This window comes from Phycisphaerales bacterium (assembly GCA_035627955.1).
GTDB lineage: Bacteria > Planctomycetota > Phycisphaerae > Phycisphaerales > UBA1924 > JAEYTB01.
Genome location: DASPKU010000012.1, coordinates 57,672 through 173,014 on the forward strand (window position 1 = coordinate 57,672; position 115,343 = coordinate 173,014).

The 115,343-nt window shown below is 68.3% G+C and carries 97 protein-coding genes and 2 tRNA genes (2 of these 99 cut by a window edge); 63 read left to right on the forward strand and 36 right to left on the reverse strand.

Annotated features, from left to right (window positions below; all coding sequences use genetic code 11):
• The 4 genes from VD997_10045 to VD997_10060 form a co-directional block, all read left to right on the forward strand.
• Window positions 1-435 carry the end of a hypothetical protein gene (locus VD997_10045; protein ID HYE62327.1) on the forward strand. The gene continues 2,121 nt to the left of window position 1, outside the view, so the window shows 435 of its 2,556 coding nt (coding positions 2,122-2,556); its start codon lies off the left edge, out of view; the stop codon is at window positions 433-435.
• Window positions 436-505: 70 nt separating this feature from the next.
• Window positions 506-1,498 (forward strand): hypothetical protein, encoded by a 993-nt coding sequence (locus VD997_10050; protein HYE62328.1) that lies wholly within the window; start codon window positions 506-508, stop codon window positions 1,496-1,498.
• A gap of 89 nt (window positions 1,499-1,587) precedes the next feature.
• On the forward strand, window positions 1,588-2,706 hold the full coding sequence (locus tag VD997_10055; GenBank protein ID HYE62329.1) for a DUF444 family protein: 1,119 nt from the start codon (window positions 1,588-1,590) through the stop codon (window positions 2,704-2,706).
• Between the two features lie 28 nt (window positions 2,707-2,734).
• Window positions 2,735-3,352 (forward strand): hypothetical protein, encoded by a 618-nt coding sequence (locus tag VD997_10060; GenBank protein HYE62330.1) that lies wholly within the window; start codon window positions 2,735-2,737, stop codon window positions 3,350-3,352.
• Here the strand turns inward: VD997_10060 and VD997_10065 are convergent.
• From VD997_10065 to VD997_10075, 3 genes are read right to left on the reverse strand one after another with little or no spacing between them, the layout of a single operon-like run.
• Window positions 3,244-5,460 (reverse strand): hypothetical protein, encoded by a 2,217-nt coding sequence (locus VD997_10065; protein ID HYE62331.1) that lies wholly within the window; start codon window positions 5,458-5,460, stop codon window positions 3,244-3,246. The genes VD997_10060 and VD997_10065 overlap by 109 nt on opposite strands.
• Window positions 5,457-6,176: an ABC transporter permease gene (locus VD997_10070; GenBank protein ID HYE62332.1), complete on the reverse strand. Its 720-nt coding sequence runs from the start codon at window positions 6,174-6,176 to the stop codon at window positions 5,457-5,459. The genes VD997_10065 and VD997_10070 overlap by 4 nt, the downstream gene beginning before the upstream one ends.
• Window positions 6,173-7,213: an ABC transporter ATP-binding protein gene (locus VD997_10075; protein HYE62333.1), complete on the reverse strand. Its 1,041-nt coding sequence runs from the start codon at window positions 7,211-7,213 to the stop codon at window positions 6,173-6,175. The genes VD997_10070 and VD997_10075 overlap by 4 nt, the downstream gene beginning before the upstream one ends.
• Before the next feature lie 311 nt (window positions 7,214-7,524).
• On the opposite strand from VD997_10075, the gene VD997_10080 reads away from it, so the two are divergent.
• Both VD997_10080 and VD997_10085 read left to right on the forward strand, forming a co-directional pair.
• Window positions 7,525-9,096: a response regulator gene (locus VD997_10080; GenBank protein ID HYE62334.1), complete on the forward strand. Its 1,572-nt coding sequence runs from the start codon at window positions 7,525-7,527 to the stop codon at window positions 9,094-9,096.
• A 303-nt stretch (window positions 9,097-9,399) separates the two neighbouring features.
• Window positions 9,400-11,241: an ABC transporter permease subunit gene (locus VD997_10085; protein HYE62335.1), complete on the forward strand. Its 1,842-nt coding sequence runs from the start codon at window positions 9,400-9,402 to the stop codon at window positions 11,239-11,241.
• A gap of 4 nt (window positions 11,242-11,245) precedes the next feature.
• Here the strand turns inward: VD997_10085 and VD997_10090 are convergent, their stop codons facing one another.
• Complete coding sequence (locus tag VD997_10090) at window positions 11,246-11,434, reverse strand: hypothetical protein (GenBank protein HYE62336.1); 189 nt, start codon at window positions 11,432-11,434, stop codon at window positions 11,246-11,248.
• A 140-nt stretch (window positions 11,435-11,574) separates the two neighbouring features.
• Between VD997_10090 and VD997_10095 the strand changes: the two genes are divergently transcribed.
• The 6 genes from VD997_10095 (at window position 11,575) to VD997_10120 (ending at window position 16,519) form a co-directional block, all read left to right on the forward strand.
• Window positions 11,575-12,921 (forward strand): adenylosuccinate synthase, encoded by a 1,347-nt coding sequence (locus VD997_10095; protein ID HYE62337.1) that lies wholly within the window; start codon window positions 11,575-11,577, stop codon window positions 12,919-12,921.
• Between the two features lie 153 nt (window positions 12,922-13,074).
• Entirely contained in the window at window positions 13,075-13,935 is an 861-nt protein-coding gene (uppS, locus tag VD997_10100; GenBank protein HYE62338.1) for a polyprenyl diphosphate synthase, read from the forward strand.
• Entirely contained in the window at window positions 13,850-14,821 is a 972-nt protein-coding gene (locus tag VD997_10105) for a phosphatidate cytidylyltransferase (protein HYE62339.1), read from the forward strand. The genes uppS and VD997_10105 overlap by 86 nt, the downstream gene beginning before the upstream one ends.
• 61 nt (window positions 14,822-14,882) lie before the next feature.
• Window positions 14,883-15,647, forward strand: coding sequence for a hypothetical protein (locus VD997_10110; GenBank protein HYE62340.1), 765 nt, complete (start codon window positions 14,883-14,885; stop codon window positions 15,645-15,647).
• A 165-nt stretch (window positions 15,648-15,812) separates the two neighbouring features.
• Window positions 15,813-16,226, forward strand: a complete 414-nt coding sequence (locus VD997_10115) for a hypothetical protein (GenBank protein HYE62341.1) — start codon at window positions 15,813-15,815, stop codon at window positions 16,224-16,226.
• 116 nt (window positions 16,227-16,342) lie between these two features.
• A complete protein-coding gene (locus VD997_10120) occupies window positions 16,343-16,519 on the forward strand; it encodes a hypothetical protein (protein HYE62342.1) in 177 nt (58 codons plus the stop codon).
• A gap of 26 nt (window positions 16,520-16,545) precedes the next feature.
• Here the strand turns inward: VD997_10120 and VD997_10125 are convergent, their stop codons facing one another.
• The 3 genes from VD997_10125 to VD997_10135 form a co-directional block, all read right to left on the reverse strand.
• A complete protein-coding gene (locus VD997_10125; protein ID HYE62343.1) occupies window positions 16,546-16,917 on the reverse strand; it encodes a YciI family protein in 372 nt (123 codons plus the stop codon).
• Between the two features lie 27 nt (window positions 16,918-16,944).
• The gene (locus VD997_10130) at window positions 16,945-17,442 is read right to left on the reverse strand and encodes a peptidylprolyl isomerase (GenBank protein HYE62344.1); all 498 of its coding nucleotides are present in this window, start codon (window positions 17,440-17,442) and stop codon (window positions 16,945-16,947) included.
• A 104-nt stretch (window positions 17,443-17,546) separates the two neighbouring features.
• Window positions 17,547-18,317: a peptidylprolyl isomerase gene (locus tag VD997_10135; GenBank protein HYE62345.1), complete on the reverse strand. Its 771-nt coding sequence runs from the start codon at window positions 18,315-18,317 to the stop codon at window positions 17,547-17,549.
• A 150-nt stretch (window positions 18,318-18,467) separates the two neighbouring features.
• Here VD997_10135 and VD997_10140 point away from each other — a divergent pair, with 150 nt between their 5' ends.
• The 3 genes from VD997_10140 to VD997_10150 all read left to right on the forward strand — a co-directional run bounded on the left by VD997_10140 (window position 18,468) and on the right by VD997_10150 (window position 22,920).
• Window positions 18,468-19,427, forward strand: coding sequence for a thioredoxin family protein (locus VD997_10140; protein ID HYE62346.1), 960 nt, complete (start codon window positions 18,468-18,470; stop codon window positions 19,425-19,427).
• Between the two features lie 101 nt (window positions 19,428-19,528).
• Entirely contained in the window at window positions 19,529-22,228 is a 2,700-nt protein-coding gene (locus tag VD997_10145; GenBank protein ID HYE62347.1) for a pitrilysin family protein, read from the forward strand.
• A 71-nt stretch (window positions 22,229-22,299) separates the two neighbouring features.
• On the forward strand, window positions 22,300-22,920 hold the full coding sequence (locus VD997_10150) for a hypothetical protein (GenBank protein HYE62348.1): 621 nt from the start codon (window positions 22,300-22,302) through the stop codon (window positions 22,918-22,920).
• 34 nt (window positions 22,921-22,954) lie between these two features.
• Here VD997_10150 and VD997_10155 read toward each other — a convergent pair whose 3' ends face one another.
• A complete protein-coding gene (locus VD997_10155) occupies window positions 22,955-23,101 on the reverse strand; it encodes a hypothetical protein (GenBank protein ID HYE62349.1) in 147 nt (48 codons plus the stop codon).
• Window positions 23,102-23,143: 42 nt separating this feature from the next.
• Window positions 23,144-25,504, reverse strand: coding sequence for a class I SAM-dependent methyltransferase (locus VD997_10160; GenBank protein HYE62350.1), 2,361 nt, complete (start codon window positions 25,502-25,504; stop codon window positions 23,144-23,146).
• 224 nt (window positions 25,505-25,728) lie between these two features.
• On the opposite strand from VD997_10160, the gene VD997_10165 reads away from it, so the two are divergent.
• The gene (locus tag VD997_10165) at window positions 25,729-27,642 is read left to right on the forward strand and encodes a S8 family serine peptidase (GenBank protein HYE62351.1); all 1,914 of its coding nucleotides are present in this window, start codon (window positions 25,729-25,731) and stop codon (window positions 27,640-27,642) included.
• Window positions 27,643-27,867: 225 nt separating this feature from the next.
• A complete protein-coding gene (locus VD997_10170) occupies window positions 27,868-30,858 on the forward strand; it encodes a PAS domain S-box protein (GenBank protein HYE62352.1) in 2,991 nt (996 codons plus the stop codon).
• Window positions 30,859-30,905: 47 nt separating this feature from the next.
• Here the strand turns inward: VD997_10170 and VD997_10175 are convergent, their stop codons facing one another.
• Window positions 30,906-33,359 (reverse strand): protein kinase, encoded by a 2,454-nt coding sequence (locus VD997_10175; GenBank protein ID HYE62353.1) that lies wholly within the window; start codon window positions 33,357-33,359, stop codon window positions 30,906-30,908.
• Window positions 33,360-33,380: 21 nt separating this feature from the next.
• The gene (locus VD997_10180; GenBank protein ID HYE62354.1) at window positions 33,381-34,034 is read right to left on the reverse strand and encodes an ECF-type sigma factor; all 654 of its coding nucleotides are present in this window, start codon (window positions 34,032-34,034) and stop codon (window positions 33,381-33,383) included.
• 129 nt (window positions 34,035-34,163) lie between these two features.
• Between VD997_10180 and VD997_10185 the strand changes: the two genes are divergently transcribed.
• The 17 genes from VD997_10185 (at window position 34,164) to VD997_10265 (ending at window position 56,502) form a co-directional block, all read left to right on the forward strand.
• Entirely contained in the window at window positions 34,164-37,037 is a 2,874-nt protein-coding gene (locus tag VD997_10185; protein ID HYE62355.1) for a serine hydrolase, read from the forward strand.
• A 114-nt stretch (window positions 37,038-37,151) separates the two neighbouring features.
• Complete coding sequence (gene queC / locus VD997_10190; protein ID HYE62356.1) at window positions 37,152-37,916, forward strand: 7-cyano-7-deazaguanine synthase QueC; 765 nt, start codon at window positions 37,152-37,154, stop codon at window positions 37,914-37,916.
• Window positions 37,913-38,713 (forward strand): 7-carboxy-7-deazaguanine synthase QueE, encoded by an 801-nt coding sequence (locus VD997_10195; protein ID HYE62357.1) that lies wholly within the window; start codon window positions 37,913-37,915, stop codon window positions 38,711-38,713. The genes queC and VD997_10195 overlap by 4 nt, the downstream gene beginning before the upstream one ends.
• Before the next feature lie 254 nt (window positions 38,714-38,967).
• The gene (locus tag VD997_10200) at window positions 38,968-39,360 is read left to right on the forward strand and encodes a BlaI/MecI/CopY family transcriptional regulator (GenBank protein ID HYE62358.1); all 393 of its coding nucleotides are present in this window, start codon (window positions 38,968-38,970) and stop codon (window positions 39,358-39,360) included.
• Between the two features lie 42 nt (window positions 39,361-39,402).
• On the forward strand, window positions 39,403-41,811 hold the full coding sequence (locus tag VD997_10205; GenBank protein ID HYE62359.1) for a M56 family metallopeptidase: 2,409 nt from the start codon (window positions 39,403-39,405) through the stop codon (window positions 41,809-41,811).
• A gap of 237 nt (window positions 41,812-42,048) precedes the next feature.
• Complete coding sequence (locus tag VD997_10210; GenBank protein ID HYE62360.1) at window positions 42,049-45,240, forward strand: tetratricopeptide repeat protein; 3,192 nt, start codon at window positions 42,049-42,051, stop codon at window positions 45,238-45,240.
• A 39-nt stretch (window positions 45,241-45,279) separates the two neighbouring features.
• The gene (locus tag VD997_10215) at window positions 45,280-46,050 is read left to right on the forward strand and encodes a MotA/TolQ/ExbB proton channel family protein (protein ID HYE62361.1); all 771 of its coding nucleotides are present in this window, start codon (window positions 45,280-45,282) and stop codon (window positions 46,048-46,050) included.
• Between the two features lie 11 nt (window positions 46,051-46,061).
• Window positions 46,062-46,475 carry a biopolymer transporter ExbD gene (locus VD997_10220; protein ID HYE62362.1) on the forward strand — a complete coding sequence of 138 codons (414 nt, stop codon included), beginning with the start codon at window positions 46,062-46,064 and terminating at the stop codon, window positions 46,473-46,475.
• Window positions 46,476-46,498: 23 nt separating this feature from the next.
• Entirely contained in the window at window positions 46,499-49,981 is a 3,483-nt protein-coding gene (locus VD997_10225) for a hypothetical protein (protein ID HYE62363.1), read from the forward strand.
• Between the two features lie 169 nt (window positions 49,982-50,150).
• On the forward strand, window positions 50,151-50,948 hold the full coding sequence (locus VD997_10230; GenBank protein HYE62364.1) for a radical SAM protein: 798 nt from the start codon (window positions 50,151-50,153) through the stop codon (window positions 50,946-50,948).
• Window positions 50,949-50,981: 33 nt separating this feature from the next.
• On the forward strand, window positions 50,982-51,215 hold the full coding sequence (locus VD997_10235) for a hypothetical protein (protein ID HYE62365.1): 234 nt from the start codon (window positions 50,982-50,984) through the stop codon (window positions 51,213-51,215).
• Entirely contained in the window at window positions 51,212-52,903 is a 1,692-nt protein-coding gene (locus VD997_10240) for an AAA family ATPase (protein ID HYE62366.1), read from the forward strand. The genes VD997_10235 and VD997_10240 overlap by 4 nt, the downstream gene beginning before the upstream one ends.
• A gap of 12 nt (window positions 52,904-52,915) precedes the next feature.
• Window positions 52,916-53,371, forward strand: coding sequence for a DUF1257 domain-containing protein (locus VD997_10245; protein ID HYE62367.1), 456 nt, complete (start codon window positions 52,916-52,918; stop codon window positions 53,369-53,371).
• Window position 53,372: 1 nt separating this feature from the next.
• On the forward strand, window positions 53,373-53,582 hold the full coding sequence (locus VD997_10250; GenBank protein ID HYE62368.1) for a DUF2997 domain-containing protein: 210 nt from the start codon (window positions 53,373-53,375) through the stop codon (window positions 53,580-53,582).
• Between the two features lie 27 nt (window positions 53,583-53,609).
• On the forward strand, window positions 53,610-54,650 hold the full coding sequence (locus VD997_10255) for a hypothetical protein (GenBank protein HYE62369.1): 1,041 nt from the start codon (window positions 53,610-53,612) through the stop codon (window positions 54,648-54,650).
• Window positions 54,647-55,450: a tetratricopeptide repeat protein gene (locus VD997_10260; protein ID HYE62370.1), complete on the forward strand. Its 804-nt coding sequence runs from the start codon at window positions 54,647-54,649 to the stop codon at window positions 55,448-55,450. The genes VD997_10255 and VD997_10260 overlap by 4 nt, the downstream gene beginning before the upstream one ends.
• A complete protein-coding gene (locus VD997_10265; GenBank protein ID HYE62371.1) occupies window positions 55,447-56,502 on the forward strand; it encodes a PilT/PilU family type 4a pilus ATPase in 1,056 nt (351 codons plus the stop codon). Before VD997_10260 ends, VD997_10265 begins: the two co-directional genes overlap by 4 nt.
• Before the next feature lie 120 nt (window positions 56,503-56,622).
• Here VD997_10265 and VD997_10270 read toward each other — a convergent pair whose 3' ends face one another.
• Window positions 56,623-58,419 (reverse strand): FG-GAP repeat protein, encoded by a 1,797-nt coding sequence (locus tag VD997_10270; protein HYE62372.1) that lies wholly within the window; start codon window positions 58,417-58,419, stop codon window positions 56,623-56,625.
• 210 nt (window positions 58,420-58,629) lie between these two features.
• Here VD997_10270 and VD997_10275 point away from each other — a divergent pair, with 210 nt between their 5' ends.
• The 4 genes from VD997_10275 to VD997_10290 all read left to right on the forward strand — a co-directional run bounded on the left by VD997_10275 (window position 58,630) and on the right by VD997_10290 (window position 67,829).
• On the forward strand, window positions 58,630-59,214 hold the full coding sequence (locus VD997_10275) for a sigma-70 family RNA polymerase sigma factor (GenBank protein ID HYE62373.1): 585 nt from the start codon (window positions 58,630-58,632) through the stop codon (window positions 59,212-59,214).
• Window positions 59,211-62,600 carry a serine/threonine-protein kinase gene (locus tag VD997_10280; protein HYE62374.1) on the forward strand — a complete coding sequence of 1,130 codons (3,390 nt, stop codon included), beginning with the start codon at window positions 59,211-59,213 and terminating at the stop codon, window positions 62,598-62,600. Before VD997_10275 ends, VD997_10280 begins: the two co-directional genes overlap by 4 nt.
• A 1,903-nt stretch (window positions 62,601-64,503) precedes the next feature.
• On the forward strand, window positions 64,504-65,082 hold the full coding sequence (locus tag VD997_10285; protein ID HYE62375.1) for a hypothetical protein: 579 nt from the start codon (window positions 64,504-64,506) through the stop codon (window positions 65,080-65,082).
• Window positions 65,083-65,582: 500 nt separating this feature from the next.
• On the forward strand, window positions 65,583-67,829 hold the full coding sequence (locus VD997_10290) for a hypothetical protein (protein ID HYE62376.1): 2,247 nt from the start codon (window positions 65,583-65,585) through the stop codon (window positions 67,827-67,829).
• Window positions 67,830-67,866: 37 nt separating this feature from the next.
• Here the strand turns inward: VD997_10290 and VD997_10295 are convergent, their stop codons facing one another.
• Window positions 67,867-69,495 (reverse strand): serine/threonine-protein kinase, encoded by a 1,629-nt coding sequence (locus VD997_10295; protein HYE62377.1) that lies wholly within the window; start codon window positions 69,493-69,495, stop codon window positions 67,867-67,869.
• The gene (locus VD997_10300) at window positions 69,488-70,060 is read right to left on the reverse strand and encodes a hypothetical protein (protein ID HYE62378.1); all 573 of its coding nucleotides are present in this window, start codon (window positions 70,058-70,060) and stop codon (window positions 69,488-69,490) included. Before VD997_10300 ends, VD997_10295 begins: the two co-directional genes overlap by 8 nt.
• Window positions 70,061-70,181: 121 nt before the next feature.
• Between VD997_10300 and VD997_10305 the strand changes: the two genes are divergently transcribed.
• The 4 genes from VD997_10305 (at window position 70,182) to VD997_10320 (ending at window position 71,559) form a co-directional block, all read left to right on the forward strand.
• Complete coding sequence (locus VD997_10305) at window positions 70,182-70,472, forward strand: hypothetical protein (protein ID HYE62379.1); 291 nt, start codon at window positions 70,182-70,184, stop codon at window positions 70,470-70,472.
• Entirely contained in the window at window positions 70,469-70,840 is a 372-nt protein-coding gene (locus VD997_10310; protein ID HYE62380.1) for a helix-turn-helix transcriptional regulator, read from the forward strand. Before VD997_10305 ends, VD997_10310 begins: the two co-directional genes overlap by 4 nt.
• Window positions 70,841-70,850: 10 nt before the next feature.
• Window positions 70,851-71,033, forward strand: a complete 183-nt coding sequence (locus tag VD997_10315; protein ID HYE62381.1) for a hypothetical protein — start codon at window positions 70,851-70,853, stop codon at window positions 71,031-71,033.
• A 298-nt stretch (window positions 71,034-71,331) separates the two neighbouring features.
• Complete coding sequence (locus VD997_10320) at window positions 71,332-71,559, forward strand: hypothetical protein (GenBank protein HYE62382.1); 228 nt, start codon at window positions 71,332-71,334, stop codon at window positions 71,557-71,559.
• 171 nt (window positions 71,560-71,730) lie between these two features.
• On the opposite strand, the gene VD997_10325 is transcribed toward VD997_10320, so the two are convergent.
• Window positions 71,731-71,973 (reverse strand): hypothetical protein, encoded by a 243-nt coding sequence (locus VD997_10325; GenBank protein HYE62383.1) that lies wholly within the window; start codon window positions 71,971-71,973, stop codon window positions 71,731-71,733.
• Window positions 71,974-72,167: 194 nt separating this feature from the next.
• Between VD997_10325 and VD997_10330 the strand changes: the two genes are divergently transcribed.
• Entirely contained in the window at window positions 72,168-72,314 is a 147-nt protein-coding gene (locus VD997_10330; GenBank protein ID HYE62384.1) for a hypothetical protein, read from the forward strand.
• Between the two features lie 121 nt (window positions 72,315-72,435).
• Here VD997_10330 and VD997_10335 read toward each other — a convergent pair whose 3' ends face one another.
• The 8 genes from VD997_10335 to VD997_10370 all read right to left on the reverse strand — a co-directional run bounded on the left by VD997_10335 (window position 72,436) and on the right by VD997_10370 (window position 82,702).
• The gene (locus VD997_10335; GenBank protein ID HYE62385.1) at window positions 72,436-73,881 is read right to left on the reverse strand and encodes an alginate export family protein; all 1,446 of its coding nucleotides are present in this window, start codon (window positions 73,879-73,881) and stop codon (window positions 72,436-72,438) included.
• A gap of 5 nt (window positions 73,882-73,886) precedes the next feature.
• Window positions 73,887-76,172 (reverse strand): DUF2264 domain-containing protein, encoded by a 2,286-nt coding sequence (locus VD997_10340; protein ID HYE62386.1) that lies wholly within the window; start codon window positions 76,170-76,172, stop codon window positions 73,887-73,889.
• 508 nt (window positions 76,173-76,680) lie between these two features.
• Complete coding sequence (locus tag VD997_10345) at window positions 76,681-77,808, reverse strand: malectin domain-containing carbohydrate-binding protein (protein HYE62387.1); 1,128 nt, start codon at window positions 77,806-77,808, stop codon at window positions 76,681-76,683.
• 387 nt (window positions 77,809-78,195) lie between these two features.
• Entirely contained in the window at window positions 78,196-78,393 is a 198-nt protein-coding gene (locus tag VD997_10350; GenBank protein ID HYE62388.1) for a hypothetical protein, read from the reverse strand.
• A 52-nt stretch (window positions 78,394-78,445) separates the two neighbouring features.
• Window positions 78,446-80,095, reverse strand: coding sequence for an L-lactate permease (locus tag VD997_10355; GenBank protein ID HYE62389.1), 1,650 nt, complete (start codon window positions 80,093-80,095; stop codon window positions 78,446-78,448).
• Between the two features lie 47 nt (window positions 80,096-80,142).
• On the reverse strand, window positions 80,143-81,345 hold the full coding sequence (locus VD997_10360; protein HYE62390.1) for an L-lactate permease: 1,203 nt from the start codon (window positions 81,343-81,345) through the stop codon (window positions 80,143-80,145).
• A complete protein-coding gene (locus tag VD997_10365; GenBank protein HYE62391.1) occupies window positions 81,321-81,563 on the reverse strand; it encodes a hypothetical protein in 243 nt (80 codons plus the stop codon). The genes VD997_10360 and VD997_10365 overlap by 25 nt, the downstream gene beginning before the upstream one ends.
• A gap of 1,064 nt (window positions 81,564-82,627) precedes the next feature.
• Window positions 82,628-82,702, reverse strand: a tRNA-Glu gene (locus tag VD997_10370).
• A 66-nt stretch (window positions 82,703-82,768) separates the two neighbouring features.
• Here VD997_10370 and VD997_10375 point away from each other — a divergent pair.
• Window positions 82,769-83,578 carry a nicotinate-nicotinamide nucleotide adenylyltransferase gene (locus VD997_10375; GenBank protein HYE62392.1) on the forward strand — a complete coding sequence of 270 codons (810 nt, stop codon included), beginning with the start codon at window positions 82,769-82,771 and terminating at the stop codon, window positions 83,576-83,578.
• Window positions 83,579-83,644: 66 nt separating this feature from the next.
• Here the strand turns inward: VD997_10375 and metK are convergent, their stop codons facing one another.
• Window positions 83,645-84,841 carry a methionine adenosyltransferase gene (gene metK / locus VD997_10380; GenBank protein ID HYE62393.1) on the reverse strand — a complete coding sequence of 399 codons (1,197 nt, stop codon included), beginning with the start codon at window positions 84,839-84,841 and terminating at the stop codon, window positions 83,645-83,647.
• A 230-nt stretch (window positions 84,842-85,071) separates the two neighbouring features.
• Between metK and purM the strand changes: the two genes are divergently transcribed.
• The 3 genes from purM to VD997_10395 all read left to right on the forward strand — a co-directional run bounded on the left by purM (window position 85,072) and on the right by VD997_10395 (window position 87,236).
• The gene (gene purM, locus VD997_10385; GenBank protein ID HYE62394.1) at window positions 85,072-86,247 is read left to right on the forward strand and encodes a phosphoribosylformylglycinamidine cyclo-ligase; all 1,176 of its coding nucleotides are present in this window, start codon (window positions 85,072-85,074) and stop codon (window positions 86,245-86,247) included.
• Window positions 86,247-86,606: a hypothetical protein gene (locus VD997_10390; protein ID HYE62395.1), complete on the forward strand. Its 360-nt coding sequence runs from the start codon at window positions 86,247-86,249 to the stop codon at window positions 86,604-86,606. Before purM ends, VD997_10390 begins: the two co-directional genes overlap by 1 nt.
• 126 nt (window positions 86,607-86,732) lie before the next feature.
• A complete protein-coding gene (locus tag VD997_10395) occupies window positions 86,733-87,236 on the forward strand; it encodes a hypothetical protein (GenBank protein ID HYE62396.1) in 504 nt (167 codons plus the stop codon).
• 123 nt (window positions 87,237-87,359) lie between these two features.
• On the opposite strand, the gene VD997_10400 is transcribed toward VD997_10395, so the two are convergent.
• Window positions 87,360-87,800, reverse strand: a complete 441-nt coding sequence (locus VD997_10400; protein ID HYE62397.1) for a transposase — start codon at window positions 87,798-87,800, stop codon at window positions 87,360-87,362.
• A gap of 790 nt (window positions 87,801-88,590) precedes the next feature.
• Between VD997_10400 and VD997_10405 the strand changes: the two genes are divergently transcribed.
• From VD997_10405 to VD997_10420, 4 genes are all read left to right on the forward strand, one after another.
• Window positions 88,591-89,325: a hypothetical protein gene (locus tag VD997_10405; GenBank protein HYE62398.1), complete on the forward strand. Its 735-nt coding sequence runs from the start codon at window positions 88,591-88,593 to the stop codon at window positions 89,323-89,325.
• A 137-nt stretch (window positions 89,326-89,462) separates the two neighbouring features.
• Window positions 89,463-90,113, forward strand: a complete 651-nt coding sequence (locus tag VD997_10410; GenBank protein HYE62399.1) for a hypothetical protein — start codon at window positions 89,463-89,465, stop codon at window positions 90,111-90,113.
• Window positions 90,114-90,193: 80 nt separating this feature from the next.
• Window positions 90,194-91,615, forward strand: a complete 1,422-nt coding sequence (locus VD997_10415; GenBank protein HYE62400.1) for a hypothetical protein — start codon at window positions 90,194-90,196, stop codon at window positions 91,613-91,615.
• 236 nt (window positions 91,616-91,851) lie between these two features.
• The gene (locus tag VD997_10420) at window positions 91,852-92,709 is read left to right on the forward strand and encodes an ion transporter (protein HYE62401.1); all 858 of its coding nucleotides are present in this window, start codon (window positions 91,852-91,854) and stop codon (window positions 92,707-92,709) included.
• Here the strand turns inward: VD997_10420 and VD997_10425 are convergent.
• Window positions 92,698-93,201, reverse strand: coding sequence for a YkvA family protein (locus VD997_10425; protein HYE62402.1), 504 nt, complete (start codon window positions 93,199-93,201; stop codon window positions 92,698-92,700). The two genes, VD997_10420 and VD997_10425, sit on opposite strands and share 12 nt — an antisense overlap.
• 138 nt (window positions 93,202-93,339) lie before the next feature.
• Here VD997_10425 and VD997_10430 point away from each other — a divergent pair, with 138 nt between their 5' ends.
• Complete coding sequence (locus tag VD997_10430; GenBank protein ID HYE62403.1) at window positions 93,340-94,059, forward strand: hypothetical protein; 720 nt, start codon at window positions 93,340-93,342, stop codon at window positions 94,057-94,059.
• Here VD997_10430 and VD997_10435 read toward each other — a convergent pair.
• Window positions 94,017-95,492 (reverse strand): glycosyltransferase, encoded by a 1,476-nt coding sequence (locus tag VD997_10435; GenBank protein ID HYE62404.1) that lies wholly within the window; start codon window positions 95,490-95,492, stop codon window positions 94,017-94,019. The genes VD997_10430 and VD997_10435 overlap by 43 nt on opposite strands.
• A gap of 3 nt (window positions 95,493-95,495) precedes the next feature.
• Window positions 95,496-95,981, reverse strand: a complete 486-nt coding sequence (locus VD997_10440; GenBank protein ID HYE62405.1) for a hypothetical protein — start codon at window positions 95,979-95,981, stop codon at window positions 95,496-95,498.
• 124 nt (window positions 95,982-96,105) lie between these two features.
• Between VD997_10440 and VD997_10445 the strand changes: the two genes are divergently transcribed.
• A tRNA-Leu gene (locus VD997_10445) sits at window positions 96,106-96,189 on the forward strand.
• Window positions 96,190-96,228: 39 nt separating this feature from the next.
• Here VD997_10445 and VD997_10450 read toward each other — a convergent pair.
• Window positions 96,229-97,221, reverse strand: a complete 993-nt coding sequence (locus VD997_10450; GenBank protein HYE62406.1) for a YafY family protein — start codon at window positions 97,219-97,221, stop codon at window positions 96,229-96,231.
• Between the two features lie 216 nt (window positions 97,222-97,437).
• On the opposite strand from VD997_10450, the gene VD997_10455 reads away from it, so the two are divergent.
• On the forward strand, window positions 97,438-97,668 hold the full coding sequence (locus VD997_10455; GenBank protein ID HYE62407.1) for a hypothetical protein: 231 nt from the start codon (window positions 97,438-97,440) through the stop codon (window positions 97,666-97,668).
• Window positions 97,669-97,701: 33 nt separating this feature from the next.
• Window positions 97,702-99,510 (forward strand): tetratricopeptide repeat protein, encoded by a 1,809-nt coding sequence (locus tag VD997_10460; GenBank protein ID HYE62408.1) that lies wholly within the window; start codon window positions 97,702-97,704, stop codon window positions 99,508-99,510.
• A gap of 47 nt (window positions 99,511-99,557) precedes the next feature.
• On the opposite strand, the gene VD997_10465 is transcribed toward VD997_10460, so the two are convergent.
• Window positions 99,558-100,064, reverse strand: a complete 507-nt coding sequence (locus tag VD997_10465; GenBank protein ID HYE62409.1) for a hypothetical protein — start codon at window positions 100,062-100,064, stop codon at window positions 99,558-99,560.
• Between the two features lie 190 nt (window positions 100,065-100,254).
• Here VD997_10465 and VD997_10470 point away from each other — a divergent pair, with 190 nt between their 5' ends.
• The 5 genes from VD997_10470 to VD997_10490 all read left to right on the forward strand — a co-directional run bounded on the left by VD997_10470 (window position 100,255) and on the right by VD997_10490 (window position 108,006).
• Complete coding sequence (locus VD997_10470) at window positions 100,255-101,643, forward strand: hypothetical protein (GenBank protein HYE62410.1); 1,389 nt, start codon at window positions 100,255-100,257, stop codon at window positions 101,641-101,643.
• A 180-nt stretch (window positions 101,644-101,823) separates the two neighbouring features.
• Window positions 101,824-103,803 (forward strand): hypothetical protein, encoded by a 1,980-nt coding sequence (locus VD997_10475; protein HYE62411.1) that lies wholly within the window; start codon window positions 101,824-101,826, stop codon window positions 103,801-103,803.
• A gap of 50 nt (window positions 103,804-103,853) precedes the next feature.
• Window positions 103,854-104,822, forward strand: coding sequence for a hypothetical protein (locus VD997_10480; GenBank protein ID HYE62412.1), 969 nt, complete (start codon window positions 103,854-103,856; stop codon window positions 104,820-104,822).
• A 166-nt stretch (window positions 104,823-104,988) separates the two neighbouring features.
• Window positions 104,989-106,095, forward strand: coding sequence for a hypothetical protein (locus VD997_10485; protein ID HYE62413.1), 1,107 nt, complete (start codon window positions 104,989-104,991; stop codon window positions 106,093-106,095).
• Between the two features lie 30 nt (window positions 106,096-106,125).
• Window positions 106,126-108,006, forward strand: a complete 1,881-nt coding sequence (locus VD997_10490) for a peptide ABC transporter substrate-binding protein (protein ID HYE62414.1) — start codon at window positions 106,126-106,128, stop codon at window positions 108,004-108,006.
• A gap of 6 nt (window positions 108,007-108,012) precedes the next feature.
• Here VD997_10490 and VD997_10495 read toward each other — a convergent pair whose 3' ends face one another.
• The 5 genes from VD997_10495 to VD997_10515 all read right to left on the reverse strand — a co-directional run bounded on the left by VD997_10495 (window position 108,013) and on the right by VD997_10515 (window position 112,020).
• Window positions 108,013-109,767 (reverse strand): aminotransferase class I/II-fold pyridoxal phosphate-dependent enzyme, encoded by a 1,755-nt coding sequence (locus VD997_10495; GenBank protein HYE62415.1) that lies wholly within the window; start codon window positions 109,765-109,767, stop codon window positions 108,013-108,015.
• Between the two features lie 271 nt (window positions 109,768-110,038).
• Window positions 110,039-110,287 (reverse strand): hypothetical protein, encoded by a 249-nt coding sequence (locus VD997_10500; GenBank protein HYE62416.1) that lies wholly within the window; start codon window positions 110,285-110,287, stop codon window positions 110,039-110,041.
• Between the two features lie 20 nt (window positions 110,288-110,307).
• Window positions 110,308-110,976, reverse strand: a complete 669-nt coding sequence (locus VD997_10505) for a zinc ribbon domain-containing protein (protein ID HYE62417.1) — start codon at window positions 110,974-110,976, stop codon at window positions 110,308-110,310.
• 61 nt (window positions 110,977-111,037) lie between these two features.
• Window positions 111,038-111,226: a hypothetical protein gene (locus VD997_10510; protein HYE62418.1), complete on the reverse strand. Its 189-nt coding sequence runs from the start codon at window positions 111,224-111,226 to the stop codon at window positions 111,038-111,040.
• Between the two features lie 338 nt (window positions 111,227-111,564).
• Window positions 111,565-112,020 (reverse strand): hypothetical protein, encoded by a 456-nt coding sequence (locus VD997_10515; GenBank protein ID HYE62419.1) that lies wholly within the window; start codon window positions 112,018-112,020, stop codon window positions 111,565-111,567.
• A gap of 298 nt (window positions 112,021-112,318) precedes the next feature.
• On the opposite strand from VD997_10515, the gene VD997_10520 reads away from it, so the two are divergent.
• Window positions 112,319-112,807, forward strand: coding sequence for a flavin reductase family protein (locus tag VD997_10520; GenBank protein ID HYE62420.1), 489 nt, complete (start codon window positions 112,319-112,321; stop codon window positions 112,805-112,807).
• On the opposite strand, the gene VD997_10525 is transcribed toward VD997_10520, so the two are convergent.
• The gene (locus tag VD997_10525; protein HYE62421.1) at window positions 112,800-113,981 is read right to left on the reverse strand and encodes a glycosyltransferase; all 1,182 of its coding nucleotides are present in this window, start codon (window positions 113,979-113,981) and stop codon (window positions 112,800-112,802) included. The genes VD997_10520 and VD997_10525 overlap by 8 nt on opposite strands.
• A gap of 7 nt (window positions 113,982-113,988) precedes the next feature.
• On the opposite strand from VD997_10525, the gene VD997_10530 reads away from it, so the two are divergent.
• Together VD997_10530 and VD997_10535 are read left to right on the forward strand one after the other, a co-directional pair.
• Complete coding sequence (locus tag VD997_10530) at window positions 113,989-115,176, forward strand: hypothetical protein (GenBank protein ID HYE62422.1); 1,188 nt, start codon at window positions 113,989-113,991, stop codon at window positions 115,174-115,176.
• An 18-nt stretch (window positions 115,177-115,194) separates the two neighbouring features.
• Window positions 115,195-115,343, forward strand: the 5' end (the start) of a protein-coding gene (locus VD997_10535) for an AAA family ATPase (protein HYE62423.1). It continues 457 nt past the right edge of the window; 149 of the gene's 606 nt are visible here — the first part of the coding sequence; its start codon is at window positions 115,195-115,197; the stop codon falls past the right edge of the window.

The following is a 115,343-nucleotide window of genomic DNA, read 5'->3' on the forward strand; positions in this document are numbered from 1 at the left end:
CTCATCGGCGCCGACCCCGCGCTCGACCGCCTCGTTGACGCCATCGCCCGCCGCTACCCATCGCTCTCGCCCGAGGCCCGCATGCTCGCGATCGCCGCGCTGCCCTCCACCTTCCGGGTCCCGTCGATGAAAGAGCTCGACCGCGTCGTCGCCCTCGACAAGGACGCCCAGGTCCTCACCCTGGCCTCCGTCACCCGCATCACCAGCGCGACCGACCCCATCCTCGCCGCGGCCCTCGGCACCAACGACCCCACCGCCACCCGTGTCGCCAACGCGATGAAGGCCCGCTTCGACCGCAACCTCCAGCCCCAGGACACCGCCCCCAACATCGCCCCCGCCGTGCCGCCGGATCAGATGCCCAAACCCCAACCCCCCGCATCTAGTCCGCCACCAAACGGCCCCGCCACCACCAACCCCGCCCCCACGCCGAGATGATGGACTTCACCCAGGCACACGCCCCGTCGCTCCCATTTTCACTGTTCCCTTCTCACTTTTCACTTTCACCGTGGACCGCGAGGCACCACAACCCCCGCGCCGCCCCCGCTGGACCAGACTCCTCGGCTTCGCTATCGCTCTCGCCCTCCTCGCGGCCGCCATCAATGCCGTCTGGTCCCAGCGCGATGCCCTCGCCGAATCACTCCGCCACGCCGCCACCACCCGCTGGTACCTGATCGCCCTCGCCCTCGCGCTCCCCGCCCTCAACTGGCTCACCACCAGCGCGATTTTCTACATCCTCACCAACGCCCACCCCATGCGCCGCAAGGTCCGCCCGGGCGAGATGGCCGCGCTCGTGGGCGCCTCGTGGCTCTTCAACTACCTCCCCGCCTCCCCCGGCCTCTTCGGACGCGTGCTCTACCACCAGCGCTTCCACGGGCTCCACTGGAAGCACTCGGTCACCGTCGTCGTGGGCTCGATGCTCACCTCCGTCGCCGCCCTCGCCGTCACCTTCGTCGCAGGCGTGCTCTTCGCCTTCGACTCCATCCCGTTCCTCGTTGCCCCAACGGTGCTCGCAGTCGTCGCCCTCACCCTCAGCATCCTCAACCGCCGGCGCGCGGTCGCGGGCTGGCGCGAGGCCGCGGCCCTCGTGGTCCGCTGCCTCGACCTCTACATCTGGGCCGCGCGGTACTACGTGGTGCTGCTCATCCTCGACCTCGACCCCACGCCCACACTCGCGCTCTCGCTCGCGGCCGTCAGCCAGGCCGCGCTGCTGATCCCGTTCCTCGGTAACGGCCTGGGCCTGCGCGAGTGGGCCGTGGGCCTTGTGGGCCCCGCGCTCCCCGGGTGGGCTGCAACCCGCACCACGGCCCTCTCTGTAGATCTCGTGAATCGCGCGTGCGAACTCCTCATCGCCATCCCTGTTGGCCTGATTTCCGCCGCCGTGCTCGCCGCCAACACCCGCAGGGAATACCCCGAAGTCAACGCCCAAACCGCTGCTGCAAACCCACTTCCCGGACCTTCCCCTCAAGCTGTTACATCCGACCGCCGATTCCACTCGTAAGGAACTTTGACGGGTCTTTTAGCGGCACACCCCGCGGCCCGTTGTACGGTGAGCAGGACCGTTCACCCAGCACGCCAAGGCCGGCAGCCATGGTCAACAAGATCGAACAAGACCACCAGCGCTTCCGCCAGATCATCCGCGGCCGCATCCGCAAGGACCTCCGCCGCTTCCTCTCCCGGGGCGAGCTCCTGGGGCGCGAGGGCAAGCGCGTTGTATCCATCCCCGTCCACGACATCGACATCCCCACCTTCCGCTACGGCGACAACTCCGGCGGCGTGGGCATGGGCGACGGTGAAGAAGGACAGGGCGTCAACCAGCCGGGCAAGGGCAACATGGGCCAGGGCGGCGAGCAGGAGGGCCACCACCTCCTCGAGGTCGACGTCACCCTTGAAGAGCTCGCGGACATCCTCGCCGAGGAGCTGGAGCTGCCGCGCATCCAGCCCCGCGGCCACCACCAGATCACCACTATCAAGGACAAGTACACCGGCGTGCGCCCCGTCGGGCCCGCGTCGCTCCGCCACTTCAAGCGGACCTACCGCGAAGCACTCAAGCGTCAGCTGGCGATGGGCCAGTACGACCCGCTGCGACCGGTGATCATCCCGATCAAGAACGACCTGCGCTTCCGCACGTGGAATGAGGTCAAGAAGCCCCAGAGCAACGCCCTCATCGTCTACATGATGGACGTCTCGGGCTCGATGGGGGACGAGCAGAAGGAGCTCGTGCGGCTCGAGGCGTTCTGGATCGACACGTGGCTCCGCCGCAACTACGAGGGCATCGAGAGCCGCTACATCGTCCACGACGTCCGCGCCGGCGAGGTGGACAAGAAGACGTTCTTCTCGGTGCGCGAGGACGGCGGCACACGGATTTCTTCCGCGTTCACCTGCTGCAAGGACCTGCTGGCGGCGCACTACGACCCCAACGACTGGAATATCTACCTCTTCCACTTCTCCGACGGCGACAACTCCAGCGACGCCGACAACCGCTTGTGCGTCAAGCTGCTGAAGGAGAACCTGCTCCCCCACTGCAACCTCTTCGGGTACTGCCAGGTTGCCAGCGCCTACGGCAGCGGCTCCTTCTACGGCGTGCTCCAGGAAGCGTTCCCCGACGGGGCGGCGGACGAGTCGGGCCCCAAGCTCATCACCAGCAAGGTGAACGGGCGCGACGACCTGTTCGAGTCGCTCCGCACGTTCTTCAAGGCCGGGCGGTGAACCTCCAACCCCACTTACACTTCTCCCCGTGGTCCTCTTTCCCCTCTATGCCATGCTCGTGTGGGCGCTCACCTGGAGGACCCGCCGCACGTGGCTCGCTTCGGTGACCGTCCTCGCGGGCGTGCTGGGGGTGTGCATCCTCGGCCTGCTGCACCGGTTCACCGAGCTGGTGTTCCCGGTGCACGTGTCGGGCCCGATCTTTCCACTGCTGCTCGCCACCGAGGCCGCGATCATCCTTGTGGTGGGGACGTTCATCGCGGTCCTGCCGCGGCATCGGATTGATCGGCCGTGTCGGCGGTGCCGGTACGAGCTGGTCGGGCTTGATGACCCGAATCCGACGTGCCCGGAGTGCGGCATGCTGCACGCCGCGCGGAAGGTGAGGCGGCGGAGCTGCCGGCAGTGCGGGCAGTCGCTCTACATCTCGCGCGGCGAGAACCCGGCCTGCGCGGGGTGCGGGTGTGATCACTGCATCCGGGAGGTGAAGCCGGCGCGGGAGCCGGTGATCGCGCCCGCGATCGGGTACGCGTGCCGGGCGCTTCAGCCCCTGATCAGCCGGTACACGACGCCGCACGCGAGCACGAGCAAGGGGAGCCCGAGGATCATCGTGGTCCGCAACCCGGACAACACCTTCTCCTCCATCGGCTGAACGAGGCTTACGACCTGGGCCGTGGCGCTCTGGGCGATCAGCTCGTCCTGGCCGCTGAGCCAGAAGACGGACGCCTCGAGCAGTTCGAGATTGCCCGGGGTGGCCGCGCCAATCCGTCCGTCCACGACGCGCTGCTGGAGGTGGGGGTTGAGGATCCACTCGCGCGAGCCCACGGCGACAAGCCGCTGCGGCTCTGGCTTGCCGCTCTCCCGCTGCTCGACGGAGACCGCAACCAGCCACGCATCTTCGCGCTCGCCTTTGGCGCCCTGCGGGTTGCGGGCGTCGCGGGCGTTGTCGAACGCGGGAGGGTTGGGCATGAGGCCACGCTGGGGGCGCGGCGTCTGCCAGAGTTGCAGCCACTGCGACTCTGCCCACACGCGGTCGCTGGGCATGATCGAGTACAAGGGCCAGACGCTCTGAGTCACGTTCGGGGCGGTGGGCGCCGAGTGGAAGGACACGGCCCATGGGACGATCATGGGCAGGCCGCGGACGGCGCCGGCGAGCGCGCCGGTCGTCTCCTCTGGCAGCACGATGTGGTCGCTCTGGACCAGGCGGCCCTCAGGGGTGATCGCTTCGGCGAGCAGGGGGCGTCCGGTGTCGGCCATGAGGCCGAACCTGGCGAGAACGGGGGCCATGGGGTCGGACTGGCCGTAGGTCGGCATCACGCTGGGGACGAGGCTGATCAGCAGGTTCTTGCGCGCGGCGGCGATGTCGCTGACGACCTGTGCCAGGCGCGTGGAGCGCTGCGCGCCGGTACTGCCGGTGGCCTCGCTGCCGTCGGCGCTGTCGGGGGGGAAGGTCATGTAGACGACAGGTCGCTTGCCGTCGGGGTTGAGGGCGGCGAGGCGGGAGGGGGCGGCTTCGGTGATGACCGACCACTCGATAACGTCGATGCCGTGGAAGCGCAGGCGCTGGAACGCGACGCCGAAGTTGCGGTCCAGCGTCTGCCCGGCCTCGAAGAAGGGGCGCTCGGCGTGGACCATGACGACGATCGGGCGCACGGGCGTGAGCAGCGAGCCGATGCCGGTGGTGACGACCTCCTCGACGCGGCGGTTGAGGTCGGCCTTGCCGGTGCCGGTGGCGTCCAGCCAGGCGGCGCTGGGCATCAGCGACTCGAGGTCGATGGCGGTGATGCCCATCTCGCTGGACCCGATGACGAGGGCGGCGCTCTGGCTGCGGAGGACGTCAGCGATGCGGATGAGGTCCAGGCGCTTGGTGCCGCGCATGCTGGTGAGGAGCACGGACATGTCGTCGCGCTGGCGCTCGAGGGCGGGCAGGAGGTTGCGCGCGGCGGTGGCGGGCGGGCCGGCCATGGCGGGGATCTCGGCGAAGCGGCGGATCTCGCGGGACATGGCGGTGAGCTGGTCGACGCAGCGGGCGAGGGCCTCGCCGACGGTGCGGGCGGCGGCGTCGGCGGCGGGGAGGGAGATGTCGTCGATGCGCTGCTTGAGCTGCTCGCCTGCTTTGGCGACGGCGGTTCCCATGTCCTGGGAGAGGAGGCGGGCGGCGGCGGCGGCCTGCTCGAAGTAGGCGCGGTTGTTGTCGGCCTGCTCGCCCGCGCCGGCGATGGTGCCCTGGACACTCTGGAGGGCGGGGGAGAGCTCGTTGTTGAGGTAGGTGGCCATGGCCTGCGCGGCCGTGAGCCCGAGGTTGACGGAGGCGACCTGCTGGTCGATGAGGCGCTGGTCGCGGGCGACGAGCTCACGCAGGAGGCGCTTGTAGGACTCGAAGCCGCTGGCGGAACCGGTGTCGATGAGTGCGAAGTCGAGCTTGCCGCTGCTGCGCTTCATCTCGCCGAGCACGTCGCGGACGCGCTCGCGGGCGCGGGCGTCAACCGACTTGAGGTCGGTGGCCACCACGACGCGGACGGGGCTTTCGAGACGACCCAGCACGCGCGTGGTTCGCGGCGAGAGCTTCTGCGTGCCCGTGGCGGTGACGTCGAGGCGGGCGTTGTACTTGTCGGAGACGACGTTGAGCACCACCAGGATGGCGGTGGCGGCAAAGAGCGTGACGGCGGTGGTGAGCAGGACCTTGCTGCGGCGCTTGCGGCCGCTCACGGCGGGGGCGAGCGGCACGGGCTGCTGGGGCTTGAAAGGCACGGCCGTCATCGCCATCTCCTCAGCTCGACGCTCGCGACGCTCAGCAGCAGGAACCAGCCGGTGGTGCTCAGGAAGAACACGACGTGCCCGGTGTCGATCACGCCCTTGGCGAAGTCCTCGATACGCGGGCGGATCAGCATCGCCCCGACCACGGGCCGCAGCCAGGCGGGGGCCTTGTCGTACGCGCCTTCCATGAACATCAGGCCAAGGATCGCGAACAGGGTGATCATGAACGCGAGGGTCGCGTTGCTCGTGAGCGAGGTCGCGAGCGTGCCGATCGAGAGGTAGAGCAGCGCCAGCAACGTGAGGCACAGGTAGCCCGAGACGAGGGGGCCGACGTCGGGCGCGGGCTCGGACACGCGGAAGAGCAGCGCTACGAAGACGAGCGTGGGCAGGAGCATGCCGAGCAGGAAGAGGGCGGCACCGAAGAACTTGCCGAGGACAATGGCGGGACCGGTCACCGGGCTTGTGAGCAGCCCTTCCAGGGTGCCGCTCTTGAGCTCATCGGAGATGAGCCGCATGGACACCGCGGGGACGACGGGCAGGAGCAGCCAGCCCGAAACCGCAAAGAAGCTGCGCAGGGTTGCGGGCTGGCCGGGGTTCAGCACCCAGAAGGAGAAGACCATCGCGGTCAGGAAGAGGTAGAGCGCGATGATGATCCAGCCCGCCGGCTGGCGGAAGTAGGACCCCAGCTCGCGCGATGCGATCGCTCCAGCGCCCTTCATGCCGCGCTCCCGGTGGGGGTCGCCCGGACCTTGTCGTCAATCACTGCTGCGGGCTCGGGCTCGGGGGCGGCCTGCTCGCTCTCTTCGACGAGGCGGAGGAAGACGCGCTCGAGGGTCTGGGCGTCCGTGCGGAGCTCGCGGAGCATGATGCCGTTCTGCATGGCGGCGTGGGCGATGGCCTCGCGGAGGTCGGGGGCCCCCTTCTTGGAGGTGAGCACCCAGTGGGTCCAGTCCTGCACCTCGCCGGGGCGGTCGGGGTTGGTCCTTCGCGCACTCTGGACGTAGGGGACGGTGGTCATGATGCGGATGAAGCGGTCGTCGTCGCCGGCGCGGCCGCCCTTGGCCTGGGCGAGGTAGGTGCCCTGGTCGCCGCTGTCGCGGATGAGCTGCGCGGGCGAGCCGTCGGCCCGCACCTTGCCGGCGGCGACGATGATGACGCGGTCGCAGATGCGCTCGACCTCGGGGAGGATGTGCGAGCTCATCAGCATGGTGCGGTCGGCGCTCAGCTCGCGGACGAGCTGGCGGGTCTCGCGGATCTGGGAGGGGTCCAGGCCGTTGCTGGGCTCATCGAGGACGAGCACGGGCGGGTTGTGGAGCAGGGCGGCGGCGAGGCCGACGCGCTGCTTGTAGCCCTTGCTGAGCTTGGCGACGCGGCGCTTGCGGACGTCCTTGAGCCAGCAGCGGCTGATGACGTGCTCGATGGCGGCGACGCGGGTGCGGCGGTCCATGCCGAAGAGCTTGCCGCGGAAGTGGAGGTAGTCGGTGACGCGCATCTCCGCGTAGAGGGGGGTTGATTCCGGGAGATACCCCAGGCGGGAGTGGGCGGCCTTGGGCTGGTCGACGGTGTCGCAGCCGCCGATGAGGACGCGGCCCTGGTCGGGCAGGTAGAACCCCGTGATCATGCGGATGGTGGTTGTCTTGCCGGCGCCGTTGGGGCCCAGCAGACCGGCCACCTGGCCGGGTTTCAGCTCGAATGAAATGCCCTGCACGGCCCGGACACTTCCGAATGACTTGTGCACACCGTCGACGACCAGCATGACAGTTCATGCCCTCCGCAACCTTCGTGCCGATACTACCGAAGTACCAGATAGAGGGCGTTATCGGCCCCGTCCCGGCAGTGCATCGACCAGCCCCGCGGCTTAACACCAACACTTCGCTACACTTCCTGGCGGCAAGGAAGTCCCCCACCATGCCCGGCAGGAGCCATCACAGCCCGCTCGTCGTATCAGAAGAGGTCTCGCCCGACCAGGTCCGCCTCAGGCCATCCCCGTTGACGAACACTACCGGTCATCCTGGCGTGAACGGGCCAGCCCAGCACTCTACGCCGGGCCACTCACATGGTTCCGACTTGAACTCCCCCCACGACCCCACAACACCGGCCGGCGAGCAGCAGTGGGATCACTCGGTAGGAACGCTGGCGTTGTCGCTGCTGAACGCGATTGGCGAGGGCGTGGGGCTGTACACGCGGGCGGGCGTGCCGATCTGGTCCAACGACCTGCTGAGAGGCATCACGGGCGCCATGCACGAACGGGTGGCGTGGGCGTGCCGGCAGTTTGACCGGGACCACCCCTCGCCGCCGATTGACCTTCCATATCCGATCCCCTCTGTCCGGTCCGAGTTCCTGCTTGCAGACTCGGACCGTTTCTTTGAGGTGTCGATTTCACCGCTGCCGCGGAGCACGCTGGCGGCGCTGGGCGAGGGGATGAAGCGCTGGGGCGACTGCCTGGTGGTGATCCTGCGCGACGTGACGGCGGCGAAAAAGCTGCAGCAGAAGATCAACGCGATCGACCTGGCGGGGTCGGAGCTGGTGCGGTTTGATGCGGACGTGGTGCGCAAGTACAACGCGCACGAGCGGCTGAAGCTGCTGGAGGACAAGATCACGCGGGTGGCGCGGGACCTCCTGCACTTTGATCACTTCGCGATCCGGCTGCTGGACGAGCGGACGGGGAAGCTGGAGCTGGTGATCGGGTACGGGCTGCCGACGGAGTTCGGCGAGACGGTGATCAAGCCGGCGCTGGAGGGGTACGGGATCTCGGGGCATGTGGCGGCGTCGGGCCGGTCGTACATCTGCAACGACACAGCGCGGGATGAGCTGTACCTGCAGGGGGTCGAGGGGGCGAAGAGCTCGCTGACGGTGCCGCTGCGGCTGCACGACAAGATCATCGGGATCATGAACGTCGAGAGCCTGCAGGCCGAGGCGTTTGACGAGGAGGACCGGCAGCTGGGCGAGATCTTTGCCCGGTACGTGGCGGTCGCGATCAACCTGCTGGACCTGCTGGTGGTGGAGCGGAGCACGACAAACCAGTCGATCTCGGGGCGGGTGGCGGTGGAGCTGAACGAGCCGCTGCAGGACATCGCGCACGAGGTGGAGGTGCTGGAGATCGAGACGGCCTCGGCGGGCCCATCGACGCACGCGCACCTGGAGCGGATCAAGAGGGACCTGGAGTCCATCCGCAACCGGATCAAGGAGTGCGCGGCGGGGCCGGCGTCGCTGCTGGGCGTTGAGCAGGCGCTGGCGGACAAGAGCCAGGACCCGCTGCTGCGGGGCAAGCGCGTGCTGATCGCGGACGACGAGTCGCGGATCCGGCGGATCATCGGGGATGTGCTGTCCACCCGCGGGTGCACGGTGACCGTGTGCCAGGACGGCGGCGAGGCGATGGCGGAGATCGAGAAGGCGGGGCCCAACGGGTTTGACCTGGTGGTGAGCGATATCCGCATGCCGGACCACAACGGGTACGAGATCTTCGCGGCCAGCCACCGGCAGAATCCGTCGGCGCCGGTGATCCTGATGACCGGGTTCGGGTACGACCCGCACCACTCGATCGTCCGGGCGAGCCAGGAGGGCTTGCAGAGCGTGCTGTTCAAGCCGTTCCAGGTTGAGCGGCTGCTGGATGAGGTGCGGAAGGCCCTGAGGAAGTAGGGCGTTTTTGAACGCGAAGGGGAGCGAAGGCGCGAAGGGGAAGGCCAAGGCCGTACGCGGAGTTTCGCGGAAGGGCGGAGTTGCGCGGAGTGGGATCGGGGTGGGGCCGCGGCGCTGGAGGTCAGACTTTTTTGAACGCGAAGGTCGCGAGGGGGGAGCGAAGGCGCGAAGGCCGTACGCGGAGCTTTGCGGAAGAGCGGAGTAGCGCGGTGTGGGGTCGTGGTTTGAGGCGGGGTCGGGGTTGTTGGGTGTGGGTTGGATTTGCGAACCGGGTGGGGTTGGTTCCGGTACCATCCGCAGCCCATGCCGATCATCCTCCGCTGGTTTTTGCGGCTCAGTATTCAGAACCCGATCGCGGTTCGGCTCGTGCAGAACGGGTCGCGCCGGACCAAGCACCTGTACATGCGCGGGATTTACCTGGCGGTGCTGATTGCGGTGCTGCTGTGGCTGATCCTGGCGATGAGCGCGGGCTCGACGCTGAACATGCGGGAGCTGGCGAGCAACGCGGCGGGGGCGTTCACGAAGGTGGCGTACCTGCAGATCTTCCTGATCTGCGTGCTTTCGCCCGTGTTCATGGGTGGGGCGATTGCGCAGGAGGCGAACCCGCGGACGTGGGAGGTGCTGCTGACGACGCCGATGACGGCCGCGGAAATTGTGCTTGGGAACCTGCTGGGGCGGCTGTTTTTCATTCTGGCGCTGCTGACGTGCTCGATGCCGCTGTTCGCGCTGACGCAGTACTTCGGGGGCGTGCCGGGGTCGGCGATCCTGGCGAGCTATTTGATCGCGGGGTGCACGGCGACCATCGTGGGCGCGCTGGCGATCGCGCTGAGCGTGTCACGGCTGGTGGGGAAGCGGGCGTTCTTTGTGTTTTACGTGGCGGTGATTTCGTACCTGGGGATCACGCTCGCGATTGATGCGGGGATCCGGCAGCAGAACATGGGGATGGGGGCGTACGGCCAGGGCGTAACGCCGATGACGGCGCTCAACCCGTTCCTGTGCCTGAAGGCGCTGCTGAACCCGTCGACGTACCCGAAGGCGGGGCCGGGGACGCAGGCGGGGCCGATGGCGTGGCTGCTGGAGACGCCGGTGCAGACCTTCTGCATCGGGTCGGCGGTGCTGAGCGTGCTGTTCATCGCGGCGTCAACGGTGACGGTGCGGCTGGGCGGGCTGGCGATGCTGGGGGTGGACAGCTCGGGCATCCCGTGGTGGCGGCGGCTGCTGGGGCTGAAGGCCAAGGGCGACATGCACCGGGCGCCGCGCGGGGTGTGGCATAATCCGATTGCGTGGCGGGAGGCGGCGAGCCGGAACTCGACGCCGGTGAAGATTGCGCTGCGGTGGACGTTCCTGGCGCTGGGGCTGCTGTTCGGGATCGGGATCACGCTGGCGTACCACTTTGAGTACCTGGAGAGCGTGGGGCGGTACCAGTTCATTCTGCTGGCGACGGTGTGGGGGGAGCTGGCGGTGATCGCGCTGGTGGCGATCAACACTGCGGCGACGGCGATCAGCAAGGAGCGCGAGGACGGGACGCTGGACCTGCTGCTGACGACGCCGATCACGGCGTCGGCTTACCTGCAGGGCAAGCTGCGGGGGCTGATCACGTACCTGCTGCCGCTGCTGGCGGTGCCGCTGGTGACGCTGCTGGTGGCGGGGGTTTATTCGCTGACGGGGAAGCTGGATGTGGCGGGGATCGGGCCGCAGGGCGGGAGCGCGGCGGCGGTGCTGCCGGAGGCGGGGATTCTGGCGACGATCGCGATCATCCCGTTCATGGCGTTCTGCACGATGGTGGGGTTGCAGTGGAGCCTGAAGAGCCGGGGGACGCTGTCGAGCGTGGTGTGGACGGTGGGCGTGGTGGGAATCGTGGCGGGGATCATGGGGGTGTGCGGGTGGAACGCGGCCCACGGGCTGGAGAACCTTGGTGTGTTCCTGGGGGCGCTGAGCCCGGCGAGTTTGATCTACACGCTGGTGGACGCGGCGAGCGCGGCGCCGCAGACGGTGCGGAACGGGGGCGTGGGTGGCGTGCGGGTGTGGCTGTTCTTCGGGTGCCTGGCGAGCGCGGGGCTGCACGCGGCGATCTGCTACGGCATTCACACCAACATGACGCGGACGTTCGACATGACGGTGCGGAAGCTGGCTGGCGGGCGGTAGCGGCTCAGGCGGCCTTCTGGTCCTTGCCGGCGGCGGGTGCGCTCTGGGCCTGGGGGACGCGGATGTTGGTGGAGCAGTTGCGGCAGCGGACGGTCTTGCCGCGGCATGCGGTGGGGACGGCGAGGACCTTTCGGCAGGTCAGGTTGGGGCACATGATGCGGATGGACTCGGTGGTATTGGTGGGGTTGTTCATGGCTGTAGCTCTCCCGGTCAACGGACATCGGCCGGTCCGCAAGCGGGCTTAAGTCCGGGTGGGAGTGGAGCGAACAGCGGCCCCCCCAATTGGCTACTGTGTCGGTTTCCGGACCCTCCAGGACCCCACAAGCCCTCTGTATGACAACGCACTCATCCAGCCAGACCTGCTCCGCCGTCGTTGGCCTCCAGTGGGGGGACGAGGGCAAGGGCAAGGCCGTCGATATTTTGGCCGCGCAGCACGACGCGGTGGTTCGTTACAACGGGGGGGCCAACGCGGGCCACTCGGTGGTGGTGAAGGGGGAGCGGTTCAGCCTCCACCTGATCCCGTCGGGCATCCTGTACCCGGGCAAGCTTGCGGTGATCGGCAACGGGGTGGTTGTCGATCCGTGGAAGCTGGTGGAAGAGGTTGAGGGGCTGAAGAAGCGCGGGGTGGATACTTCGGGGCTGGTGTGCTCGGACCGGGCGCACGCGGTGCTGCCGTATCACAAGACGGAGGATGCGCTGCGCGAGGACCTGTTGAAGCGGAACGCGGCGGCGCTGGCGGTGGATGAGCGGGGCGTGTCGGAGATCGGGACGACCCGGCGGGGGATCGGGCCGGCGTATGCGGACAAGGCGCAGCGGGCGTGCGCGATCCGGATGGGGGACCTGCTGCGGCCGGAGGTGCTGCGGGAGAAGCTGGATGTTGCGGTGGCGATGAAGGGGCCGGCCTTGACGGGGCTGGCGAGGACGCTGGGGGTCAACGCGGAGGAGTTGAACCGCGATGCGTTAATCCAGCAGTGCACGGAGGTCGGGCAGAAGCTGGCGCCGTTGATCAAGGAGACCACGCACCTGCTGCATGCGCAGCTGGGGGCGGGGAAGAAGATTCTGTTCGAGGGGGCGAACGGGTCGCTGCTGGATGTTGATCACGGGACGTATCCGTACGTGACGGGCTCGACGTGCATCTCGTCGGGGATCGGGCCGGGGACGGGCGTGCCGACGACGCGGGTGGGCCGCATCCTGGGGATCATGAAGGCGTACTCGACTCGGGTGGGCGGGGGGCCGTTCCCGACCGAGCTCAAGGACGCGATCGGGGATGGGATCAGGAACCGTGGGCGGGAGTTTGGCACGACGACGGGGCGGCCGCGGCGGGTGGGGTGGCTGGACCTGGTGGCCGTGAAGTACGCGGCGATGATCAACGGGGCGACGGGGCTCTGCCTGACAATGCTGGACGTGCTCGCGGGGGTGGAGGAGATCAAGGTCTGCACGGCGTACCGGATCAACGGTGCGGAGACGACGCAGTTCCCGCCCGACGCGTATGACCTGCAGCGCGTGACGCCGGTGTACACGACGCTGAAGGGGTTCGCGCAGGACATCACAAAGGCCCGCAGGCTGGCGGACCTGCCTGCGGAGGCGCGGCGGTACATCGACTTCATCGAGCAGAGCGTGGGTGTGAAGGCCGACATGGTGGGCGTCGGGCCCGACCGCGAACAAACCCTCACCAGCTGACGTTGTACGTCTCACATTGGCACATTCAACGCAACAACCCTCCCCCACTACCGCAACCGTCGCCAGTTCTCTGCGCTTGCCCCTGGCGTTGCGTTTGGGAGCCGCCTCTCCTGCCTTGGAGGCGTCATGAGCCCGCAGCCTCACACTGACGACATGGCTGTCTCGGCCCTCGCGGCGCTCAAGGCACGGAACCCGAAGGCGCGGCCCGAGACGCTGATCCCTGACGTGCACCCGGCGCGTATCCCGCGGCACATCGCGTTCATCATGGACGGCAATGGGCGGTGGGCCCGGGCGCGAGGCTTGCCGCGGGAGCTGGGGCATCAGCAGGGCGCGAAGACCGTGCGCGCCGTGGTCGAGGCTTGCGACGACATCGGCGTGGAGGTCATCACTCTCTACTCGTTCTCGCTGGAGAACTGGAAGCGTCCGAAGGCCGAGGTTGATGCGTTGATGCAGCTCTGCATCGCGTACCTCGAGTCCGAGGAGGAGGACCTCAGGCGCAACGGCATCCGCTTCCGGGTGATCGGCCGGCGGGAGGGGCTGCCGCGGCCGGTGATCGACGCGATCGATCGCGTGACGGAGCGGACGGCCCTGGGCACGCGGGGGGACCTGTGCCTGGCTATCAACTATTCGGGGCGGGCCGAGCTGACCGACGCGGCGAAGTGGCTGGCCCGCGAGGTGGCCGCGGGGCGGCTATCGCCTGAGCAGATCGACGAATCGAAGGTGGCGGGCTGCCTGTACACGGCGGGCCTGCCGGACCCGGACCTCCTCATCCGCACCGCTGGCGAAAAACGCATCAGCAACTATCTTCTGTGGCAGATCTCCTATGCGGAACTCCACATCACCGACGTCCTCTGGCCCGACTTCGGCGTCCGCGAGCTCCACGACGCCGTCAGGGATTACGCCGCCCGGGTCCGACGATTCGGCGCGGTTGAAGAAGCAGCGCGAGTACCGCAACCGGCTCATCATGGGGCCGATCATGCTGGTGTTCTTCGCGGCGGTGTTCTACCTCGATGAGCTGATGGGGGGCGTCCGCCTGCCCGACTTCCTGCTCCCGATCGGGCGCACCTTCAACCACGAGCGGTTCCCCGCGGGCACGGCGATCTTTCCGGTGATCGTCGCGATCGCCCTGTTCGCCGCGCGGGAGATGACCGCGATTCTTGCAGGGAAGGGCATCCAGGCGAGTAAGCGGGTGATGACGTTCGCGGCGCTGCTGGGGCTTTTCATCACCGCGTTTGTGCCGGACGAGATCCCCGGGCGGGCGGGGGGCGCGGGGGCGGCGGGCGCGGCGATCGTCAGCTTCTCGGCCGCGGCGGTGCTGGCGTTCTCGATGATCTTCTACGCCCGCAACCGCTCGGTGCAGGGGATCGTGGCGGCGGCCGGGGGGGCGCTGCTGGCGTTTGTGTACCTGGGGCTGATGTTCGGGGCGATGGTCGCGATCCGGCGTGAGCACACCGCGTGGCTGCTCCTGTGGACGCTCATCACGACGAAGTCGTGCGACATCGGGGCGTACTTCACCGGGCGGGCGATCGGGCGGCACAAGCTCATCCCGTGGCTCAGCCCCGGCAAGACGTGGGAAGGGCTCGCCGGGGGGCTGCTGTTCTCGACGCTGGTGGGCTACGCGGGGATCGTGCTGCTGAATCGGACGGTGGACCTGTCGATGCCGCCGCTCTGGGCGTGCCTCGTGCCCGGGTTTGTGTTCGGGCTGGTGGGGCAGGCGGGCGACCTGATGGAATCGGTCTTCAAGCGGGACGCCGCGATCAAGGACTCGGGGGCCCTGGTGCCGGGCATGGGCGGGGTGCTGGACGTGCTGGACTCGGTCCTGCTCGTGGCCCCGCTCGCCTACTGGTGGCTCCGAGTGGGCGTGAGCTACGGCTGGCTCATCAAAACACCGCCCTTGTAATCGCTTTCCGCAGGCCCACCCGTCCCGCTACACTACCGGGTAGTCCCCCCCGGAGCCCTGAATGGACGTGACGGCCAAACTGTTGCGGGTTTTTCAAGTCGACAAACAGCTCCGCGGCCTCCAGTCGCGCCTGTCTCAGGCCGAGTCCTTCCTCGCAGCCCAGAACAAGGATCTGTCCACGATCGACACCCAGCGGTCTGCCCTGGAAGCCCAGGTGAAGCAGCACGCGGCGCAGGCCGCGGACCTTGAGGGTGAGATGGCCCGGCTGGACGCCAAGATGGCGACACTCCGCTCGCAGATGGAGAACGCCCAGACCAACAAGGAATACAAGGCGTTCCTGACGGAGATCAACACCTTCAAGGCCGACCGCGACTCGGTGGAGACCAAGGCGCTGGAGGCGATGGGCAAGGCGGACGAGCTCCGCAAGCAGATCGCTGAGCTCACCGGGAAGCGGTCGGAGCGGGAGCAGGTCCAGAAAGTGGCCGCGAATGACCGCGATGCCCGCTTCAAAGAGATCGAGACCCGCCTGAACGAGCTGAAGGCGGAGCGTCAGAAGCTGGCGGCGGAGGTTCCGCCCGAGGTGCTGCAGATGTTCAACCGGCTCGTAGCCCAGCGCGGCGACGAGGCGATGGGGACGATCGAGGTGCAGGACCGCAAGCGGCACGAGTACACCTGCTCCATCTGCATGATGACGATCCCGGTGGACTCAGTGAGCGGCCTCATGTCGAGCGGGAAGCTGACCCGGTGCAAGTCGTGCGAGGCGATCCTGTACATCGACGAGGATGCGAAGAAGGCGCTGCTGCCGCCGCAGGCTTCGAAGAGGTAGGCGGGCCCTTGGGGGCGGGTAGGTCCGCGAGGTCGACTAGGTCGGCTAGGTTGAAGAAGAAGATCCTCGCGCGTCAAGCTGGTGAGGGGCGATTCGTGCCGCTCTCGCCTGTTCGCTACCGCGGGTCGGCCACCATTCTCCCATCTCTTTCCAGGAGAATTTGTTATGGCACGCATGGACGCACAGGGTGGCGGCGGCAGCTTCGATTCCGACGCGGGCAAGGGCTCGCAGCAGCAGTCTCAAGAGCAGCGGATGGGCACGAGCGGCGGGCTCGGGCGCGATATCGATGATCGGGTGAGCGGCGATGACACGGGTGCTGATGTCGAGATGTCCGGCCTAGGGGCCGACACGGGCATCGGCGAGGGCGACCGGGGGACCGAGGCGGGTGGCGGCCTGGGTATCCGCGGCGGCAATCTTTCGGCCTCGGGCAACGTGGAGCATCTGGGCGGGACGACGGACTCGGGCACATCGCCCGGGCCGGGGCGCGGCGCGGTGCCGCGCGGCAAAGCCAAGAACCTGCTGGATCAAAGTCAGCAGAGCGACGACGATGGCGCGTACGAAGACCCCGGCGTGGACTGACCCACGCCCCGCACCAATCACACGCGTGCATGCGCCGGCCCGCTCAACGTGGACGCGTCGCGGGCTGACGCACGCTCACGCGCCGCCCAACGCCTGATTGCATTCAGAGGTGACCCATGTTGCGCATTTGCCCGATCCTTGCTTTGCTCTTCCTCGCCGCGTGCGAGGGGCCGAACGACCCACAGCAGCGCCGCGGCGGCGCGGATGGCACCACGCCCAACGCCAGCCAGCGGGGCGGGGGCGGCGCTTCGGGCGGGGGCGGCGGGCACATCGGCGGCGACGGTTCGCGTTGACGCCCGCTGCACGCCGCCGAGTTCGGTCAGGGCCCGCCTTTGATCTCGAAGTCGCTCTCTTCCATGAGCGGACGGATTTCGACCTCGCAGTCCTGCGGGTGAGGGTTGGGGCACTTCTTCAGCCACTCGATGGCTTCATCGAGTGAGCGGACCTGCCAGACCCAGTAACCGGCGACCAGGCCGTCGTCAGGGAAAGGGCCGCGGCGGGCGGTGCGTTCGGGGCCGCTGAAGCGGACCCGCGCTCCGTCGCGGGATGGGCGGAGGCCGGCGCCGTCGATCATTATGCCGGCGCGGACCAGCTCCTCGTTGAACTTGCCCATGGCCTCGAGCAGCTCGCGGCCGGGCATCACGCCTGCCTCCGAGTCCTTTGTCGCCTTCACGATGACCATCACGCGCATCGCGGTGCTCCTGAGGAAGTCGGCGGGTCACTTAGCTGTGACGCGCTCGGCTTTCACGATCGTGACCGGCGTCTTTGGCACGTCCGAGTGGCCCATCTTGGAGCCCGTGGGGACTTCCTTGATCTTGTCCACGATGTCCATGCCGCTGGAGACGCGCCCGAAGACGGCGTAGCCGGCGCCGTCGTTGGGCTGGCTGAGGAAGAGGTTGTCCTTGACGTTGATGAAGAACTGGGCGGTGGCGGAGTTGGGGTCGCTGGTGCGGGCCATGGCGATGGTGCCGCGGGTGTTCTTGAGGCCGTTGCCCCACTCGTTGGTGATGGGGTCGTTCGTGCGCTTCTGCTTCATGTCGGCGGTGAAGCCGCCGCCCTGGATCATGAAATTGGGGATGACGCGGTGGAAGATGGTGTGGTCGTAGTGGCCGCTGTCGACGTACTTCAGGAAGTTCTCGACGGAGACCGGGGCTTTCTCTTCGTCCAGCTCCAGCACGATCTCGCCCATGCTCGTCGTCAGCTTCACGCTCGTCATCTGGTTCGTTCCTCTGAGTGCCCCGTTTCTCTGAACGGGTCGTTGCGGCTTCTGAAATAGCAAAGGCCGCGAGCACGCGCCCGCGGCCTGGAACCTTCGACCGATTACTTCTTCTTCTCGGGGGACTTGGTGTCCTGCTTTGACTCGGGCTTGGGCTCGGGCCTGGGCGCGTCCTTCTTGTCGGAGGGCTTGACGTCCTTGCCGGCCTGGACGATTTTGTCGGCCTCGTCCTTGGTGAGCTTGGTGGCCTTGGTGACCTTGACGGGGTTCTTGGGCAGGCTCTTCTCCTGGCCGCGGTAGTCGGTCTCGCCGTCCTTGATCTTGTCGACGGTGTCCATGCCCTGGACGACCTTGCCGAAGACGGCGTAGCCGGCGCCGGAGTCGAGGTTGTACTGGCCGGTGCCGTCGTTGTCGGCGACGTTGATGAAGAACTGGCTGGTGGCGGAGTTGGGGTTGGCGGTGCGGGCCATGGAGATGGTGCCGCGCTTGTTCTTGAGGCCGTTGCTGTGCTCGTTGACGATGGGGGCGTCGGTCTTCTTGTAGTTGCCCTTCTCGTCCATGCCGCCGCCCTGGATCATGAAGTCGGGCATGACGCGGTGGAAGATGGTGCCGTCGTAGAAGCCCTTCTCGACGTAGCGGACGAAGTTCTCGACGCTGACGGGGGCCTTCTCGTGGTTGAGCTCGAGGACGAAGGAGCCCTCGGTGGTTTCGAACTTGACGTACTGGAGCTTTTCCTGCGCGGGCTTCTCGCCGGTGGTGGCGGGCCTGGTGTCGGGCTGTTTGGTTGCGGGTTTGTCGGGCGCGGGCTTTTCCTGAGCCAGGGCCACGCCGCAGGACATGACTACCGCCAGCGCCGCCATCATCTGAAACTTCATGGGTTTATCCCGCCAGTCGCCGCGTGCACGGTCATCCGGTGACCAGCAGCCCGCGGCCAGGTGCGTCCCCAATCCTAGCCGTGGTCCCCCGATCGGCGGGCCGGCTGATACCCTCCACGTGGGAGCCCAACCCCCTCAGGAGCCACCGAAATGCGCACCGCCGCCTTTGCCGCAGTTCTTGTCGCCGCCGCGGTGAGTCACGGGCAGACGACGCCGATGACGCCGCTCGTGAAGCCGGGGGAGCAGCAGCCGGAGGTGAAGCCCGCGCCGAAGAAGGACATGCCGAAGGTGTACGACGAGTCGGCCGATGGTGCGCGGCAGATCGAGGCGGCGATCGCGAAGGCCAACAAGCACAACCGGCGGGTGCTGATTCAGTGGGGGGCGAACTGGTGCGGGTGGTGCATCAAGCTGCACAACACGTGCACGACCGACAAGGACATCAAGAAGCAGCTGTCGTATGAGTACGACGTTGTGCACGTTGACATCGGGCGGGCGGACAAGAACCTGGAGCTGGTGAAGAAGTACGGGGCGACGCTGAAGGAGGGGGTGCCGTACCTGACGGTTCTGGATGCGGATGGGAAGCCGGTGGCGAACCAGGAGACGGGGTCGCTGGAGAAGGGTTCGGTGCATGATCCGGAGAAGGTGCTGGCGTTCCTCAAGCAGCACGAGGCGCCCAAGGTGGGGGCGGAGGAGCTGCTGACGGGGGCGCTGGCGCGGGCGAAGAAGGAGAACAAGCTTGTGTTCCTGCACTTCGGGGCGCCGTGGTGCGGGTGGTGCCACAAGCTGGAGGACTGGATGGCGCGGCCGGACATCGCGGCGATCCTGGCGAAGGACTTTGTTGACCTGAAGATCGATGAGGACCGGAACCCGGGGGCGGCGGAGGTTCAGAAGAAGTACCCGAAGCGCGGGGGGATTCCGTGGTTCGCGTTCCTGGATTCGGATGGGAAGGTGGTGGCGGACTCGAACGGGGAGAAGGGGAATATCGGTTTCCCGGCGAAGGCGGATGAGGTCGCCCACTTTGTGGGGATGCTGAGGAAGGCGAAGCGCAACATCTCCGATGCGGAGGTTGAGGTGCTGGGGGCGTCGCTGGAGCCGAAGAAGAAGGACTGACCATTGGGCTTGGTTCGATTGAGGGGGCGTGGAGTTTTGCTTGGTTTGTACTGCACGCCATGAAGTCTGACATTCGACACTTTCTTTCCCGGGGACACTGCATGCTGCCTCGCCTCGCCGTGGTCGTTTCGTTTCTTCTTGCCGTGGTTGTGCACGCCCAGCAGGTGGCGTACGAGAAGTACAAGCTGGACAACGGGATGACGGTGATCCTGCACGAGGACCACTCGCTGCCGGTGGTGACCATCAACACGTGGTACCGCGTGGGGGCGAAGGAGGAGGCGGCGGGGCGGTCGGGGTTTGCCCATTTGTTTGAGCACCTGATGTTCATGGGGACGGAGCGGGTGCCCGGGAACCAGTTCGACGTGCTGATGGAGAATGGGGGCGGAAACAACAACGCCTCGACCAGCTTTGACCGCACGAACTACTTCTCGAATGGGCCGGCGTCGCTGCTGCCGACGCTGCTGTGGCTGGATGCGGACCGGCTGGAGGACCTGGGCCGCACGATGACGCAGGAGAAGCTGGACAAGCAGCGGAACGTGGTGCGGAACGAGCGGCGGCAGGTGATCGAGAATGCGCCGTACCAGAAGGCGGAACTGCTCATCACGAGCATCATGTTCCCGCAGGGGCACCCGTACCACAACGAGGTGATCGGCACGCACGAGGACCTTGAGGCGGCGACGGTGAATGACGTGAAGGACTTCTTCGCGACGTTCTATGTGCCCAACAACGCGTCGCTGGTGGTGGCCGGGGACTTCGATCCCAAGGTGATCAAGCCGCTGGTCCAGCAGCTGTTTGGCACGATCAGGCCGGGGCAGGACCCGGTGCACAAGACGGCGCCGCCGGTGAAGCTGGACCGGGTGGTGACGGCGACCACGCTGGATGCGGTGCAGGTGCCCAAGATCGCGTTTGCGTATCACAGCCCGTCCATTTACGCCGAGGGTGACGCGGAGATGGACCTGGTTGGCGCGGTGCTCTCGCAGGGGAAGTCGAGCAGGCTGTACAAGCGGCTGGTGCTCGATGAGAAGCTCGCGACCGATGTGTCCGCGTACCAGTCGAGCAACATGATCCAGTCGACGTTCCGGATCGACGTGATGGTGCAGCCGGGGGCGGACCTCGAGCGGGTGGAGCGGATCGTAGATGAAGAGGTGAACCGGCTTCGAGACAAGGGGCCTACCAAGGCGGAGCTGGACCAGCGCGTGGCCACCATCGAGATGGGGAAGCTCGCGCAGCTGCAGTCGGTGCAGGCGAAGGCGGACAAGCTGAACGAGTACGAGTTCTACTTCGGGAACCCCGACAGCTTCAAGCGGGACCTGGACCGGTACCGCAACGCGACGCCGCGGGGCGTGCAGGAGTGGGCGCGGCGGGTGCTGACGCCGGATGCGCGGCTGATCGTGCACATCCTGCCCGAGCAGCCGGTGCGCGGGGCGACGCCGCGGGATCAGCGGCCGCAGGACCTGTCGGACAAGGCGTTCAACCCGCAGAAGCCGCAGACGTTCACCCTCAAGAACGGGGTAAACGTTCAGTTCTGGGCGCGGCGGGAGCTGCCGCTGGTGGCGGCGCAGATTGTCAGCGTGCCCGGCGGCCCGCTGGACACGCCGGAGCTGGCGGGGCGCTCGGCGCTGGCGGCGCAAATGATGGAAGAGGGCACGATCAACCACACGGCGACGCAGTTCTCCGACTTGCTGCAGTCGTATGGAGCAACGTTCAGCACGTACGCGGCGAATGAGTCCGCGGGGTGCTCGCTGCTGGTCCTGAAGCGGAACTTTGATAAGGCGATGAGTCTGGTGGCGGACGCGGTGCAGCGGCCGCGGATGGAAGGGGCGGACTGGGAGCGGGTGGTGCGGCTGCAGCTGGAGGCCATCAAGGAGCATGATGATGACCCGCGCATCCTGGCGGGGCGGGTGGGGCAGCGCGTGCTGTTCGGGGACGGGAACCCTTATGCGTGGCCGCTCTCGGGGACGCCGCGTACGGTGCGGTCGCTGACGCTTGACCAGGTGAAGGCGCACCACAGGACGCTCTTCTCGCCCGCGCATACGACAATTCTGATCGCGGGTGACCTCACGGTGGAGGATGCGAAGGCGACGCTGGAGAAGCACTTTGGCGGGTGGGAGGGGAACCCGGCGCCGCGGCCGCGGCTGTCGGATTTGGCGGCGCCGCAGCGCGAGCAGATGCAGGTGGTGATCGTGGACCGCCCGGGGGCGGTGCAGACGGTGATCCGGTTCCTGACTCCCGGCGTGCCGTACACGAGCAAGGACCGGGTGCAGCGGCAGCTGCTGAACGAGCTGTTCGGCGGGGGGTTCACCAGCCGCATTAACCAGAACCTGCGCGAGGACAAGGGCTACACGTACGGGGCCGCGTCGTCGTTCGTGATGCAGCCGAGCACGGGGTACTTCATCGCGAGCTCGTCGGTGCGCGCGGATGTGACCGGGGCGGCGCTGGGCGAGTTCCTCAAGGAGTTCGAGCGGATCCACAAGGGCGACATCACGCCGGAGGAGGCCGCGAAGGCGATGGAGTCGCAGCGGGTGGAGACGGTCCGCGGCTTCTCGGGGCTTTCGGGGGTGCTCGCGGCCGCGGGGCAGCTGGTGGCGGTGGGCCTGCCGTTCGAGACGATCGCGAGCGACATGCAGGCGATGCGGCGGGTCACGGCGGCGGACCTCAACACCCTTGCGCGGCCTGCGACACCCATCTCGCACGGCGTTCTCGTGCTTGTGGGGGACAAGGCCACGATCCTGCCGCAGCTCAAGGACCTGAACCTGCCCGCGCCGGTGGAGTACACCATAGACGGGGAACCGAAGAACTGAGGGCTACGACCCGGCGGCGCCTCGCGGCTTGTTTGTTATTCTGGCGCCCTCACCACACCGGGAGCTGCGTCATGGACTTCTCGTTCTCGTTCAAGAAACCTCCGTCGGGCTCGCAGGCCAAGAAAGCGAACCCGTTCGAACAGGCGGAGGAGCAGTTCAATGCGATCCGCGGGTGCGGGGTGACGCCGCGGCCGGCGGTCACGTTCGCCCAGCTGACTGAGGGGCAGGACCCCGCGGCGTTCGAGGGTGCGCCGTATGCGCACATGCTGTGCGTGATGGCGGGGACGGGGAGCGACGGGGAGCCGTTCTCCGATGACGTTCTGCTGGTCAACCCGCAGTGCATCAGCGAGAGCGGCAGCTACTCAGCGTTGATCACGAGCGTCATGCGGCTTGCCAAGGGGGCGCTTCCCTTCGAGGACCTCGCGGACTCGTATGACGGCGACAACAACGTGGCGAGCATCACGTTCACGCTCGACAGCGAGGGGCAGCAGTGGGACGTTGCTGTGGAGGATAACGGCGTCGCGCCGGAGGTCTGGTCAAACCTGGCGACCATCGCGGCGTCGCGGGCAGATTCGGGCGAGCGCCTGGCCTGGTGCGAGGTCGATGGGCAGCGGCTGATGGTGTTCCTGTCGGAGTCTGACCTCAGCGATCTGGCCCAGACCACGGGCATGGAGTGGGCGGCCATCGAGTGATGGGGCATCGCGGGGGTTGGTGCGTGGGGCCGTCCTACTCGCCCTTGGGCTCGCTGGATCCTTCGCCGCTGGCCTTGCCTTCGGACTTGCTCTTGCCCAGCGGGTGCCCGGTGGCCCACAGGGATGCGCCCAGCACCAGGGCCACCGCCCCTACCACGATCGCGAGCATCAGGAGGTCCATCGGGGCAGCATACCGCAGGGCTGCGCGGCCATCGCGCGGCCGCTAGGGCCGGTGCTGGAACACCATGCCGACCACGTCGTAGGTGCCGGGACGGTCGGTGGGGTCGGGGGTGGTGAAGTCGGTGGGGCCGCGGAGGGTGAGGCCGGCCTCCTGCGCGAGCGCGATGATGCGGCGGTAGTCGATGGTGAGGGTGCGGTGGGCGCCGTCGACGTCGGTGGTGATGACGGCGCGGCCATCAGGCTTGAGGAGGCGCTTGATCTCGCGGAGGGTTTCGCGGGCGAGGTCCTCGGTCACGTGCTCGAGCACGCTGATGCAGAAGACGCGGTCCCACTGGGCGCTGGGCAGGCCGGTGTCGGCCATGGAGCGGAGCTTCCAGGTGACCTGGGGGAAGACGTGCTCGGGCGGGCGGTTGAACCCGCGGAGGGTGTGGTGGGGTGAGGCGGTGAGGTTGAGGTCGACGCCAGCGCAGTGGCAGCCGAGGCGCGTGACGAAGTAGGGGATGAGGGGCGCGCCGCCGCAGCCGAGGTCGACGACCTTCAAGCCGGGCTTGGTCTCGCTATTGATGACGGCGAAGGGGTATTCCCACTCGCGGGACCAGTGGGTGATGATGCGCTCGGGGTGCCTGGCGTGGCTGGGGTGGGGCGTGCCCTTGAGCTCATCCCTGTAGATGGTGTTGAAGGTTTCGCGGAGGGCGGTGTAGCGGGGGTCTTGCCAGTCCTGATGGCGGAGGAGGCGGTTGGGGGTGGGGTCGGGGGGGATGTCGGATGTCGGATTTCGGATGTCGGATGTGGGGGAGAGCTGGCCGCGGAGAGCTGTGTTGGCATCACGCGCGGGGCGGGGCAGCAGCACTGCCAGTGTGGGGCCGTAGGCGGGGATCTTGTCATTGCCCTTCATGTAGGGGCGCCAGGTGTGGATGGTGATGGGCTGGCCCTGGCGGGGGAGGCAGGCCTCGTCGAGGTTGCCGAACTCGCGGATGTAGGCGGGGTCGTCGGTGAAGAAGGTGCGGAAGGGCTCGGCGGCGATGGCGGCGCGCTGGGGCTGGTCGATGCGCATGTCGTGGATGAAGGTGGCCGCGATGTGCGGGGCCTGCTGCATCGACGTGCGGGCGAGGGCGATGGCCTCGAGGCCCTTGGGGCCGTCGAGGAGGAGGGTGATCTTCTTGTCGTGGTAACGGGCAAGGAGCGTTGGGAGGTGGGCGGCGGCGGGGCCGTAGAGGAGCTCGACGTGCTTGTAGGGGGCGAGGCGCTGCTCGGCGAAGGCGGCGTTCTCGTCCTTCTCGAGCTCGATGCTGATGATCTTCGTTCTGGTGTTCTCGAAGAACTTTGCGAGGACGAGGGTGGACTGCCCGCGGCAGCGGCCGGACTCGATGATGATGTCGGCGTCGAGCGCGGCGGAGGTGGCGCAGACGGCGAGCATTTCGCTGTGGAGGATGCCGCGTTCTTCGTAGCCGCCGGCGATGTCGAGGAAGCGTTCGACGTGCTGGCGGGCGGCGTGCTTCACGATGGTTGCAGCGGTGTGGGCGCTGGCGCGGTCCTCGAGGGCGTGCCAGTGCTTGAACATCTGGGCGCAGGCGGTTTCGGGGCGGTTCTTTGTGAACTCCTTGCCTTCGAGGAGGATCGGGTGCCAGCCGGTCTTGTAGTGAATGATGCGGAGGTCAGGGTTGTTGTCGATGGCACGGCAGTTGGTCTCGTTGAAGACGCGGCAGGGCTCGCCGCGGAAGACGATGGAGCGGGTGTCGCCGTTGCGGGTGATGTCGCGGTGGAAGGTGGCGTCGTAGTTGCAGAAGCCGATGAGCTCGCGGAGGGCGTGCTGGTCGACGGCGCCGGAGCTGCCGACGGCGCGGGCGAAGGCCTGCTTGTCGGCGAGGGTTGATTCGATGCGGGCGAGGATGGCGGCGAAGACGTGGGCGGCGACGTCGCCGCGGCGAGCGGCCATGACGCCGGTGTTGATAGGGAAGAGCTCGTCCTTCCAGGTGAAGAGGATGTCCCAGTCGGCGCCGTTGTCGAGGGCATCCGCGAGTGGGCGGAAGAGGACGGTGTCGCAGTCGAGGAAGACGAGGGGGCGGGCGGGGAAGCGCTTGGCGCCCTCGAGCCAGGCGTGGAACTTGCGGGGGATGGTGTGCATGACGTCCTCCCCACTGCTGGCGTCGGGCTCCCCACTGCTGCTCTGGGTTCGGAGAGGGAAGTCGTGGTGGGCGAAGCTGAAGGTGGGGTAGGCGAGCTTGAGGATGTCGATCTCGCGCTGCGGGATGTCCTGGTAGAGGACGAGCCCGTGGGCGGGCTGGTCCTCGGGGGAGTTCTCGCGGAGGGAGTGGAGGAGGGGCGCGAGGAAGGCGGCGTACTTGTGGCCGTAGGCGGCGGTGATGAAGGCGGGGGTGCTGGGCGTGGAGTGGGCGGGGTGCATGGGGGTGAATATCGGGTGTCGGGGGTTGTCGGCTGGAAACGGGTGGCGGTTGGAGGAGAGGCATCGAGGCATGAGGCACCCAGGCATCGAGGCGGGGTAGATACCTCATTGCGTGGTGTCAGCTGGGCCAGGCAGGGTTTGAAGCCGGGTGGCTCACAACTGGTTGCATCGGGGGTTCGTAATGGGTGGGCCGCGGGGACGCCGCGTGCGAGGAGTGCAACCGAATGTCGAAGGCATGGACGGCGGCGGCGGTTCTTGTGATGGCGGCGGGGATGGCGTGGGGGCAGGGGGTGGAGGGGCCAGCGCGGGCGGCGCGGAACCGGGCGCTGGCGGCAGACCCGGGGCAGGCTTTCGATCCGGGCGCGGTGCTTGTGAAGTTCCGGGCCGATGCGGGGGGGGGGGCGCGGGGGGCGGCGAGGGCGGGGGCGCGTGGTGAGACGCACAGGAACTTCAGCGTGGTGCCGGGGCTGGAGAAGCTTGCGGTGGCGGACGCGGCGGCGGCGCTGGCAGCGCTGCGCGCCGACCCGGCCGTGGAGTACGCGGAGCCGGACTACGTCGTGCAGGCGGCGGTGAACGCGAACGACGCGAACTATGGGTGGCTGTGGGGGCTGAACAACACGGGGCAGATGGGGACGGCGGCGGGCGTGGACATTGATGCGCCGGAGGCGTGGGACACGTTCCGGGGTGATCCCAACTTCGTTATCGCGGTGATCGATGACGGCACGAACTGGGCGCACCCGGACCTGGCGCCGAACATGTGGAGCAACGCGGGGGAAGTCGCCGGCAACGGCGTTGACGACGACGGGAATGGGTATGTCGATGACGTGCGCGGGTGGGACTTCTGGAGCAACGACAACGACCCCACCAGCGGCGGGTTCCACGGGACGCACGTGGCGGGGACGATCGCGGCGGCGGGGAACAACGGCGTGGGTGTGACGGGCGTGGTGTGGCAGGGCAAGGTGATGGCCCTGCGGTTCATCGGGCCTGACGGCGGGTACACGTCGGACGCGATCGAGGCGCTGCAGTACGCGGTGGCCAAGGGCGTGAAGCTCAGCAACAACAGCTGGGGCGGGGGCGGGTACTCGCAGGCGCTGTACGACGCGCTGAACGCGGCGCGGGGGAGCGGGCACCTGTTTGTCGCGGCCGCGGGGAACGGCGGGGCGGATCAGATCGGGGACAACAACGACGTGTACCCGTACTACCCGGCGGGGTATGCGCTGGACAATGTGATTTCGGTAGCGGCGGTGAACGCCGCGGGGCAGCTGGGCGGATTCAGCAACTACGGCGCGCAGAGCGTGGACCTGGCGGCGCCGGGGGTGAGCATCTATAGCGCGGCGTACGACGGGTACGGGTGGTCGGACGGGACCTCGATGGCGGCGCCGCACGTGAGCGGGGTGGCGGCGCTGGTGTGGGGGCAGAGCCCGGGCATGACGTACCAGCAGGTGCGGTCACGGCTGCTGACGACGGTGCGGCCGCTGGGGGCGCTGAACGGGCGGACGGTGACGGGGGGCATGGTGAACGCGGCTGCGGCCATTGCGGCGCCGGTGAATACCGCGCCGACGGTGGCGATCTCGTCGCCCGCGAGCGGGGCTTCGTTCACGCATGGCGCGGCGGTGACGTTCACGGGGACCGCGAGCGATGTGCAGGACGGGAGCCTGAGCGCGGGGATCGCGTGGACGAGCAGCCTGCAGGGGGCGCTGGGGACGGGTGCGAGTGTGTCGCGCAGTGACCTGGTGGTGGGCACGCACACGGTGACGGCGCGGGTGACGGACTCGGGCGGAATGAGCGGGAGCGCGAGCTTGACGGTGACGGTCAACGCGCCGACTCCCCCACCCCCACCACCGCCGCCCACGGCGACGATCCCGTTGGCGCCAACGTCGGTGACGGCGAGCGCGTCGGGCGGGACGGTGACGGTGCGGTGGGCGGATGCGTCCAGCAACGAGAGCGGGTTCGAGGTGCAGCGGGAGCAGAAGCAGGGGAGCCGCTGGCTCGGGACCACAATGGTCGGGAGCGTGGGCGCGAACGTGACGAGCGCGTCGCAGAGCGTATCGCGCGGGCAGTACCGGTACCGGGTGCGGTCGTTCAATGAGGTGGGGTCGTCGGCCTGGAGCGCGTGGGCGAATGTGAACGTGAAGTAGTGTCGCTGGCCGTCTGGCTCGGCAGTTCATCTGGGCCGCGTCCGGTAAATCCATATACTGGCTGTGCCCGCGGGCTCGAAGCGATCCTCATGTGGAGGTTCGGCGAGGGCTTGCGACGAGAGTGAGGCCGGGGTGTCGGGTCAGCACGGATCAGTTCATGAGAGCGGCCAGCGCGTGAGCGCTGGCCGTTCTTCGTTGGTCGGAATCGATGCACTGTCGCTGGTGATGGACCATTTGCCGGCGCTGATCGCGTACGTTGATCGGGAGCGGCGGTACCGGTTTGTGAACAGGGCGTACGAGCGGTGGTTCGGGAAGCGGCGCGAGGATGTGGTGGGAAGGACGCTCGCGGAGGTGCTGGGGGAGCGGGCGGCGGAGGTGCTGCGGCCGCGGATCGAGGCGGCGCTCGCCGGTGAGGTGGTGGAGTACGAGGCGGAGGTTCCGTACAAGGACGGCGGCACGCGGTGGGTGGACGGGCGGTACGTGCCGGATGTGGGTCCTGACGGCGTGGTCGCGGGTTACTTCTCGCTGGTGCAGGACATCAGTGAGCGGAAGCGTGCGGAGCGGGAGCTGGCGCAGGAGCGGGAGCGGCTGGAGATTGCTTTGCGCGCGGGGCGGTTGGGGGTGTACGAGTGGCGGGTGGGGGCGGCGGAGGTGTGGTGGTCGCCCGAGACGTACGCGGTGTACGGGGTTCATGAGACGTTCCGCCCGACGGTGGAGGCGTTTACCGCGCTGGTGCACCCGGATGATCGCGAGGAGCTGTGGCGGAAGACTCAGGCGTGCCTGGAATCGCGCGAGGTGTTTACGCACGAGTACCGGGTCGTGCGGCCGGATGGGCAGGTGCGGTGGGTGTTCAACCGCTCGCACGTGGGCGTGGGGGCGAGCGGCGCGGTGGAGCGGATTACGGGGGTGGCCGCTGATATCACGGAGCGGAAGCTGGTTGAGGAGGCGATGCGGGCGAGCGAGGAGCGGTTCCGGCAGCTGGCGGATGCGATGCCGCAGCTGGTGTGGATCGCGCGGGATGACGGGGCGGTCACGTATTACAACCGGCGGGCGGAGGCGTTCGCGGGAATTGGGCAGCCATTAGGCCCGGGCACGCCATGGGAGTGGGCGCCCGCGGTGCACCCGGAAGACATGCCGCGGACGCGGGCCGCGTGGGAAGGCGCGGTCCAGGCCCGCGCGGCGTACGAGTGCGAGCACCGCATCAAGATGAAGGATGGGAGTTATCGCTGGCACTTGAGCCGCGCAACGCGGGTGGGGGACGGGGCGGGGCAGTGGTATGGAACAGCGACGGACATCCATGATCTGAAGCTGGCGCAGGAAGCGACGCGGGAGAGCGAGGAGCGCTTCCGGGAGATGGCCGATGGGCTGCCGCTGATCGTGTGGGTGCACGGGCCGGACGGCGGGCAGGAGTTCGTGAACCACACGTTCTGCGAGTTCTTCGGGGTGACGCGGGAGGAGATGAGGTCGGGGCGGTGGCAGATGCTGATGGATGAGGAGAGCGGGCCGGGCTACCTCGCGGAGTTCCTGCGGTGCAACGCGGAGCGGGTTCCCTTCAATGCGACGGTGAAGGTGAGGGTGGCGGGGGGACGCTGGCGGTGGATTGAGAGCTGGGGGCGGCCGCGCTTCGCGGGGTCGGGCGAGTACCTGGGGATGATCGGCGCAAGCGCGGATGTGACGGCGCGGCTGGAGGCCGAGGCGGCGCTGCGGGAGAGCGAGGAGCGGTTCCGGCGGATGGCGGACCACGCGCCGGTGATGGTATGGGTGACGGAGCCGGATGGTGCGTGCTCGTACCTCAGCGCGTCGTGGTACGAGTACACGGGGCAGACGCCGGAGACGGGGCTGGGGATGGGGTGGTTGGAGGCGGTGCACCCGGACGACCGCGGGATGACCACGGAGGCGTTCATCAGGGCGAACGCCGAGCGGGGTCCATTCAAGGTGGAATACCGGCTGTTGGGGCGTGACGGGACGTACCGGTGGGCGATCGACGCGGCGACGCCGCGGGTGGGGCCCAGCGGCGAGTATCTCGGGTATATCGGGTCGGTGCTGGATATCTCGGATCGGAAGGCGGCGGAGGAGGAGCTGTCGCGGTACCGCGCGGGGCTGGAGGCGATGGTGGCGGAGCGGACGCGGCAGCTGGAGGAATCGTCCAAGCGGCTGCGGGACAGCGAGCGGCTGGCGAGCCTGGGGACGCTGACGGCGGGGCTGGGGCACGACCTGCACAACGCGCTGCTGCCGCTGCGGGTGCACGTTGAGGAGCTGCTGGAGGCGAGCCGGCGGGAGCCGGCCATCGGGGAGAACGCGGCAGCAATCGAGGCGATCACGTCGTACCTGGCGAGCCTGTCGCGCGGGATGCGGATGCTCTCGAAGGACCCGGCCCAGGGGGCGGAGGAGGGCGAGACGGACCTGCTGGAGTGGGAGCGGAGCGCGGGGCGGGTGCTGGGGTCGGCGGTTGGACGCGCGGCGGAGCTGGTCGTGCGGGTGGAGCGGGATGTCGCGCGGGTGAAGCTGGCGGACCATCGGCTGACGCAGGCGGTGTTCAACCTCGTGCAGAACGCGCGGGACGCTGTGGTGGCGCGTTGGGGCGAGGGGAAGGGCGGCCGGATTGAGCTGCTGTGTGCGCCGGGCGCTGATCAGACGGTGGTCGTCAGCGTGTCGGACAATGGCATCGGCATGGATGAGCGCACGGTGCGCCGGTGCGTGGAGCCGTTCTTCACCACCAAGGTGCGCGGAGCGCGGACGGACCAGGGCGGCACGGGGATGGGGCTGTCACTGGTGAGCGCGTACGTGCAGGCGGCGGGCGGGCGGCTGGACGTGGAATCGAAGCTGGGGGAGGGTTCGGTGTTCCGCCTGGTGCTGCCGGCGACTGAGGCGCCGGGAATCGCGGCGGGTGGGGACCGGCCGGTTGCGAGCGTGACACTGGGTGATGAGCGGAGGGCCGCGGCGGTGCGGGCGGTGCTGGCGGCGGCGGGCTGGGAGGTAAAGCTCGGCGGGGTGCTTCCGGCGGAGAACGCGCGCCTGTGGGTGACGGACGCGGAGCATGGGGGCGTGGTGGATGTGCGGCGGTTCAGCGAACGCGCGGGCGCGGCAGGGGTGGTGGTGCTGACGAGCGGTGACGGGTACGCGGGCGAGCGTGTGCGGACGTATGACCCGGCGCGGGGGTTCACGGGGTTGCGAGGGGTGCTGGAGGGTTTTCGGGTGGAGAGCCTGCGCTCTTAGGAACGCAGAGGACCGCAGAGGAACGAAGAGGAGGATGAGGCGGTCGCTTACTTCTGCGCCGCGGCCTTTTCTTCGGCGGCTTTGAGCTGGGCGAAGACGGCCTCTTCCCATGGGCTGCCGCGGAGGGCATTGGCGGCCTCACGCATCTTTTCGAGCGAGCCCTGGGCTTCGGCGATGTCGTAGAGGAGCGTCCAGGACTGGTAGGTGTACTGGTGCTTCTCGCCGTAGTGCTGGAGGGAGATGTCGTGCTGCTCCTGGGCGATCTTCGTGGCGGTGTCGAGGTCTTTGGCGAGGGTGAGGATGGTGACGTAGAGGCCGCGGAAGTCGAGGGCGTCGGGGTGGGCGGGGCCGAGGCGCTTGACGCCGTGCTCGTAGAGGCGCTTGGACTGTTCGAGGGCCTGCTTGCCCTTGCCGGCCTGGACGAGCTGCAGGACAACGTTGCGGCGGTAGCCGAGGGTGCGGGGATGGTCTTCGCCCAGGACCCGGTCGGCGCGGGCGAGGAGGTCGAGGCGCCTGTCGAGCTGCTGCTGGGGCGTGAGGTCGCGTGCGGCGATCAGGTAGTTGTCGATTGAGTGCAGGGTGTCGGGGTGGTCCGGGCCGAGCGCCTGCTCACGGTGGTCGAGCACGGCCTTGAGCAGCGGCGCGGCGTCGGCGTGCTTACCGGCGCGGGCGAGGGCGGTGCCATAGGACTGGAGTGAGGTGATGGCGGGGCCGGAAGTGGGCGGCTGTGTCGCCATGATGCGCTCGTGGGCGTGCTTGAGGAGGGCGAGGCCGGCGTCGAGCTGGCGGTGCTGGGGGTCGTCGGGCTCGGCGAGGGCGAGGCCTTCGAGCGAGATGATGCGGAGGGTGACGGGGTCGTCGGGTAGGAGTGAGCGCTCGGCATCGGCGCGGGCGGCGCGGATGGTGGAGAGGGCGTCGGCGTCCTTGTGCTGCAGGGTGAGCAGGCGGGCGAGGTAGCCGCGGGCGCGGAGGGTGTCGGTGTGGGCGACCCCGCGCTGGGCGGACATGAGGTTGATGGCGGTGCGGGCGTGGGACTCGGCCTTGGGGAAGTCGCCGAGATCGCCGTAGGCCTCGGCAAGGACCTGGTGGGTGTCGGCAGCAACGGCGGGGTGGACGCTCTTGTCGGAGGCGAGGTCGGCAGAGGCGCGGTCGAGCATCTCGCGGACGGTGGGTTCCGTGCCCTGGGCCACCTCGGGAGTGGCGGACCTCAGGAAGCGGGTGAGGAGGGCGGCGGTCTCCTTGGCGCGGAGCTCCTGCTCCTGCGCGAGGGCGCGCTCGCGGGTGGCCTTGATGGCCTGCCAGGTGGTGGCTGCCGCGCCGGCGACCAGGAAGAGCGCGGCGAGGGCGAGGCCGGCGACGAGGCCCTTGTGGCGGCGGGCGAACTTGTGGGCCTGGTAGAGCGTGGTCTGCGGGCGGGCGAGCACCGGCTCGTTGCTGAGGTGGCGGCGGAGGTCGCTCGCGAGGTCGGCGGCGGACTGGTAGCGGCGCTGCGGGTCGGCCTCGAGGGCCTTGTGCGTGATGGCGGTGAGGTCGCCCTTGAGGCGGGGGTTGAGGCGCGAGAGCGGCGTGGGCTCCTGCTCGCGGAGCGTGAGCGTGGCCTGCGTGAGGCTCATGCTGGAGAGGTCGAAGGGCGGGCGGCCGGCGAGGAGCTCGTAGAGGATGACGCCCAGGGCGTAGACGTCGGCGCGATGGTCGATATCGCGCGGGTTGCCGGCGAGCTGCTCGGGGGACATGTAGCCGAGGGTGCCGATGATCTGGCCGTGGGCGGTCGCGGTGTGGTCGGGCTCGTGCTGATCGAGGGCGTCGCCGGCGGTGAGGCGGGAGACGCCGAAGTCGAGGACCTTGGGGTTGCCGCCTTCAGTGACGAGGATGTTGCCGGGCTTGAGGTCGCGGTGAAGGACGCCCTTGCGGTGGGCGTGGTCCACGGCGTCGGCAACGCGGGCGAGGAGCGCGAGGCGCTCGCTGGTGGCGAGGTTGTGGGCGTTGGCGTAGGCGGTGATGGGCTGGCCTTCGACGAGCTCCATCGCGATGTAGGGGAGGCGGCGGGTAGCGTCGGCGAAGCCGGCCTCATAGAGCTGGGCGATGCCTTCGTGCTGGAGGAGGGCGAGGGCGCCGGCCTCGCGGGCGAATCGGCGGAGGAGGGAAGAGCGGATGAGCTCGGGGCGGATGACTTTGAGTGCGACCTTGCGCCTGGGGAAGGACTGCTGGGCTTCGTAGACAACGCCCATGCCGCCACGGCCGAGTTCCTTGAGGATGGTGAAAGGGCCGATGGCGCAGGGGGGCGCGTCGTCGCTGCTCAGAGCGTCGGCGCCGAGGAGGCTGGCGACGGTGAGGGGCGTGGCGTCGAGCACGCCGGCGGAGTCGAGATGGGCGAGGAGCGACTCGAGCTCCTCGGCCTCGCGCGGGTCAGTGGCGCGGGCCTCACTGAGGATGCGGCGGCGCTCTTCGGGGGCGGCGTGGGCGGCGGCGTCGAACCAGGCGCGGATGCGGGAGTCGTCCATGGTTCAGGTGTTCCGATGTGCTCAGGTTCCGGATGCTGCAGCGGCGCGGGCACGCTCAACTTCGCGGAGCAGCCAGGCGCGGGCGAAGGTCCACTCGGACTTGACGGTGGATTGGGAGAGGGCCATGGCGAGGGCGGTCTGCTCGATGGTGAGGCCGGCGAAAAAGCGGAGCATGACGACCTGGTGCTGGCGCGTGTCCTTGGCCGCGAGCTTTTCGAGCGCGGCGTCGAGGTGGAGGAGGTCGCCGGCGGCGCGGGTCTGGTTGGCGTCGGCGCTGCTGTCGAGGGTGGGGAGCTGGGTTTCGGAGAACTCGGCGTTGTCGCGTCGGGCGGTCTTCACGCGCCGGGCGTGGTCGATGAGGATCTGCTTCATGGCGCGGGCCGCGGCGCCGAAGAAGTGGGCGCGGGTGTCCCAGGCGGGCTCTCGGCCACTCTCGCTACCCCCACCGTTCATCGAACCGCCCACCAGTTTGAGGTAGGCCTCGCTGACGAGGGCGGTGGGCTGGAGGGTGCCGGGGTTGTGGCCCTTCATGAGGGAGCCGGCGATGCGGCGGAGCTCGGCGTAGACGAGGGGGAAGAGGCGGTCGGTGGCGAGGGTGTCGCCGCGGGCGGCGGCGTCGAGGAGGTGGGTGACGCCGTGCTGGGGGGCCGGGGTTGGGGGCGGGGCGTCGGGCATTTGAACGGAGGGGCGGAAAGTCTGGCTGGTCTGCGAGGGGTGCCCGTATGCAGGGGGGCCCCGCGGCCGGAGTCTATCACGCGCGGGGTGATTCCCAGTGTTACGGTTGGACCTAATCGGAGACCGGTCATGAAGCATGCGATGTGGTGGATGGGCGCGGCGGTGGTGGCGGCGGCGGCGGGCGGGGCGGTGGCGCAGCCGGAGAAGATTCTGGATACGGCGACGGGGTGGGGGTACATCTACGGGGCGGACGAGACCACGATCAACGCGCAGATCAGCGCCGGGTCGCGGCCGTTCTCGATCAGCCGGCAGGGGACGAACAGCTATGACGTCCTGTTCGTGAGTAATAGCGGGGCGTACGCCGCGACGGGGTCGGACCTGCGGCGGGGGTACACCAGCGCGGCGACGCTGAACAGCTACCTGAGCGCGAACAACAAGCGGATCATTGACCTGGAGTGCTACAACAACGGCGGCACGATCAACATGGACGTGCTGGTGGTGGACAACAGCGGGAGCACGGCGGCCGCGGGTTGGTCGTGGGGGACGTTCCCCACGCTGCAGGCGATGATTGACTGGCAGGCGGCGAACGGTCAAAGGCCGATCGACGTGGACAGCTTCCTGATCGGGAGCACGCGGTATTACAGCTGCGTGACGGTGCCGAACACGGGGGCGAACTTCCGGAACTGGTGGTGGGCGCTGAACGCGACGCCGGGGAGCGTTCAGACGGATGTGAACTCGACCAACGGGCGGATCATCGACGCGGACATCGTGCCCGGGGCGAACGGGTCGGTGTCCATCAACGCGATCGTGGTCACGGGGACGAGCGGGGCGGACCAGATGGACTACGCCATGACGGGGGCGGAGGTGGCGCCGTTCCATAACAACGCGGGGGCGCGGCTCACGGTGCTGGAGCGGTACACGACGTCCACGGGGAGCACCTGGTACATGGGGGCGCGGGTGGATAATGCGAATGCGGAGGAGCGGCGCATCCGAGACCTGTACCGCAGCAGCGTGACGAGTGGCATCCTGGGGTTCAGCCGCAAGCGGGTGGGTGGCGGGTTCGAGTTGTCGTTCAACGGAGGCCACGAGTTCGAGCCGGCGAGCACGATGAAGATCGTGCATGCGGCGTACGCGGTGGACCAGTTCGCGTCGAACAACGGGGGTTTCTCGACACAGATCTACTGTGAGGACAACTGCGACGAGAATAACACCGACTGCCCGACGACATCAGGCAACTGCTCGGCGGGGAATCGAACGATCGGCAGCCTGATGACGCGGATGCTGACCAACTCGGACAACAACGCCACGGAGGCGTTCGCGGCCTACTACGGGCGGGCGAACATGAACACCTGGCTCGCGGACCGTGGGCTTGGGATCCGCATCAACCACGTGATCGGGTGCCTGTGCGGGAACACGCCCAACGAGATGAGCCCGAATGACGCTGCGGACCTGTACGAGATGATCTTCGACGGGTCGCTGTTCAGCGACACGTGGCAGGACCAGCTGAAGAGCCGGATGTTCTACTTCACCGGCGCGACGGTGGTGAACAACGGGTGGCTGAACCAGATGATCAACCAGGAGCGGGCGAATACCGACCTGACTGATGCGGAGTTCGCCGCGTTTCTGGATGGGTTCGAGATGGTGTTCAAGGACGGCGGTTACACCTGCGGGAATGACAACTGGGGCGGGGGCGCGGGCTGGGCGAGCATCCCATTCAGGGGGACGCTCAACGGATTGGTGGTGACCTACACGCAGGAGTACAGCTTTGCCCTGCTCTTTGACAACGTGTGGGACTCGCAGGTGGGCAACGCGTACATGCCCTTCCACCGCGAGCTGCTGCGGGAGCCGGTGCGGGCCGCGCTGCAGAGCTGGGACGCGATCTGTGCCGAGCCGAACGTGACGGGCAATCCTCAGGCGGACAGCGTGACGGTGGGCGGGACGGCGTCGTTCTCGGCGAGCCTGGCCGCGGGGCCGGCGACCAGCGGGTACGTGCGGCAGTGGCAGAAGAGCACGAACAACGGCAGCACGTGGACGACGGTGGTGAACTCGTCGGGGCACATCAGCGGGGCGACGACGGGGACTCTCTCGATCTCCAACGCTGTGCTGAGTGACGCTGGGTTGTACCGGATGCGGGTGACGAGCAACTGCGGGACGGACTACAGCGCGAGCGCGGCGTTGACGGTGACGCCGGCGTGCACGGCCCCCACCATCACCACGCAGCCGGTGGCGCAGACCGTGACCAGCGGCGAAGACGCGGTGTTCACGATCGCGGCGGGCGGGTCGAGCGCGGGCCGCACCTACCTGTGGCAGAAGGCGCCGAGCAGCGGCGGGATTTACACGAGCCTGAGCGGGGTGGTTGGGTACTCGGGTGTGACCACGCCGACACTGACGGTGGTCGGGGCGGTGGACGCGGATGAGGCCCTGTACCGCTGCCGCGTGGTGAATGATTGCGGCACGGTGTTCAGCACGGGCGTGGGGCTGACGGTGGAGCCGGCGTGCGTGGCGGCGGAGGTGACCGACCACCCGGACTCGGTGACGGTGGAGATGGGCGGCGAGGCGACGTTCTCGATCATCGCGGACGGCTCGCTGACCAACCGCACGTACCAGTGGCAGAAGCGGCAGAGCAACGGGTCGTGGCTGCCGGTGGTGAACAGCCGCGGGTATGTGTCGGGCGCGGGCACCGACACGCTGCGGTTCCTGGAGACGCTGCTGGGCTCGGCGGGTACGTACCGGTGCGTCGTGACCAACGACTGCGGGACGGATGCGAGCGCGAGCGCGGTGCTGACGGTGACGCAGCCGCCCCCGCCGTGCGGCACCGCCGACTTCAACGGCGACGGCGACATCGGGACGGACCAGGACATCGAGGCGTTCTTCGCGTGCATCGGGGGTCACTGCTGCTCCACGTGCTATGAGGGCGGGAGCGACTTCAACGGTGACGGGGACTCGGCGACGGACCAGGACATCGAGAGCTTCTTCCGGGTCTTGGGTGGGGGGGCGTGCTAGGAAAGCGGAAAGCGGAAACCGGAACGTGGAAATGAAGAGTGAGGGGCTCCGCGTCGGCGGGGCCCCTTTCGTTTGCGCGATTTCGAGCGGGAGCAGCGGCTTCTATGATGGGTCGTGAGTGCGACGGGAACATCTTCAGAGGAGCAGCCGGCGGATTCGCGGGGGCGGGTTGCGGTGGTGCTGCTGTCGGGCGGGCTTGATAGCGCCGTGTGCCTGGCGGTGGCAAGGCGGGAGGGGTTCCGGTGCCATGCGCTGTCGTTCGACTACGGGCAGCGGCACCGGCATGAGCTGGTCGCGGGGGCCGCGGTGGCGCGGGCATTAGGAGCGGTGGAGCACCGGGTGGTGGCGCTGGACCTGCGGGCGATCGGCGGTTCGGCGCTGACGGCCGACATCGAGGTGCCGAAGGGGCGTGAGCCGGGGGCTGGTGAGGGCGGGAGCGCGATCCCGGTGACGTATGTTCCGGCGCGGAACCTGGTGTTTCTGTCGTTGGCGGCCGCGTACGCGGAGACGGTGGGGAGCGGCGAGCTGTTCATCGGGGTGAACGCGGTGGACTACTCGGGGTACCCGGACTGCCGGCCGGAGTTCATCGAGAGCTTTGCACGCACGGCGCGGCTGGGGACGAGGGCGGGGGTGGAGGGCGCGGGGTTCAGCGTGCGCACGCCGCTGGCGGGGAAGAGCAAGGCGGAGATCATCAGGATGGGGGCGGGGCTGGGTGTGGACTTCGCGCTGACGCACTCGTGCTATGACCCCGTGGGGGTTGCAGGCGAGGGGGGTGGAGTGCGGGCGTGCGGGCGGTGCGAATCGTGTGTGATCCGGCGGCGTGGGTTTGAGGCCGCGGGGGTAGAGGATCCGACGCGGTACGCGGGCGGTGGGCTGTGAGCGGGGCGGGCGAGAGCGGCGCGAAGGTTGGGTCGCTGCGCGTGCTGAGTGGTGCGGTGGCGGGCGAAGGCGGCGAGAGCGGCGCGGCGCTGCCGATCTCGGAGACGTTCACGTCGATCCAGGGCGAGGGGAAGCTGGCTGGGGTGCCGTCGCACTTCATCCGCGTGAGCGGGTGCAACCTGCGGTGCACGTGGTGTGACACGCCGTACGCGAGCTGGCGGCCAGAGGCGACGGTGGTGGCGGTGGACGCGCTGGTTACGGGCGCGGCGGCGTCGGGGGTGCGGCACGCGGTGCTGACGGGCGGGGAGCCGATGCTGTTCGCGGGCGTGCTGGAGTTGTCGCGCCGGTTGCGTGCGTCGGGCATGCACGTGACGGTGGAGACGGCGGGGACGGTGTTTCATGGGCCCGAGGTGCTGGCGTGCGACCTCATGAGCATCAGCCCCAAGCTGAGTAACTCGACTCCCGCGGAGGGTGATGCGCGTGACCCCGGCGGCGTGTGGCGGGCGCGGCACGAGGAGCGGCGGATCAATGTTCAAGTACTGCAGCGGCTGATCGACGCATCCCCGCAGCGGCAGCTGAAGTTCGTCGTGAGCGGGCCGGGTGACCTGGATGAGGTAGAGGCGCTGCTGGCGCGGCTGACGGGGTGGGCTCCTGATGACGTGCTGCTGATGCCGGAGGGGGTGGTGGTGCCCGCGCAGGAGAGGACCAGCTGGATGGTCAGCGCGTGCATCGAGCGGGGCTGGCGGTTCTGCCCGCGGCTGCACATCCAGGTGTTCGGGAACCGGCGGGGGACGTGAAAGCGCGACGGGACGGGTGTTCGGCGGCGTCCTGTACGGGTGATGCCGCGTGCTGTCGTTGACGTTTCGAGTGGTCCACCGCGAGGCGGGTGGTTTTCATGCGCGGGGGCGGCGGCGCAAGGGCCTGTGGCGGCTCGGGTAAGGGTCGTAAGCCCCACCGCCTCGCAGCGATTTGTCACGACCGCGCACTTAACCGTTGACAGCCTACGACGCGCGTAGTACTCTGCCTACGACAGGTGTAGTAGGACCACTCCATGGCGAAGCGGCCGGTTGAACTCGGTGAGGGAGAGCTCGCGGTGATGCGGGTGCTGTGGGACCACGGCCCGCTCACGGTGCGGGACGTTATGGAGCACCTGCACAACCGCGGCAAGACGGTCGCGTACACCACCGTGATGACCTTCCTGCAGCGGCTGGAGCAGAAGGGGGCGGTGGCGAGCAACAAGAAGGACGCGGCCTACGTGTACCGGGCGAAGATCACGCGGGAGAGCGTGAGCGCCAGCCGGGTGAGGGCGCTGCTGGACCAGTTGTATGACGGGGCCGCGGCGCCGATGCTGCTGCAGCTGATTGAGAACGAGCGGCTGACGCCGGAGGACCTGGCGCGGCTTCGGAAGCTGATCGACGACCTGGATTCGCGTTCGCGTGACTGATGTGGGCTGCCCCTCGTGGGGCGCTAGCGTGGGAAGCTGCGTATGGGACTCGAGCAGGCCATCGCACGGACGGTCGAGCTGCTGTGGATGGGGGCGATCGCCGCGACGCCGCTGGCGGTGGTGGTGTCCCTGATCTGCCGTGCACGGCGGGTGCGGCCGGCGACGCGGCACATGCTTTGGTTCGCGGTGCTGGCGTCGTTCATCACGCCCGCGGTGGGGTCGCTGATCTGGCGGCCGCAGTGGTTCAGCTCGGAGCGGGTAATGGCGGCGGCGGGGGTGGAGGCTGCTTCTGAGCAGGCAGCGGCGGAGGTGGTTGCGCCGGCGGGCGGGGTGGCGAGCTCGCCGGTCTCGGAGGTCGCCGCTCCCCCACTGATCGCGGGTGAGAAGGTCGGCCCGGGACGCGTCGCAGCATCGAGGATTCCCGCGGTGCTGCCCGTGCCCGCGCTGTGGAATGCCATGCCGATGGTGGAGTTCTGCGCGGGGCTGCTGGCCAACGAGCGAGCGGCCGACACGCGTATTGCGTCGCAATCGTCCACGTTGGCGGAATCCGCTGAGTTCGTCGGTCCAGTGCCGGTGAGGACGGCGTCGCCGCGGATCGCGCCCGCGTTATCCGTTGCGGCTTCCTCTCGGGTCACACCAGCACCGATGGCATCAACCTCGAAGCGCGCGTCGGGTGAGAGCGGCGCGTCCCAGAGCACGGAAGGTGTGACGGCGCGGGTCTGGCTCGCGCGTCTGCTGAAGGTTCGCGACGCGGTCGCAGAGCTGCCCCCGCTCCCCCCAGCGGTGTGGTTCGGGGGCGCAGTGCTGGTCGTGGTGCTGAGCCTGTGGCGTCGGTTCATGGCAATGCTTTGGCTGCGGGATGCGGCGCCGGCGGGTCCAGCGGTGCAGTGCCTGGTTCGGCAGGTGGCCGCGGCGCTCGGCCTGTCGCGCGTGCCGCGGGTGGTGTTCGTCAATGCCGCCGTGTCGCCGATGATCTGGTGCGGGCTGCGGCCGCTGCTGGTGCTGCCGACGAGCCTGTGGCGGACCCTCGATGAGGACTCGCGCCGCGCGGTGCTGGTGCACGAGCTGGCGCACGTGCGGCGGTGGGACCACCTGCTGTGCTGGGTGACGGCCGGCATCGGGGCGCTGTACTGGTGGCACCCGGTGGTGTGGTGGGTGCGGCGGCGGCTGCATGAAGAGGCCGAGGCCAGCTGCGATACGTGGGTGACGAGCCTGTTCCCCACGCAGCGTCGGGCGTACGCGTCGGCGCTGGTGGTGACCAAGTCCTTTGTGAGCTCCCGCGCGGCGTCGCGCGGTCCATGGCTAGGGGTGGCTTCCGGTTCGGCCAAGCGATTGGCAAGGAGAATTACGATGGTGATGACCCACAAGTCCGCTCCCCGAATGTCCATGCTCGGCGTGTTCGTCACGGCGTTGATCGTCGCGACCGGCACGTTCGTCATGCCCGGACTGGCGTGCCCGCCCGAGGATGAGGCCAAGGCGAGGAGCAAGGCCGAGCAGGCCGCGCAGGCACGGAGCCGCACGGCGGTGACGCCCCGGGCGCCGGAGCCGGGCGTGGTGTTCTTCGGCGAAGCGCCGGCGCTGGAGGCGATGCGCGGCGGTGGCGCGGCTGTGGCGCCGACCCCGCCGGCTCCTCCGGAGCTTCCGCGGCAGGGCTCGCCCGCAAGGGCGCCCAAGGCCCCCAAGCCGCCGAAGGCGCCGAAGGCTCCAAAGGCGGTGCAGGGCGTGTCGGTAGCGCCCATGGCGGCGCCGCGGGCGGAGGTGTCGGTGGACCTTGATGCCCTCAAGGAGGCGCGCGAGCCGCGGGAGTACCGGTTGAGCCAGGGCAAGCTGCAGGCGTTCTACGGCATGATGAGCCGCAGCGACGTCCCGATCCTGGTGGAGATGAAGGGCGACCGAATGGTGATCTGGGGCAACGACGACGAGCACGCGGTGTTCGGCCGGTTCGTGCGGATCGTCGATGGCGACGGGCAGCAGTCGCGAGTGGCCGCGCCCGCGCGGGTTGCCGGTCAGAACAAGGTGCTGGCGGAGCGGCTGGCGCAGGTCGAGGGGCAGCGGGCGCGGGAGGCCGGGACCAGGGCGGCGCAGGAGGCTCTGAAGGCCCGTGGGCAGGCCCTCACCCGTGACCTCGAGGCCGAGCGCGAGGCACGGACTCGGATGATGGTGGAGCTGGAGGCTGACCGTGCGCGCGTGGATGCCGCGCGGGAGGGCAACCAGGAGCTGCGTGAGCGGATCCAGGCGCTGCAGGCGCAGATCCGCGAGCTTGAGAAGCGGGCCGAGAAGCTGGAGGGCGGGCGTGAGGACCAGCGGCCGTCGCGTCGCCCGGCCTCGCCGGGGATGGTCTCGCCGGCTTCGAGCACAACGGGAGGGGGCGTGTGCGGCAGCCCCTGCCAGAAGACCGAGCGCGCCTGCGAGACGACGTGCGAGAGCCCGAAGCAGACGGCGAGCCGGTGAGACTGATTGAGATTCGTCGAGCCCCGGCCTGACCGCCCGGGCTCGGCTTGAGCGAGAAACGCAGGGCCACCGGCGTGGAGTACACACCCCTTGTTCCCACGGTGGCCCTGCGCGCTCATTGAAGGCAGGTCTCTCAAGGCAGGTCTCTCGCGGAGGGCGCGGGGGCGCGGAGACGGAATCGGAGCGGGTTCGGAACTGTCGAACGCTCCGGTGCGACGCGTTGTTGGAGGTTGTTTCATGGCATACGGAAGCGCGCGGACCATCCGGGTTGTTGTTGCGACGGCGGTTTTGGCGTGCGGCAGCGTGCGCAGCTTCGCGAGCGCACAGCCGCAGGGGGAGCAGTCGTACCGCGCGGGCATCGGGCTGCTGAATAAGGGCCTGAGCGACCTCGCGAGCGCGGAGTTCCGCCGGTACCTGGAGGAGCACCCTGATGGCGCGCAGGCGACCAATGCGCGGTACTCGCTGGGCATCTGTTTGACGCGGCTGGGGAAGCACGCGGAGGCGTTGCCGTACCTCAAGCTCGCGGCGGGCGTGGAGGGCTTTGAGTTCGCGGCGGATGCGAAGCTGCTGCTGGCGCAGTGCCACCTCGCAGGGGGTGAGCAGGGCGGGGCGGTCGATGTGCTCCGGGGGGTGCTGAAGGAGCACCCGCAGTTCAAGCAGCTGGACGTCGCGACGGCGCTGCTCGGGGAGACGCTGTACCGCACGGGGGAGCACGCGGAGGCCGCGGAGGTGCTGGCGCAGGTCTCTCGCCAGTGGCCGGGGAGCGCGGTGCGTGAGCGGGCCGAGCTCTTCGCGACGATGGCAGAGAGCGCGGGTGGACAGTCGAAGGCGGCCGCGGACCGTGCGGCGAAGCTGCGGGCGGCATTCCCGAAGGGGGAGTACGGGCTGCACGCCGCGCTGGTGGAGGCGCGGTGCCGGCAGCAGCTGGGGGAGTTGGGCGCGGCGCTGAAGCTGTATGAGGCTGCGGCGGGCGCGAAGGACCAGGTGCGGGTGGAGGCGCTAATCGGGCTCGCGTCGGTGGCTCGCTCGCAGGGGGACCTCGCGCGGGCGGAGGCATCACTCGCGGACGCGGAGAAGGCGGGCGTGCCGGCGGGCCTGCGCGACTGGTGGACGCTGGAGCGCGGGAAGCTGCTGTACAGCAAGGGTGATGCAGCGGGCGCTGCCCGGGTGTTCCGGGAGGCCCGGGGCGCGGCTGATGTGAGTGTTCAGGCGGAGGCGGCGTTCTGGGCGGCCAAGTGCCAGGCGAAGCAGGGCAAGCATGCGGAGGCCGCGGCGAACTTTGAGGGCGCGGCGGAGCGGTATCCGAAGAGCGTGCTGGTGCCGGAGATGCTGTTCGAGCGGGCCGCGGCGTTGTCAATGGCGGGAGAGGGCGTCGCAGCGCTGGAGGCATGGGGCGAGTGGCGCGGGCGGTTCGGCTCGCATGCGCTCGCGGCGGAAGCTTTGGTGGCGCACGCGTGGGCTGCGCACAGGGCCGGGGAGCTCGACGAATCGGAGCGGCTGATCGGGGAGTTGGCGTCGCGGCATGCGGAGCGGAGAGCGAGCGAGACCGTCCAGCTGCTTGTGGCGGAGAACGCCTTTGCGCGGGGTGATCACGAGGGGGCGCTCAGGGCGTACGGCGAGCTGGTGCGGGCGCACCCGAAGAGTGCGCACGTTTGGCGGGGGGCGGCGCGGCGGGTGCTGTCGCTGGTTCAGCTGGAGCGGGGGGCTGAAGCGGCGGCGGAGCTGACGAAAGCGCTGGCGGATGGCGAAGGGCAGGATGCGGGGCTCCGGCGGGCGGCGGTCGGTGCGGTTGCTGATCACCTGTTCGCGAAGAGCGATTGGAAGGGGGCGGAAGCGTGGTTCGCGCGGCTCGCGGCCGAGAGCGGCGACGCTTCCGACAAGCTGGAGGCCGCGCTGAGGCAGGCGATTTGTGTCGAGCGGCAGGGGCGGTTCGCGGAGGCGGTGCCGCTGCTGGACCGCGTGATCGCGGAGGACGGGAGCTCGGAGCAGGGGCAGCGGGCGCGGTTCGAGCGCGGGCAGTGCCTGCTGCAGCTTGGGAAGCTGGATGAGGCGCGGCAGGCGTTTGAGGCTGTGCGCGAGGGTGGTGCCCCGGAGCCGCTCAAGGAGCATGCGGCGCGGCACCTGGCCACGATCGCGTCGAAGCAGGGGCGGCACGAAGACGCGGCGGAGCTTCTGTCGGGGCTTGATGGCGGGGCCGCCGATGGAACAGGGCTCGCACTCGGCTCGGCATACTTGGCTGCGGGCAAGTACCAGGAGGCCTTGCGGGCTCTCTCGGGAGTTGCTGAGGTCGGTTCAACCGACGCGGTGAAGGCGCGGGCCCTGCGGGCGATTGCTTTGAATCGTTTGGGGCAGCACGAGGAGGCGGCGGAGGCGCTGGGAGCCAGCGTTAAGGATGCGGCGCTCGATGCGGAGACAAAGGCGAGCGCGCGGTATGAGCTGGCGCTCGCGCTGCGTTCGCTGTCACGCGAGAACGAATCCGTCGAAGTGCTGCGGGCGCTGGAAAAGGATGGGCCGGCGCGGCTGGCGTGCTACGCACGGCTTGATCTCGCGCAGGTGGAGGCACAGGCGGGGCGGTTCGATGAGGCGGTGGCGCTGCTGGACCGCTGTCTCGGGGCGGCGGCCTCGCTGGGAGCCGCCGATGCGGCTGTCATTAGCGAGCGGGCGACTTACCTCCGGGGCTCGTGCCTGCTGCGGGGCGGCAAGCCGAAGCAGGCTGCGGATGCGCTGGCGTCGTTCGCGAAGTCCTATCCCAACTCCGCACTCCTGGGCCACGCGCGGCTGGTGCGCGGCGAGGCGCTGCTGGGTTCAGGGCTGGGGCGTGAGGCGGCCGAGGAGCTCGCGCTCGGGGCGGCTTGCGAGAACACCGAGGTGCGTGCGAGCGCGCAGCTGCGGCTGGGTGATGCGTGGGCCGCGTGCCAGGAGTGGGTGAAGAGCGAGCAGGCGTTCACGGCGTTCCTCGACAGGGCGTCGGACTCCCCGCTGTGGTACCAGGCGCGGTTCGGGCAGGGCTGGGCCCGCGAGAACCAGGGGCGGCACGAGAGCGCGCTCGAGGCCTACCGGGACGTGGTCGCGCGTCATGACGGGCCCACGGCGGCGCGGGCGCAGTTCCAGATCGGCGAGTGCCTGTACGCCCAGAAGAAGCACGACGCGGCGGTAGCGGAGTTCCTCAAAGCCGACGTGCTGTACGCGTACCCCGAGTGGAGCGCGGCGGCGCTGTACGAAGCGGGTCGGTGCCTGGAGGAGAGCGGGCGGGGTGACGACGCCGCGCGGCAGTACGAGGACCTGATCACGCGTTTCCCGGAGTCGAAGTGGGCGAAGCTGGCGCAGGAGCGGGCGAAGGCGGCGGCAAAGGCAGGAGCCCCGGCACCGGTGCCGGGGCGTGGCTCCCCCACTGCCGCGGCGCCCGGGGACGTGTCGCGAGGGCGGTGAGGCCGGGTCGGAAGGTGAACCTTTCGCAAGGGAGTTCCCATGTTCATGCAGGGCGTAGGTGGTGCGGGGCTGGTGCTCGGGCAGGGTGCGCCGGCCGACGGCTCGTTCGTGTCGACGGTGTGGGACATGATCGTGCGCGGCGGGTGGTTCATGGTGCCGCTCGCGGCGTGCTCGCTGGTTGCGATGACGATTATCGTCGAGCGGCTGATCGTGACGCGCCGGGCGCGGGTGGTGCCGCGGGGGCTGCTGGAATCGCTCACTTCGCTGCGGCACCGGCCAAGGGAGGCGGTGGCGCGGTGCCAGAGTGACCCGAGCCCACTGGCGGCGGTGATCCTGGCGGCGGTGCGCACGCGCGAGCAGGGACGCGAGGCGCAGGAAAACGCGGTGAGCGAGGCGGGCGAGCGCGAGGTGCGGAAGCTGCGGCACCGCATGCGGGTGCTGTCGTCGCTGCCGCAGGTGGCGACGATGCTGGGGCTCCTGGGCACCGTGCTGGGGATGATCCGCACGTTCACGACGATCGCGGCGTCGGGGGATTCATTGGGCAAGACCGAGCGGCTGGCGCAGGGCATCCACGAGGCGTGGACGGCCACGGCGGGCGGGCTGTTTATCGCGATCCCGACGCTGCTGTTCTTCCACATCATCATGGGGCGGATCGACGCGGCGGCGGCGGCGCTGGACAGCGCGGCGACGCTGTGGCTGGAGGCGGACTCGTCTTCGGCGGGTGAAGAGGCGCCGGGTGTGGTGCGGGAACAGGTGGCAGCGGAAGTCGTGGCAGTGGGCGGGCGTGAGTTGGCGGGGGCGGCGTCCTGAGGGAGAGTGTCATGCTGATCAAGCACAAGGGCGCGGGGGCGGACCTGCACATCGACTTCGTCCCGATGGTGGACGTGCTGTTCAACCTGCTGATTTTCTTCCTGCTGGCCACGAGCATGGCCCAGGCGGAGCGGGAGATGAGCGTCGCGCTGCCGCACGCGGCCCACTCGGGGCCAATCTCCATGTCGATGCGGGAGATCATTATCAACGTGCACGCGGATGGCGGGATCGAGGTCGCGGGCAAGCGGATGACGGCGGGTGACCTGGCGGCGTTAGTGCGGACGGCGGTGCAGGCGAACCCCGAGCAGAAGGTGAGCGTGCGTGGCGACCGGACTGCCTCTTACGCGAGCATCGCGGCGGTCCTGGACACGTGCAAGGGCGCGGGCGTGCAGCAGCCGTACCTCGAGACCATCCCGCTGAACTGAGTTGATGTGCTGAGGAGGGTGTCATGAGGCGGCCGAGCAAGAGGACGCTGGCAGTCGTGGCCGGGGTTGTTGTGGCGGTGGTGCTGCTGGCGCTGGCCGTGCGTCCGGATGAGCGGGCGGTATTGACCGATGGCGGCGCGATCCGCTCGCGGGCGGAGACGACGGTCGTGCGCGAGGTGCTCTGGAAGCCGGCGACGCCGCTGCGGGCGGAGGCGGCGAGCGCGGACGAGTACGAGCCGCGGTACAGCGCGGATGGGACGGTGGTGGTGTTCGTGCGCAACCGTCCCGGGGCGAACGCGGACCTGTACACGGCGCGGTGGACGCCCGGCGGCTGGGGCGAGCCTGAGCCGATCGCGTCGATCAACACGCCGAAGGACGAGCTGGGGCCGGAGCTGTCGCGCGATGGGCGTTCGCTTTACTTCTATTCCGACCGCGCGGGAGGGCTGGGCGGGTATGACCTGTGGGTGTCGCAACGGATCGATGACGGTTGGGGGACCGCGACGAACTTGGGGGCGCAGGTCAACTCGCGTTTCAACGAGTACGGGCCTGCGCTGACGCCGGACGGGGAGCGCCTGTACTTCAGCTCGAACAGGCCGCGGGAGGGAGAGCCGGCGCCGAGCGGGGAGGCGTGGACAGCGACGGTGCGTGAGCACCGCACCAGGCATGACTACGACCTGTACCGGGCGGATGTCGACGGGTCGTCGGGTGCGCGGGCGGTCGTTGAGGTCAACACCGCGGCAGACGAAGGCGCGCCGTCGGTGAGCCCGGCGGGGGACTTCCTGTACTTTGCGTCGGACCGCGCGGGCGGGCACGGCGGTTTCGATGTGTACCGCACGCGGCTGATCCCCGAGGGGCGGCTGCGGCTGATCGAGAACCTGGGGCAGAGCATCAATTCGCCGTCGAATGACCTCGACCCGGCGCTGAGCTCGGATGGGTTCCGGTTGACGTTCAGCTCGGACCGTGTGATTGACCAGGGCGGGGGCGCGGCCGTTGTGTCGGATGTAGGCCGATACGCGCTGTGGACGACGACCTCACGTGAGGTGTACAGGGAGATAGAGCGGGAGGAGAGCCGGGTGCTGGCTCTGCTGCGGGAGATGTGGCCGTGGCTGCTGCTGCTCCTGCTCGCGCTCATCCCGCTGGTGGTGCTTGCGCGGCTGCTGCGGGAAGCGCGGTGGCGGTCGCGTTTTGCGAGGCTGAGCCTGCTGGCGCAGTGCCTGCTGCTGTCGCTGCTCGTGCACGCGGGGATCGCGTCGGCGTTCACGGTGTGGAAGGTGGGGTCGGGAGTGATCGACCTGATGCAGGAGGGCGGGGACGGCGTGCGTGTGGTGCTGTCGTCGGGCAGCGGGGCCGCGGGGGGGATCGCGTCGCAGGTGCGTGCGGGGAGCACGGGTGATGCGGCGCTGCTGCCGGAGGTGCCGTCCATGCCTGCGGCCTTGCTGGTGTCGGCCATTGAGGGGGCGGTGCGGGAGACCGAGTTGCCGCCGCTGGAGATCGGAGCGGGCGCGCCGCAGGTGCGGGTGGATCTGCCGTCGGCCGAGCCAGTGAGCGTCGGGATGGGGGCGAGGTCCGGGCCTGAGGGTCTGCCGGAGGTTCACGCGCCGGCGCCGGTCGGGGCCGGGCCCGCGGCACCGCGCGCGGAGGTCGCGGGTGGTTCCGTCGATGCGGACATTGGTGCTGCCGCACGGCCCGTGGTGAGTGCCTTAACCGAGGCGACGCAGGTGCGGGTGGCGTTGTCCGCGATACGCCGGTGGGAGACCACCGGCGCGCCGATACAGGGCTGGAATGTGACGGCGGCGTCCTCTGAGAGGACCGGCGGTCCGGCGGCCCCGACCACCATCGCAGCACCTTCGTTGAAGGTTGATGGCGATTCGGATGCTGCGCTCCCGGCAGCACCGCGCAGGCGCGCCGTCGCGGAGGCGGCGAGCACGGGCGCGGAGGTCTGGTTGCCAGGCGGAGCACAGGCGGAGGTCGCGCCCGTCGTTGCTCCGGCTGTTGGCGCGGATGCAGTTATCGTGCCGTTGCCGGGGATCGGCGGGGGCGTTCGTGGCACTGATGGGGGGCGGCTCGCCGTTGTGCCGAACGCGGGTGGCGACCGGGACATGCCGAGTGCTGCCGCCATTCCGGGAAGCGCCGCGGTCGGGAGTGTGCCGCAGGCTTCTGGCGGAGAGGTCGCGGCCGCGCTGCCGAGCGTGGCCGCGCCCGTGGCGCGGCGCGGGAGTGGCAGTGAACCCGCGAAGTCCGAGTCGCCGGCACCCTCGTTTGCACCGGCGGCAGTGGCCGCGGGTGACAGTGCATCGACCTCGGCGCCGGTGATGATCAACCACGGCCGAGCCGCCGGGAGCACGAGCGCCACGGCCGCCGGCACGCCTCTCGCCGTCGCGCCGCCCACCATCGACTCGCTCCCGAGCGCCGCGACGCAATCGGTCTCAGCGGTCGGGTCGTCGCTCCCGCTAACGCGTGAGCCGCTGATCCCGGTTGGGATTCCCGTGCCGCTGGAGACCTTCGCGCAGCGCGCTCCCGAATCGCGTTCCGAGTTGCTCCAGAAGATGGGCGGGAGTGCGGAGACCGAGAAGGCCGTGGGGCTCGCGCTGGAGTGGTTCCTGCGGCACCAGTCACGCGAGGGGTACTGGAGTGCCCAGCACTTTGACAAGGAGTGCAGCGGCTGCTCGGGGGAGGCGGAGTTCAAGGCCGACGCGGCCATGACGGGCCTCGTTCTCCTGTGCTACCTCGGCGCCGGCCACACGCACCAGCAGGAAGGCCCGTACCGCGAGCCGGTTTCGCGCGCCCTCGCCTGGCTCGTCAAGCGGCAGACAGCGGACGGCGATCTCCGCGCGGGCGAGACGATGTACGGCCAGACGGTCGCGGCCGTGGCGCTGTGCGAGGCATTCGCGATGACTCGCGACCCGGCGCTCGCGGAGCCGGCTCGCCGGGCGGTGGAGTTCGTGCTCGCACGAGCGAACAAGGGCGGGCCCGCGGCGGAGCGCGATACGTCGGTCATTGGCTGGCTGGTGTTCACGGTGGAGAGCGCACGGCGGGCCGGGTTCACGGTGCCGCAGGGGACTTTCGAGGCGGCCCGCGGCTGGCTGGGGCAGGTTGCGGACCCTGCTTCGCCGGGCCGGTACGCGTACGCGCGGGGGCAGGGCGCCAGCGCGGCGATGACCGCCGAGGCGATGTTCGTGCAGCAGCTGCTCGGGCGGAATCGCGCGGAGCCGCTGATGGAGGACTCGGCGCGGTTCATCCTCGCGAGTCCGCCGAAGTGGGGCGAGGGGGCGCCGACGTACTACTGGTACTACGCGACCCTGTCGCTCTTCCAGCATCAGGGCGACGCGTGGAAGCAGTGGAACGATCAGCTGGTCCGCGAGCTGCTGGCGAATCAGGAGAAGGACGGCCCGCTTAAGGGCAGCTGGGACCCGACGGACCGCTGGTCGCGGATGGGTGGGCGGGTGTACCAGACGGCGGTGTGCACGCTGAGCCTGGAGGTGTACTACCGGTACGCGGCGAGGTGAGGGGTTCGGGGCATGGCGTGGGGCCGCTCACTCATCAGCGGCAATCGGCAGATCGCGGCAACCGGGGATGGACGCGGCTGGTACAACACTCCGTCACACACGGAGCGCCGCCGTGCCACTCGGGCTGCCTGCATCTGAACTCCGCGAGCGAGCCGTCAGGGCCCGGCACATGCTCCGCGCGTGCACGATGTGCGAGAAGCGGTGCGGGATCGACCGCACGGCCGGTCAGCCCGCTCCTTGCCACCTGAACGATCAGACGTACTGCTTCAAGCGGCACGTGAGTTACGCGGAGGAGCTGGAGCTCATCCCCAGCTACATGGTGTACCTGGGCGGGTGCAACTTCCGCTGCCGCTTCTGCGTGCAGGCCCCCCACTGCTTTGTGCCTGATCTGGGGTCGCGCCTCGAGCCCGGGGAAGCGGCCGCGGACTTCCGGCGGGTGGTCGGGCGTGGGGCCAAGACGATCAACCTGCTGGGGGGCGAGCCCAGCCTGCACCTGCACACGATCCTTGAAATCGCGGCCGAGAATGCGGAGGCGGGGCACGAGCCGCTGCCGCTGGCCCTGAACACCAACATGTACATGAGCCCCGAGGTGATCGACCTGCTGGACGGGGTCGTTGACCTCTACATCGCCGACTTCAAGTTCGGCACTGATGCGTGCGCGAAGAGCATCGCGGGAATGGACCGGTACGTCGAGGTGGTCACGCGGAACCTGCTGCTGGCCTCCGCCCGTACGCGGGTGGTTGTAAGGCATCTGGTCATGCCCGGCCACCTGGAGTGCTGCCTGAACCCGGTGGCCGCGTGGATGTGCGGGCACCTGCCGGCGGCGGCCTTCACCCTGATGACCGGGTATGTGCCGGCGTGGCAAGCGGCCCGCCGTACAGATGAACTCGGGCGGTGTCTGACTCAGGAAGAGCGCGAGAAGGCGGAGCGGCTGGCGGCCGCGCTCGCGCTGGCCCCGGGCGGCTAGGGCTGCCGGTCCGCAGACGCAGGAGGCGCATCCGTGAGCGTTCAACCACTGCACCGCAGCGACGGCAGCGATGAGGCCGGGGCGGGGCTGACGCTGTCGATCCGGATCGGGGCCGACGGGCGGCTGTACTTCCACGACTTGACGGCCGACCTGCTGCCGGTCGCGGCGGCCCTGTGTCCGACGGACGCGGAGCTGACGCGGCGACTGCACGCGGCGGAGGCGTTCGCGGGCCACGAAGCTGGGCGGGATGCTCAGGAGTCACCATGACGCGTATGAACCTGCCGAACGGGGCGCTGCCGAATGGCGCGGGGGCGAACGGCGCGAAGGCGCAGATGGTGAAGCACGCCCGACCGCCGGCGCCGACGGTTGCTGCCGCGGCGGGCGCGACGGGGAGCGGACAGGGCGCGGATGAGCTCGATGTGCTGATCCGGGCGCGGTACCCGGTGATCTACGTGGTCTCGTGGGAGGAGGCGCGGGTGGAGCAGCACCTGCAGCGGATCGCCGCGAGAAGGAACAAGGCGCTGTACACGTGGTCGGTCACCAGTGGGCTGCAGAAGGTGTCCGAGCCCGGATCGCCGCGGGGGAAGGGACCGACGGACCCGATCGAGGCGATGACGGCGATCATCGAGCAGAAAGAGCCCGCGATCTACCTGTTCAAGGACCTCAACCCGCTGCTGCGGGCGCCGGCGCCGCCGTGCAACGTGCCGACGATCCGAAAGGTGCGGGAGGTGGCGCAGGCGCTGTCGGACAGCTACAAGACGATGGTGATCTGCTCGCCGCTGATGGAGCTGGCGCCGGAGTTGGAGAAGGACGTTACGGTGCTGGACTACCCGCTGCCCACGCCGGAGGACCTGTCGGCGCTGCTGGACCGCATCGCGAAGGACGTGGCGGACAACACCAGCGTGACGATCAACCTGGACGACAAGGGGCGTGAGGCCCTGGTGCGGGCCGCGGGCGGGCTCACGCTGCAGGAGGCGGAGAACGTCTTCGCCAAGACCATCGTCAAGGACGGCTCGCTGGACGCAAGCGACGTGTCCACGGTGTTCTCGGAGAAGCAGCAGATCGTGCGGAAGAGCGGGCTGCTGGAGTACTACGAGTCCACGGCCGACCTCAAGGAGGTCGGTGGGCTGGACCAGCTGAAGGAGTGGCTCGATCGGCGCTCGCGGGCGTTTACCGAGGAGGCGCGGGTGTTCGGGCTCCCGGCGCCGAAGGGCGTGCTGCTGGTTGGCGTGCAGGGGTGCGGCAAGAGCCTGTGCGCCAAGGCCGTGAGCCGCGCGTGGGACATGCCGCTGCTGCGGTTTGACGTGGGCCGGATGTTCTCGAGCCTGGTGGGGTCCTCGGAGCAGAACGTGCGGCGGGCGATCCAGGTGGCGGAGAGCATCGCCCCGGCGGTGCTGTGGGTGGACGAGATCGACAAGGCGTTCGCGGGGTCGAGCAGCTCGGGGCGCACCGACGGCGGCACCACCGCCCGCGTGATGAGCACGTTCCTGACGTGGCTGAACGAGAAGCAGGCGCCGGTGTTCGTGCTGGCCACGGCCAACGACATCTCGCAGCTGCCGCCGGAGCTTCTGCGCAAGGGACGCCTGGATGAGATCTTCTTCGTGGACCTACCCAACGAGGCGGAGCGGCGGGCGATCTTCGAGATCCACCTCACCCGCCGCAAGCGCAGCCCGGGGTCGTTCGACCTGGGCACGCTGATCGAGGCCTCGCGCGGGTTCAGCGGGGCCGAGATCGAGCAGGCGATCATCAGCGCGCTGTACGACGTGTTCTACAAGGGCACGCCGCTCACGACCGAGGACCTGCTGAACAGCATCCGTGAGACGGTGCCGCTGTCGCGCACCATGAGCGAGCGGATCGACGCGCTGCGCGAGTGGGCGTCGGGGCGGGCGCGTTTCGCCACCATGCCGTCGGCCGAGGCGCAGCCGGCGGTGGTCCGCCGCAAGCTGGAAGTCTGAAAGGGGTGCCCGATGAGCACAGTGTGCATTCTGACACCGGTGGTGATCGGTTCCTGGCCGGCGATCGCATCCGCGGTATTCGGGGCCGCGAGCGCCATGGGGTTCAGCGTGGCTGCTTCCTCGGTCCCGGTGTCCGCTGACCCGGACCAGTCGGTAACCACCGAGGTGGCCAACAGCCAGGTGCTCGCCGAGCTGATGGCACGCGGCGAGAAGATCAGTATCCAGCGTCACGGGACCACCATCGAGGTCGGCGTTGACGCCCGGGGGCGGTGCACGGTGTGCGCCAGCGGCAAGGGTCTCTCGAAGTCGCAGCTCCGCGCCATCGGCGAGGAAGTCTCCGGGCGCATCGTGCAGCAGTTCGCGTACCACAAGCTCATGACCGAACTGAAGGCCCGCGGATTCAAGGTGCAGTCCGAGGAGGTCTCGGGGGATCACTCGATCCACGTCCGTGTCTCGGCCGGGAGCTGACATGAAGAAGCCGCAGTTCGACATCACCATTGGCAAGGACGGCAAGGTGACCGTCAAGGTGCACGGCGTCTCGGGCTCCAAGTGCCTCGAGCTCTCCGATATGGTCAAGCAGATCGTCGGGCACGAGGAGAGCCGCACATTGACCGGCGAGTACTACGGCGGCGGCGATGTGCGGTACGACACGCAGGACCACACGCACACCTCGGGATGAGCCGGTTGAGGACGGAAGCGACGCGCGATGGAATGCCCCAGCTGCACATTCCAGAACACGCCCGGCACGCGGAGCTGCGTGCGGTGCCAGAGCCTGCTGGACTTCTCCGGTGTGGCGGTGGTGCCGCCACGGGCGCACGGGCCGGCGGCACTGCGGGCGGCGAGTGCATCGGCGGATGTGCTTGGGTTCCGGCTGCGCGATGCGCTGCGGCGGGTGCGCGAGGGCTCGCCGATCCGCATCGACGCGGATGTCTCGTGGGGTGCGGCTGTGTGCTCGATCGTGCCCGGCCTTGGGCATGTGATCATCGGCCGGCGGCGTACGGGCCTGGCCATCTTCCTCGTGTGGCTGGCGCTGCTGGTGGCGTGCCTGCTGAACTACGGCACGAGTTTCGCGTTCGTGTGCGCCACCTCCGCGGTGGGCCTGCACTGCGCGGCCGTGTGCACGCTGCTCTCGCAGACGCTGCAGCACGAGACTGTCGGCTTCCGGGCGTTCGTCGGGCTGGGTGTGTACCTGGTGCTGTGCGGTGTGCTGTACGGGCCGGCGTATTGGATGGCCACGCGCCTCGTCGGCGCGGTGCCGGTGGTCGGGGTACGGGCCGCGGGCGGGATCAAGCAAGACGACCTGCTTATCCATACGGGCCCCTGGCTGCAGACCACCTACGAGCGCGGCGACTTTGTCGTGTACCGCGTACGTCAGGGGTGGAGTTCGGGCGTGATCCTGCAAGAAGGGCTGCTCTTCGACCGCGTCCTGGGATTGCCCGGCGACACGGTTGTGGTGCACGGGCGCGAGGTGCACGTCAATGGCGTGCTGCAGCCTTACACACCCATGTCGTTCTGGCCGGGCCGCACCGAACTGACGGCCGGGCCTGACGACTACATCATCGTGCCCTCGCTCCTGAACGCACCGGGGCAGGGGCAGTTCGGGGGCGTGCTCACGCCGGTGATCGAGCGGATGAGCCACGTTCCCTCGGGCGATGTGCTCGGGCGCGTGGTGTGGCGCGTAGGCGACGGCCTGGACTTTGGGCCGGTTCCCGACAGCAGCGCACAAGTCGAAGGAGAGGCCCCATGAACGGACGCTTCTCGCGGCTGGAGGTCGAGGCGCGCGAGACAGCCCTTGAGCCTCCGCAGCAGGCGCTCGACCCCGCGCAGCTGGGCAACACCGTCCGCACCAGCAGCACCGACATGCAACTCGCGGATGACGCCTACCGGCATGGCCGGTTTGAGCTGGCCCTGCAGATGTACACGAAGGCGCTCGGGAAGAACCAGTCGCTGGTGGCAGCGTGGGTGGGGCAGGTGCAGATGCTGGTGGAGTTGGGCGAGTACCCCGAGGCACGCCTGTGGGCCGACAAGGCCCTGGAGCTCTTCCGCAACAACGGCGACCTTCTCGCGGCCAAGGCGCGGGCGTCCGCCCGCCAGCGCGACCACTCCGCCGCCATGGCGTGCATCGACGCGGCGGTGCAGAGCTCGGGTTCTTCCCCGCTGCGGTGGGTGGTGCGGGGCGAGGTGCTGCTGCCGCAGAACGCCGCCCGCGCCCGCGACTGCTTCGAGAAGGCCCTGACCGAGCCCAACGCGGACTGGTTTGACCGCGTGATCGTGGCGCGCACGTACCTCTTCCACAAGCGCGGCGTGCTGGCGATGGACATGGCAAGGGCCGCGGTGGGCCTGCGTGCGGACCATGGCTACTGCTGGTACGTGCTCGGGGGCGCGCAGCAGCTGGTGGGCTGGGCGGACCAGGCCGCCACGAGCTATCAGCGGGCGCTGGACCTGTGCCCCTCGCTCACACAGGCGCGGGATGCTCTGCGGGCGCTGCGTTCGCGCTCGCTCACCCAGCGGCTCACCGGGCGCATCGGGGGTTTGTTCAAGCGATGAAGCTCAAGACGATCATCATCTCCGCCCGCGAGCACAAGGCCAGCGACGCCCACATCCTCGTCGGCTTCCCGCCCATGTTCCGCATTTCGGGGGACATCGTGGCCTCCCGCGGCGGGGCGGTCACGGCCGAGCAGATCTCGGGAATGCTCGAGGACGCGATGACGCCCGCCCAGCGCGAGCGGCTGGACAAGGAGTGGGGCGTGTGCGTCTCGGTGGTCGTGCCCGAGGTCGGGCGCGCCCGCGTCACCGTCTACAAGCGCAACGGCCAGTACGAGCTCGCCGTCCGAATGAGCGAGCCGGTGGTCCGCACCCGCCAGGAGCTGCGGCTTCCCGCCATCGTTGACGACCTCGCCCGCAAGTCCCACGGCCTCGTGCTGCTCACCGGCCCCACGGGCGTGGGCAAGACCACCACCTTCCACTACATGCTCGACCTCATCAACGCCGAGCGTGCCGCCAAGATCATCACCATTGAAGACCCGGTGGAGTACGTGCACGCGTTCAAGCGCTCGATCGTGGTGCAGCAGGAGATGCTCACGGACGTGACCAGCTTCACCTCGGCCCTGCGGCACGTGCTGCGGCAGGACCCTGATGTCATCGGCGTTGGCGAAATGCGCGACCGCGACACGATCTACACGGCCCTCATGGCCGCGGAGACAGGCCACCTGGTGATCGCCACGCTGCACACCCCGGGCGCCGTGGACGTGGTGCAGCGGCTGGTCTCGGCGTTCCCTGAGGGGGAGCAGTCGGAGGTGCTGTACATGCTGGCCAACTCCTTGCAGGGAGTGGTGGCGCAGCAGCTCCTGCCGCGGGCGGTGGGGAAGGGGCAGGTGCTCGCGTGCGAGCTGCTCATCGCCACGCCCGCCGTGCGCAACCACATCCGCGAGAACGCAGGCCACAAGCTGTACAGCGAGATCCAGGCCGGTGCGAGGCACGGCATGGTGACCATGGACAATGCCCTCCTTGAGCTCTACCAGCGTGGCGAGATCAGCTACGACACCACCTTGGGGGCGGCACGTCATCCTGAGAACATCAAGAAGGCTGCCAGCAGCTGAGACGGACCCTCCCGCTCTATGCGCGGACTGTCCGGGCCGTGCCGTAGCTCTGCGAAGCGACGAAGGCCCCGCGCTCGTGCGCGGGGCCTTTTCTCGTTCGCCATCGGAGATGAAGGGCTCTCAGCAGGCCCCGCCGCCCAGCACACGGAAGAAGGCCTCGATGTCCTGGTCGGTGCCGTAGTCACCATCGCCGTTGAAGTCGGCGCTGCCGCAGGTGGGGCAGCAGTTGCCACCCAGGCAGGCGAAGAACGCCTCGATGTCCTGGTCGGTGCCAGTGTCCCCGTCCCAGTTGAAGTCGGCCGTGCCGCACTCCTGGTCCACGTTCAGCTGGAACTGCCCGATCGCGCCGTTGTAGCCCGCGATCCGCACCGCGTAGGTCTGGCCCTTGTTGAGCAGCAGGGTGACGCGCGACTGGTAGTTCAGCCCGGGGGCGTCGTCGTTGCACTCCAGCATGGCCCCCTCGCACCCGTTGTACACGGCCAGCACGGTATCGAAGTTGGACCCGGCGGTGTCCAGCGTCATGAGGCCCGTGCTTTCCGCCTCGATGAGGTAGTACACATCCGCCGAGAACTGCGTGGGCGTGTTGGTGCAGATGTACTTGACGTCGCCCGACGCGCTCGCCGTGCAGCCGGTGTAGGTGCCGGGCGTGATCGCCACCGCGTCGGCACAGCGGTCCGCGCCGTTGAGCGGCGACACCTCGTTGTAGGTGCGGACGCCGCCGGCGCTGGTCAGGGCCCCGTTGGCGTAGGTGGGCTCGGCGACGAGCATGGTGGTGCCCGCCATGGCTACGGAAGCGCCCAGGCTCGGCGCTCCCGGGATGGTCGCGACCCGGCGCGTCGCCTGCCACGCGGCGTTGGGGAACAGGTACGCCCGCGTGCGCCCGCCCGTCGCGCCCACCAAGAGGTCGTTGTTGGCCCCGATCCACAGCGAGGCGCCAAAGTGCTCGGGCTGGTCGTTGGGGTCGTTGTCGTAGACGTGGTACTGCAGCGAGTTGGGCTCATCGCCCCACTCGATCGACACGTCGTCGGGCGTGTTGTTGCGCATGGATTCCACCCACCCCGTGCCGCTCACGCCCGAGGACCACGCGATGATGTTGGGCCCGGCCGCGACCTCGGTGCCCATCCGGGAGTCGTTCCGCATGATCACCGACTCGCGCGTCCAGTGGCCGTTGGCCTGCCGCCGCCACACGCACACCGCGCCGTTGTCCGCGTGCCCATAGCTGAAGGCGCTGGGGAAGCCGGCGATGGCCGTGTTGCCATGGAGGTCGATGATCTCGCCCGCGCGCATCCCGGCCCAGGTGTGGTTGCTGTTGGCGAGGCGGTCCACGAACTGCCAGTTGCCGTTTACCTTGCGGTAGAAGTAGATCGCGCCCGCGTCCACGCCCGCCTCGTCATCGCCGGGAGCGCCGATCATCATGTGGTCGCCGTGGACGGCGACGTCGGCGCCGAAGTTCTCGTTGGCCGCGGGGTCGGGGTTGGGGAAGCCGAAGGCGTAGTTCCAGCCCGCCGCCTGCGTGTAGTTGAACACGAACACCATGCCGGCCCCGGCGTGCCCCTGCACGGTGTGGCCGGGCGCGCCCACGACGATGGTGGTGCCGTCAAGGTCGACCGCCTTGCCGAAGTAGTCGTTCATCTGCGCGTTGCCGCCGGCCGTCAGCTTCTGCGCCTGCGTCCAGAACCGGCCCGTGCGGGTGTGCACGTACACCGCGCCCTGATTGGCGCCCGCGGCCCCGTCATCGGCGTACGCCCCCACCACCATCGTGGTGCCGAAGGTCGCGATTTTGTTGCCGAAGTTCTGATTGAGCTCCGGGTCGCTGGGGGTAATGACGTCCAGGCTGTCGCACTGGGCCCGGGCGGTCCCGGCGGCGAGCGCGAGCGTGGCGGCAGTGATGGCGGTCCAGGTGAACGTGCGGTTCATGGTCGAATCTCCTGAGAAACGTGGGTTGATCGTGCCGGCGGCCTACTGCGGTGCCGGCTCGCAGGGCAATGCGACGCACCCCTCGGAGCGCGCTAACGAATCAGCGACTTTTTTTCGCTACGTCACTAACCTCCATAAAAACCGGCACTTGCGCGGTTCACGAGCCACCTGCCGCTGGCCCCTCCGGTGGTAGACTCAACGCCGCCACTCATGACCACCCCCGCCCCCCATGAGGTCACGCAGCTCCTCAACGCGATCAGCGGCGGGGATTCGCGTGCTTCGGCTGAGCTGCTCCCCCTCGTGTACGAGGAGCTCCGCAAGCTCGCCCGCTCCTACATGGCCCGTGAGAGCGCCGCCCAGACTCTGCAGCCCACCGCCCTCGTGCACGAGGCTTACATCCGACTGCTGGGAGGCCAGGACCTTGGCTGGGATTCACGCGGGCACTTCTTCGGGGCCGCGGCCATGGCCATGCGGCGGATCTTGGTCGAGCGGGCGCGGGCCCGCGGACGCATCAAGCGGGGCGGCGATCGCGCCCGCGTCGAGCTGGGCGACGAGCCCATGCGGGAAGAGCCCACCGGCACAGACCTCCTCGCGCTCGACGAGGCCCTTGACAAGCTGCAGCGCTACGACCCCCGCAAGTGCGAGGTGGTCATGCTCCGCTACTTCGCCGGTTTAGGCGTGGACGAAACGGCCGCGGCCATGGGCCTCTCCAGCGCCACCGTCCGCAACGAGTGGACATTCGCCCGCGCCTGGCTGCTCCGCACCATGAGCGGGGCCGCGGAGCCCGCGACGTGAGCCATGACCCGCGACGGGCGGAGGCGCTTTTCCTGGAGCTGGCCGACGGCGGCCCCAAGACTCGCGCCGCGCTGCTTGAGGAACGCTGTGCGGACGACCCCGCCCTCCGCTCCGAGGTAGAGGCGCTTCTCAAGTTCCACGACGGCGCGGGCGAGTTCCTCAACGACCCTGTCCCCCTCAGCGACGGCCTCAATACGTTCGCGCCCCAGCATGATGCGGGGGAAACGCTGGGGCCGGGCACGCGCGTGGGCGAGTACACGATCGAGCGGCTCCTGGGCGAGGGCGGGATGGGCGTCGTCTACGTGGCCCGGCAGGAGCGGCCCAGCCGCACCGTCGCGCTGAAGGTCATCCGGCGCGGCTACACCACGCCCTCGCTGCTCCGCCGTTTCGAGCACGAGGCCGAGATGCTCGGCCGCCTTCAGCACCCCGGGATCGCCAATATCTTCGAGGCCGGCTCCGCGCCACTCACCGGCGAAGGGGTGGAGCCCGGGCGCGGCGGCAATCTTGCCTACATCGCCATGGAGTTCATCGACGGCCTGCCTCTGCACCAGCACGCCCGCGAGCACGCGCTCGACACACGCGCACGGTTGGCGCTGCTGGCCCGCGTGTGCGAGGCCGTGCACCACGCCCACCAGCGCGGCGTCATCCACCGCGACCTCAAGCCCGCGAACATCCTGGTGGACCGCGCCGGTCAGCCCAAAGTCCTGGACTTCGGCGTCGCGCGCGCCGCGGACGCCGACCTCCGCGTTACCACCATGCAGACGGGGATCGGCCAGCTCATTGGCACGCTGCCGTACATGAGCCCGGAGCAGGTCCTTGCCGACCCGCGCGAAGTGGACACGCGTAGCGATGTCTACGCCCTTGGCGTGATCCTCTACCAGCTCCTCACCGGCCGTCTCCCGCTGGACCTTGCCAGCCGCTCGATACCCGAGGCGGCCCGCATCATCCGCGACGAGTCGCCCGCCCGCCTGAGCGCCGTCAGCCGCGTCTTCCGCGGCGACATCGAGACGATCGTCGCCAAAGCGATGGACAAGGACAAGGCCCGCCGCTACCAGTCGGCGGCCGAGCTCGCCGAGGACCTCAATCGCTACCTGGCGGGCGAGCCCATCGCCGCCAAGCAGGATTCGGCCCTCTATGTCCTGCGCAAGCAGATCGGACGGCACCGTGTCGCCGCCGCCTCCGCCGGAGCTCTCCTCATCCTCGTCGTCGCCTTCGCGGTGTACGCCTCCTGGCAGGCCCACCGCGACCGCGCCCGCGCCGAGCGCGAGATGGGCCTCCGAGCCGAGGCTCAGGTCGCACAGTCGACCGCCGAAGCCGCGCAGCGCACGGCCGAGCGTCACCGCGAGGCCGCCGCGGCGTCCGCGGAGGAGCTCGCCCATCAGCTCTCCCTCAGCACCATCGACCGCGGCCGGCTGCTCGCGATGCTGGGCAACACCTTGGGCGCGGAGGAGCTGATCTGGGGCGAGTACATCAAGCACCCTGAGTCCCGCGCTGCTTACTGGGCTTTGGTGGAGGTCTACTCCGCCGCGCCCATCCGACGCACCATCCGCAATGTCTCGCACCTTGTGAAGCCGCTGTACTTCCCCGACGGCCAGACCGTCGCCCTCGCGCACGCCCGCGGCGTCGTCGCTTTCTACACGCCTGACCTCGCTACCAGGGTCGCAGAGCTCAAGGTCGCCGACGGCGTGATCAGCGCCACCGCCGTGTCCCCTGACGGCGCCCTGCTCGCGGCCGCGACGCAGGAAGGCGGGCTCTCCATCGTGCGCGTTCAGGACGGCGAACACCTTGCCCGCTGGTCGTACCCCGAGGCACGCGTGCAGTCGCTCAAGTTCACGGCGGACGGGCGCTCAATCGTGAGCGGAGACCTCGCGGGCACCGTCCGCCTGCACGATGTCTCTGCACCAGGCAGCGCGGGGCGCACGCTCTTGTTCCCCTCGCAGCCCGGGGCCATCCGTGACATTGCGGTCTCCCGCTCGGGCCTCATCGCGGCCTCCTGCTTCCACAAGCTCGTGCAGGTGTGGAACCCCGACGGGACGCCGCTCCACAGCCTGACCATCGAAGACCGCCCCAACGGTCTGGCCTTCACGCCCGATGGGGCATTCCTGCTTGCCGCCACCCCCGGCGCTCTGATCAGGATCGACACAGCGACCTGGGAGACGCAGCCCTTCCCACAGGGCACGGCCACGCACGCCAACCGCCTCTCCCTCAGCGCCGATGGAACAAAGCTGCTCGTTGTGGGCGCCCAGCTCGAGCTCTGGGACGGGGCTGCCATGAAGCCCACCACGAGCTTCAACCGCAGCGAGCAGGTGATGCTGCACGGGGCTCTCGCGCCGTCGGGTGATTCGATGATCGTCATCGAGCCCACCGGCCTCGCGCGCCTGTGGGAGACGCGCCGGCGCTCGGGCGAGCAGGTCTGGACCGCGGCGGAGAGCGGCTGGATCACCGGCGCCGAGTTCAGCCCCGACGGTCAATCCATCATCACCGTCTGCCAGGGGGCCAGGCCCAGCATCGGCCTATGGGCGCTGCCAAATGGCGTTCGCGCCGACCGCTTCGACCCCGCTCTCACAAACCTCCGCGCCGCGGCGTTCAGCCCCGATGGCAGCCGCCTGGCCACCATCGCCAGCAGCGGCCGCGTCACCATCTACGACGCGGCTGCGCTGACCCCCACTACCAGCCCCAGCCCGACGCAGCTCGCGGCCTTCGACGGGCCTGACCGCGCCCCGGTGCTCTGCTTCGACGCCCGTGCCGAGTACCTCTTCGCCGAGGGCATGGGCGGTGCGGTGCTCTACAATCTCGCGGCCGGCACCACCAGGCGCCTCACATCCAGCGGCGGCAACTACGGCGCCGCCGCGGCCCTGCCCTCAACATCGGGAGCGCGCGAGATCGTGGCGGTGGGCGGGCCGCAGGCGCTGGCGGTGTGGGACCTGAACACCGGCACCGTCGTCCGCAGTGCCGCCGCGGAGAGCTTTACCACCGATGTCGCCGTCGCCCGCGACGGCGACACCATCGCACACCCAGGCAGCGGCCGCGACATCATCCTCCGCCGCACCGACACGCTCGCGGTGACCGCCACGATCTCCGGCCACCGCGAGCGCGTGCTCACCGTTGCGTTCAGCCCCGACGGCACCCTCCTGGCCAGCGGCGGCCTGGATGGCGACGTCCACCTGTGGGAAGTGTCAACCGGCCGCCAACTCGCGACCCTCCGCCGCGGCCGCACCCAGGTATCCCGGGTCCGCTTCTCGCCCGATGGGACGTACCTGCTCTGCACGGGCCAGGACGGGCAGGTCCGCCTGCTGAACCTGCAGCACTACCGCCAGCACATTGAGGGGAACAGAGACGCATGGCGGCAGGAGCTCGAGCAGCAGGCCACGCAAGGGTCACGCTGATCGCCTGTCGCGCACCGACTCACACGCAGCACCGCAAGTGCTGGGTGGGCTGCGGACCTGTGCCAAAAGAAACAACGCCCTGCAACTCTGTGCAGGGCGAGCCAATCGATCGTCAAGTGACCCCGATGGGGTCCGAACAGAGTCGGAAACCACTGGCGAAATCAAAGCTTCGGGAGGATGGCGGCGCAAAATCCGGCGCACTCAGTGAGCAACCGGCTGATCCCGGGCTTGAGGCTGTGACGGCGGCTTGGCCGAAGCTCCCTCAACTGATCCGCACGGCCATCCTGGGACTGGCCGGAGCCGCGGGAGCAAACGGCCCCCGGTGAGGTTCCTGTCACCCGAGCACCCGGTTCGACAACGCTGTCTTGGGCGTGATGGCGTGGTCTACCCACCCCTAGAGGCGCATGCCCCCCTCCCCCTGAGGAGGTTTCGCTGAGCAGCCCGGCGCTGCGTCGGTATTTAGGAGGCAGTGTATGTGTGATGACGAGCAGAAACTGCGCAGCCATGAGTCAAGGAAGCGGTTCGACACACTCCTCGTGGATCCTGCCCACGCGCGAAGTGACTGTCGGCTCATCCGGCGTGCCCTGAGGCTCGGCTGGGTTCAGGGGGAGGACGCGATTGACCTCATCGAGGACTTCCACTCGAAGGCGAAGCTCGGCCCCGACCGTCCACCCCTGACGCAGCCGGTCCGCTCCGGCCTCGCCGCTTGTGAGGTCTTCGCCGAAATCGGTCGTATGACGCTGAATGAGGTTTTTCGGACGATGCCCTGTTACAGCCCTCGGGGTGGACGCCCGCGGAAGCGTCCGATCGCGAACGGCTCGGACCGAATCAGTGCGAAGGCCCTTCGATTGTTGGTGCTGGAGCCCTCCTACGTGCGCACGAACTTCTGCTTGCGGTGGCAAACACTCGCAGGAGACAAGTGCGAGCAGAACCTCATCAGTTTATGGGTGCCTACGAGCGCGGTGGACTGGAAGCTGTGGCTGCTCTGTCCCCGTTGCCAACGTCGGCGCGCGTTTATGTACTTGGACGCAGCAGGCCTCGGGTGCCGGGTATGCACACGCGCCCGGTACGTGCCACGGAAACGGGGCTGAGCACCGGAAGGCCGGCGATAGACCTGCCCACGCGTCCGTGTAGGTCCTTCTACCGGCCGGATTGCGGACCCCGCTGCGAAGGCGCGCGGTGGTTTCGGCGACGCAGCTTGCCTCTCGATCCCAACGCGGTTTGCGCCCGTGCACGGACAGGGGTGAGTGGGCTTGGGAAAAGCCCATTCTGGCCCCGGCAGGGCCGTTCAAGAGCGCCAACCACGGCAATCAAGGGTGCCAATCAAGAGCGCCATGGCGCCCTTGATTGGCGCCCTTGGCGCCCTTATTGGCGCTCTTGGCACCCGAACGCGGGTGGCGTGGTGACCAGCACGGGCGCTGAGGTGCGCAAGTGCTTCGCCGACTACAAGTCGAGGGCGATGTGGGCACCGACTCGGACATCAAGGACTCTTCCACTGCCTGGGCGCTCGGACTACAACCGCGATGGCGACGTGGGAACGGACCGGGATATAAAGGCGTTCTTCCGGGTGCTGGGTGGCGGACCGTGCTGACCTGAGGAGGTCCACTTGCCCCGATCGGAAACAAAAGCCAGAAATTCGGCTGCCGAGCCCTCGACACGCGATTGTGTCGCTTGTTAGCCTACAGCTCAACATCGTGGGGCCCCCCTCAAGCCCCCTCTACAGAACAGCCCCGCTGCGTGCGCCTACCCCCCAGGTGCCCGGCGGGGCTCTTCTTCTCTGCGAGCACTCCGGCCTCCCTTGCGTCTGATACGCTGGCCGTCGGAGGAAGAGATGCACAAGAGAACTATCGCGGGCGCTGCTGCGCTTCTTTCCGGGGCCAGTCTCAGCGCGGGGGCAACCACTGTGGATGGCACCGCAGGCTGGGGCGGCCAGAGCGTGTTCAGCTGGGGTGAGCCCGGCTCCGCGACTATCGGGCAGACCTTCACGCCTGGGGCCGACTCACGGCTGGATGAGTTCACCTTCTTCGTTGCCGACGCCCTCGATCCAGAGCCGGTGACCTTCTCTGCGTACGTCATGGCTTGGACAGGAAGCCGTGCAACTGGGCCGATCCTGTTCCAGTCGCAGGCGATCACGAGCACGAACAACGGGGGCGCGGATGGCTGGGAGGCGACCACCATCACCACCGGCGGCCTCCACCTCAACACCGGCCATCAGTACGTGGCCTTCCTCTCGTGCAGCGGGTACTTCAATGGCGTGACGAACCGGGCCGCATTCGGCTTCAACCATACCGACCCTTACGCCGGGGGCACGATCGTCTACGCGGATAACGGGAACAGCTTCAGCTCGCTGACCACGACGGACTGGGTATCCAACTTCCCCGCAGGCGACGCAGCCTTCTTGATGCGCTTCAACGTCCCAGGGCCGTACGGACTTGCGGTGTTGGCACCGATCATGTTCGCAGGCATGCGCAGGCGCCGCTAGTCGCCCGTCACTGGCCCGTACCGCACTGAATACGCGCATCGGCCGCGAAGCACCCGAAAGGGGTTGGTAAGCCGGTTGGCAAGCCCCAAGAGTCCGTCAGTATGGGCTCGTGAGGGGGCGCGTTACTTTGCGATCGTCTACACGCCCAAAAGTCTCTACACTCCCCTCACGCGCGGCCAGCGCCGCCGGGAGAGAGACATACATGCTCGTTACCCTCGTTATCGGTTCGCCTGCGCCGCTCCGCGTCCGCGCGGCCTCCATCAACGTGGAAGTGATCGGGCCCCCGTGGTGGCAGAATACACACTGACAGCACCTTCGCGCAGGTCCCTCCCCTCTCGGATAGCGGAACCCGTCCCGAACAGCCCCGTTCCGCACCTAAGGCGCGCATGCGGGCAGTCTCGCTCTCTTTGCCCCACATCCGAGGGTCGATTCTGACCCGATAACGCGCCCACGTCCAACTGTCCTCGGTGGCGCATACTCCTACCGCTACACTGCTCCTCATGGGTTCGCTCGACACTCTCGTTCGCGTGGTGTTGCTCCACGGAGCACTGGTCACTGGTGCTACTGCGCAGTGCCACACCTGGATCGATCACCCCTCTCACCAGCCCTCCGGCACCAATGGGAATGTGCGTGCCTTTACGAACTTTGATGGCCGCACGGTAATGAGCGGAACCTTCCAGCGGGTTGGTGGCGAAACGTGCCAGCGAGTTGCGGTGTGGGACGCAGGACGGTGGCATCAACTAGGGACGCCGGTGACGTTCGAGAACTCGTGCATGGCAGCCTTCAACGGGGTCCTGTACGTTGGCGGCACCCAGAGCTCCGCCATGTGGAACGGGCAGTCGTGGCAGCCGATTCCCAACGTGGCCGGCTCGATTCAAGCCATCGTGAGCTCAAGCGAGCGTCTCATCATCGGAGGGCATCTGGTGGTGAACGGGGTAACGACGAGCGTTGCGGTCTATGACGGCTCAACGTGGACCGCGCTCGGGCCTCCGTTCGACCAGCCCGTCGTCACTCTTCTTGACACGGGACCCTTGTTGGTGGCGGGGGGAGATTTCACCTCCAATAACGGGGTTCAACTCAGAGGCGTCGCAAAGTGGGACGGTCTTGCATGGGAGCCGATGGGCCCGGGGCTCTCAGGCGCAGTGCGCACACTCACGCTGCATGACGGATTCCTGCACGCCGGAGGCTCGTTTACCGCTTCTGGATCTGCGGAGCTCTCTCGGGTGGCCCGCTGGGATGGGAGCTCGTGGGTGCCGGTAGGCCAAGGCTTCAACAACACCGTCAACGCAATGCGGTCATTCCAGGGCAAGCTCTATGCGAGCGGCAGCTTCACCGCCTCCGCGACCGGCGACCCGCGCTACCTGGGTGTGCTCGAACAGGGGGCCTGGAGAGCTACGGGCTTCCAGCCGCTTCAACCGGGCAATGCTCTTGAGGTCGTCGGGGCGGAGCTGCTCTTCGGGAGCTCACCAGCTGGGTTCTCGCTCGACTACGAGGGCGGCAACTTGGCGAGGATGACGCCGGAAGGTACTTGGACGACGTTCCAGACCGGGCTTGGGGGGAGCATGTCCCACGAGGTCCGCTCGCTCTGGAGCGATGGCGAACAGGTATACGCCGGAGGGACGTTCACGGAGGCTGCCGGCGATCGCACCATCTGCAAGGGGGCGATCTGGAGAGATGGCGTTTGGGAGCGTCTGCTTCCCGGTGACCCCCAGCGTCTGTCAACGCAGTACCCCACTTCGTTCCTTGCACTCGGAGGCGACTTGTTGATGGCGGGGTATCCGGCCAGACTGGATACCTCGGGCGTGCTCTATGGCCCCGTACTTCGTCGCGCGGGCGACAGTTGGAGCTCCTTCCTTCAAGCCTTCAACGCCACGTCTCCGGCGTATCTCTGCGAATGGCAAGGCAGCATCTTCATCGCCGGCACCTTCAACCACCAGACCGCACCGTTCCAGGCTGCGGCGAACATCATCCGGTGGAATGGCCAAGCGTTCTCTCCTGTCACAAGCTCGGGTTCGAGCGGAGGTGCAAACAACGCCGTCAATGCGGTTCTGCCAACGAGCAGTGGGCTGGTGATCGCGGGAGTTTTCACCTCTGTCGATGGCCAGCCTGCAAACCGCGTGGCGCGCTGGAATGGTGCCTCGTGGTCAGCAATGGGGCAAGGACTCGACGGCCCGGTGACTCAACTCATTCAGTTCAACGATGACATCGTCGCGGCCGGCTCATTCCAAAACTCTGGATCTTCTCCCACGGCCCGCGTCGCACGATGGGATGGCGCAGGGTGGGTGCCGCTAGGAGCTGGGTTCGATGGCCCTGTCCACGCGCTGACAGTATTCGAGGGGACGCTCATTGCTGGCGGAGAGTTCGGAAGCTCCGGCACGACAGCCCTCTTGAACATTGCTCGATGGAACGGGAATGGCTGGGAGCCGTTTGCCGGCGGTGCTAACGGCGGCGTGCGAGCGCTCACTGTACATCGGGGCGAGTTGATCGTCGGTGGGAAGTTCACTCGGGTCGGTTCTCACACCTCCGTGTGGTTTGCGCGCGCACGGCCGTGTTGCGGCCCGTCCGACTTCAACGGCGACGGAGACTTCGGCACCGACCAGGACATCGAAGCCTTCTTCGCGTGCCTCGGCGGCAGCTGCTGCGAGACATGCTGGGTCGGTGGAGCAGACTTCAATGGCGATGGGGACACCGGCACCGACCAGGACATCGAGTCCTTCTTCCGCGTGCTGGGCGGCGGCCCCTGCTGACAGGGACGTTTCGCACCAAAGGCGCGCATGACGCGGGTCAGCCGCCGCCCTCGCCCGACGCCAGCTTCACGCGAGGCTCAAGCTGCTTGATAACCCGTTGCATCAGGCGTCGGACCGGCTCGTTCCGCCGCTGCTTCCCGAGTTGCCGCCACTTGTCCCTGATCAGCTTGGTGTCGTCGGGCGCGTCCACCAGCGGGTTCTCAAGGCACTCGGCACAGAGCCGCATGGCAGCAACCCCGTCCCGGACCGGATCGCCCTCCGCGAGCCGGGGCAGCAGCAACGACTCGATCTCGGGGATGACCAGCAGTGCGTCGGCCCCACGGCCCTCGTTCACCAGGAAGTACGCCAGCGCGTAACGCACCAGGCAGGCGTCCATGTGCTCGCCGCGGCCCTGGTTCTTCAGGGAAGCGAGCTCGGCCTGTAGCTGAAGAACCCGCTGGGAGGAGATCGCGACTCGGTGCTCGTTGTCCAGAACTGGGAGTCCGGCGAGCACGTCGATGAACACCAGCATCGGTAGCAGCCGGTCGATGCGGTCACTCGACGGGGTGCCAAGTGCGAGGGTCATCGTGTTCTCAACGGCCGCGACAACACGGTCGGCGGCCTCCTCCTTCTGGACCTTGAAGAGCCGCTCGGCCTCAGCCTGCGCCTGGCGGTCGCGTTCGAGCTCCTTGTACCCGAGGTAGAGCTTCAGCCATACGCCCGCGCACACCGCCACGAGAGCAACCGCGACGCCGGTGGCGTGGAGCGGCTTTCGGACGCACCACATGGCCGTCCGCTTGACCGGGTTAGAGCGCAGCCATGGAATCGGCTCCCGCCGCAGCCACCGCTCAAGATCTTCCGCGAACTCGCCCGCGGAGTTGTGCCGCGCGTCCCGGTCGCGGGCCATGGCCCGCTGCACGATCGCGGCGAGGTCCCCTTTGGGGAGCGGCTTGCGGCCGGCGACGCCCTGGAGGTGCGCCCCAGCGACCTCCGCGTGCGAGGTGCCGTTGGGCAGGTCGCCGGTCAGCAGGTAGTACAGCAGGCCCCCCAGCGCGTACACGTCCGATGGAGGCGACAGCGCATTGACCTCGCCCGCATACTGCTCGGGGGACATGAACGCGTAGTTGCCCCGCACCGCTGTGCCCGGGTTGAGCACCGAGGCTGAAAGGTCGAAGTCCGACACTTTCGGCTCGCCTTCAGCTGTGAGCAGGATGTTCGCCGGCTTGAGATCGCAGTGCACCACGCTCGCGGAGTGGGCCGCGTGCACGCCCCTGGCGACCTTCACCATGAATCGGACGGCGCGCTTGACGTCCCACGGCACCTCCGCCTTCGAGAGGTCCCCCCCCTCCACGTACTCCATGACCAGGAACTGCACGCCGGAGGCGGGGTCCACGCCCCGCTCCGAGACACGTAGGACGTGGTCGTGCGACACACGACGCACCGTGAGCGCCTCGCGCTCTACGGCGGCCGACTTCATGATCTTGACCGCGACAGTGGCGTTGTACCCCTCGCTCGACATCAGTCGGTCATGGGCGCGGTACACCAGAGAGTTGCGGCCCACCCCCACCAGCTCCTGGAGCCGGTAGCGGCCCTCGGGACCGAAGTGGCAGGGGCACGCCCAAGGCACCATTGACGCCGCGATCGCCTCGTCCACCAGGATGCTCGCCAGTAGGTCCTTCCTATCCATCCAGCACCCCCTCCCGGAACCGCTCCGCCAGCCTCAGCCGGATCGACCGCCAGCGCTGCCGGCAGGCGTCGTCCTTGATCCCCAGCATGGTGGCAATCACAGAGAGTGAAGCCCCGCGCAGGTACGCACCCAGCAGCTGGCGGTCCTTCTCGTCCTGAAGGCACGCCATCATGCGGTGCAGCAGCAGGATCACCTCGTCATCAGTGGTGAAGGCGTTGAGCCTCTGCAATAACTCGTACACGTACGGGCCGTCCTCCGTGAGGAACAATCGCGCACGTTCGATCAGTTGGGTGCGATTCACCGCGTTGTTGGCGGCGATGGTGTTGATCAGCGCCCACAGCTCGGCCTCGGAGCGGGGCCGCAGCCGCCCCTCAGAAACCATCGCGTCCACCCGCCGCAGCACCGACGACAGCACGTCTTCGCTGTCGAACACGGACCGCGTGTTGGAGCTCAGCTTCCGCCGCGCAGCCGCGCGGATGCTCGCCTGGTGCTCCAGCAGGTACCTCGCGAGCGCCTCGCGATCACGCGCAAGCTCTGCAATCCATTCCACTTGCTCGCCCCCCATCGGATACTCCTGAGAATGTTCTCACGGATGCACACCGGCGGGTGTACAGCGTACAGGCAACACGGGCTTGTGTGGAGCTCAAGTTGACCCAGCGTCGTTCTGTACTCGTTGGGGGCACCGCATGGACTGGGAGGAGTGGCTTAGGGACGTTCTGTGCGAAATCGTCAAGAGCTGGGGGCGGAAGTGCGACTTCCTGCACGAGAACTGCGACGAGCGTGCCGCGCAAGTGGACGACGTGTACCGGACCGAGGGCGCTCCCACCTTCCCGGAGGGGGGGTCTGTCGCACTGCTCCTGACCCACCTCGCTGACCTTGAACTGGGCCTCGGCGACTCGAAAAACAGCCTGGATCAATCAACCAACGACCTGCTCCGCCGGTTCATCACCGACCTCCGCCTGGAGTTCCCACAGTGATCACCGCGCAGTCGGGCATCCGCGAGCAGATCGCGCCCCGCCACTCCATGCCGCGCGGCGGGATCAGCCGCGAGGCGATCACCGAGCGTGTGCAGTGGGCCTGCCAGGGGCTGAGGCTCCGGCGGGTGGCCGACCTAACCGGGTGCAACGCGGAAACCGTCCGCAGGTATCTGCTTGGTCAAGGCAACCCACCTCCGGCGTTCCTCGCCGCGCTATGCCGCGGCCTGGGCCTCAGCCCTTCGTGGCTGCTCCTGGGCGAAGGAGAGCCCCACCGCAACGAGCTGCCGCGCGAGGTGGGGTTCAAGTCGGACAGGGAGGCCGTCCGCGCCCTCGTCCTTGAACTCAGCCGGCGCGTGAGCGCCCTCTAGGAGCGACAGCTTGGAATCCGTTACTCACGCCCGTCGTTCACGCTCTACGCAGTCAACCAGTTCGACGCTCCAGCGCCTCCAGCGCGAGCGGCAGCGGATCACGCAGCAGCTGGCCCGCATCGACCACGAGTTGCTCGTGCTCGTGGGCACGCGACGGCACGGGGGGAGCCGTCGCACGCGGGCCACACACTGAGGAGGGTGCCCGCCGCAGTCACGCGCGGCGGCCCCTTCTCAGGTTCCGCTCTGCAAACTCTCGCGGTTTCCCACCTTCCCGCACTCGGGGCATGCCCCCGCCGCATTAGCGATGCCCGTGTGGTCGTAGCCGCAGGGGCACCTGCCGTTTTTCCGACGCGCGGAACGGGGAGGTCTCACCCGACTCCTTCGCGGAGCGGACCAAAGGGTCTTGGGGTTCCCGCTTTCAACACCCGCCCGCACTCCGGGCACGCAGCGTCAACCGCAACACCTGGGCGCTCAGGCCTGACCCCCGGGACGTGCCGCCGCTGCTGGCGGACACGATCAACCGCGTCCGGAAGGGGCAGCTCGACCCCAAGATCGCCAGCACCATCGGATACCTCGCGGGCGTGCTCCTCCGGTCAATTGAGGTCAGCGAACTCGAGGAGCGCACCAGGTCATTGGAGTCGGCTACGCGCCGGCAGGAGCCGTTCGCGAGCGGGGCGAGGGTCCCGCTCCTGCCACCCAGGAAGGGAGGTCAGCAGTGAACGCGGAAAGCAGGATCTGAAAGGTCGAACGTCACCTCAGCCCGCGCCAGCTCGTCCTCATGGGTGTGGTGGAATCCCGGACCAAGTTCAGGTCGTTGCTCGAGAGCGGCAAGGCCATGGCCCGGACCGGCATCCCACGCCCCACGCTTATGGAGCGAATCGCCGGATCAGTCAAGGCAACAAACCCTCGGCGCGGACCGCCTGCTCCGCCACCGCCTCATCCACGAGGCTCAGCGCGACGGGAGGTTCCTGGGGCGACTCAGCAATGAGGTGGCAGCCCAGGTCGCTGAGGAGGAGCGAGAACTCGGTCTCATGACTGCGCTCCTTGCGACACAGCTGTCGCTCATGGTCATTCGGAAGGACCAGACCTCCGAAGACCATCTCGCGGCTTGGCTGACGAGCGCGTTCGAGCACCGTCGGAGGCTGCTGTGCTTGCAGCCGGCTGTACGGCGGATTTCAGACGCATACTTTGACGGCTTCTTTACGCAGATTCTGAGGAGTGCCTGGCTGACAACCTCGATCGCATCGAAGATGTGCTCGCGACAGCGGTCGGGTCTCGGAAACTGGACGGCGTGCCGTCTTCTGAGGATGGCATGGACTTCAGAGAGATGGGGCCAACGTCAGAAGAGACCGACAAGGACACCGAGGAACTCGCATCGGCATGGGTGATCAATGTCCAGGCGTCCATTGCTGCTGACGATGGTGAGGACGAACGTTCTGTACGGCTGCTGGGGTCGGTCCTTCTTAAGGACTGAGGCACGCCTCCGGCCGGCCCCGAGTGCGGCCGGGTAAAGGCGCGCAACAGGGGGCCACGCTGTAGCAGCTTTCAATCGCGAAGCCTCAAGGCGCTGCCACATCAAGGCCACTGAACTCTGCTCAGAATAGGAAATGGGCGAACACTGAAAAATAATCGACTTCCTCTCCCGGCCCGGTCTCCTCCAGGAATGTTCCGGCGAAGAAGTGCGAGTATTTGGCCGACAGGCTGAGGTTCCGGTTGATCCGCCAGTCCACGAGCACCGAAAGTTCGCTTCCAATCGATGGTGAATCGTTGCCGGCGGGGGGCTGAATGAGCCGCAGCCCGTCGTTGTACACACCGTCTGCGGTGCTCTGCCGCCAGTAGGTGCTCCAACCTGTTTCCAGAGCGACCGAATCGGTGATGTGCAGTTGAAGGAGCGGTTGAACGGTGATGAGGTTGACCGGTCCGATCAGCGGGGACGCGCCGAAGGGGTTGCCCTTGGGGAACAGCGGGATGAAGGTGCCGAGTCGCCCGTCACCGCGCTCTTCATCGCCCGAGGAGACATCCAAGAGCAGACCGGCGCGCGGGCGCAACAGGGTCGACTCGAAGCTGTAGCCGATCTCGGTGGCGAGCCTCCAGGCGGAAATGTCGAGGCTCCCGAGCTCGCCCCATTGGTACGTCCCCTCCACGTCGAAGTCGAGTGCATCGGCCTTGCCGAACAGCCGGAGGCCCACCGAGTGCCGCGGCTGGTCTGCCTCGCCAAGCTCAAACGTGGCCCCGGGCTGATCGAGGCCGAGGTAGTAGATGTCGATGCCAATGTCCGGGGCGAGGCCGGTCGGGCCGGCGGCGTAAATCCCCCAGAAACGGGCCCGCTCGTCACCCTCGTGCTCGAAGGTTTCGGGGTCAACCTCGACCGGGCGGCCGAAGAATGCGTCGGCCCGCCAGTCTCCCAGCTCCGTCAGCACCCGCACCGCGTCGAACGTCCTGCGGATGGTGGGCCTCACGCTGATCATCCGCTGCGCGCCGTACGCCATCTCCTGCCGACCTGCGCGGAGCGTCACGCGCGTCCGTTCCGTTGCCAGCGTGGAGGTGAGGTCGGCGAACAGCTGGTGTAGGTCGGGATTGAACTCCGCCCCTGGACCCGGCACATTCTCCTGGAAGGATGAGGTCGCGCTGCGGCCTTGCACGAACAACCGCAGGTGCCGCCAGAGGTGCAGGTCCGCGTGGAGCAGGTACAGGTGCAGCAGGTATCCATCCTCGTCCTCTGGGGAGAGGCCGAAGCTGGGGTTGCTTACAATCTCGTACTGCTCGCGGATGTCACCACCCAGGGTGAGATAACAGTCGCCGGTCCGATCGAGCGGGATGTACTTGAGCGGCTCCAGGACCCATGGATCGCCCGACCGCGCCCCGGGGTCCTTCAGGTACGAGTAGTCCTCGTTGTAGCGGAGGGTTTCGAACGGGGGCGGCTGCGGTGGGCGAGGTTGGGCACTCTGCTGGGAGAAGGCGTCGCCGGCGGGAACCAGGCCGGTTGCGGCGACCACCACGGGGGCCAGCCACGCACGGCGTTCGCTGGGAAGAGATCGCAAGGGGATCACTCCTGGACTCTGTTCTTTGCAGCTCGGTCCCGGGGGATGTCCTCGCCGGCCCAGATTCGCTTCTGGGTCCAGTTCGACGCGGGTGCGGTCCAGAACGGGTCGTCAGCGGGCAGACCCAGGTGGACGAGGCCCGTGAGACACACGTAGAGCGATCCGGTTGAGTTGTAAGACTCCTGCAGGCCCGGCTGCGAGCCCACCGCTCCGAGTACCAGCCACCCCTGCTCGTCAAACGTGCCCGGCGCCTCCAGCATCCGCAGGACGACGGCCGTGATACCGCTGCGGGCGGCGCCGAGGTGGATCGCGGGGGGCAACTCTCTGCGCAGTGCCATGTAGGACAGGTGATAGAAGGCGGCGAAGCGGTAGGCCGACGAACGGCCCATGATGGGAAACGTTCCCTCGGGCGAGATCTGCCGTTCAAGGATGACCGCATACCGCTCTGCGCGTTCCACTGCCTGCGGGAGTCTCCGCGCGAGCGGGTGCTCCATCTCCGCGGCCACACTCAGCACCTGCAGGAGCATGGGGTGCATGACATAGCTGTTGTAATAATCCCACTGGAACCTGGGACCATCACCGTAGATCCCGTCGCCGAGATACCACCCCTCGATCTTGCCGACCCCGGTCTCGATGACTTCGAGATTCGCGTCGCCCTCGAGCTTCCAGAGAGCGGACTCCACCATCGCAGGGAACAGATACCAGTTGTTGTTGTGGGTGAGACGGATGCCGCGTGCAGCCCGCAACGCCGCGAGCACGTTCGCCCGTTGCGACTCGTTCAGCGGCTCCCAGAGCTGGGTGGGCGCGCTCAGGAGCGCGGAGGCGAGGTAGGCCGACTCCACCAGGGGCTGGTCGGGGACCTGCCCGAAGTTCATGAAGTCCGGCGAGTTCGGATCGGTTGCATGGATGAGCGAGCGCCGGGCCAGGTCGATGTAGCGTGCCCGGAGCCGGCCCTCCGGCGACTCGTCCGGGCCGAGCTCAAGCCAGGGCGCCATCCCCGCGAGCGTGCGGGCGAACGCCTCGTAGTGAGTCCAGGCGGCCCGGTGCCGCTCCCAATCGTGGATCGGCATGCGCTGCTTGAGCTCGCCGCGGCTGAGCGCCTCCAGCACGGGCCCGCCCACGCGGACCATCGCCTCCACGCAGCGGGCCCGATCGGCGGCGCCGGCCGATGAGGACCCTCGCCCGCGCCCTCGCGAGAGATCCGGCGCTTCGGGCACGAGACGCTCGGCCTCGCGGAGAAGCGTCGCGGGTGAGACATTGACGGCCGCGCCCATGACCCGCAGGACCTCCGACCCGGCCATCAGCACCGCGCCGGTGCCGTACGCCTGGCTGGAATGCCGATCGAAGTGCTCGGGCTCGGCCCCGATGGGCTGCACGGAGTTGACTTCGCCATCGGGTTCGATGTTGGCGGTCAGACCCCGCCATCCTCGTGCGATGACAGGCCCATACGTTCGGGGCTCCAGTATGCCGTTGCGGACCCCCCACGCCATCCCGTAGACGAACAGGGCACTGCCGCTTGTTTCGCCGATAGGCACATGCGACGGGTCGAGCAGGCTCGCGTACCAGAGGCCGTCGGGCTGCTGCGTACGGCGTACCGCGGTGCTCATCCGCTTGAAAAGGCTGAGATAGAAGGGCCGGGTGGGGTGGTCGGCCGGGATTGCGTCAAGCATGAGGGCAAGCCCCGCATACACCCAGCCATTGCCCCGGCTCCAGAACACCTTCTCGCCGCCGGGACTTATAGCGCCAATGAAACGCGAATCGCGGTAGAACAAGTTCGCTTCGGGGTCGAAGAGCGCGTCGTAGGCGAAATTGAACTCGGCGTCCGCGAACCACCTGTAGCGTGCATCCCCGGTCGCCTGGCTGAGCAGTTCGAGCGCGGGGGGCGCCATGTACAGCGCATCGGCCCATGTCCAGCGGTCGGTGTACTCGATGCCGGGCGTCCGTGGACGCTCGGTGAAGGACAGCCTCTCGCGGACCGGGTTCTGGATGACCTCGTCGAACCGCGACCTGAAGGGATCCAGCAGCGCCGGATTCCGTGGTTCGCTCATCATGTAGATGCGGAGCCACGCGTGACCGGCCGCGTGGGCGTCGGCGTGGTACACCTCGGGTGCCGGGCTGAATGCGATCCGCTGGCCGGCGCGCAGCACCGCCGCGAGGTATCTGGGGTCACCTGTCGTCAGGCTCGCATCGATCAGGCCGTCGTAGAGTGGCGCAATGGCCCAATGCTGCGGCCCGTACTGCACAGGGTGCGCCAGCTGCCAATCGGCGACCAGGGTGAGGGTTGCACGCACCTCATCAGGATTCAGTGCTCGGGCTGGCATGTCAGGGGGCCCGGTGCCGATCTCCCGTCCACCATTTCCCGCTTCCCGCGCCTGCAAACGACGATCGCCGGCGCACCCGTGCAGCGAAGCGCCCAGGAGGGCACACGCGATCAGCCACTGGAACGCTCGACACCAAGCCATGGAGCTGCCCCGCTTCCCTAAGTGATGGCACCGATGGATAGGAGCGGGCGGCGCCCGGCGCCGCCAGGCCGCGATAGTTCTCAGGCGCTTGTGCTAGAACTGCTGAAGGCGATGTTGGAACGGCGCGGCTTGGTCATGACCTCCTGCCGCGGAAGGAGTGTGCTCCAGACCCGGGGAAATGCCAGTACACCGGCCACATGTGCCCGGCAGTGGTCGAGTTGAGGCCCGACGCCCCGATCTCCCAACGCTCCTAGACCCCATCTTGCATGTTCGTGCATTGGTAAGAGGCTCGCACAGCCGGCACTTTCTGAGGCGTCGGTTGCTCTCCAGGAGTCCTCTATTTAGCCCGGGCCGCCCTGACCATGATGTTCGACACGATGGCTTCACCGACCTTGGGCGAAAAGTCCAGACGGAGTGTGCCGCCGCTCACCTCGACGGGGAACGTGCGGCTGACCACCGTCCGGTACGCTCCGGCTTCCCGAACCAGGTCCAAGTTCTGGACCTGCGCTCGCCCGTTGGCAACGACATCGAACACGCGGCCACCGGGCTGCACTCGCGGATCAGGCTCGTAGCCGCGAACAGTGACCTCGTAGGCACCGTCCGGAACAGGAATGAGGTAGCTGAACGTGCCGCGCCGATAGCCGCGGAACAGGTGCGCATCGCTCGTCCTGGAGATCGGAGTATGGTCTGCGATTGGGTCACGGGTCTTGGGAACCAGGTTGTGCCCCGAGCCGCCGATGAAGAACTCGTCGGACCCGAACATCTCCCCCTGCGACGACTCCAGTCCTGACGCGAGCTGGCCGCAGGCAATGTTGATGGCCTCCTGGTCGTAGCGCCACTCCACGGAGTCGCGGACCGTGCTCCCATCACGCTCGCCCTGGGCCGTGATCCTCTTCCTACCGGGCTCGAATCGAACCGCCTTGAAGATGTAGGTGTTCATCGGCGCCTCCGCTCGGCTCATCCTGCCCACCTCGCGCCCGTTCACCGACAGCGACACTTCGTCGGCGTTGGAGTAGATCTTGATATCGGCAACGGGGTACGCACGGTCGGTGTACCGCCTGCTCGTGATGTACAGGACTGGCTCCGGGCTCCAGTTGGCCTGATAGAAGAAAAAAGGGTCCTTCCGGGTCTGGCGGTCGTACGTGACCAGCCCCTTGGTGTTGACGCCGCGGGTGTCACCCTCGTTGCGCAGGCCGGTCGCGAAGTCGAACATGTTCCAGACGAACGAGCCCCAGATGTACGGCTTGCTGCTGAGCAGCGTGTAGTTCTGCTCGTGCACCCACGCGGCGTACTCCTCTGGCTGGTAGACGGTGGGCACGCCGGGATTGTTGGCCTCCGGCGGACCCCCATGGACGTTGTCGGTGTGGTGCGAGATGGCGGCCCCTGCGCCGTACTCGCTCATTCCAACAGGCTGCGTGGGGTAACGCTCGTGGAGCGTATCGAAGAGGTTCCCCAGCGACTGCACCGGGCCACCGTACCAAAGGTGGTCCGTCCAATGCGCCAGGCGTGGTGAGCACCGCGAGAGGACCGCGGGCCGGGATCTCATCCGTGCAGCCCCGCTGGCGGTAGAAGTCCCGCGTTGCCATCCTTGCCGCGGGGCCGCTGGCATCGAGCGCCTGCACCCCGCCGGTCCCCGCCCCGGCGATGAGCCAGAAGCCGTCCCCGCCGAGCCCAGCCATGTGTGGGTAGACCACGCACAGCGTCGCGTTCGCGGCCACCGCGGCGTCCACCGCACTCCCGCCGCGCCTCAATGCGTCCAGCCCGGAGGCCGAGGCGAGGTAATGCGGCGTGCTTACCATCCCGCGGGGGGCGAGGAACGGGGGCCTCCCGGTGCGCGGGCCATCTGAATGGATCACGGCTTCGCCTCCTTCGTGTCGGTGCTACCTGCAGCGTCGATGCCTTCCCCGGTTTCCTCGCCGCCGCACACCAGCCGCTGCACCGGAGGGATCAGCGCCGCGAGGCAGAGCGCCACCAGCCCCGCCCAGACCATGAAGCGTGGCCCTCGCGTGGCCCCCACACTGATCAGCGGCAGCGCCACCAGGAACAGCACGAAGGAAGTACTGAGGTATGCGACAGGGTTCCTTAGTAAGCCCATCATCGAGCTACTCCCGGGAGGAGACAAGCACCAGCACCACCGTCGCGACACCTGTGAGAACAAACGCGACAAGTGTCCACGGCCCCGTCTTGCGCAGAATGGCGCTCTCCTGCCCGCTGATCCCCACGGTGCTCGCGCCCATCACAAGGTTCGCGGGCGCGATGGCGTTGCCGATTGCACCGCCCGCGCTCTGGGCGGCCAGGATGCTCGCCTCGGGCAGCCCCTTGAGCCGCGCCAGCGAGAGTTGCAGGTCGGCAAACAGCAGGTTGGAGGACGTGCTGCTCGACGTGGTGAATGCACCGAGAACGCCGATCCCATTGGAAAGGAATGCGACCACGTAGCCCGGGGCAATTGATGCGACACCCAGCGCCAGGGTCGCGTTCTGACCCGAGTGGTTCATCACGCTCGCCATCACCAGAAACGCGAAGATGGGCACCGACGCGGGAACCGCGCCGGCGAGCAGGGCATGGGGAACGCCCTTGGGCTCTGTCCCCGTCACACGCGCCCACTCCGCGTAATAACCACGACGGTGGTACACCCACCACGTCACCAGCGCCGCAAGGACCAGCGCCGCAGCGGGATGCGTGAGCGGCGCGATCGGCGAATACTGGGCCGCGGCCTCGCTCGTGACCCCATACCCCGTCGTGACCTCCGGAAACGGCAGCCCGAAACGCAGCCGCTCGAGTGCCGCCTTCACTGCCGGTATCGCCGCCGTGCCTAACGCGAGCACGGTGAGCAGGATGTAGGGAAAAAGTGACATCATCGCTCCCATGGGAGGCTCGCGGTCTGCGCTCTCCCCTTGCGCGCGAGTTCGCATGGCTGGACGCGTCACGATGTTCAGTGCCGGCTTTGCGAAGCGCGGCCACCGCGACAGCGGGTACAGTGCAAACATGGCCACTGTCGCCGGCAGGAACCCTGCCAACATCGGGTCGAACAGCGTGACCGCCACCTGCCCCAGGCCATGGATCGCACCGATCACCAGCACCAGGGGCCAGGCGTGCCGCACCGCAGCCGCGCGCCCGTACATCCACACCACCGCGAACCCTCCCATGAACACCGGGATCATCAGCAGTAGCGCGGCCTGCAACGCCGCGGACGCAGCGGTCACTTCGTCGATCTCCACCACCTGCAGCGTCGCCAGCCATCCCTCCGCCAACGTGCCGTAGAACTTCGCCCAGATGTGGGCGATCAACGGGATCACCACGGCGTACACCGGCCGCATACCAAAGGCCACCAGCAGTGGAGCCACAATCGCGATCGGCGTGCCAAACCCCACGATGCCCTGCAAGAACGACGTAAATACCCAACCCAGGGCGAGCACGTCGAACATTTCGTTGTCACTCATACGAGTCAGTGCCAGCCGTAGCGCTTCGTACCCACCCGCCTGGCTCATCACCTCGTGGATGAGAAGCGCCGCCCAGATCACGAAGAGAATCGAGAGCGCGTCCCAAACCCCCTTGGCTCCGGCGATTGCCACGTCGCCCGGCGCTGCCCTGAACGCGATCAGAGCAACGGCAGCCGCGGCGACGCTCGCGACCGCCCCCGCCTGCTGCGCCGTCCAGCGGAACCGCACCATGAGCACGCCGAGCGCCCCGATTGGCAGCAGCGCCAGCAGCCAGTGCAGCAGGTCAACCGGGATTTGGTCGTTAACCGGCATGGTTGCTGCTCATCCCACGTTCGCACGGAAGCTCATCCATGAACCAGCTACTCCGTCAGCAGTACGAGCAACAGCGTGGCCGTGAGCACGAACGCTGCCAGCGTCCACGGGATCGTCTTTCGGATGATGGCTCCTTCTTGGCCGCTGACGTTGGCCGTGCTGGCGCCCATGACCGCGTTGGCGGGTGCGATCGCGTTGCCGATGGCGCCGCCAGCGCTCTGGGCCGCGATGATCGCCCCCACGGGCAGTTTCTTGAGCCGAGCCACCGTGACCTGCAAGTCGGTAAACAGCACATTGGAGGAGGTGCTGCTGGAAGTCGTGAAGGCGCCCACCACCCCGATCCCGTTCGAGAGCGCCGCGAACACAGCCGCCGGCGCCACGGCCGCAATCCCCAGCGCCAACGTCTCGTTCTGACCGGAGTGGTTCATGACCGATGCCATCACCAGGAACGCGAGGATGGGGACCGACGCGGGGATCGCCCCCTTGAGCAGCCCGTGCAGCACGCCGCCGCGCTTCGTGCCCCCGGCCCGCGACCACGCGTCGTAGTAGCCGCGGGCGTGGTACACCCACCATGCAATCAGGGCGGCGACCGTCAGGCTCGCGCCCGGGTGCGTGAGCGGCGCCAGCGGCGAATACGCCTCTGCACCCTCGGTGGTGACTGCATAACCGGTGGCCACCTTCGGAAAGGCAAGCCCCATCTTGAACGCACCGAGCGCCCGGTTCAGAGGCTCGATGATTGAAACACTCAGCGCGATCACGGTCAGCAGGACGTACGGGAAGTACGACATTCCCTGGCCCATTGGGGGCTTCACATCATCTTTCCCGCTGCCACCTTGAGTCCGCATGGCCGGGCGTTCCGTGATTGCCTCCGCCGGCTCCGCGAAACGTCGCCAGCGCGAGAGCGGGTACAGCACCAGCATTGCCGCGGTCGCCGGGATGAACGCCGCGAGTTCCGGGTTCGACCTGGCGATCACGGCCTTCCCAACTCCATGGATCCCTGCGATGATCAGGACCAGCGGCCACGCGTGACGGACAGCCGGCCACCGGCCGTACATCCACGTTACCGTGAACCCGCCCAGAACCGCCTGGATCGACATCAGCGCGCCAGTTTGCCACGCGGCCGCTCGGGCGGTCGCCCCGTCCAGTTCTACCACCTGCATCGTCGCAATCCAGCTGGAACCGAGCGTGCCGTAGAACTTGGCCCAGATGTGCCCGATCAGTGGGATCACCACCGCGTACACCGGGCGCACGCCCAGCGCGACCAGCAGTGGAGCAACGATGGCGATCGGTGTGCCGAAGCCCGCATTCCCCGGAGAAACGACGCAAACACCCAGCCCAGCGCCACGACGACGAAGAGCTCGTTACGGCTGAGGCGCGTGATGCCGTGCCGGAGCGCCTCGTACCCGCCCGCGCGGTCCATCACCTCGTGCAGCAGCAGCGCCGGCCAGATCACCAGCAGAATGAACACCGCGTCCCACACACCCTTCGCGCCCGCTACCGCCAGTGTCTCAGCGGGCGTTCGGAAGGACGCCAGAGCGATCGGTCGGCGTCGGAAAAGTCGAACGGCTCCGGCGGGAGGGCAGGGGCGTCCGGGATGGACCCGGTGTGCCCTGCATCCCACTTCGCCCGGCAGAAGGCGTTTCGGGCATCCCGTTGGGCCGCGTAGGCGCAGTACTTCTGCCAGGCCATGCGGGAGGAGGGCCTCGCGGACGCAACCGTGGCCAAGCGGGTCAAGACCGCGCGCCAGATCTTCCGCCAAGGCATCAAGTGGCGGATGCTGACCGAGAACCCCCTCGCGGAGGTCAAGGCGGGCGGGCAGACCAACCGCGACCGCATGGCCTTCATTCCCCGCGCCGATGCCGAGAAGGTGCTCGCCGCCTGCCCCGATCCCGAGTGGCGGCTCCTGTTCGCGCTGTCCCGCTACGGCGGCCTCCGGTGCCCCAGCGAGCACCTCGCCCTCCGCTGGCAGGACATCGACTGGGAGCGCGGCCGCATCACTGTGCGGTCGCCCAAGACCGAAGGGCACGCCGGGCGGGAGTTCCGGGTGCTCCCCCTCTTCCCCGGAGCTCAGGCCGCACCTGCTCGAGGTCTTCGAGGCCGCGGAACCCGGCGCCGAGCACGTCATCACCAAGTACCGCGACCCCAACGCCAACCTGCGGACCCAACTCCAGCGGATCATCACCCGCGCCGGCGTGAAGCCCTGGCCCAAGCTGTTCCACAACCTCCGCTCGACCCGCCAGACCGAACTCGCGGAGAGCTACCCCATCCACGTCGTGTGCGCCTGGCTGGGCAACACGCAGGCGGTGGCCCAGAACCACTATCTCAAGGTGGTCGATGCTCACTTCGAGAAGGCGGCGGCCCAGAGCGGCGCAGAATCCGGCGCACAAGCGGCGCAAAATGCGGCGCAGCGTCCTCCCGCGTCGAATCGCACCGACTCGCACGCAGCGCCGCAAGTGCTGGTGGGCTGCGGACCTGTGCCAAAAGAAACATCGCCCTGCAACTCTGTGCAGGGCGAGCCAATCGATCGTCAAGTGACCCCGATGGGATTCGAACCCATGTACCTACCGTGAAAGGGTAGTGTCCTGAACCAGGCTAGACGACGGGGCCGTCGTGGAGCGTGATGGTAGGGGGGCCGGGGCGTTGGGTTCTACAGCTGGGCCGTATCATCGGTTCATGAAGCGGTCCGACGAAGCCCCGATCACACCATTGGAGCTGCCTCGGCACATCCAGCGGTTGCTGGTGTTCGGCGGTTCCTTCGACCCTCCGCACTCGTATCACCTGAGCGGGCCGTTCGCCGCCTGGAGGATGTTCTGCGACGAGTTCGCGGAGGTGCTGTACGTCCCCGCGGCGAAGAGCCCGTTCAAGCCGGATGGAACCCGCGCCAGCGACGAGCACCGGCTCGCGATGCTGCGGCTGGCGCTCGATGGGTCACACCCGATCTGGACTGATGAGATCGATCGGGCGGCGTGGGAACGAGCGCGGGGGGTAGAGCGACCGAGCTACACGGTGGACACACTGCGGCGGCTGCGGGAGGTGGTCCCCGATGTCGAGCTGCGCCTGCTGATCGGGTCAGACCAGTTGGCCGGGCTCCGCCGGTGGAAAGACGTGCGGCAAGTGGTGCGGCTGGCGGAGCCGCTGGTGCTGGTGCGTCCCCCGGTGACGACGGTGCACGGGGTGTGGAACGCGTTGGACCAGAACTTCTGGACGATGCCTGAGCTGCGGGAGTGGTGCGGTCGCATCGCGCCCAACGTACCCGTCGAAGAGTCATCAACGCGCGCGCGTGATGCCATCCCCGGAGCGCCTGACCAGGCGCACTTGTGGGAGGGGGTGGAACCGCTGCGGGGAATCAGCCGGCGTGTGGCGGAGTACATCATCGCCAACAACCTGTACGGGTTTCGGACAGAAGGGAAGAAGGCCGTCCGACCAGGAGACCATCGCCCGGCAAGAGCGGTGACACTCAAGGGTCGGAAGGGTCCCAAGTAGCACGACCACAGGTGGTGTGCGGCCGAGCGAACCGGATGCTTGCACAACGCCGGCGCTGACCGGTACTCAGACGAGCTTCTTCAGCGCCTCCGCCTTGTCCGTCCGCTCCCACGTAAAGTGGCTGAGCTTCTCGCCGCGGTGCTCGCGCTTGACGCGGTCGTAGTAGGCCTGCTCGAAGGGCTTGCGGCCGAAGTGCCCGTGGCGGGCGGTGGCCGAGTAGATCGGCTTGCGCAGCTGCAGCGTCTCGATGATCTTCTTGGGGGTCAGCCCGAACACGTCGCGCACGGCCTTGCTGATCTTCTCCTCGTCCGCCTTGTTGGTGCCGAAGCAGTCAACCAGCACCGAGGTCGGCTCGGCCACGCCGATGGCGTACGACAGCTGGATCTCGCACTTGTCCGCCAGCCCCGCAGCCACCACGTTCTTGGCGATGTACCGCGCCATGTACGCGGCGGAGCGATCGACCTTGGTCGGGTCCTTGCCCGAGAAGGCCCCGCCGCCGTGACGGCCCATGCCGCCGTAGGTGTCCACGATGATCTTGCGGCCGGTGAGGCCGGTGTCGCCGTGGGGCCCGCCGATCTCGAAGCGGCCGGTGGGGTTGACGTGGATCTTGATGCCCGGGTTCCACCACTCCTTGAGCACGGGCTTGAAGATCTGCTCGACGACCTCGCGCTTGAGCTGCTCCTGCCGCTCGTTCCACGAGGGGTCGTGCTGCGTGCTGAGCACCAGCGTGTCGATGCGGACGGGCTTGTTGCCCTCGTACTCGACCGTGACCTGGCTCTTGGCGTCGGGGCGCAGGCCGGAGATCTTGTTCTCCTTGCGGACGTGGGCCTGCTGCTCGACGAGCTGGTGGGCGAGCTGGATCGCCAGCGGCATCAGCTCGGGCGTGTCCTTGCACGCGAAGCCGAACATCATGCCCTGGTCGCCCGCGCCCTCGCGGTCCACGCCCATGGCGATGTCGTTGCTCTGCTTGTTGAGCGCCACCATCACGCCCGCGGAGTCGGCGTCGAAGCGCATGTCGCCGGTGATGTAGCCGATGTCGCGAATGGTCTCGCGGACCAGGTCGGGGATGCTCACGTAGGTGTTGGTGGTCACCTCGCCCGCGACCACCACCAGCCCGGTGCAGCACAGCGTCTCGCAGGCCACGCGGCTGTACGGGTCGTCGGCTAGCATCGCATCCAGGATCGCGTCGGAGATCTGGTCCGCGACTTTGTCGGGGTGCCCCATCGACACGGACTCAGACGTAAACAGGCTCGCACGCGGCATGTCGTGGATCTCTCTATATGGACCGGGGCGGGATTGCCCACCGGGCCCGAAGGGTAGGTCAGAACCGGGAGCGGTGGCGGCACCAAAGCCCTCTACCCGCCCACAGCACGAGCCCATGCCGCGGCTTTCTCCGCTCGATGCCCCGGCGCCGAGGGGGCTAACTACCCGGATTTCCACCCGCATGACCCGCGGAGCGTCCACCCCTCTATTCAGGCCGTTATCCTCTGTGCATGGCCGCCCTTAAAACCAGCCCTTCCAGCCCAAAGCCCCTCACCTACGCCTCCTCCGGCGTCGACATCGACCAGAAGGACGCCTTCACCGAGTCCCTCGACTCGATGCTCCGCAAAACCTACACCGACCGCGTCATCCCCAACCCCGGCGGGTTCGCGGGGCTGTTCCGGCTGGACTACAAGCAGCGGCTCTTCGCCCGCAACTACAAGGACCCGGTCCTGGTCGCCTGCTGCGACGGCGTGGGCACCAAGGTCCTGCTCGCGACCGAGATGCAGACCTTCGACACCGTCGGCATCGACCTGGTCGCGATGAACGTCAACGACCTCATCGTGCAGGGGGCCGAGCCGCTCTTCTTCCTTGACTACATCGCCACGCCCGTCATCGACAAGAAGTTCCTCAGCGACATCGTCAAGGGGATCGCCGAGGGCTGCAAGCGGAGCGGGTGCGCCCTCATCGGCGGCGAGACCGCCAACATGCCCGACATCTACAAGAAGGGCGACTTCGACCTCGCCGGCTTCTGCGTGGGCGTCGCCGAGCTCAAGAAGATCCAGAAGCCCACCCGCGTCAAGCACGGCGACGTCATCCTCGGCCTCGCCAGCGATGGCATCCACTCCAACGGCTACACCCTCGTCCGCAACGTGGTGAAACAGGCGGGGCTCGACCTCCACCGCGTTTACGAGGAGCTCGTACCAAACACGGAGGCACGGAGGCGAGGAGGCAAGAAGAAAGCGAGCGGAAAGAAGGGTTCTGCTCCGACTTCCGACTTCCCACTTCCCACTTTGGGCCAGGTCCTCCTCACCCCCACCCGCCTCTACGCCGACCCCATCGTCCGCCTGCAGCGCGGCTACCACGTCAAGAACGTTATCTCGGGCATGGCCCACATCACCGGCAGCGGCATCCCCGGCAACCTCTGCCGCGCGCTCCCGAGCAACCTCGACGCCGTGGTCGACCGCGCCGCCTGGCCCCGCCCCGCCGTGTTCTCGTTCCTGCAGGACAAGGGCAACATCCCCGAAGAGGAGATGTGGCGCATCTTCAACATGGGCATCGGCTACTGCGTCATCGTCAAGAAGAGCTTCGCCGACAGCGTGGCCGAGCGCCTCACCAAACTCGGCGAGACCGTGTACACGATCGGCACCGTGCAGAAGAACGGCAAGGGCGAGGTGCGGTGGAAGTGATGAACGAGGCCGAGCTCCAAGGGAAGATCTTCAACACGTTCATGAGGGCCGGTTCTCCGTGGACGTCCCTCGACGCCGAGGCCGTGGACGAGCTCGCGTTCCACCTGACGGACTGGCTCGCTGACCTTGAGAAGCTCGTCACGCTCTACAACTCCGAGCGATGGGACCCCGAGCAAGCCGAAGACATCATCCTCGGGTTCCTGATTCATGCTTCGAACCACGTGCCTGCGGCTCACCGCATCTTGATGGACAAGCCAGCCACCGATGTCTTTCAACTCGGCGCTGTTCAGGGCACAGGCCAACCCCGTCGCAAGCCGGGCGAGCCATACCCGGACGAACCGCCTCCGGGGAACCCGTAGGGGTCCTCTCCTAGCCGGGGGTCGGAGCGAGTCTTCGAGCGACACCCCCGGTACGGTGACGCGCGAGGCACGGACCCGAAGGGTTCCCCACCCGCAACCGCCTGCTCGGGCCCAAGTAGAATCGACATGAGATCCCCCGCGGCCAAGGTCTTCGTCTGCGTCGCCCTCGGCAGCCTGCTGCTCTTCGGCCTCTTCGCCTACACCAGCCTGCAGCGCCAGCACGAGGTCGACGTGAACTCCGGCCGCACAAGGCAGGCGACCACGCTCTGGGGCCTGAACTTCGGTTGGGAGGAGCAGGACACCGAGTTCTCCCGGCTGCTCGCGCAGGCCGACCTCGAGCCCGCGCCCACCGTGTGGCGGCGTTATCACACCAATGCCCGCTACCTCCGCGTCCACTACACCTACGGCGGGATCATGTCCACCGTGCGCGGGCTGCTGGAGTGTTCGGACTCTCTCAACGTACCGACCCCCGACCGCGTACGGCTCGCCCTCGCCGCCCGCCAGTGCCTCCAGGCCCGCGACCGCTTCAGCCTTGAGGTGGACTTCGACAACCCGATGATTGAGGTGCGGGCCGAGAACGGCACGCCCCTCGAACGCTGGCCCGTTGCGTCGCCCTCCCGGACCCCGTAGGGGTCCTCTTGAGCGGTCCGGGGGTGTCGCTCGCGGACTCGCTCCGACCCCCGGCTACTGGCGATGACGCCTACGGCGTCGGGGAGCGCGGCTCCGACCGCATCGGCAGCTGCCCAACTCCCCTCAATCCCACACGTACCGCTCGTCCCACTCCATCTTGTACTTCGTCATGATCGCCCGCATCTCGTCCTGGAACCCGCGTTCCGCGTGGTGCTCCTTCTGCCCCGCGATGTACGCCCGCAGCGGCTCCACCCCGGACTCGCCGATGGAGAACGCGAAGTACCCCTCCTGCCACTTGAACGCCCCCCGCTCGTTCATCCACCGCGACGAATCGCGCTTGACGTCCAGCATCAGGTCCGACAGTGCCGTCACCTTCCCCAGGCTCACCAGCATGTGCACGTGGTTCGCCGTGCCGCCCATGGCAAGAAGCACCGACGCCCGCCCGCGGCAGACGCCGCCGATGTACGAGTACAGGTCGCTCTCCAGCCCCTCGGGGATGAAATCGGCGCGCTCCTTGGTCGAGAACGCAATGTGCAGGAGGATCTTCGTCAGTGTGGTCGCCATGTGCTGAGCCTACCGCGCACCCGCCGGACCCCGTAGGGGTCCTCTCCAGTAGCCGGGGGTCGGAGCGAGCCCCGAAGGGGGCGAGCGACACCCCCGGTCCGCGGCCGCGCGATGATGTTGGTGTTCGATGAGCTCGACCCCGCAGGGGTCGTCGCTGCATACGACCGCACGGTTGCTGTTTCGTCCATCCGATCACGGACGCATCGTCGCACCCGCGCGCGCGGCGAGGACCCCTACGGGGTCCAACGTCCCGCGCCGCCGCATACCGGGGGTGTCGCTCGCGGACTCGCTCCGACCCCCGGCTACTGGAGAGCAGGCCTACGGCCTGCAAAGGCCCGCGCGCGGGAACGCGCACCCGCGCGCGAAGGCACTGCGGGCACCGGGGCACGCGCACGACGACGATGATCGCGAACGCCTCGCTCGTGCGCGTGACCGCCACGCGCGCATGAGCGCGCGTCGGCCGCACGCCGCCGCGTGTCACGCGCCCGCGGCCGCGTGGCGCCGCGCGGCGGCCGCACGTCCGCGACGGCATGCCGCGTGCCCGTGCACTCATGACGCGTGTCGGCGCTCCGCTGACACGCGTCGGCGCTCCGCTGGCACACGTCCCCGCGCCGCCAACGCCCGTCCGCCGCCGCCCGGCGCGACAAAATGTCGCCGCCGCGCCCGTCTTCTAACCCGCCGCCCCCGCCCCACTTGCGCGACGCCCACCACGCCCGCACCCGCGCCCCCCCGCACAATCTCTCCAGCCCGAATAAAGCCACCCTCCGCCCGCGCCGATCACTTCAGCATCATGCGAATCCTCCCCCGCACCATCCCCGAGCAGATCCAGTTCTTCGAGACGCGCCTGCCCGACTGGTCGCTCGACCCCGCGGGCCTGGGCCTCTCGAGCGAGACAGTCGCGCAGCTCGAGGAGCTCACCGCGCAGGCACGTGCCGCCTACCAGGCCGCGGAGCTCGTCCGAGCCCAGGCCAAGGCCGCGACGCTTGCCCTGCACACCGCCATGGCGCAGCTGCTCAAGCCCGGCGCCGCCGCCATCACCACCATCAAGGCAAAGGCCGTCACCATGAACGACCCCACGATCAACAGCCGCGCCCGCATCGACGCACCAAAGGACCCCAGCCCGGTGCCCGCGCCCCACGCTCCCACCACCCCCACCGCTTCCATCGATGGGACGGGCAGCGTGCGCCTGGCCTGGCGCGGGACCGGACCCACAGGCACCAACAACGGCCCCGGCGCCCGCGGCGGCGCCGGCACCACCTTCATCATCTACCGCCAGGACCCCGGCGCCGCGGGGCCGCGCATCGTCGGCATGACCAGCGAGCTGCACTACACCGACGAGACCGCCCCGCTCGTGCCCGGCGCACCCGTGCTGTACACACTCCAGGCCATGCGGGCGGGCAAGGCCAGCCCCATGACCATGCCTATCGCCATCGACCTGCCCGTGCGCCCGCACGCCGCGCATCAACTGAACACACCGGCCGCTCCCCCGGCGTTCGACGAAAACGCGCGACGACGCGCGGCCTGACGAATCACTGCTCCTGACACGATCGGGGACACGGATACGACGCCGGGCCCGCCTGAAAACACGATCGGGGCCCGCGGCGTCGTTTTTGGACGCCGCTCGTCCCACGACATCATCCCCGCCCCGTTTACACTGCCTCCGTGTGCGCCATCGTCTTTCTTCCCCTCCTCGCCTGGGGCCTCATGATCGCGGCCGCCAACGCCATCTCGTGGGCGGGCATCCCGCGCCCTTCGCGCGGGGTGATCGACGACCGCCAGTGCCTCTCCTGCGGCTACTCGCTCGAAGGCCTGCCCGGGAACGCCGCGTGCCCCGAGTGCGGCACGCGCGAGCGGTACTCGGCGTTCATGGCCCGCCGCACCGCGCCACCGGAGGTGCCGCTCAGGGCCGCTCTCGTCGCGCTCGCGGGGGTGCTGCCGGCGGCGTACCCCTGCTTCTTCCTGGGCAGCCGCGGGGGCGAGGTCCTGCCGGTGATCGTGTTCGTGCTCATCGTGCACGTGTTCATGAGCGCCTCGGCCACCACGCTCATCGCGATCCGCCGCGACCCCCGCCTCACCCGCACCTTTATGATCATGCCCGCGGCGGTGCAGTTCCTCGTGGGCGCGTTCTTCGTGGTCACCTGGGTGCGTGGAGGGTCGTACCGCGACGACGCGCCGGTGGTGGCCGCGGGGGCAACGGGGCTGGGCCTGGCCGTCAGCATGGTCGTGTACTTCCTGATGGCGGTCACCACGTACCTCTCGCTCGGCGTGCTGGGTCCAAGCCGCCCGGATGCCGATGATCAGGGCACACCGTGACCCGCACCTCCACCACCACTAACAACCCCTCCAGCGCACAGAGCCCCCCCGCTGCTGCCGGACGTCCAGCACATTCCGGCGTGATCGCCCCTGCCTGCATCGCCGCCGCCCTGCTTGCCATGGTGGCCCTCATCCTCGCCGCCTTCCGCTTCGCCGACCACGACATGTTCCACCAGATGGCCCTCGCCAAGGCGGCCATCGAGCTCGGGCACGTGCCACGCGACGACCTCTTCGCCTTCACCCCCACGCTCTCCCCCGTCGTCCATCACGAGTGGGGCATGGGGTTCATCCTGCACGGCCTCTGGCAGCTCGCCGGGCTGCACGCCGTCGCCGCCCTCCGCATCATGCTCGTGGCCGCGATCCTCGCGCTCACGACGCTCACGGCGCGAAGACGCGGCGCCTCGTGGGGGATCATCGCCGCGACGATGCCGCTGGGGCTGCTGTTCCTCTCCGCGGGGATCAGCCCGGTGCGGGCGCAGCTGTTCACGCTGGTGTTCCTGGCCGCGCAGCTGCTGTTCATGGACCTTGACCGGCGTGGGATCAAGTGGTGGGTGCCGCTGTGGCTGCTCCTGCTCATCCCCTGGCTCAACATCCACGGCGGCTTCGTGGTTGGCCCCGCCATCCTCGCCCTGCACTGGCTCGAGCAGGTCGCCCGCACCCGCAAGCCGCAGTGGCACCTCATCGCCGCGGGCCTCGCGGCCGTACCGCTCATGCTCATCAATCCCTACGGGACCGACTTCGTCAGGTACCTCTTCTCCGCAGTCACCATGCCACGCGGCCTCATCAGCGAGTGGGCCCCGCTCTGGACCCCGGGCCTGCGGCTCGAGCTCGCCGCCGCCAGCTTCTCCGCCCTGATCACGCTCTACGCGGCGCTCCGCAAGGGATGGCGCACACTGCCGGGCCTCCCCGTCCTGCTCGCGGCCCTCGTTGAGAGCTTCATGCACCAGCGGCACCTCTCCATTCTCGCCGTCGTGTGGGTCGCGTACGTGCCCGGGATGCTCGCGGGCACGCCGCTCGACGGCCTGCTCGCACGCCTGTGGGAACGCCGCCGCGCCCTCATCGCCGCCGGCGCCTTCGCCGCGACCGGCGCGTGCCTGTTCGCCCTCCCGGCCCCGCCCTGGCGCGTGGAGCTGGCCACCCGCGACGCCGACGCGGCCGCCGCCGTGCTGCCCGTGCACGCTGCGGACTACCTCGAGCGCACCCGCTTCACCGGCAACGTGCTCACACCCTTCAATGGCAGCGCCTACCTCTCCTGGCGGCTGTGGCCCGATGTGAAGGTGTCCCTCGACAGCCGCTACGAGGCCGCGTACTCCGCCGAGGTCGTGCAGGACCACATGCGCTTCTACGCCGCCGACGGCGACTGGCCCGACACGCTGGAGAAGTACAACCCCGACCTCGTGCTGACCACCACCGGCAGCGCCATCGGCGAGCTGCTGACCCAGCACCGCTGGACGACGGTGCACAAAGACGAGGCCTATGTCTTGCTCGCCCCGCCCGACTGACTCGAACGGCTCGCCCGCAGGCCGCGAACACTTTGCCCATCAACGAGATGTAATGCGAAGGCAGAACACAGAGAACACGGAGTAGGACAGAGGTCACAGGGTTGAATGCAAGGGGTCCTCTCTGTGTGACTCCGTTCCCTTCTCCGTCCACTCTGTGTTCGGCCTTTCCCCTCCTCGATACGCCTGACCAAACCCGCATACCCGCAGACCTGAACACCCGCCTGTACACTTCGCAGGTGAGCCAGCCACAGCCTGCCGACCGCGCCCCCGACGCCGGCGCCCTCTCGCCCCGCCGCGCCCGCGTGCACGAGATCATCTTCGAGTCCGACACCCCCGAGGGCCGGCTCTTCGACATCCTGCTGCTCGTCGCCATCCTGCTCAGCGTGCTCGCCGTCACCCTCGAGAGCGTCGAGCACATCGCCGCACGTTACCGCACCGCGCTGCACGTCGCTGAGTGGGTCTTCACCGTGCTCTTCACGGCCGAGTACTGCCTGCGCCTGTGGTGCGTGCGCCGCCCGCTCCGCTACGCCGTGTCGGTCTACGGCATCATCGACCTGCTGGCGATCCTTCCCAGCTTCCTGGGGCTGCTGATCCCCGGGGCGCAGTCGCTCATGACGGTCCGCGTGCTGCGGCTGCTGCGGATCTTCCGCATCTTCAAGCTCGCCCAGCACGTGGGCGAGGCGCGGCTGCTCGTCACCGCCCTGCGGGCCGCCCGCCCCAAGATCATCGTGTTTCTGGTCTTTGTCCTCACGTCGGTCTGCTCGCTGGGCGCCCTCATGTACGTCGTTGAGGGCCCGCGCAACGGCTTCACCAGCATCCCCACCAGCATCTACTGGGCGATCTCCACGCTCACCACCGTCGGCTACGGCGACATTGCCCCCGTTACGACCCTGGGGCGCTTCATCGCGTCGGTGGTCATGATCCTGGGCTACGGCGTGCTCGCGGTCCCCACCGGCATCGTCACCACCGAGATCGCCTTCGCCAGCCGCGGACAACTCGGCAAGCCCGTCAGCAGCCAGTCCTGCCCCACCTGCACCCGCGAAGGCCACGACGCCGACGCCGTGCACTGCAAGTGGTGCGGGTCAAGGCTTTGAGACTGACGCCGCCCGCGAGCGCACCCGCCCCACGCTCCTGTAGTTCCCCGCCGCGGCCACGCTCCGGCGGGCCTCGTCCTCGCTAGTGGCAGCCACTGTCACCCACCGCTCCGCCCCGGCGTGGTCCGTCACCTGCACCTCGTAGGTCCGCATCGAGGCCGCCTCCGAGCGCGGCTGCGCCCGCGGGCCCGCATCCGGGGACGGCGCGTACACCATCGTGTCCCGCCGCTTGCCGCTCCACAGGTCGCTCGCCCAGCTCGAAGTCTTCAGCCACTGCACGAGGTTGTAGAGCATGAACACAAACACACCCAAGTCGTCCATCAGCCCCAGCACGGGGATGAAGTCGGGGATCGCGTCCAGCGGCGAGATCATGTACACGAGGCTGATGACGACCCACCAGCCGTGCTTGATGCCCCACAGCCCGCGCCCGGGGCGCGTGCCCTTCCAGTTGCGGAACCCCCACCCCGACGCGACGCCTCGTCCGATACGCATGGCGAGCCTCCTGCTCTGCAGGTCCACCCACAGCCTGCCCCATGTTTTCGGCGTCCGTTCGCGATAGTTTCAGACAGCACGAGGTTTCCTTGATTCTCACCCGGCCTGGTGTAGCTTCACACCGCCTGGAGCCTCCCCGTGACTCGGATTCCGCTGTGCACCGCGATTACGGCCATCGTTGCGGCACCCTCAGCCCACGGTGCGATCGTCTACTCCGCGCGCCAGGCCAACCCCGCGGGCGTCCTGCTCATCAACGAGCCTGATGAACGCAGCAGCTTCTTCGAAGTGAGTGGCAGCGGTCGCGAGGTGGACTGCCGCGTAGGCGACGCCGTCACGCTCGCCGGCACCGACCGCTTCGTCACCGAGTTCTCAACACGACTTTGGTCGTTCCAGTCCCCCGCGTCACCGGTCACGCTCGACGTTGAGCTCACGCTCTACCACCTGTCGGGCGGCGTGCCCGGCGCGCCGATCTGGTCGGGCACACGGACGGGCGTCGTGCTTCCAACGACCTCTGCCGTGGAGGTGGTCTTCAACCCGGGTGTGACGGTGCCCGACTCGCTGTGCTTCGCAATCGCGTTCACGAACATTGTCGGAACACGCCAGTTCGGCGTGGTCGCCGCGCAGTTCGCGTCCGTCGGTTCCAGCCCCCTCCACACGCTGTTCCAGAGCACGGCCACGCAGGAATGGCGGCAGGACGTCGGCCTCAACCCGGGTTCTGACGTCTTCGACCACGTCGATGCACGCATCACCGCTGTCCCTGCACCGGGAGCAATCGCGGCCTCGGCCCTGCTGCTGATCCCCCGTCGACGCCGTCGTCACACCAGCGCCGGCGCCCTCTTGGCAAGCGCCACGCGGTAGCTCTCAACGCACCGCTCCGCCGCCCCTTCCCACGTCAGCCGGTGCAGCTCAAAGGCCCCGTGCTCGCGGAGCGTCTCGCTGAGCGGCGGGAACCGCAGCACCGCCAGAATCTTGTTGGCCATCTCATCGATGTCCCAGAAGTCCACCTTCAGCACGTGCGTCAGCACCTCGCTGGCCCCGCTGGTCTTGCTCAGGATCACCGGCACGTCGTGGCTGATCGCCTCCAGGGCCGAGATCCCGAAGGGCTCGCTGACGCTGGGCATCACGTAGCAGTCGGCCATCTTGAAGACCCGGTCCACGTCCCGCCCGCGCAGGAAACCGGTGAACAGCACCTTGTGCCCGATGCCCATGCTGGCCGCGAGGTCGATCATCCGCAGCGCCATGTCCCCGCTGCCGGCCAGCACGAACTTCACGTTCTCGTACTTCTCCAGCACCCGCTTGGCCGCGGCGATGAAGTACTCCGGCCCCTTCTGCATCGTGATCCGCCCCAGGAACAGCACGATCTTGTCCCCGGCCTCGATCTTGTCGCCCTCCCGCGGCTGCACGCTGTCGCGGTCCACGCCGTTGTACACCACGTCAATCTTGTCCGGCGCCACCGCGTACCGCCGCACGCAGATGCTCTTGGTGAACTGCGATACCGCGACCACGCGGTCGGCCGCGTGCATGCCCGCCCGCTCAATGTCGTACACCCGCTGGTTGACGTTGTTGCCCGCGCGGTCAAACTCCGTCGAGTGCACGTGCACCACCAGCGGCTTGCCGCTCACCTGCGCCAGCGCGATCCCCGCCGGGAACGTCAGCCAGTCGTGCGCATGGATCACGTCGTACCGCTCGCGCCGCGTGATCGCCACCACCAGCCGCGCGTACCGCTCGGCGTCGCCGAACAGGTCGCTGCCGTACCCCTCGCCCGCGCCCCCGCCCATCCCTATGTGGCCGCTGGCGCGCGGCGCCGGCGCGTGCTCTACCGCCGTGCCGCTGGCCGCGTCGGCCACCGCCGCGGCCCCGGTCGCGTCCTCCATCCCCGCGTAGCTCTCATGCACCCCCGCGAGGAACTCCTGCGTCCCGCCTGCGATCTGACGCGCGAACGCTTCGGCATCAAACCCCGGGTAGGGGCTGCTGAACGACGCCGGCACGCCCTTGAACGTCACGTGCTCGAGGCCCGGCAGCGGGTTGCCCTCCTCGTCGAGCATCTGCACCGCATCCGAATCAGATGAGGAAGAACCTTGCTGCGGGCTGAAAGCCCGCCCCCCCGTGACCAAGGCCTTGGGGCTCAGCATCTTCACGTGCGAACTGTGCGAACGGTCCACCGGCTTGGGCAGGATGAACACCACCTCGTGCCCCAGCTTGTCAAGCGCCTTGGTCAGCCCATAACACGCGACGCCGAGGCCCCCCGCGATGAACGGCGGAAACTCCCACCCGAGCATGAGGATCCGCATCGCCTACTCCTCGTCGTCGGCTTCCATGTCGCCCAGGTTGCGGAAGCACGCCTCGTACCCCAGCAGGAACTGCACCGCCGTCTCGCGGTCCGCGGCCGAAGGGCTCAGGATGTTCACCGGCACCACTGACCGGAACGTGAAGAGCTTGTCCTCGCTGCGGAAGTGCTCGAACTTCGGCACCAGCCCCGCATACCCCAGGTCCACCAGCTCCTCGAGCAGCAGGTCATCCAGCTTGTCCCCCGTGTGCACCAGGTCCTGCTCGATCGACTGGCTCAGCCAGCGGTTCGCCGTCACCAGCGACACCCAGAGTTTCCCGCCCTCGATGCTCAGCCGGTACGCCGCGGGCTCCGCCGACGCCTTCGCCGCCGCCTCCAGCACCCCGCCCTTGACGGTGACCTCGCCGAACACATCAGAAGCCCGGGCCTTCTCGGCCACGTGCTCCAGCAGGGCAATCCCCGCGGCGGGCAAAAACGGTTGACTCGCGGTCATGCGCACTCCACGTGCCGCCCACGGGACAGACCGCCCGGAGCGGGGGCCAAGCATAGGTGCCGACCAGGGGTCCACGCCCCCGTTTCACTTTTGCCCGGGCGCGCGTATATTTCCCTCCCCCACCGCCCAGGTGGCGAAATTGGCAGACGCACTACCTTGAGGTGGTAGCGCCCGCAAGGGCATGGAGGTTCAAGTCCTCTCCTGGGCATTCATGTTGGCCAAAGGCCCGCGGCACGCGGGCCTTTTTTCATGCGCCTGCGTTGCCATCAGAGCCGTCGTACCGCGCCACCGTCGCCTCCGCCAGCTCCCGCACCCTCCGCGCCAACTCCGGCGGCTGCTCCACCACGCACCCCGGCCCGTACGACAGCACCCACCACGACACCTCGTCCAGCCCCGCCACCCGCGCCTTGAACACCGCCGAGCCGTCGGGCTCGAACTCGAAGCTCTGCGTCTTGTGCCAGCGCGTGTCGCTCACCGTCTCCGCGAAACCGGGCTTGAACCGCACCACGATGTCGTGCTCAACCTCGCCGCGCATCATCCGCCACGCGTTGCCGATGTACCCCTCGACCGAGAAGTCCTCCGGCACCGTGTACGGCCGCTGCGTGGGCGACACCTTCGTGAAACGGTTGAGCTTCAGGCACCGCAGCGCCCCGCGCCCCGAGTGATGCCCAATCGCGTACCACGCCCGCACGCTGAAGAACAGCGCGTAGGGCTCAAAGTCAAACTCCTCCTCGCCCGACCGCCCGTCCACCGAGTCGTACCGGCACACCAGCGCCCGCCGCTCCGCGATCGCCGACTTCACCCGCTCGTACACGTCCTCATGCCCCTCCGAGGGCGTCGCCGGCGCGGTCTGGATCGTCACCTTCTCCGCGACCCTCTGCACATCCTCGCGGATCGACCGCGGCAGCTGGTTCTGGATCTTCGCCATCGCCCGCCACGCCGGGCGCAGGTGCGCAATCTGCTCCGGCTCCGCCACCTGTTCGCACAGCAGCGCCAGCGACAGCGCCTCCTCCGGCGTCAGGTGCACCGGCGGCAGGAAGAAGTCGCCGCTGATCCGGTACCCCGCGCCCGTGCTGTCAAACGAGATCGGAATCCCGACTCCCTCCAGCTCCTTCATGTCGCGGAAGATCGTGCGCTCATCCACCCCGCACTCCGCCGCCAGCCGCTTGGCCGTCCACCCCGGCTGCCCCTGCACCAGCGTGACGATCCTCAGCAGCCTGTGAATCCGCGTGTAGCTCATGACCTCTCCCGCCCCCACGACCCCCACGACCCCCAACGCACGCCGTCCATTGGCTGACACCCTCGTGTCGGTACGGCCCCGCCGCTGACAACACCGCGTCACCGTCGCACAACCCGCGCTGGCCGAGGGACCTTGTCGTGCAAGTGATACCAAGTATCGTCCCTCACGGCACGGCCCGCGTTCACTCTTCCGCGACCTGCCGTGAGGGGCTTTTCCGTGAACCATCACCTGATTGAAGTCCGCCACACCTGCCTCGCCGACCCTGAGCACCACTACAGCACGTTCATCACCGCGCCAGCATCGACGCCCGTGCGCGAGGTGCTCGCCGATACCGCCGCCCACTTCCGCCCCTGGCTCGGGCACTCGCCCACCTGGACGGTGCAGATCATCCACCGCGCCCAGATCGCCGGCACCCTCGGCGACACGCCGCTCCGCGAGACCGCGTGAGCCGCCCGGCGCTCGGCGGTACGATCACTCCGCATGTCACAGGCCGGTCAGCTCCTGCAACGCGCCAACGCCCTCCTTGACGCCGGCCAGCCCGCCCAGGCCGAGGCCATCCTCAAGCGCGCGATCGCCGCGGCCCCCGCCCACCCCGGCGGCTACGCCCTCATGACCGCGGCCCTCTCCGTCCAGCAGCGCTACGTCCAGGCCGAGTACTTCGCCAAGCAGGCCCTCGACCGTGCCCCCGACGAGCCGATGCTCCTGCACAACTACGGGCAGATGCTCAACCACGTCGGCAAGTACGCCCAGGCCGAGGCCCCACTCGCGCGGGCCCTGGCCATGATGCCCAACTCCATCGGCACCCGCGCCCTGCTCGGCTATACCTACGCCGCGCTCTCTAAGTACGCCTCCGCGGTGAAGGCCCTCAAGCCAGGCGTCGACGCCGGCGACTCAGAGTGCACCAACACCTACGCGCACGCGCTGCACTCGATGGGGCGCGTGGAAGAGGCCATCCCCGTCCTCCGCGCCCTCGTGCAGCGCGAGCCGGACAACCTCGGGCGCGCCCAGCACTTTGCCTGCATGCTCAACTACGCCCCGGGCATCGACCCTGGCGAGCTCCACCGCGCCCACAGGGAATACGGGCGCATCATGCTGCACCTGCTGGGCCAGCCCCAGCAGCACACGCCCGCGCAGCACCTCGCGGGGCGCGACCCCAAGGCGCCCGTCCGCGTTGGCCTCCTCTCCCCCGACCTCCGCGATCACGCGGTCGGCTACCTCATCGAGGCCTTCCCCGAATACGCCGACCGCTCGCGCGTCTTCGTCGCCGCATACAGCAACGCCAGCCACGAGGACGCCCGCTCCGACGTCCTCCGCCCCAGGTTCGACCTCTGGCGGCGCACCTACGGCCTGGATACCCGCGCCGCGGCCGACCTCATCCGCAAGGACAAAATTGACGTCCTCATCGACCTCGCGGGCCACACTAACGGACACCGCCTCGACGTGCTCGGCGTCAAGCCCGCGCCGGTACAGATGACTTACATGGGCTTTCCCAACCAGACCGGCCTGCCCACCGTCGACTACCGCCTCGTGGACTCCCTCAGCGAGCCCGACGGCTGCGACCAGTACAGCGTCGAGACGCTGCTCCGCATGGACCCCTGCTTCCTCTCCTACCGCGCCCCCGACACCCTGCCACCCATCAACGAGCTGCCCATGCTCCGCGAGGACGCCACCGGCCCCACCTTCGTCGCCTTCAGCACGCTGATCAAGCTCAACTCGCCGCTCTTCCAGATGTGGGCCCGCGTGCTGAACGCTCTGCCCGGCTCCACCATCATCCTCAAGCACTTCGGCTTCACCGAGCCCGAGGTCCGCGACGACGTCCGTACCCGATTCGCCGCCGCTGGTGTCAACCCCGCCCGCATCCTCGCCGAGCCCCCCGAGCCCAGCAGCCGCCAGATCCTGCCCCTCTACAACCGCGCCGACATCTGCCTCGACACCTTCCCCTACAACGGCACCACCACCCTCTGCGAGTCCTGCCTCATGGGTGTGCCGATTGTCAGCCTGTCGGGCAGCACCCCCGCCAGCCGCGTCAGCCGCTCCATCCTCTCCGCCGTGGGCACGCCCGAGCTCTGCGCGAGCACCGAGGACGAGTTTGTTGACATCGCCGTCGCCCTCGCCAAGGACACCGAGCGGCTCAAGACCCTCCGCTCCACGCTGCGCGACAAGTTCCTGGCCTGCCCCATCGGCGACCGCCGCGCCTTCGCCCGCCGCTTCACCGATGCCGCCGTGCAGGGCTTCGAAGCCTGGACCCGCGGCCAACGCATCACGCGTGTCGCGCAAAATGAGAAGTGAAAAGGGAAAAGTGAACAGCCAGTGACGCATCGGAGCGCCCCCGATTTTCACTTTTCACGCTTCACTTTTCCCTTTGGTTTCCTCACCGCCCCCCGCTGCTCCCTCGCCCCGATCCCTGCGCTGAACTCAAACCCGTGCTTCTCGTACCACCGCTGCAGCCGCTCGCCATCGAGCGGCTTGTCGCCCTCCGGCTCCGCGTTCAGGCAGATCGTCGCCCCGTGGTGGTCCGCCAACTCGCACAGCATCCTCAGACACCGCCCCCCGTCGCCCTGCCCCGGCGTGGGCACATAGAAGTGGTCGAGGTACGCCCCCTCCGTCCCATCCCGCATCCGCATGGGGCTGAGGGCAAAGAACACCCGCCCCCTCATCTCGTGGGGGGTGAACCAGAAAATCCGCGCCCCCGCCCCGTCCCGCCCCGGCACTTCGTACACGCTCGACAGCGCGAACACCGCCCGCATGAACGGGGGCTTCACCCGCCGCGCCAGCACCCGCCCGTCCTTCATCACCTCCAGCATCCGCGGCACATCCCGGATGTTGCGGATATCGATCGTCATAGCCCAGTGTACAAAGGGCAAACATCGAACCGCCAAGCGGCAGATCCGCCTCCACATTTGCCCTTTGCCCCTTTGCCCTTTGCTATTTACCCCAACCGCCCCCCCACCGCCCTCGTACACCCTTCCCGGAACGGCGCCGCCGCAGCCGCACGGCTTTACACGCCGCCCCCCGTGGGTGACAATGGCAACCATGAAGACTCAAGCCCCGATGCAGGGCCACCATCGCCGCCGCACGCCCCTGCTGTGGCTCGCCGCCGTAGGCCTGGCCTGCATCGCCGCCACCCAGCCCGAGCAGCCGACCGCTCAGCCTGAGACCCCGCGCCCCTCCCCCGGCGACGTCGGCCCCGCAAACCCGGCCGCCGCCCCGCAGCCGGCCCCCGCAACGGCCCCCGACGCACCCGAAGAGCAGGTCCCCGTCACCGTCGACCGGGTCCCCGAGCCCACCGAAGCCGAGGTCATCCTGCTCGACGGCAAGCGCATCTCCGGCGAGCTCGTTGATCAGAGCCTCGAGCGCATCATCATCTCGATCGCCGGCATCCACACGACCTTCAAGATGGACACGGTGGACAAGGTCCTCATCCTCGCCCCGGTGCAGGACCGCTACCAGACCTACAAGGGCATGATCGATCCACAGGACGTCGAGAACCGCCTCAAGCTCGCCAAGTGGGTCTTCGGTCGCGGCCGCTACGACCTCGCCCTGCTCGAGGTCGAGCACGTCCTCAAGCTCGAGCCCGCCAACCCCGACGCCAAGGAACTCAAGAACCTCGTCCACGCCCAGCAGGCCGTCGCCGCCCAGAAGGCCGCCAAGCGCGAGCCCGGCGCCAAGCACCCCAAGGCCCCCGAGTTCCCGCTGCTCACCAAGGAGCAGATCAACCTCATCCGCGTCTTCGAGGTCGACCTCAAGGACCCGCCGCGGATGATCATCGAGCAGGACACCATCCGCCGCTTCCTTGACAAGTACGCGGGCATCGTCGTCGAGGGCAAGGGGCCCGTCCCCGTCAACCCCGCCGGCCGGGCCCTCTTCTTCCGCATGAGCTCCGCCGAGGTCCTCTCCTGGATGTTCGACCTCAAGGCCCGCGAGTTCTACCCCGAGGTTCAGGTCCTCGAAAATCCACGCGCCTTCCAGATGTTCCGCGACCGCATCAACCGCCACTGGCTGATCAACCGCTGCGCCACCGACCAGTGCCACGGCGGTCAGGACGCCGGCCGCCTCTGGCTCTACAACCGCCAGCAGGCCTCCGACGCCGCCGCCTACACCAACTTCCTCATCCTCGAGCGCTTCCGCCTCGCCAACGGCCAGCCGCTCATCAACTACAACGAGCCCACCCGCTCGCCCCTGCTCGAGTACGGCCTGCCCCGCGACCTCGCCGTCAACAAGCACCCCGAGGTGCCCCCCTCCCGTGGCAACTGGCAGCCTGTCTTCCGCAGCGTAGAGGACGACCGCTTCACCCAGGCAGTCGAGTGGATGAAGTCCATGTACCCCAAGCGCCCCGACTACCCCATCGACTACAAGGCCCCCGCACCCACCCCGAAGAAGCCACACGGCCTGGGGCCCGACGGCAAACCCGTCGAGCGTTGAGCCGCATCCCGGACGATCGCCCGCAACCCCCGGCGACCGCCCACCGAACGAGCATGGGGTGTGACCGCACCACCCTGACCGAACCAGCCGGTCTTCTGCTACAGTGGCGATCCCGCGTGGCCCACACCAACCGGGGACCGCACACCTGACTTGAGGCGACCCAGACCTCCGAGGCGATCAATGACCAACCGCGTGAACCTGCGCCTGCCGTTCGCACTCTCCGCCGCCCTGCTCGCCGCCCTCGCCGGCGGCTGCGACGACCGCCAGAGCGCCGCCGACAAGGCCATCGTCGTCCAGGCCCGCGAGATGCACGCCCTCAGCGCCGACAGCCCCGCGCCCTCGCAGGCCGAGGTCGAGGCCACCAATCTCGGCAAGGTCAGCACCGCCCTCAACCCCTACCTCGCCGACGGCACCGCCAGCGAGAAGTCCGCGGCCTCCATGATGCTGGCCCAGTCCAACCTCACCCTCGCCGAGCACGCGATGGGTGAGGCCTCGAGCAAGGTCGCCAATCTCAGCAACCTGATCGTCGAGGTCGAGGGCTACCTCTCCCAATGGCGCCGCCACCAGGCCGTAAAAGTCGCAGCCGCCTCCTACGACCCCGCCCCGCAGCTCCAGGAACTCACTAAGGGCAAGGCCGACAAGGACGCCGCCATCGCCGCCGAGCGCCAGCGCAAGCAGCAGCTCGAAGCGCAGCTCAACGACCTCACCGGCAAGGCCAAGCAGAAGATGGACGCGGTCGCCGAGCGCGAGACCAAGTACGCCCAGCTCATGGAGCAGGCCGGTAAGGTCAGCGCCACCGATGGCGTGCCGCTTGTCGAGCAGGCCAACGGCATCAAGCGCGAGGCCGACACGCTCCGCATGGCCGGCACCAAGCTCCAGGCCCAGGCGGACGTGATCGCCCCGCAGGTCCGCGAGGCCCAGGCCATCATCACGCAGCTCGAGAACCAGAAGAAGGACATGGAGGCGACCGAGGCGGCGCTCGCCGAGCACCTCTCCAAGTCGCGCAAGGAGGCCGCCGAGGCCGGCGCTGCCGCCGAGAAGGCGGGCGTGCAACTCCGCGAGACCATGGCCAAGGTCACCACCGCCCGTGACGAGGCCGTCGCCGCCTTCGACAAGGCACAGAGCCTCTACACCAAGGCCCTCCAGGCCGCCCGCGAATCCTCCAAGGATTCACAGGGTGCGGGCAAGGCCCTCACCGGCGACGTGCAGCTCGCTACCGCCTTCATGCACTGGCAGAACTCGCAGACCCAGCGCGTGTACGCGGCCCTGCTCAACTCACTCGCCAACGTGCAGCCCGCCCTCGCCGACAGCAGCAGCTACGCCGAGAAGGCCACGCAGGCCGAGGGCGCCGCCGCCCAGGCCCGCACCAGCGCCGCCGAGTCTCTCGAAGAGGCCACGAACAGCTACTCCGGCACCAAGGTTCAGGGCGCCGCTAAGGAGCGCATCGAGAGCCTCACCAAGCTCCTCGAAACCGCCCTTACCGTCACCAAGGACACCTCGAACAACTCCTCCCCCGAGCACCTCGCCCTCGCCGGCCGCACCGGCGAGCCCGCGATGATGAGCGGTTCGAGCAGTTCCTCCAACAGCGCCTCGGGAATGACCGGCGGAGGCTCATCGCCCAAGGCAACTCTTGAAGCATTCCTCACCGCTTCGAAGTCCGGCAACTCAGAGGCCGCCGTCGGCATGATGCATTGGCCCGATGCTATGAAGCCTCTCATCGCGGCGGGCACCCGCCTTGATCAGGCGTTCAAAGCTAAATTCGGGAAAGGCATGAGCGGGGCTGGCGGCGGTATGGCCACGGCCTTGGGCGGCGGCATGGACCCCACCGCGATGGTCACCCAGATGCAGTCTCTGGAAGCCTCCGCATTCACCATCGAAGAAACTGGTGACACCGCGAAGGCCGTCAGCGGCTCCGAGACCATCCACCTCAAGAAGTTCAATGGCAAGTGGATGGTCTACATCCCGGAGCTTGAGGGCCCTCAGAGTGCGATGGTTGCTCCAATGCTCGCCCCGGTGGCGAAGGTTTTCGAAGACTTCGCAGCCGAGGTTGAGGCCGGTAAGTACGACAGCGCCGAGGCCGCCAACGAGGCCATGCAGCAGAAGCTCAGGGCCGTGATGATGCAGTTGATGGGCAACATGAAGCCCCCGGGCGGCAACTGATCGCTCCCCAACCGTTGCCTTTCCATCCTTCACCTCAACAATCCCCCACCATGGAAGGCACGGCCCACAAAGCCCACACCCCGGGCACTCCACTGCTGCCCGAGGCCAGGATGCACCTCGTCACTCCCGCCGCCCCCGGCACCGGTGTCGTCGTCTCCAATGAACGCTGCACCGCTACCCCTAAGGCCGCGGGCTTCATCCGCCACATCGCCATCGACGTCAGCCGCACCGACCTCGCCGGCAACTTTCTCTCCGGCCAGTCCTTCGGCGTCATCCCCCCCGGCCTCGACGCCCAAGGCAAGCCCCACAAGCTCCGCCTCTACTCCATCTCGTCACCGACCTTCGGCGAGGACGGCGAGGGCAAGGTCCTCTCCACCACCGTCAAGCGCACCATCGACGAGCACACCGAGACCGGCAAGCTCTTCCTCGGGGTCGCCTCCAACTACCTGTGCGACCTCAAGCCCGGCGACGAGGTGAAGGTCACCGGCCCCAGCGGCAAGCGCTTCGTCCTCCCCGCCGACCCCGAGGCCCACGACTACATCTTCTTCGCCACCGGCACCGGCATCGCCCCCTTCCGCGGCATGCTGCTCGACCTCTTCAAACGCAAGGTCCAGTCCCGCATCATCCTCGTCATGGGCTCTCCCTACGCCACCGACCTCCTCTACCACAAGGACCTCCTGGCCTGGCAGGAGCAGCACAAGAACTTCACCTACCTCACCGCCATCAGCCGCGAGAAGAACGTCGACGGCGGCCCCCTCTACGCCCATGAGCGACTCCGCCGCAGCCGCGACGTGTTCATCCCGGTACTGGAGAGTGAGCGCACGCTGATTTACGTCTGCGGCATCGCGGGGATGGAGCTCGGCATCATGCAGCGCCTGGCCACCGAACTCCCAGCACCCGCCCGCGAGCAGTACGTGCAGGTCGACGCCGACGCCATGACGGACATCGACGGCTGGACCCGCCGCATGCTGCACAAGCAGGTCCGCCCCACCCGCCGCATGTTCCTGGAGGTGTACTAGAGTCCCCGCCTGTTAAGGGAAATGTTCGCGCACGCAGCCCCCAATCCGCCGGGAACCCGGATCATTTGACCGTCCATGGGGGTACTGATACGTTGACCCTCCCGACCGGCACACGACAACTCCCCCCGGGGTCCCTACCAGCCCCCGGCCTACGGAAGGATGAGCGTTGGACCGCAGACTGAACCGACTGCACGTGTGGATCCTGACCGCGGCGATCGCGCTCGTGGGCCTCTCGCGCCAGTCCCTCGCCCAGATCGTCGACATCCCCGACTCCATCCGCCAGAACACCGGCTCCCTCTCCGAGCAGGACAAGGCCACCGTCAAGGCCTTCGTCGACGCCAACTCCAAGAACCTTCTCGAGGCCGACCCTGCCAAGGCCGAGGACCTCCGGCGCGACCGCAACCAGATCCTCAGCAAGCTCCAGGGCCAGAACATCTCCGTCTCCTTCCGCCTCGCGTACAGCGCCGCCCTCCAGGATGTGGTCGGGAAGATGCTTGCCTCCGGCAACGAGAAGATCGTCATCAACGGCCTCGTCATCGCCGGCGAGCTCGCGACCGACCAGTCCCTCCTGATGGTGCAGGGCAAGCTCAACGACAAGGCCCCCGCGGTCCGCTACGAGGCCGCGTGCTCGCTCAAGCGCGTGTTCCGTGCCGTGCAGGTGAACCAGCCCGCCCTTAACAATCTCGCGCAGGCCGTCCGACTGATCGAGCCGCAGGCCGCGCAGGAAGCCAACCCCTACGTGCTCCAGGCCCTGCTCCGCGCCGGCATCGAGGCCGCGAGCATCCCCGCCGAGCGCCCCGCCGCCATCTCCGCGATCTCGAAGGGCCTCGCCGCCTGGGCCCGCAACAACAAGAACCCCCTGGCCGGGGCCGAGCTCGACGCCTGCCTCGTGGGGGCCGTGGGGCTCCGCGATGTGATGACGCAGGCTCAGCAGCAGGGCATTGCCATCCCCGCCAACGCCGCGACCGATGCCGCCGAGTGCAGCGGCGTGCTCCTCGGCGCGGTTGCCAATGTTGTCGAGAAGGCCGAGAAGCCCGAGGCCGTGGCCGACCGGCCCAAGCTCGTGCAGCTCGCCAGCAGCGCCGCGAACACCATCGACCTCACCTCTCAGCTCATGGGCTCACAGCCGGTGGTCCGCATGAACCCGCAGGAGACGCTGGGCAAGGCCACCAAGGCCGGCGACGCCGAGTTCGTGCTCAACGTCAAGGGCGTTCTCGGCGAGAAGCTCGCCCGTGCCCCCTGGAACATCGACCCCGCCCGATTCAATAAGTAAGAAGCGGCACGCGAGCCGACGAAGGTCACCATGGCCAAGCTCCTGGTCCCCTTCGCCATCCTCCTCGCCATTGTCTTCGGGGCCCTCCTCTCCGACCGCCCCGCGCCCCGCGCCGACTTCACCTTCATCAACCGCGGCGAAGTCACCACCATGGACGTGGCCATCATGTCCTGGCAGATGGACTTCCGCGTCGCCCGCATCCTCTACGAGGGCCTGACGCGCCACGACCCCCTCTCCCACAGCTTCCGCTCCGTGCCCGGCGTCGCCGAGCGCTGGGACGTCTCGCCCGACCAGAAGACCTGGACCTTCCACCTCAGGGGCAACGCGAAGTGGTCCAACGGCCAGCCCGTCCGCGCCGGCGACTTCGTCTTCTCCTGGCGCCGCACCATGCTCCCCGACAACTCGGGCGACTACTCGCAGATCTTCAACGTCATCCGCGGCGTCCGGGAGTTCCAGTCCTTCCGCACCCGCCAGCTCGCCGAGTTCTCCAACCGCACCGACATCGACGACCGGCGCGCCGCCGCCGAGCAGCTCTGGAAAGACGCCCTCGCCGAGTTCGACCGGCTCGTTGCCATCCGCACCCCCGACGACCGCACCATCATCATCGAGCTCGAGCAGCCCGTCCCCTACTTCCTCGAGCTCACCGGATTCGGCAGCTTCTTCCCCGTGTACCCGCCGCTGGTCATGGCCCACGAGTCCTTCGACGAGGCCACCGGGCGCCTCCGCACCGACCCCGACTGGACCAAGCCCCCCAAGCTCATCACCAACGGCCCCTTCACCATGACGGTCTGGCGCTTCATGCGCGACATCCGCATGGAGAAGAACCCCCACTACTGGGACAAGGCCAGCATCAACATCGACTCCATCGCCATCCCCAACGTCGATGACGTCAATGCCCAGGTCATGGCCTTCACCACCGGCGCGGTCGACTGGGTCAGCGATGTCATTCCCGCCTACCGCGCCGACATGCTCGCCGAGAAGCAGCAGTACTACAAGGAGCACTGGGACGAGTACCAGCGCCTCAAGTCACTGAGAGAGCACGGCCGGTCCCTCGACCCCATCGAGATCGACCGCCGCCTCCCGCCCGACCCCCGCAAGAACATCCACGCCTTCCCCGCCTTCGGCACCTACTTCTACAACTTCAACTGCCGCCCCCGCCTCTCCGACGGGCGCATCAACCCCTTCCACGACCCGCGCGTGCGCAAGGCCTTCGCCCTCGCCACCGACAAGGAAGCCATCGTCAAAAACCTCCGCCGCACCGGCGAGCCCGTCGCCACCACGATCATCCCCCCAAGCTCCATCGGCGGGTACTCCTCGCCGCAGGGCCTGCCCTACGACCCCACGCTCGCCAGGCAGCTCCTCGCCGACGCCGGCTTCCCGGGCGGCAAGGGCTTCATCACCGTCGAGATCCTTTTCAACAAGGACGGCGGCCACGAGGTCTACGCCCAGGCCATCGCCAAGAACTGGCAGGAGCACTTGGGGGTGCAGGTCGTCCTCGCTCAGAAGGAAATCAAGGTCCTCCGCGACCAGCTCAAGAACGCCGACTACATCATCTCCCGCGGCTCCTGGTTCGGCGACTACGGCTACCCCACCACCTTCCTCGACATCTCCCGCAGCGACGACGGCAACAACGACCGCAAGTACGAGAACCCCGCCTACGACGCCCTCCTCGACCGCGCCAAGTCCGCCCCGCCCGCCGAGGCCATGCAGCTGCTGCAACAGGCCGAGCGTTTGCTCGTCGAAGACGAGCTCCCCATCCTCCCCATCTTCCACTACGTCGACATCACCCTCTTCGACCCTCACAAAGTGGCCGGCCTTTCAACGCACCCGCGCCAGAACCAGCACATGTACCTCATCGACATCCTCGGCGATGGCAAGGGCGCCGACCTCCCCCGCCCCATGCACGAGTAGTCGCGCTCACCCGCCCAGCACGCTCGCGATCGCCGCCAGTACCCGCTGGTTCGCCGCAGCGTCCTTCACCGCCATCCGCACCCACCGCCCCTCCAGCACGCGGCTGATCGTCGAGCAGTCCCGAATGAACACCCCCCGCTCGCGGCACGCCAGGACCAGTTCCTCCGCACTGGGCCCATCCTCCGGCACGCGGCACAGCACGCTGTTGATCACGCCCTCGAACACCTCGAACCCCAGCGCCCGCAGCCCCGTCCCCAGCACATGCCGCAGCGCGTGCGTCTCCGCCCACCGTCCGCGGTAGTACGCCCGGTCACCGAAAGCCGCGACCGCGGCCATCTGCGCCGGCAGGCTCACCGCCCACGGCGGCGTCACCCGCCGCAGCTCCCGCATCAGCCGCTCAGGCCCGCACAGGTACGCTGCCCGCACCCCGCTGAGCGCGAACACCTTCGACAGCGACTTGCACACCACCACGTTCCCGCCGGCCGCGGCCTCGCGCTCGATCGACTCGCCCTCCCCCGCGTATTCCGAGTACGTCTCGTCCACCCACACCCGCGTCGCCGCCGGAACCGCCGCGAGCAGCCGCAGCATCTCCGCGCGCGGCAGGTGTCGCCCCGTCGGATTGTTCGGGTTCACCATCACCAGCAGGTCATACGCGCCCGCGCAGACACGCCGCGCCAGCGCCTCCACATCCACCGCAAACCCGTCGCTTGGCGACAGCGTGAACCGCTCCACCATGCACCCGATCACATCCTCCAGCACATGCTGGTACTCGCCGTACATCGGGTCCAGCACCAGCACCCGCGACGCCGGCGTCAGCCACTGCCGCAGCGCCAGGAAGATCAAAGCCGACGACCCCGCGCCCGGCACCAGGCACTCAACCGGCACGACGCGCTCCCGCGCGATCACCCGCAGCAGCCCCTCGCACCCGGTCGGCGGGCTCGTCCGCACCACCCACGCCGAATCCTGACGTAGCGCCTCCAGCACCCGCGCCGACGGCGGGAACCACGCGTCCAGCACATCCGCATTGATCACCCCGTCCTTGCACTCGAGCCGATCGAACTCATCCCCGATCGCGTGGAAGAACGCGCCGCCGTGATCGCACACCCGCGGACGAGACCGGAGCGCCAGCTCCGGACGAGTCCGCGCCGATCCCTCAGCAGCGCGCCCGGGGCTGAGCCTGCCGCCCGCCACCCGCGCCTCCACCTCCGCAAACCCCGCGGCCGCCGCATCAATCTCCGCCAAGGTCGCCGCCATCAGGTCGTACGTCACCGCGCCCGACCGCACCTCCCGCCCCAGCGAACGCAGCCCCAGCTTGCGGTACATCCCCGCGACCTCGCGCCGCCCGATGATCACGATCTGCCTGCCCCCGTGCTCCCGCACCCACTCGAGCGCCCGCCGCATCAGCAGCCCCGCGACCGGCCCGCTGCGGTGCTCGCGCACCACGGTCAGGATCCGCACCTCGAACAACCCGTCATCGAACGTCAGCGGCAGCTCGCCCCGCGCGAAGTACTTATCGATCGAGTACCGCCCACCCCACGGCGGCGTCACGCTCACAAACCCCGCCACCTCGCCCCCCACCTCCGCCACGATGTACTCGTTGAACGCGTCGAGCGCGTCAGTCAGCCGACCATCCGCGTTCGCCGCGTGCTGCCCCAGCTCCCGCGCGTACACCTCATGCCGCAGGTGGTAGATCGCCTCGCGATCAGCGGAGCTAGCCGTCCTCAGAAGCGGTACACGACGCCCCAGATGTGCGGTGGTCATGTTAGTAAGTGTATACTAACACGTCCGCCCGATCAAGGGGGGTTCAATAGGGCCGGACCACGTCCACCCCAGCGAGACTGCGGAAGTGCTTGTCGTTCAGCTGGCGACAGGCACCTTCAACCTCACTGCCGTCGCGCCGATCAGACCGTCCACCCAATCAACCCCATGCGCTGACGATGGGCCCGGAGGAGTCGGAGAGCCAGGGTCCAGTCCGCGGCGTTGGGGTACACAGTTCGAGATTGCGATGAGCACCGACGTGTCGAGGATCGGCTCAGCCAACCCGCCGCCTCCGCGTGAGTGCGCGAAGGACCTTTACGGGGTCATCCGTATCGAACTCGGGGCGATCACGCCAGATCCCAAACCCCGGCGTGTGCGGGGCAGCTTTCTTGGTCGCCTTCTTCTTGCGCACCGCGGCCTTGCGCTTCCGAACAATCTCAACCTCCACGGCCGTCCCATCCGGCACCGTGCCGCGGGTGTTCACGATGATCAGCCCATCCTGAACGATCGCCTTGAAGGTCATGCGAAACTCTAGGCTTGGGGCTATCCCACCTTGTTCCCACACCCCGCGCAGAACCGTGCCCCCGCCGGGCACTCCATCCCGCACCCGGGGCAGTTCTTCGGGCCGATCGCCATCGGCTTGCCGCACTCGGTGCAGAACTTTCCGCCCGTGCTCTTGGCCCCGCACGACGGGCACGCCGCCGCCGCGGCGATCCCGCCCGGCGCTGCGATATCGAACCCGCCCATCACCCCGCCCATGACACGCCCGTCGCTGTTGCGGGCCTCGCGCCAGATGTGCTCGGCCTGGCCCTGCGCCTGCGCCGCGTTCACTTCCTTGGTGAAGTCCGGGGCGCACTTCACGCACATGCCCCGCTGCCCGTTCCAGCTCACCTCCGGGCACACCCACTTGCCGCACCGCGAGCACTGCTTGAAGACCTTCTTCGCCTCCTCCACCGCCGTGCGAAGCGCCTCGTCACGGGCCTTGCCGCGCATCGAATCACGGAGCGCATCGGCGCCCTCGGCGCCGGCATGCCCCAGGCGGCTGCCGAAGATACTGCCCGCGGCCCGCATGAACCCGCTGGCCATGCCCAGCTTGTTCTCCTGGAACTGCGAGGTGTACCCACCCCCGCAGTGGTCGCAGAAGAACTCGAACTGGTACCCGCTGTCGGTGGACTTGTCCTGGTAGTTGGACGTGAACTGAATCAGGCTCATGCGGCTCTCCTCGGAGGGGCCGCATTGTCGCACGCCTGTCAGTCGCGGGCAAGCGCGCGTCTCAGCGCACGCCGCCGCCGCTCTGCGTCTTTCCCGGGGGAAGCGGCGGCGGGATCGAGCCCGCGCTCGGGGGAGGCGTGCCCGTCTGCTGCGAGGTCCCGCCCCGCTTCTGCGGCTCGCGGCAGCCGCCGATCGCCAACGCCGCGCCCGTGAGGGCCACAACCAGCAACGCGCTCGTGATCGTCTTCATGCCCACAGTCTACCCCCGGCTCCGGTGTCCACCTCTTGACGCGGGCCAAAAACAACCCCGCCCGGTCGTAACCGGGCGGGGCGTGGCAGCAGGGTGGATGGGAAGGTGGTGGTGGCCCCGCCGCCGGGTGGTGGCTCACTCGCTTGAAAAGCGCTCGCCCGGTGCGACTCGGGCGAGCACATTGGGTCGTCAGGGGTGCGCCTGTACGCCCGCGTCCTTGCGGGCATCGGGGTTGTAACACCCCACGCTGCGAATCCCTTCGATGTCCCGACGATCCGAACTGCCGAAACCAATCCGCTCAACCGGGTTCCCCCGATAAAGCTCTCACTGACCCTTGCTCACTCACCCTTGCGCGAGTCCTCGATCTTCCGCACCAGCGTGGGCAGGCTCTTGAACCGCTCGGGCAAACCGGCCGTCCACGCCTGCTTGTCCCACACCTCCAGCCGCCGACCCGACCCGACCATGACCACATCCGTCCCGATCCCAGTGAGCTCCAGGTGCAGGCGTGGGATGTTGATCCGCCCTGCCGTGTCCATCTCCAGCCGCTCCGTCAGGCCGAAGAAGTTCGCCTCGAGCCCCGCCTCGTCCTCGCCCGGCGTGAGCGTCGCGCGCCCACGCTCGGCCAGCTCCTGGAACCGCGCCTCCGTGTACAGCATCAGCTTCCCGCCGCTCCACGGCACGCAGTACCAGGCACTCCCGTCCCGCTCCGGCTTCAGCAGCGCCCGGTGCTTGGCGGGGATCGCCAGACGCTGCTTGGCGTCGATGGTCAGCTCGGCATGTCCGGTGAAGATCATGCTGTTGGCCCATCGAGGTCATTGCCGCTTCCCTGGCGAGGCCCGTCGTGGTCGGGGGCGTCCTTGCCCCCAGTTGGGCTCGTCCTGAGCCCGCGTGGGAATATATGACACTTTGCCCCACTTTGCAACACCATTCACCCGGATCCGGCATTTTGCGGGCCCTTGTGGACATCCAGTGGGGAACTCACACCCCGCCACTCGGAATCGGACCTAAAAAAACCCAAGTGACCGCACCCTTTGTCCTGAGCGGTGTGTATAGCTGGGCAGCCCGGGCATTCTCGGGCCCCGGGGGTCACCTATGCCCGAGAGCAAGTTCAGCGACACACCCCGTGCGTTCGCGGACCTCGCCAAAGGCCTCTACGTTCTCACGGCCAGTCACGAGGGCAAACGTGCGGGCGTCCTCGTCCGGTCTGTCCAGCCCTGTGCCGACGAGCCGCCGCTCATCGCCGTCGCGGTCAAGACCGGCCACTGGATCGAGCCGCTCATCCGCGACAGCCACGTCTTCGCCATCTGCCGCGTGAGCACCAGCGACCGCTTGATGCTCCGCAAGTTCGCTGAGACGAGCCGCCCGCGCGATGGCGACCCCTTCGACTGTGTCCGCGCCGAAAAGCTCGTCACGGGCGCGCCGATCATCAGCAAGTCGCCCCTGGTGCTCGACTGCGAGGTCGTGCGCCACTTCGACCTCGAGGCCGACCACGAGCTGTTCATCGGTCACGTCCTCGCCTGCCGCATCGGCCCGGCGACACCCGTTGCGGCGTTCGACGCCGACCCGCCCACCATCACCTGATCGCCGGCCTGACCGAAGCGATCTGCGCACGCATCTCGGCGTCGAAGCGTTGTTCGGAGAAGCGTCCCGCGTTCTCGCGGCACGCATCGGCGCAAGCCCGCGGGCAGCGCTCCACCCCGGCAAGCAGACTCTCGACCGAGTCTTCGTCGAACAGCGCCCCGGTCGCGCCATCGACGATGATGTCGATCGCACCACCGGCACGCCGCGCGACGACCGGCAACCCGGACGCCTGCGCCTCCACCGCCACGATGCCGAAGTCCTCCACCTGCGGGAACAGCAGCAGCGACGCCTGCGCGTACACCTCGCGCAGCCGCTCGTCGCTCACGCGCCCAAGGAACTTCACGCGCCCGCCCGAACGCGTCTCCAGCACTCGCCGCTGCGACCCATCACCCACTACCACCAGTTCATGGCCAGCTTGCATCGCGGCATCGATCGCCAGCTCCACCCGCTTGTAGGGCTCCAGCGCCGACACCACCAGCCACGGGCCGTCACTCGCCCCGCGCAGCGGCGCATCGGAAAACATCTGCCGCACCGGCGGGTGCACCACCTCCGACTCGCGCCAGAAGCACCGCCGGATCTCCTGCTGCGTGTGCCGCGAGTTCGCAAGGAACCGCGTTACGTTCTCGCTCGTCCGCCGGTCCCACTCCCGGTACCAGCGCTTCACCGCGCTCAGCCCCGCGCCGCGCAGCCCGCCCCTGTACCGCGCGTCCTGCCCCCAGATGTACCGCGCCGGCGAGTGGCAGTAGCACAGGTGCGGCACGCCCTCGGGCGCCCTCAGCCCCTTGATCGCCGCGGAGCTCGTCGAGATCACCAGGTCGATCGGCCGGCGCGCATGCTCCCGGGCCAGCTCGCCCGACAGCTCCCCCACCGCCCGCGGGTACAGCGGCAGCAGCCACCGCCGCAGCTGGTCCGACCAGGGCCACCGCCCGATCCCCGCCACCACCTTGCGGCACGCGTCCACCGCCGGCCCGATCGGCCCGCCATTGTCAAACATCACGTACAGCCCCGCGCACTCGTGCTCTCGCGCGACCAGCGCCGCGATCCGCTCCAGCACGTGCTCCCCACCACGCACGCCGCACAGCCAGTCGTGCGCGAGCGCGATCCGCAGCTGCCGTACGCCACTCTCGTGGCGAGTTGCTGAGGTGGGGTTGATCACAAGGGGTTGGTCTACCATGCGCGTCATGCAGGGAAGCAGCGAAGGGCACGCCCTCAGTCCGAACACCCGCGAGCCCAGCCGGGAGCCCACGATCGAGGCTCCAACGCCCGAGCCGCCACGGAAGGCCCGCGTGGCCGCGAACCGCTTCGGGCTGGATTATCGGCGCGAAGCAGCCCGCCTGCCCACGCCCCCCGTCCCGATCGTCGACTTCCATGCCCACGTCAACGGCCCGGGCGCGATCCCCATCTGGGCCGAGGCCGCCCGCCTCTACGGCGTCAACCGCGTCTTCACCATGGTCCGCCTTGGCGACGCCGAGGTCGTCCGCGAGAAGCTCGGCGACATGGTCCGCTTCATCGCCTTCCCCGACTTCCGCAAGACCGACCGCCTCGCGGCCTTCACCCACGACTTCCTCGACGACATCCACGCCTTCCACTCGCGTTTCGGCGCCCGCATCGTCAAGCTCTGGAACGCCCCCCGCATCCGCGAGTTCTTCCCCGGCGACTCCGGCAAGGACATCATCGAGTTCGACGCCCCCTGGCGCGTCAAGGCCGCGGAGCTCGCCCAATCGCTGGGCATGATGATGATGGTCCACGTCGCCGACCCCGACACGTGGTTCGCCACCAAGTACGCCGACCCCCGCGTCTACGGCACCAAACTCTCCTACTACCGCGGCCTCGAGGTCATGCTCGACCGCTTCCCGATGCCCTGGATCGCTGCGCACATGGGCGGGTGGCCGGAGAACCTGGCGTTCCTCGATGGGCTGCTCGAGCGCCACCCGAACCTCTACATCGACACCAGCGCCACCAAGTGGGTCGTGCGCGAGCTCTCACGCCACCCTCGCGAGCGCGTCTTCGAGTTCTTCACCCGCTGGCGCGGCCGCCTTCTCTTCGGCTCGGACATCGTCACCACCGACGAGCACCTCGCCCCCAAAGCCGGCCCGCCCGCGCACCCCATGGCCGATCTCGCCAACAGCCCCGAGTCCGCGTTCGACCTCTACGCCAGCCGCTACTTCGCGCTGCGCACGATGTTCGAGACGGATTACGAGGGCGAGTCCCCCATCGCAGACCCCGACCTCAAGATGGTCGCCCCCGACCAGTACGACGACATGGCCGCGCCACCGCTCCGCGGCCTCAGGTTCCCCCCCGACCTGCTTAGCGAGCTTTACCGCGGCGCGGCAGAGAAGCTGATGGCGCGGGTGGGAGTGACTGTCTGACGTGTACACTTGATCTCGATGGAGCAGCAACGCAGAGTCATCGTGATCGGCGGCCCCAACGGCGCTGGCAAGACGACGATCTCCCGCTCGCTCATCGGTGACACCCTCGGTCTTTCAGACTTCGTCAACGCCGACGTCATCGCGGCAGGCCTCTCTGGGTTCGCACC

Bases quoted from the DNA above. Each gene is read 5' to 3' on its own strand.
- VD997_10055 (HYE62329.1), top strand. From the start codon at position 1,588: ATGGTCAACAAGATCGAACAAGACCACCAGCGCTTCCGCCAGATCATC.
- VD997_10065 (HYE62331.1), bottom strand. From the start codon at position 5,460: ATGACGGCCGTGCCTTTCAAGCCCCAGCAGCCCGTGCCGCTCGCCCCC.
- VD997_10070 (HYE62332.1), bottom strand. From the start codon at position 6,176: ATGAAGGGCGCTGGAGCGATCGCATCGCGCGAGCTGGGGTCCTACTTC.
- VD997_10075 (HYE62333.1), bottom strand. From the start codon at position 7,213: ATGCTGGTCGTCGACGGTGTGCACAAGTCATTCGGAAGTGTCCGGGCC.
- VD997_10085 (HYE62335.1), top strand. From the start codon at position 9,400: ATGCCGATCATCCTCCGCTGGTTTTTGCGGCTCAGTATTCAGAACCCG.
- VD997_10090 (HYE62336.1), bottom strand. From the start codon at position 11,434: ATGAACAACCCCACCAATACCACCGAGTCCATCCGCATCATGTGCCCC.
- VD997_10095 (HYE62337.1), top strand. From the start codon at position 11,575: ATGACAACGCACTCATCCAGCCAGACCTGCTCCGCCGTCGTTGGCCTC.
- uppS (HYE62338.1), top strand. From the start codon at position 13,075: ATGGCTGTCTCGGCCCTCGCGGCGCTCAAGGCACGGAACCCGAAGGCG.
- VD997_10110 (HYE62340.1), top strand. From the start codon at position 14,883: ATGGACGTGACGGCCAAACTGTTGCGGGTTTTTCAAGTCGACAAACAG.
- VD997_10115 (HYE62341.1), top strand. From the start codon at position 15,813: ATGGCACGCATGGACGCACAGGGTGGCGGCGGCAGCTTCGATTCCGAC.
- VD997_10120 (HYE62342.1), top strand. From the start codon at position 16,343: ATGTTGCGCATTTGCCCGATCCTTGCTTTGCTCTTCCTCGCCGCGTGC.
- VD997_10125 (HYE62343.1), bottom strand. From the start codon at position 16,917: ATGCGCGTGATGGTCATCGTGAAGGCGACAAAGGACTCGGAGGCAGGC.
- VD997_10130 (HYE62344.1), bottom strand. From the start codon at position 17,442: ATGACGAGCGTGAAGCTGACGACGAGCATGGGCGAGATCGTGCTGGAG.
- VD997_10135 (HYE62345.1), bottom strand. From the start codon at position 18,317: ATGAAGTTTCAGATGATGGCGGCGCTGGCGGTAGTCATGTCCTGCGGC.
- VD997_10140 (HYE62346.1), top strand. From the start codon at position 18,468: ATGCGCACCGCCGCCTTTGCCGCAGTTCTTGTCGCCGCCGCGGTGAGT.
- VD997_10145 (HYE62347.1), top strand. From the start codon at position 19,529: ATGCTGCCTCGCCTCGCCGTGGTCGTTTCGTTTCTTCTTGCCGTGGTT.
- VD997_10150 (HYE62348.1), top strand. From the start codon at position 22,300: ATGGACTTCTCGTTCTCGTTCAAGAAACCTCCGTCGGGCTCGCAGGCC.
- VD997_10155 (HYE62349.1), bottom strand. From the start codon at position 23,101: ATGGACCTCCTGATGCTCGCGATCGTGGTAGGGGCGGTGGCCCTGGTG.
- VD997_10160 (HYE62350.1), bottom strand. From the start codon at position 25,504: ATGCACCCCGCCCACTCCACGCCCAGCACCCCCGCCTTCATCACCGCC.
- VD997_10165 (HYE62351.1), top strand. From the start codon at position 25,729: ATGTCGAAGGCATGGACGGCGGCGGCGGTTCTTGTGATGGCGGCGGGG.
- VD997_10170 (HYE62352.1), top strand. From the start codon at position 27,868: ATGGACCATTTGCCGGCGCTGATCGCGTACGTTGATCGGGAGCGGCGG.
- VD997_10175 (HYE62353.1), bottom strand. From the start codon at position 33,359: ATGGACGACTCCCGCATCCGCGCCTGGTTCGACGCCGCCGCCCACGCC.
- VD997_10180 (HYE62354.1), bottom strand. From the start codon at position 34,034: ATGCCCGACGCCCCGCCCCCAACCCCGGCCCCCCAGCACGGCGTCACC.
- VD997_10185 (HYE62355.1), top strand. From the start codon at position 34,164: ATGAAGCATGCGATGTGGTGGATGGGCGCGGCGGTGGTGGCGGCGGCG.
- VD997_10200 (HYE62358.1), top strand. From the start codon at position 38,968: ATGGCGAAGCGGCCGGTTGAACTCGGTGAGGGAGAGCTCGCGGTGATG.
- VD997_10205 (HYE62359.1), top strand. From the start codon at position 39,403: ATGGGACTCGAGCAGGCCATCGCACGGACGGTCGAGCTGCTGTGGATG.
- VD997_10210 (HYE62360.1), top strand. From the start codon at position 42,049: ATGGCATACGGAAGCGCGCGGACCATCCGGGTTGTTGTTGCGACGGCG.
- VD997_10215 (HYE62361.1), top strand. From the start codon at position 45,280: ATGTTCATGCAGGGCGTAGGTGGTGCGGGGCTGGTGCTCGGGCAGGGT.
- VD997_10220 (HYE62362.1), top strand. From the start codon at position 46,062: ATGCTGATCAAGCACAAGGGCGCGGGGGCGGACCTGCACATCGACTTC.
- VD997_10225 (HYE62363.1), top strand. From the start codon at position 46,499: ATGAGGCGGCCGAGCAAGAGGACGCTGGCAGTCGTGGCCGGGGTTGTT.
- VD997_10230 (HYE62364.1), top strand. From the start codon at position 50,151: ATGCTCCGCGCGTGCACGATGTGCGAGAAGCGGTGCGGGATCGACCGC.
- VD997_10240 (HYE62366.1), top strand. From the start codon at position 51,212: ATGACGCGTATGAACCTGCCGAACGGGGCGCTGCCGAATGGCGCGGGG.
- VD997_10245 (HYE62367.1), top strand. From the start codon at position 52,916: ATGAGCACAGTGTGCATTCTGACACCGGTGGTGATCGGTTCCTGGCCG.
- VD997_10250 (HYE62368.1), top strand. From the start codon at position 53,373: ATGAAGAAGCCGCAGTTCGACATCACCATTGGCAAGGACGGCAAGGTG.
- VD997_10255 (HYE62369.1), top strand. From the start codon at position 53,610: ATGGAATGCCCCAGCTGCACATTCCAGAACACGCCCGGCACGCGGAGC.
- VD997_10260 (HYE62370.1), top strand. From the start codon at position 54,647: ATGAACGGACGCTTCTCGCGGCTGGAGGTCGAGGCGCGCGAGACAGCC.
- VD997_10265 (HYE62371.1), top strand. From the start codon at position 55,447: ATGAAGCTCAAGACGATCATCATCTCCGCCCGCGAGCACAAGGCCAGC.
- VD997_10270 (HYE62372.1), bottom strand. From the start codon at position 58,419: ATGAACCGCACGTTCACCTGGACCGCCATCACTGCCGCCACGCTCGCG.
- VD997_10275 (HYE62373.1), top strand. From the start codon at position 58,630: ATGACCACCCCCGCCCCCCATGAGGTCACGCAGCTCCTCAACGCGATC.
- VD997_10290 (HYE62376.1), top strand. From the start codon at position 65,583: ATGGGTTCGCTCGACACTCTCGTTCGCGTGGTGTTGCTCCACGGAGCA.
- VD997_10295 (HYE62377.1), bottom strand. From the start codon at position 69,495: ATGGATAGGAAGGACCTACTGGCGAGCATCCTGGTGGACGAGGCGATC.
- VD997_10300 (HYE62378.1), bottom strand. From the start codon at position 70,060: ATGGGGGGCGAGCAAGTGGAATGGATTGCAGAGCTTGCGCGTGATCGC.
- VD997_10305 (HYE62379.1), top strand. From the start codon at position 70,182: ATGGACTGGGAGGAGTGGCTTAGGGACGTTCTGTGCGAAATCGTCAAG.
- VD997_10330 (HYE62384.1), top strand. From the start codon at position 72,168: ATGGGGCCAACGTCAGAAGAGACCGACAAGGACACCGAGGAACTCGCA.
- VD997_10355 (HYE62389.1), bottom strand. From the start codon at position 80,095: ATGCCGGTTAACGACCAAATCCCGGTTGACCTGCTGCACTGGCTGCTG.
- VD997_10375 (HYE62392.1), top strand. From the start codon at position 82,769: ATGAAGCGGTCCGACGAAGCCCCGATCACACCATTGGAGCTGCCTCGG.
- metK (HYE62393.1), bottom strand. From the start codon at position 84,841: ATGCCGCGTGCGAGCCTGTTTACGTCTGAGTCCGTGTCGATGGGGCAC.
- purM (HYE62394.1), top strand. From the start codon at position 85,072: ATGGCCGCCCTTAAAACCAGCCCTTCCAGCCCAAAGCCCCTCACCTAC.
- VD997_10390 (HYE62395.1), top strand. From the start codon at position 86,247: ATGAACGAGGCCGAGCTCCAAGGGAAGATCTTCAACACGTTCATGAGG.
- VD997_10395 (HYE62396.1), top strand. From the start codon at position 86,733: ATGAGATCCCCCGCGGCCAAGGTCTTCGTCTGCGTCGCCCTCGGCAGC.
- VD997_10400 (HYE62397.1), bottom strand. From the start codon at position 87,800: ATGGCGACCACACTGACGAAGATCCTCCTGCACATTGCGTTCTCGACC.
- VD997_10405 (HYE62398.1), top strand. From the start codon at position 88,591: ATGCGAATCCTCCCCCGCACCATCCCCGAGCAGATCCAGTTCTTCGAG.
- VD997_10425 (HYE62402.1), bottom strand. From the start codon at position 93,201: ATGCGTATCGGACGAGGCGTCGCGTCGGGGTGGGGGTTCCGCAACTGG.
- VD997_10435 (HYE62404.1), bottom strand. From the start codon at position 95,492: ATGCGGATCCTCATGCTCGGGTGGGAGTTTCCGCCGTTCATCGCGGGG.
- VD997_10440 (HYE62405.1), bottom strand. From the start codon at position 95,981: ATGACCGCGAGTCAACCGTTTTTGCCCGCCGCGGGGATTGCCCTGCTG.
- VD997_10450 (HYE62406.1), bottom strand. From the start codon at position 97,221: ATGAGCTACACGCGGATTCACAGGCTGCTGAGGATCGTCACGCTGGTG.
- VD997_10460 (HYE62408.1), top strand. From the start codon at position 97,702: ATGTCACAGGCCGGTCAGCTCCTGCAACGCGCCAACGCCCTCCTTGAC.
- VD997_10465 (HYE62409.1), bottom strand. From the start codon at position 100,064: ATGACGATCGATATCCGCAACATCCGGGATGTGCCGCGGATGCTGGAG.
- VD997_10470 (HYE62410.1), top strand. From the start codon at position 100,255: ATGAAGACTCAAGCCCCGATGCAGGGCCACCATCGCCGCCGCACGCCC.
- VD997_10475 (HYE62411.1), top strand. From the start codon at position 101,824: ATGACCAACCGCGTGAACCTGCGCCTGCCGTTCGCACTCTCCGCCGCC.
- VD997_10480 (HYE62412.1), top strand. From the start codon at position 103,854: ATGGAAGGCACGGCCCACAAAGCCCACACCCCGGGCACTCCACTGCTG.
- VD997_10490 (HYE62414.1), top strand. From the start codon at position 106,126: ATGGCCAAGCTCCTGGTCCCCTTCGCCATCCTCCTCGCCATTGTCTTC.
- VD997_10495 (HYE62415.1), bottom strand. From the start codon at position 109,767: ATGACCACCGCACATCTGGGGCGTCGTGTACCGCTTCTGAGGACGGCT.
- VD997_10500 (HYE62416.1), bottom strand. From the start codon at position 110,287: ATGACCTTCAAGGCGATCGTTCAGGATGGGCTGATCATCGTGAACACC.
- VD997_10505 (HYE62417.1), bottom strand. From the start codon at position 110,976: ATGAGCCTGATTCAGTTCACGTCCAACTACCAGGACAAGTCCACCGAC.
- VD997_10510 (HYE62418.1), bottom strand. From the start codon at position 111,226: ATGAAGACGATCACGAGCGCGTTGCTGGTTGTGGCCCTCACGGGCGCG.
- VD997_10515 (HYE62419.1), bottom strand. From the start codon at position 112,020: ATGATCTTCACCGGACATGCCGAGCTGACCATCGACGCCAAGCAGCGT.
- VD997_10520 (HYE62420.1), top strand. From the start codon at position 112,319: ATGCCCGAGAGCAAGTTCAGCGACACACCCCGTGCGTTCGCGGACCTC.
- VD997_10525 (HYE62421.1), bottom strand. From the start codon at position 113,981: ATGGTAGACCAACCCCTTGTGATCAACCCCACCTCAGCAACTCGCCAC.
- VD997_10530 (HYE62422.1), top strand. From the start codon at position 113,989: ATGCAGGGAAGCAGCGAAGGGCACGCCCTCAGTCCGAACACCCGCGAG.